Raw genomic sequence first — 115,343 nt, 5'->3', positions numbered from 1 at the left:
AAAGTTAACGCACCAAATAAGGTTCGTCCCGCGGCAGCTACAGCAAACTCTTCAGCAATACCTTCCTCTAAAAACAATACCCGTGAAATGCAATCAATAAAAAACGCCATTTCCTGACCATTTTGCTCACCTGGTATCGAGTCTTCAGCTAATTCTCTAACCTTATTCGCCGCACTTAACAACGACTCAGGGGTTCCTTTCAATATTTTGACAAATGAGCCTTGCGGTACTTCACCAACACACACCATGCCGCCTTCGGCATCGGTCATTAAAGGGTCTCTTACCACCACCTCGGTGCCAAACTTACCAATCCCAAACGGATATCCTTTGGCAATATCAAAAAAATTCGTATCCGTAAAGGTTTGGCCACTATTAGCTTCAACCAACTCACGATACACCTCAAATGCTGGACGCCACTCAATAGTTTTGATAACGTTTCGATCTGACTCAGTGACCTTCATTCCTTCACTAATCGGCATCCAACCATGAGCAACCCCGACGCCACTTTGTAGAGGCAAGCGAGCGACCAAAGCCACATCTGCTACTAAACCATCCGGCGTAATAAGACAGGGTTTTTGCTGAAATGAAAGCGAACCGGCTCCGCCACCAATAAAATTTTGCTCTAAGCCGAACGTAAAAAATAACGACTGGACTAAAGCTGAGATACGTTTACTCAAACCATCCACAAATACCACAAGGGTAGCTTCGTGTTCAGCTGCATCCCATTGTTCTAGATAAGGTTCCAGTTGTTGATCATAGTCTGCATCGGCATCACTTAAACCTTGCATGCAAATAATATCTGGACGCTTAGGCAATCCAATTAACAACGTTCCTTTAGCATAGTTTTGTTGTTCATGAATAATCTGCGGAAATAGCCCCCCAAAAACAGGCTTCTTACAGGATTCAATAATCGGATTAATCGCACTGGCTGACCATTGATTGTTATCACAAGCCAGCACCATGACACCTTGAACGCCATCATCTGATAACAAATCGGTCAGATGAGCTTCAAAACTCTCCACCTGCCCTAGAGCGTCAAATACAATCTCCATGTTTACCTCCTGTGTGCGTCTACTTTCTCAAACTAACAAAACTTATTTCGCAAGGCTATAAATTCATCGTAATGGTCTAAAAACAATTGACAAAGCGTTGGATCAAATTGCACACCACACTGCTCCTTAAACAACGCGAGAATTTTATCGTCTGACCATGCTGGCTTATAGACGCGCTCAAAAGAAAGCGCATCAAAAACATCTGCAATCGCTACAATTCGGCCATAAAGGTGAATGTTGTCTTGGGTTTTATGATTAGGGTAACCTTTACCATTCCACCATTCGTGATGATCTCTCGCAATCATAGCAGCGGCCTGTAATAGTGGCTGCGGCGAACTGCTTAATAATTTATATCCAATGTTAGCATGTTCTTTCATGATGCTGTATTCACGCTCATCATAGCGGCCTGGCTTATTAAGTATATTGTCTGGAATCGCAACTTTACCCACGTCATGTAATGGGGACGCATCCTGAATCAACTGAATCTCATGTTCAGGTAACTGAATGAGTTCAGCCAACCTACGACTGTACTCCGAGACGCGCTGCACATGCTGACCTGTTTCTTTGGAACGTACTTCGCAAATTTCACCAAGGCGCATCACCACATCGCGCTGAGAGATTTCTAATGCATCATTTAACTCCCTAATGGTTTCTGTTGCCTGATCTACACGTTGCTCTAAAGTATGTTGAAAGGCCTGCTGAGCCGCAAAAAACCGCGCTTTATAGCGATGGTTGAACCAAGAAAGAACTGCAATAAAACTATTAGAGAAAAGTACTGCACCAATGAGCATGGGCGGATAAACGAGATTCCAAGCATCGAACATCGCGGCGATAAAGAAGATGGATACACCTAAAATGAATCCGCTTTGCCATAATATGAGTTCGCGATCCTTTTCAATTAAAAAAGCCACTAAGGGTGGAAACAACAGCAACCAGATTAAATCATAGGTATCAATATGGCCATACCAAAAAAAGCTGTAAAAATAAGCCGCCATAATCGCCAAGTAAATTCTAGGATAACCTGCAAACTTTGGCTTAAGATAGCTCATGGTATACAGAGCAAGAAACGCTATTCCGGTGACGGCATGGATATTAAACAACGCCCATCGCTCTAACCAAAAATTTGCCAATAGCGCTAGTACTAGAAACACCAGATTGACTAACATCAGTAAGCGAAAATTGATCACCGCTGTTTTTTGAAAGTTCTCAGAAAATGGCATGATGTCCTCAAAAGTGTTTTGTGCTAGGTTCAGGCATAACCACAAGCACTATTTAGTTAAGATGATACTAACATTACTAATAAAAACCTAGTTTCTTACAGGATAATTTAATAAAACTAGCAGGCAACATTAAAACCCGTGGTAATCTAATTTGAAAGCGATTATTCATTAATGATGTTGAAAGCAATCAGCAATACTTATATGATCTTTTTAAAGAAGGTTTCTTAGCGCAGTTTTTGCTTTTTTGCAAAACTACAAAATAAAACAGCATGAAAATGTTGTAACGCATTGACTAAATACAGTTCGAGGATTGCAATGCAAAAACCGCCTATCCCTCATAACGAACAATCTCGGCTACAAGCTTTAAAAAGCCTGAATTTACTTGACTCTAAACCAGATCAAGCTTATGACCGACTTACTCGCCTTACAAAACAATGTTTTGGTGTACCGATCGCCTTGGTGTCCTTGATTGATGCCGAACGTCAATGGTTTAAATCACGACAAGGACTAGATGCTTGTGAAACACCACGTGATATTTCGTTCTGCGCTCATGCGATTAATCAACGTGAAATTTTTGAAGTAAGTGATGCCACCCAAGATCCACGTTTTGCGGACAACCCCCTTGTAAGTGGGGAGGCACATATTCGTTTTTATGCCGGCGCCCCATTGATTACACATGAGGGGTATGCGTTAGGCACCTTATGTATTGTCGATACTCAGCCCAGAAAATTAAGCCAACAAGAGCGTGATACATTACGTGATCTAGCGGACGCAGTACTGGCAGAGATTGAATCGATTGAGGTAAAAAAAGCCTTTTTAGATTACCAAAATATTCAAGAGCGATTACGTCTTGGCCAAATTTACGCCAATATTGGCACTTGGGAATGGAATATTCAAAGCGGCGATTTCTTTTTTACTGAACAGATCGCCTCTTTGCTCGGCTATGGATACGCTGAGCTTGCATTCAGTTATGATAGTTTTTTAGCCGCAATACATCCAGACGATCGTCAAGCCGTTGTAGATGCGATTAACGCCTGTGTTGAACAGAGCGTTCCCTACGATATTGAACATCGAATAATCTGGCCGGATGGCACGGTGCGTTGGTTATTAGAGCGAGGTGATGTCAAACGCGATGCGGATAGCAAACCAAGCAAAATGCTCGTTGTAGTGCAGGATATTACTGATATCCAGTTGGCCAAACAAGAAGCCGAACGCGCTAACCGCGCTAAATCTGAATTTTTAGCCAATATGAGTCATGAAATCCGCACTCCAATGAACGGCATTATCGGCATGTCAGAGTTGGGTTTAAACGAAACTGACCCACATAAAATGCACCATCAACTTAAGCGCATTAATCAGTCTGGGCGTTTATTGCTTGGCATTATTAACGATATCTTAGACTTCTCAAAAATTGAAGCAGGTAAGTTGGAGCTTGACCAACAACCTTTTCAACTGACCCACCTCAAAAATGAATTGACCGACTTATTTTATAGTTTAGCGCAAGAGAAAGGTTTAACCTTTAGCGTACAACTCGACTATGAAAATAATTGCATGACGTGTTTATATGGCGACATATTACGTTTAAGACAAGTACTAACGAATTTAATTGGCAATGCGATTAAATTTACCGAGCAAGGAGAAGTACGTTTAACTATTAGGCTTGATATTCAAGGTGATAACCAGGCCTGGTTATACTTTGAGGTTGTTGATAGCGGTATCGGCATGACCACTGAACAGCAACAAAAACTGTTTAGCGCCTTTACCCAAGCCGACGCCAGTATTACCCGCAAACACGGTGGCACCGGCTTAGGTTTAGTGATTAGTGATCGCTTAGTAAAACTCATGGGCGGTGATGACATCGAGATCAAAAGTCAGCTAAATCAAGGTTCCAGTTTTAGCTTTAGCCTACCCATGAAAGTTTGCACGGCAGAACAAAAAACGCATCTTAATACGCCACTCAAACACACCGAATCAACCCAACTCGAAGGGCGCGTTTTATTGGTTGAGGACAATGAAATTAACCAAGAAGTCGCTGCCAGTATGCTTGCTTATCTGGGTTTAAGTGTAGAGATAGCTGATCATGGTCAAATTGCGGTAGAAAAAGTACAGCAGCAAAATTATGATGTCATTCTAATGGATATTCAAATGCCTGTAATGGACGGTTATCAGGCCTGCCGTGCGATACGACAATTCAATACAACTACACCTATTATTGCCTTAAGTGCCGCCGCAATGATTGAAGATAAAAACAAAGCCCTAGCTGCTGGGATGAATGATCATCTCGCCAAACCGATCATCCCACATGATTTGTATAAGGTGTTAAGTGAATATCTAAAAGAAAAGGTTAAACCGGTATTGTTAATCGTTTGCCAAAACACACCAAAACTTAAAACCCTCGTACAACAAGCGAAAGCTGATTATCAGGTCAGAGTAGTGACTAATTTGGCACAAGCGAAGAGGTTAATTGAAACTGGTACTATCGACCAAGCATGGTTAGTAAATGAAGATGGCCAAAAATACAGCGTTTTAAAAGATAATCTCGATGAACTAGTTCAAACCCAGTCTAACTCGTCTATTTAAGAAAAGTTGGTTGACGCAGACATCAGAGTCTTGCTGAAGTCCTTTTCTGCGCGTATCAATAACAAAACCCAAAATGGGCACGATTCGTCACCAGCACATTTTTAACATTTTTTTCAAATATCATTTGACAGGGCTAAACCCCCTATCTATAATACGCCAACTTGTTATTTGGCTGCATAGCTCAGTTGGTAGAGCAAAGGATTGAAAATCCTTGTGTCCCTGGTTCGATTCCAGGTGCAGCCACCATCCAAAATTCTGAAACTTTGTTTTAAACGGGTTTCAAAACGTATTGCGAGCGTGGTGGAATTGGTAGACACGCCAGATTTAGGTTCTGGTGCCTTTGGTGTGAGAGTTCGAGTCTCTCCGCTCGCACAATATGATAAAACCCTCTTAACCGAGGGTTTTTTTTCGTCTGCCAAAACAGCTACAGCCTATAAATACAAATAGCTTACCAGCGCACCCGACAAAAATGCCAAGCCAAAAAAGGCCACAAAACCGCGCACGAGCTTACCTTTTTCACGATCATATAGACTATAACCAATTAAAAAGCCCCCCACCGCCAATAAGAATAGTGTTTCAAATCCCATCGTTTCTCCTTAATACCCCTTTGTGATTTAGGCTAGTTTATACGCATTTGTGTAAACAAACCAAGATTCATCACCCAAAAGCGGTGCATTTGTTAAAATCTAAATTTTATTGGAGAAGATTTATGCCATTACTCGATAGTTTCCGCGTTGACCATACCATTATGCCCGCACCCGCTGTGCGCGTTGCCAAAACCATGACCTCACCAAAGGGTGATACCATCACCGTGTTTGATTTACGTTTTTGCCGCCCTAACAAAGACATTTTGGGCGAGCGCGGTATTCATACCCTTGAGCATTTGTTTGCAGGGTTTATTCGCCAGCATCTAAATTCTGATGACGTTGAAATTATTGATGTGTCGCCGATGGGCTGTCGTACCGGTTTTTATATGAGTCTTATTGGTGAGCCAGATGAGCAGCGGGTCGCCCAGGCCTGGTTAGCCGCTATGCACGATGTGTTGGCGGTGAAATCCGAAGCGGATATTCCAGAGCTAAATGTCTATCAATGTGGCACTTGTAATATGCACTCATTAGATGAAGCCAAAGCGATTGCTCAGGGCATTATTGACCATAACATTGGCGTGATGAAAAACGAAGAGTTGTTATTAACTGCCGACAAATTGCGCGAACTAGGCAACGCGGTATGAGTCAAGCGCTAGCCCAATCGGCGCCGATTGCGGTGATTGCCGCGATGGAAGAAGAGGTCATGTTATTACGTGAACAACTCGAAGATCGCCAAACTATCAAAATAGCCGGTTTTGAATATTATCATGGCAAGATAGCGGGGCAGCCAGTCGTGCTGTTACGTTCGGGCATTGGTAAGGTCAATGCCGCGATGAGTACTGCAATTTTAATTGATCGTTTTGCACCGTGTGCCGTGATTAATACCGGTTCAGCCGGTGGCTTTCATACCGATTTAGAGGTGGGCGATATTGTTATTAGTAGCTCGGTGTGCTACCACGATGTGGATGTCACCCCCTTTGGCTATGCGCATGGCCAAATACCAGGCCTGCCAGCCTGTTTTTTGCCGGATGATCAACTGATTGAGTTAGCAAAACGCGCCATCGAAAGCCTGGGTGAAGTGACTCACATGCATGGTTTGATTGCGACAGGTGATCGTTTTGTTCATCAACTAGATGATGTCGCAAACACCCGCACCAAGTTTCCCGAAATGATTGCCTGCGAAATGGAGGCCGCTGCGGTGGCTCAGGTGTGTCACCAGTTTGAGATGCCGTTTGTCGTTATTCGCGCGCTATCTGATATTGCTGGCAAGGAAAACGTCGTCGCGTTTGAAACTTTTCTGGCACAAGCTGCCGACCACTCTACTCGGGTGATTGTAGCGATGATTAACCAATTTAAAGGATAAGCTATGGTGACAATAGGTACCCCTTTTTCCGCCACCGCGACACGGGTGATGTTATGCGGCTCCGGTGAACTCGGCAAAGAAGTAGTGATTGAATTACAGCGCCTCGGTGTGGAGGTGATTGCCGTAGATCGCTATGCCAATGCCCCCGCGATGCAAGTTGCTGATCACAGCCATGTCATTAATATGCTCGATGGCGCGGCATTACGCCAAATCATTGAACAAGAGCAACCTCACTACATTGTGCCGGAAATTGAAGCCATTGCGACCGACACCTTAGCCGAATTAGAGGCAAAAGGCTTTCAGGTAATTCCCACCGCGAAGGCGACCCAACTCACGATGAACCGTGAAGGTATTCGCCGGTTAGCCGCTGAAACGCTCAGTTTACGCACATCGCCCTATGCTTTTGCGCAAACCCTGGCCGAATTTGAGCAAGCGATTGCTGATATTGGTATGCCGTGTGTTGTCAAACCGATTATGAGCTCGTCTGGCAAAGGGCAGAGTGTGGTTAAAACGGCGGCGGATATTCAGCAGGCCTGGCAATATGCCCAGGAGGGTGGTCGCGCTGGCCAGGGTAAGGTGATTGTTGAGGGGTTTGTTGATTTTGATTATGAAATTACCCTGTTAACAATTCGCCACCGTGATGGCACAGCGTTTTGTCAGCCAATTGGCCATATTCAGATTGATGGTGATTATCGTCAGTCTTGGCAACCCCATCCCATGACCGCTAAAGCCTTAGCCGATGCTCAGCAAATGGCCGAAGCGGTCACTGCGGCACTCGGTGGGCGTGGTTTGTTTGGTGTTGAATTATTTGTTAAAGGGGATGAGGTGATCTTTAGTGAAGTCTCACCGCGTCCGCATGATACCGGCTTGGTAACCCTCATTTCACAAGACTTGTCTGAGTTTGCATTACACGTGCGGGCTATTTTGGGCTTACCCATTCCCAATATTACCCAGCACGGCCCGTCAGCGTCAAGTGTGATTTTACCAACCGGACAGTCTACCCAAACTGCTTTTAGTGGACTAGATGCGGCTTTGGCCGCACCGGATACCCAGTTACGTTTATTTGGTAAACCTGAGATCGCTGGCCGCCGACGCATGGGTGTCGCGCTTGCGCGCGCTGAGACGATTGACGACGCGATTGCAAAAGCAAACGCGGTGGTAGAGCAGGTTAACGTCCGTTTTTAACGATTATATAAACCCCGTTTAAAGGAGATTACTATGCCTGTAAATGTTGGAACACTCGATCGAATGGTTCGCATTATTGGCGGCGCATTGCTGATTGTCTTGGCCGCAACCGGTGTCATCGGGATGTTGGGGTATATTGGTATTGTGCCGCTCTTAACCGGCATTTTCCGTTTTTGCCCAGCCTATTTACCCTTTGGTATTAACAGCTGTAAAGCCAAATAGCCCACAGGCTAACCGATTAAGCGCAACGGCAGCTTAGCGCTGCCAATGTCCGCTTTTACCACCGATTTTTTCAAGCAACTGTAACTGATCAATTACCATCCCTTTATCGACGGCTTTACACATATCATAGAGGGTGAGAGCGGCGACGCTGGCGGCCGTTAAGGCTTCCATTTCAACGCCTGTTTGACCCACCAGTTTACAGGTTGCAATAATGTCAATCGCGCTATCCTGAAAATTGGGCGTTAATTCTACTTTCACGGACGTCAGTAGTAATGGATGGCACATTGGAATCAGATCCGGCGTGCGTTTGGCCGCCATAATGCCGGCAATCCGCGCGGTAGCGAGGACATCGCCCTTTTTATGCTTGCCTTCAATAATCATCGCCAAGGTTTCTGGTTGCATCACAATACGGGCTTGCGCTCGTGCAATACGTTCGGTCAGCGCCTTATCACTCACATCGACCATACGGGCTTGGCCATGTTCATCTAAATGGGTTAATTCGCTCATAGTGATTCTCGATTATGCTTAATTAAATTGGTTAAGGGGCAAATATTCAACCCAATCGCCGAGATGAATCTGTTGGTTTTCAGGGATAATCGCTAAACCATCCGCCCAAACGGTCGAGGTCAGCACACCTGAACCTTGCTTGGGAAACAGCTTAACCCAACTACCTTGCCCGCTGGTGTGTAATTGCACCCGCACATACTCACGACGCGCATCAGGTTTTAGCCAGTTAAAGTCGGCTTGTACCCAGATTTTTTGCGGCTCAACTGTCTGCTGACCTTGCTTCTTTAATAGGTAAGGGCGGGCAAACAAGCAAAAGGTGGCAAAAGCGGATACGGGATTGCCGGGCAAGCCAATAAAAGGGGTCTGACCTACGCGGCCATAGGCCAGCGGTTTACCCGGTTTCATTTGAACGCGCCATAAATCCAACTCACCTAAACTTTGCACCGCCGCTTTGATATGGTCTTCCTCACCCACGGATACCCCACCGGTGGTCATAATCACATCCGCTTGCTCCGCAGCCTGTTGCAATGCAACTTGTGTGGCAGCCAGGCTATCTTCAATCTGGCCTAAATCGACCACCTCAAATCCATGTTGTGTGAGCAAGGACACAATATTGGTATGGTTGGCATTATAAATTTTGCCAGGCTGAGGCGGCGTGCCGGGCGCTAACAACTCATCACCGGTAGTAAAGGTGGCCACTCTTAATGGGCGATATACCGCCACTTGCGCACGACCCACTGAGGCGGCCAACGCAAGGGCTTGGGGCGTTAGTCGGGTGCCGGCGGTTAAAATCGCATCGCCCTGAGCAATATCTTCACCTGTTTGACGAATAAACTGACCAGGTTGAACCGCTTGCGTAAAGCGCACTTGTGGCAGGCCATCTTGCTCGGCGTCTTGCTCGGCGTCTAACACTTCTGCCGCTTCTTGCATCACCACCGCATTCGCACCTGCTGGAATGGGCGCACCGGTAAAAATACGGGCTACGGTATTAGGCGCAAGAGGTTGAGGGTCTGTGCCTGCCGGAATCCGTTGGCTAATTGACCAGGCCTGCTGCGTAAAGTCGTTCCCAGCATCGCTCGCACCGTCACTATCTTCGTCAACATAAAGGGCATAGCCGTCCATCATGGCATTATCATGCGGCGGGACATTAACTGGCGAAACGATGGTTTCAGCCAAAATACACCCTAACGCGGCCACCAGACTACGGGTTTCAGTTTCGGTTTGTGGTTGGGCTTGAGCCAATAAATGGCTTAATGCCTGTTCTACACTATTCATGCCGCTTTGTTCCTGTGGTTAGTTACCAAGTTTGTTACCAAAAAAATTCCCCGCAAGCGGGGAAAAGACAGATAACGCAGTAGTTAAGAAAATCGTTTTAAAGCTAAGGGTTGTGCGATAACCAGCGTTGCATTGCTTGTTCATCACTTAAACGTGCATCCACCCAACGCTCACCCTCCGGTGTCCATTCCTTTTTCCAAAAGGGCGCGTTGGTTTTTAAATAATCCATAATAAAGTGGGCCGCATGAAAGGCATTTTCACGATGACGACTGGCCACCGCTACCAGTACAATTTGATCCTTCGGTTGCATTTTACCAATACGGTGAATAATCAAACTGGACTCTAACTGCCAACGCTGATGAGCTTGTTGGCGAATCGCTTCAAGCGCTTTTTCAGTCATGCCGGGATAGTGCTCAAGCTCTAGCTGATTGACTTCATCACCCTGATTGATATCGCGCACGGTACCAATAAAACTGACCACCGCACCGACATCGGCATGTTGTTCACGCAGCCAATTCACTTCTGTGCTCAGATCAAAATCGGCTTCTTGCACTCTGACAAAAGGATTAGACAAGGCTTAACCCCCTGTAACCGGTGGAAACAAAGCCACTTCATCACCCGCTTTCAGCGGTGTGTCGGCATTGGCCATATCTTGATTCACGGCAATTTGTACATGACCTTGCTCAATGAGGGTTTCACGCCACTCATCACCACGTTGCGCCAACTTGGCCAGCAGTTCGCCGACAGTATTAAACTGGGCAGGCAATTGTTCTTGGGCTTGTCCAAACTTTTCGCGAAAACTCGCAAAATATAAAATATTGACCATGATTTTTTCCTCTTTTCAAACTCATCCACGCTTTTCCCAGCGCTCTCACCTTGTGCCCCGACTCCTTTGGCTTTTGCGTTGCAAAAGAGGCGTCGCTGGAGCACAAAGGTTACGCGCGTTATAACCATTAACCGCCCAGTGACACCATTTGTCTAAATTCGATATTGTGAACATTTTCGCGGAAAAAATGCCGCTCTGGTTTCATGGTAATCGCTTTAACAATCAGCGCTTCTAGCTCTTCATCTGTGGCCCCTTCACGCAGCGGTGAGCGCAAATCCATGCCATCTTCCTGTCCTAAACATAAGGCTAAAAAGCCACGGGCCGTTAAGCGCACGCGATTACAACTGGCACAAAAATGATCAGATACCGCAGAAATAACACCAATTTTAGCGTCGCTGCCTGCAATCTTAAAATTGCGCGCTGGGCCATCATGTGAGCGGCTTGGACTTGGAAGCAAATCCGTACCTACATGGTCTTTGACCCGTTTTAGGATTGCTTCCGCCGCATAGTGTTGATCCATCATTGACACACCGGCCGGGCCAATCGGCATGGTTTCGATAAAACGTACTTCAACGCCTTTTTGAATCCCAAAATCAACCATCGCTTCGATTTCATCATCATTGGTGCCTTTCATCACCACCATATTAATTTTGACTGGGCGCATATCATGGGCGAGGGCGGCATCAATACCCGCCATCACCTTGGCTAAATCACCGCCACGGGTAATGTGGTGAAATTTATTTGCATCCAAAGAGTCCATTGAAATATTAACCCGATCAATCGACGGGGCTAATTCAGCAGCATGCTTGTCTAAAAAATGGGCATTGGTGGACAAGGCAAGGTCCACCAGGCCTGGTAATTGTTTTAAATCCTGGGCAAATTCGGCCAGACCCTTACGAACCAACGGCTCTCCGCCGGTTAAACGAATTTTTTTAACCCCTAAGCGGGTAAATGCGGCAATAATGCGAGTGAGTTCCTCAAATGACAAATACTCGGTATGCTTGCCCTCTGGGTGTACGCCTTGTTCGGGCATACAGTACCCGCAGCGGTAATTACAGCGGTCGGTTACCGACACCCGCAAGTATTCAATTTTGCGCTGAAAAGGATCAATTAGCGCCTTTGCTTCCGTCATTTTGGCTCCATTGTCAGATAGGTGAACAAAACTTATCTGACCATCTATTTAGCGTTATGCCCGATTGGCTATAACGCGTAATATAATAAAAACCCGCAGCAAACTCAAGGCTTGATGCGGGTTAATTTAGGCTAACAGCTGGAAATTCACATTGTTTGCCGTAAAGTGACTCGACAGGTTATTCGACCGTCACCGATTTTGCGAGGTTACGCGGTTGATCAACATCGGTACCTTTGATGAGAGCCACATGATAGGCTAAAAGTTGCAGCGGAATATTGAAGGTAATCGGTGCGGTAATCCGGCCAACATTGCTGGTGGTTTTCAGTACTTTAAATGAGCCATCCGACTGAATGTTGGAGGCTTCATCTTCAAAAACAATCATTTGGCCACCGCGCGCATTGACTTCTTGCAAATTCGATTTAAGTTTTTCGAGTAGGTCATCATGCGGCGCAATAGCCACTACGGGAATCGTTTCATCGACTAAAGCGAGTGGCCCATGTTTAAGTTCACCAGCAGGGTAGGCTTCTGCATGAATATAACTAATCTCTTTAAGCTTTAACGCACCTTCTAGCGCGATCGGATACATGGTACCGCGCCCCAAAAACAGCGCGTTATGCTTATCGGCAAAACTATTGGCCAGTTGTTGAATAGCCGCTTCATGGGTTAATGCATTTTGAATCAATCCAGGCAGTTTTTTTAATCCGGCGACAATGGCCGTTTCGCGTTTTACACTTAAAGTTTTATGACGTTTACCCAACACCATCATTAATAACGCGAGTGCAACCAGTTGTGTCGTAAAGGCTTTGGTACTCGCGACCCCAATCTCCGGCCCGGCATGGGTTAAAAACGTCATATCTGATTCGCGGGTTAAACTCGATTCCGCGACATTACAAATACACAGGCTGGCAATATGCTTAAAGTCAAGTTGCTGCGCGCGCTGTTTAATTAATTGTAATGCAGCGAGGGTATCGGCTGTTTCACCGGACTGGGACAAGCTCACCACCAAAGTATGGTCTTGCAGCACGGGGTTTCGATAACGGTATTCACTCGCGACCTCGACTTGGCAGGGCAAACGAATAATGTCTTCTAGCCAATATTTCGCCACTAATCCAGCGTGATAGCTAGTGCCACAGGCCACAATTTGCACCTGCTTAATCTGATCAAACAGCTCAGCGGCTTGAAACCCGAACGCCTCCGTAATCACTTCTTTATCAGTAATACGTCCCTGAAGCGTATCAATTACAGCTTGAGATTGTTCAAAAATTTCCTTATGCATAAAGTGACGATGGTTACCCAACTCCACCGCAGCCGGGTTCAGGCTAGACTGCACAACTGGTCGTTCTACTCGCTCACCAGCCTGATTATAGATGGTGAGTTGATCACGATAAATATCGGCTAAATCACCCTCTTCCAAAAAAATAAAGTTCTGGGTGACCGGTAATAGAGCCGTGACATCAGAGGCTATAAAATGCTCACCAATACCTACACCAATCACCAGCGGACTCCCTTTTCGGGTAGCAATTAACCGCCCTGGCTGATCCTTAGCCACGATGCCTAACGCATAGGCGCCATGAAATTGGGCCACGCTCGTTACGACAGCCTCTTTTAAATCCTTAGTCGCTTGGTAGGCCAAATAAACACTGTGGGCAATGACTTCACTGTCAGTTTCGGATGCAAACGCAATGCCCTGCGTCATCAGGTTTAACTTTAAGGGTTGATAATTTTCTATAATCCCGTTGTGCACGACGGAAATAAGCTCGTGGCTAGTATGAGGGTGCGCATTACGTTCAGCCGGACGGCCATGGGTCGCCCAGCGCGTATGGGCAATGCCGGTTTGACCATAGAGCGAGGAACACTGCGCAGCAATTGTTTGCTCAAGCGCTTTAATTTTACCTTCAGCCCGAAAACGTACTAGATCACCTACCTCATCTATGACAGCTAAACCTGACGAGTCATAACCACGATATTCTAGCCGTTTAAGGCCTGCCAATAAAATTGGCAATAAATTACGCTCAGCAACACCGCCCACTATTCCACACATAACGTATTCTTCCCTAGCTAGTTTTATAACATTTTACCATGCCTACCCAAGCCCACAGCTATGCACACCAGATTACAACCAAAAAAAAACCGCAGTAAAGCTGCGGTTTAAGAGCCCTAACGTGGAGAGCGTCAGAATTATGTTATGTAATTACGCCCAAACTTCATCAGTAATACTGCGGTACCAGCCACGAGTATAATGCGCTTCAGTACGGCGAACATCGGGTGTAGCATTCATAGGAGAAACGCCACCTGAGCCCTCAACAGACGCAATTTTGCCATCAACAATATCGTAAATGGCTGCAACTGAAATAGCATAGTCCGGTGTTACTAGTGAATAACAAGTATTCACATTTTTCGCCCAAATTGGATCTTCACCTTTCATCGCTAGAACGATATTGGCAGCTGTTGCTTTTGCTTGACTCACAGCAGAGTGGCCAGATTTTGGCATTGGGCTGGCAATAGAAGCGTCACCAATAACGTGGATGTTTTTATGAATCGTGGATTCAAACGTTACATGATCTACTGGACAGAAACCAGACTCGTTGGTTAAACCCGCAATATGTGCCAGTTTGCCTGCCTTTTGTGGTGGAATGTAGTTGACCACATCGGCTTTAACTTTACCGTATAATGCGTCAATTGTTTTATTGGCAACATCAATACTGTTTAACTTGCCACCATCATCAAGCGATACCCACTCAATCATTTGACCATAGTTAAGCTCCCAACCCTGTTGGAACAAGCCTTGTTTAGAGAAGGCATTCTTCTGGTCAAGAATCAACAATTTAGATTTTGGTTTGTTGTTTTTGAAATAATGCGCAATCATCGCTGCACGCTCATAGGGTCCTGGCGGACAACGGAATGGGTTAGGTGGAGGTACCATCACAAAGGTTCCACCATCAGGCATAGCACGCAATTGATCACGCAGCATTAAGGTTTGTGGGCCGGCTTTGTAAGCATGCGGCATCGCAGTTTCAGCTGCTTGCGAAATGCCTGCATGTACGTCCCACTTAAAATCAATACCTGGTGACACAACTAAACGGTCGTAACTCATTTTCTTGCCGCTAGCTAAGGTAACAGATTGTTTTGCTGGATCAACAGCGGTCACCATTTCGTGAACTACATTAATACCATTTTTCTTCGCTGCTTCATAGTTATGGGTAATTTCATTCATTTCAGTGAAGCCAGCCAATACCCAGTTAGAACCAGGGCATGTGACATAGGTTGTGTTTGGTTCAATCAACGTCACATTCAACTGTGGATTATAACGCTTTAGGTACTTGGCTGTAGCTGCACCACCAAAACCACCACCGACAACGACAACATGGCCTTCACCTTTACGACCCGTTGTCTCACAGCCTGATAAGGCGAACGCAGTAGGAACGGCCACACCCGCTGCAGCAAGTTGAATGGCTTGACGACGTGATAACGTAACTTTTTTCATAAATTGCTCCTTATTGACCTTGTAAGCCAATGAAATTTGCCATCAATTCGATTTCTTCATCCGTGTAGCCACGCGCATGACGATTCATAATGGTGCCTTCACGCGTACCATCGCGATAGGCTTTCATTTGACTAATGATTAAAGAAGCAGGGTAATTTGCTAGAGGGATAATCTCAGCGTTGTCTAACTTGCCATCATAACCATGACATGAAAAGCAGCTGTTAGCTAAAAGTTCACCGCGTTCAACCGCATGAGCACTGGTCGCAACGGATAAACCCATAACAATTCCGGCTAGAGGTAGTAGCTTTTTTTTCATTTTATATCCTCTTTATTTATTAAGGCATGCAAAACAAATATACTTAGTTTTTGGATGTCATGCCAATCAGTTATAACACTTCTAACTATAAGAAAAATTTATATCAGCACATAATTATTTATAAAGTAGTGTACAGATTTAGAGTCTCATCGGCATCACAACATGTTGTGTGCTAATCAAACCATCTGTGGTTGCAATCAAGCATGAACTGCTACTGTCTTTGAGGCTTAATACTATGTGCTCATCCTTGACAGCTTGAATCACATCAAGCAGATAACTCACATTAAACCCAATTTCAATTTTATCGCCAATATAATCTATTGCCATATCCTCATTAGATTCATCTTGCTCGGTGTTTTGAGCATGGACAGTCAACAGATTACTCTCTATCACCATGCGTACGCCTTTAAAGCGCTCATTAGATAAAATCGCGGCACGCTGTAGGGTTGCGCGCATAAGTTCCCGGTCAGTGGTGACCAACACATCATTGTGCTCTGGAATAACGCGCCGGAAATCAGGATACCGCCCTTCAATAAGTTTGCAGGTAAACACCGTGTCAGCTAACTTGATCGTTAAGTAATTTTTGGCAAACGCCAATTCCACCAATTCGTCTGAGGCTAGCAACAACTTGGCTAATTCCAAAATCCCTTTACGCGGTACAATCACCTGCATGGGCTTAAGGCTGGCAAAATCGGCTTCTAAAGCTGCTGTAGATAATCGATGACCATCAGTGGCAACCAAACGAAGCGCTTGTGGGCTCACGTCAAATAACATACCGTTTAAATAAAAACGGACATCTTGTGAAGCCATTGCAAAGGTTGTTTGCGCCAACATTTGTTTAAGTTGAGTGTGACTCATCTGCAATGCGACTTCGACACGTGACAAGTCTAAATGTGGATAATCGGCTGCCGGTAAAGTGGATAATTTAAACAACGAACGACCCGCTTTAAGCGTACAACGTTGCCCCTCAAAATCAAGACTGACACTAATACCCTCTGGCAAGGAACGCACAATCGTTAAGAGTTTTTGTGCCGGTAGCGTGATATCAAACGCCTCGCCATCGACCTGATCGATGGCAACTTGGGCTCGACTCTCTATTTCCAAATCTGAACCGGTTAAGGTGAGGTGGTGACCATTGACTTGCAGTAAAACATTCCCAAGAATTGGCATGGTTTGACGTTTTTCAATCACACCAGCGACCGTTTGTAGGCCTTTTAAAAAGTGTTCGCGGTTTAAGATGAGTTTCATTTGTTGTCGCCTCAAGAAGTAATAATTCGAACCAATTTACTAAAATCTTCATCAATTATATGGTCAGTTTCGCGCATCTTTTTAATTGTGCGCACAGCGTGTAACACCGTGGTATGATCTCGACCCCCAAACGCATCACCAATTTCTGGCAAACTATGATGAGTAAGCTCTTTAGCTAAAGCCATGGCGACTTGCCTTGGTCTGGCAACATTCCTAGTCCGACGCTTGGATAATAAATCTGCAACACGCAATTTATAATAGTCAGCAACTGTTTTTTGAATGTTATCGAGCGTAATCATTTTCTGCTGCAATGCCAGTAAATCTTTTAACGCTTCTTTAACCAGTTCAACGGTTATGGATTGCTGCGTAAACTGCGCATAGGCCACAATTCGTTTTAAAGCACCTTCGAGTTCACGCACATTACCACGCAAGCGCTTGGCAACAAAAAAGGCGACATCTTCAGGGAGGGCATAATTTGCCTGTGCCGCTTTTTTCATTAGAATAGCGACACGCATTTCAAATTCAGGCGGCTCTACCGCAATTGTCAAGCCCCAACCAAAGCGCGACTTAAGACGATCTTCAAGCCCATCCACTTCTTTAGGAAAACGATCCGAGGTCAGGATCACCTGCTTGTTGCCTTCCAACAAAGTATTAAAGGTATGAAAAAACTCTTCCTGTGATTGTTCCTTGTTAGCGAAAAACTGAATATCATCAATTAATAGGGCATCTAAGGAGCGATAAAATCGTTTAAACTCTTCAATTTTATTGTGGCGAAGTGCATTGACCATATCGGCAACAAAGCTTTCAGAGTGCAAATAAGCCACGCGTGCATTAGGATTTTTTTCCAACAAGGCATTGCCAATGGCATGCATCAAATGCGTTTTGCCTAAACCGACTCCGCCATAAATAAAAAACGGGTTATAACTGCCGCCTGGGTTTTCAGCCACCTGACGCGCCGCGGCCGCTGCAAGCTGGTTTGCCTTACCTTCAACAAAGTTATCGAATATATAGCTCACATTCAACTTATGTTTGATGGTTTTTTTGGTCGTATCTGCACTGGCTTGCGCCGCCGGCTGAGCAGGCGTATTTGCAGGCGCAGGTCGACTAGTCGCTACAGGCTCATCAATTTCATACTCACCAATCTCAAGCTTAACAAGCGGTGTATCCTGAGGCACAACCTGTGCTACGGCACGCTGTATATTAGGCATTAATTTACGATTTACCCAGTCTAAGATAAATGGGGTGGGGGCTAATAAACGAATAACGGAATCGTCTTCAATAACCTTAAGAGGCCGAATCCAGCTGTGAAACTGTTGCTCGTTCAGATCTTGCTCTAAAAATTTAAGACTTTGTGTCCAGACGTGACTCAAATCATCGGCTCCTTATATTGTGTTCGTTGTCCGATCTAGGGATAATTGCGGTTTGCACACAATTGTACCTGTGAATAACTTTTAAAAACAGTCTTGCCTTGTGGATAACTTTAAGGTAAACCCTGTGGACAATTTTTTAAAAAAATACCCAACATATTGAATTTAAAAAACAATTTTCAGTGCATAAAATTTTTAAAACTATTTCAAAATACCTTCTCAAAACATTTAACAACTGACGCAGGCTTGTATGAGCAAACCCCTAAAAGACCGCAACTTTGACCCCCTGATTGCCAAGTTTGAGCAAAAAGTCTATGGCACCCTCAAAGGTTCGTGGCGCTTACAATGTTTGCAAGAAGATTTAGCAGGCCTGCAACAGCAAACGCCTTTGCAGATTTGGGATGCCGGTTGCGGTTTAGGCCAAATGGCCGCTTGGTTTGCCGCAGCGGGTCATCAGCTAACGCTAAGCGATTTATCGAAAAAGATGGTGGCACGTGCCCAAGCCGATTTTAACGAACAAAACTTGTCGGCTGATTTCTTAGTTGGCCCGGCTCAAGCCTTGGCACCCCAGTTGCCGCAGTTCGATTTAGTGCTGTTCCATGCCGTGCTAGAGTGGTTGGCCGAGCCGCAAGCTACCTTTAACCAGGTCATGGCGAAAGTAAAACCGGGCGGTTATTTATCGGTGTTATTTTATAATCGTAATGCGATTGTTTACACCAATGTATTAAAGGGCAGTTGGCGCTGGCAACATATTTTAGATGATGGTTATATTGGCAAGGGTAAGAAACTCACGCCTCCCCATCCACATTATCCTGAAACTGTTCGAGGTTGGTTGGCTGAGGCCGGTTTTGAATGTCAGCAGCAGACCGGTATTCGCGTATTCCACGACTACTTAACCCACGAGGTGTTGGCAGAAAGTAATCAGGATGAACTGATGGCATTAGAGGCGCGTTTTTGTCGCCAACCCACCTATCGCGACATGGGTCGCTATATTCATATCCTTGCTTATAAACCTATTACTGAAGAGAATCCATTATGAGTCCATCACCTGCGCGAGCCCCTGCTAGACGACGCAGTCCAGCCGCTAAAACCGGCAATCCATTTAAAACTGGTCGACGCAAAAACACCTGGCTAGTAGCAGGCCTGCTGATGCTGGTCATGGCCGGCTGGTATAGTTATGAACACTATATTGCTCGCCCGGCGATGGTGTTTTCTGGCGTGCCTGTGCATCAGGACTGGCAAACCCAGCTGACCAAGCGGATTATTCGTAATGATGCCTTTATGGTCGGCTATTCTGATTGGCTTGGTAATCCACTTTGGGTGAGTTATCAGGTGTTACCCCGTCCCGATAATGCGGCCAATTTGCCACGACCAAGCCGCTTTGAAAGTGATTGGCGCAGTTTGCGTTGTTTAACTTTTGTTGCCTGTATTACCCACGACGACTATACCGGGTCAGGCTATGATCGCGGTCATTTAGCCCCTAACCATGTCATAGCAACCCGTTATGGCGCGCAAGCACAACACCAAACCTTTTTAATGACCAACATTTCCCCCCAGCGTCCTGACCTCAATCGACGTACCTGGCAGCGAATTGAAGCGCTGGCGGCCAATCAATTTTCGCAAGCTCATGGACCATTTTGGGTGGTGACCGGTCCCATTTTTAGTGACAAACCCAATTTTTTGCCAAGCTCGGCCAAGCGGATTGCGATACCCGATAGCTTTTATAAAATTTTTATTCAGCCTGGCGAAAAAGCCGATCAACCGCCCAAAGTGTTGGCTTTTATTGTGCCGCAAAATGTAAAAGGGGATGAGGATTTGAGAACGCTGGTGGTGACCGTGCGCGAAGTAGAAAAACGCACTGGACTGAACTTCTTTCACCAGTTAGATGCTGGGGTCGAAAACTATATCGAAACCTTGATAGATAAAGATAGCTGGGGATTAACCCAGCGTTTAGCTAATCAGCGCGCCCGTTTTTAAGCGCGCTGCGTTATTCGAGATTAAAACTGCCACTCGGCGCTCAGGCGCAGGTTGCGACCAGCGTCTAAGGTAGTGAACTCCTGTCCATTTTGAATTAAACGCACTGACGCATGATCGGCATAGCGGGTATCAAAAATGTTTTCTAATGCAGCGGTCAAGCGCAAGGCCTGTTTGGCCACTGCCGCCGGCTGCCACTGCACCTGCACATCATGGGTGATGTAGCCGGGTTTATCCGCGCGCAAAAATCGATTGTTGGGTGGATTAACTGGATCGGGATGCTTATCCGTTAATTTGGCAACACCTGTAAAGGTGTAACCCAAGGCGAGGTTATCCTGCGCTTGCCACAGGCCGTTTAGTACCAGCTTGTCACCGACAGAGCTACCGACTCTTGCTGATGTACCAGCGGTATCGGCTGGCAATCCATCATAGCCACGTAGTTTGTTATGGCTATAAGCGGCCTCAATCAACACTCGGTTCAAACCCCAATGACCTCGTAATTCATAGCCTTCGCTAACAATATCGCCTGGCGCATTTTTAAAATCTGTTGTGGGTGTGCCTGGTCCTTCACCGGATGTTAGCCAATAATCTTTAATCCGTGTTTTATATACCGTTAACTCGATTCCGGCATGATCATCACGCGTAAACACCTCATCACTGTGCCAACGCACACCGGCTTCATGCAAGATCGCCCGTTCAGGTTTAATCTTGCCGTTTTCGCCCAGTTCAAAAAATACTGGGTTCCCTTGGAAGGTTTGCCCTGGTCTTGGATACTTCGACAACCAGTAGGCTTGATTTAACCGTGAACCGCGCAATGACTCACCATAACCCGCAAAGAGGGTGACCTGTTGCTGACCGCTGAGTAGATCCCACTCACCACTTAGGTTAGGCGACCAACCGCTGCCCGCATTGCGATATTGATTATCTAAGCGACTGTAATAACTGTCGTAACGCAAACCGCCACTCAAGCGCACCGGACCATAGCTCATGCGATCCTGCAGATACAGGCCATGATTAATGGCAAACTCACTACGTGCATCACCGGTGGTGCGATAACGATTTTCATCGCGAAAATAATCCGTGCCGTAGGTCAAGGCATGGTCAGTCGCCCCCCAGCTAAAACGGCTGGTATTAAACAGATTCATGCCATAGGATTCGGTCAGGGCTAATTCTGCGGGTCGATTATTAGGTATAGGTAGCGTGACATCTAAACCATTTTCACTGTGATAGATCCTAAGCTGCATATCAACTCTTTCATCAGACGGGTTATAGCCATAACTGATTGTTTGGCGTTGCTCATAGATACGTTGATCATCACTGCGCTGCAAAAGAGATTGTGAACCATCCGGAAAATTGGCACGGAACTGTCCGCCCAAGTCCTCGCTGGCTTGCGCACTGATGTGCAGACTATGATCATTTCGATCCAGCATACTGAGTTTTAGCAGGTAATTATTGTGTGACCCTGCCGTAGAAGGCACGGTTTCACCGCCACCCGCACGCAAATCGCTGTTTTGAGTACGACGCATATAGGCTAACAAGCCGGTGTGGTCATCCAATTGACCATAAACAGACGTGGTTAGGCCGCCTAAATCCCGTGCGGACTCATAGTGTCCACCAACACGCGCGCCGATGGTTTCGCCTGGGCGCAACCAGTCCTGCGCATCGACGGTTTCAAATTGCACGCTGCCACCTAACGCACCAGGCCCGGCATCAGCTGGCGCTGGACCACTAAAAACCCGCACTTGCTTATAAAGCGCCGGATCAATTTGTAAGCGTCCTTGGTGATGAAACAAATTCGCACCTTGACGCGCGCCGTCTATTTGAATATTGAGATTTAAATCTTCCACCCCTCGTAGCACAATTTTTTGGCCATTACGGGTTGAACCACTGACCACACGGGTTGATGGATCTAAGCGAAACAAATCATTGAGCGTTTTTGCTTGAAAGAGTTCGGCTGAAGCAAGATAAACATCACGCTCGAATGTATTATTCAGTGCATCACGTCTTACTTGAATACTAGGCAAGGTGTTATCGCTGGCCTGTTCACTCATCTGGTGATGATCCGTGTTCGCGCTCACAAGCAGTGGGCTCGTCGCTAATAATGAGGTAATTGCAAGGGTTAAACGCTTTAAATGGGTGTTCATAGATATCCTTAATTTAATGCACGCCCACTGGCGCTCAAGGCTACAAACGGGGCAGCCATGAGGGCGAGTGAGACAATTGGGTTAAAAATGCAGTTAAATTAGGACAAACGGTGGGGCGCGTCCCCAAAAATCAGGATAAAAGCCAGGAGAATAGACCTTAACCCAACGTGGCAAGGCATAGGCGGTATATAATGAAAAATCATCGAGTAGAAGATATGCACGATCGGTGACGGCGGTGGTGGATGTCACCTCATAGAGTTCGCATAACCAGGTTTCTAGCGCATCGTGAAAGCCGGATAAAAGGTGGTGGTGATGGTCATGAGTATGTTTGACTTGATGCTGCGAATGATCCGTGTGAGTGTGCTGGTCATGATGATTGTGATTGTAGCTATGGTGATGATCATGCAAATGGGCATGAAAAGGGTGTGCAACATCGTGTATCAGCACCAGGCCTGGTACACTGATAAAACTAAATAGTAATGTCCACAACAAAAAAAGTCTTTTCATTTAATTATTATACTCAAGCCGTCAAGTCTTTCTGTGCCTTGAGCGCAAATTTTTGGCATAATGTTTCACATGAAACGTCGCCAATTTATCAAACACATCAGCCATTCACTGGGATGGCTATCAGCAGGCCTGCTCACCGCAGGTTGTAGCCCTAATGAAGTTCGTCAATCGATTCAGGTTGGTCGCAATCTATCTGAAGGTCGGCTTGATAAAGCTATTACCAGTCAAATTCCTGTGTCAGGTGTACCAGAAATCGATCGGCTGGTGCGTGATCAACTGCAAGAACTGGTGTCGTTTTTAGCCCGCAAGTGGGGCGATGAAAAAACCGCCAGTCCGCGAGAATTTGTAAAATACAGTGATGACTTTGAAACACGGGCGATTGTTAACTTTGAAACACGCCTAGTTAGAGTTGAAAGCCTAAGCGATGATCGTGCTGTGTTACAAAAAGCGATAGTCACCACCTTACTGACTCCCGACCGGCCCGACCAGGTTGATTTATTGAGCGACCAACCGATTCGCGGCTCGGGTCAACCTTTTTTATATCCACTGGTGAGAGATCACCAGGGACAGATCGTACAGTTTGAGTGGCGTGCCACACAATATGCGCAACACCTGGCTAACAATCAGCGCCAAACCCTGCGCCAACGCGGCCAACCTGATCGATTTTTTGTTGAGTTTGCGCTCTCGGCGCAGCTAGATCGTCAACAGCAGACTAAATTTGCTGACTCTGTGCGCCGTCATAGTCGTACTTACTCTATTCGTCCCGACTTAATCTATGCCATTATGGAGGCGGAAAGTAGTTTTAACCCCTATGCCATGAGCCACATTCCTGCGTATGGTTTAATGCAGATTGTACCCACCACGGCTGGCCGCGATGCCCACGAACTTATTTATAAACGCCCTGGCACGCCAACACGCGATTACTTGTTTGTTCCGGACAATAATATTCAAATGGGCGTAGGCTATTTATCTATTTTGGATACCCGTTATTTGGTAAGGGTCAATAATCCATTAAGCCGAGAATATTGTGTGATTGCCGGCTACAACACCGGCTCGGGGAATGTATTACGTGCATTTGATAATGATAGGAGTCGGGCTTTTGAGCAGATTAACCGGATGCAGCCGCAACAGGTTTATCAGCATTTAGTTCGACATTTGCCTTTTGCTGAAACTCGGCGCTATATGCAAAAGGTCACCGAGTTCCAACGCAAATATATTTAACTCGCGAGCTTTGCCAAGGCCTGCATTTGCTGGGCAATTAAATCACGCGAAGCCGCATCAACCAGTTCACCCTGTTCAGTGATTTTTTCGCCACTGAGTCCGACCATGATTTCAGGGCCGTTCAGCACTTTCGCATCCGCATAGATAAACATTTGGCGTAAATGATATTGCGCACGTGCACCACCAAAGATACCTGGACTTGAACTCATAATCGCAATCGGCTTGTGTTTGAAGGGTGCATCAGGATGAATCGATAACCAATCAATGTAATTCTTGAGGGCTGCGCTAATTGAGTAATTGTATTCAGGCGTGGCTAAAATTAAGGCATCGGCCGCTTTTGCCTGCGCCGCTAACTGATTAACTAAATCTGGAAAGCCGTTAGCTAAATCATCTGGGTTTAACATCGGCAAGTCATTTAAGGTCACCATCTCCATGGTAACGCCTTCTGGTAACAACTCTTGGGTGGCGCGTAATAACGCTGTATTGGTTGAAGCGGCACGAAGACTGCCGCTAATGCCTACAAATTTCATCGCTTGCTCCTTAAATAGATGGTTTTAAACTAAATCAAATAATAAAAATTCACTGGCTTCTTGGGCGCTAATCGCAAGCTGCGATTCATCCTCTACAATTAAAGCATCACCGGTTTGAATGGCCTCTCCATTCACCACTAAGCCACCTCGAACCGTTTGTAACCAAACACCGCGGCCAGGTCTAATGTCGAAACTCAGCTCATCACCCTTAGCAAGCTCTGCACGATACAAATCAACATCTTGGTTAATAAATACCGCACCGTCTTTGGGTTGCTGACTGGCTAGTAACGTAAGTTGACCCGATGGCGCTTGGTCATAACGAATCTGTTGGTAGCTTGGTTTAATGTTCTTTTCTGCAGGGACTAACCAAATCTGGTACAAATGCGTGGTCGCCTGGTCATCAGGATTAAACTCACTATGGGTAATACCCGTTCCTGCACTCATGGACTGGATTTCACCATGAGTAATTTGTTCTTGGTTGCCCATACTGTCACGATGCGCAAGGCGTCCTTCTATGACATAGGTAATAATTTCCATATTGTCATGAGGATGGGTTGGAAAACCTGAATTAGGTGCAATCCAATCCTCATTCATCACTCGTAAGCTTCTAAAGTTCATATGCTTACGATCAAAGTAGCTACCAAATGAAAAGGTGTGATAAGACTTCAACCAGTCTTGTTCAACATAGCCTCTATCGCGTGAGCGTCTTACTTTTAGCATGATTATACCCTCACTGTATAAGTTTTGTATATGTTTATGTATAAGCCTTGTATCAAATTATACTGTTTCCTTTTAGCCAGTAAATATTTAAAATGGCAAAATACTTTTTCTAAATGAGAATAATCATGCGGCAACATCACGACAGTTTAGAAGGCCTAACTATTTTTGTGCAGGTGATCGAATCAGGAAGTTTCAGTGGCGCAGCCTCGGAATTAGGCCATGCGGTGTCACATATTAGTAAAAGCATTACCCGTCTAGAACAACGTTTAGGTGTGCGTTTAATTCAACGCACTACGCGCAGTTTAAGTTTAACCCTTGCTGGCAAAACCTATTATGAAAAGGCTAGGCAAATTGTTAATGAGGCGCGCGATGCGGAGTTAAGTTTGACCCAGCATAATTTACAGCCCAGCGGTCGGCTTAAAATTAGCCTACCAAATAGTTTTGGTCAATCTCATCTACAACCGCTGATTACGCAGTTTGCGCAGACCTACCCAGAGGTCAGTTTACAATTAGACTTTTCCAGCAGGTTGGTCGATCTTGTCGGCGAGGGCTTTGATTTAGCTATTCGTATGGGGCAATTAAAAGACTCCAATATGATCAGCCGTAAGTTGTTGGATTATGGTTTTTATACCGTCGCTACGCCAGACTTTTTAGCCAAACACCCTGTGCCCATGCATCCTCATGATCTAAAACAGTTACCGGCGATTAAATATACCTATAATCAAGTACCGCTCACCTGGGACTATTTGAATGAAGCAGGCAAAAAGTTTCACGTGGAACCACAGCACCGCGTGGAATGTAATAATATGCCGATGCAAAAAACCCTGGTAATGGCCGGAATAGGGGTTGCAAGGCTACCAAGCTTTATTTGTGAAACTGAAATAGCCGAAGGGAAACTTATTCGGTTATTAGCGGAGTATGACACACCGCTACAATCTGCCACACTGGTCTATCCAAATAAACAACATCTCACCACCACCGTGCGTCATTTTATAGATATGGCGGTGGCCTATTTCGCCGAATCAAAAACGTAACCAGAAAACACAAACAGCTAGTTCCAACGCTAGACCGAAAACAACTAGACATCTATAATACTCAGACTTAAATTAGCAGGAAAAACAATGAGCGCCACCCAAAAAGACACGCTGTTTGCCCAGCCTCAGCAAGACTTAAAATCATTTCGTTTTGATGAACAGGTGGCCTCCGTTTTCCCTGACATGATTGAACGTTCAGTACCCAGTTATAGTGAAACACTAAATGGCATTACCGAACTAACACGCGCTTTTGTTCAGCCCAACACACGTCTATATGATCTAGGTTGTTCACTTGGAGCGGCAACACTGGCTATGCGACGAGCAGTAGAGGACAAACCCTGTCATATTATTGCCGTCGATAATTCAACAGCCATGTTAGCTAAAGCCAAAGATTACCTTGGCAATTACCACTCTTCACATCAAGTTGAATTTGTGCTTGATGATATGTTAGAAATCGACATAACGAATGCCAGTGTGGTCGTCCTAAATTTTACCCTGCAATTTATCGCCCCTGAACAACGCATCACTATGTTAGAACGAATTTATGATGGCCTGATTCCGGGTGGCGTGTTGATTCTGTCAGAAAAATTAATCAACCCTCAAGCTAGGATACAAGCTCAGCTCGAAACAATGCACCTGCAATTTAAACGGAATAATGGCTACTCTGAGTTGGAAATCAGTCAGAAACGCGCATCGCTTGAAAATGTGCTGATTAGTGACAGTCGCGAAACCCATCTAAACAGGCTTAAAGCCGTCGGATTTAGTGCAGCAGATACCTGGCTACAACATTTTCAGTTTGCATCTTTCTTAGCGATTAAATAATTTCATAAGGCGTTTCACGTGAAACATCATCTCGACACACTTTGGCCATTACTTGAACATACCCGACTGGAGCCCTGGATTGATAAACTACCCCCATTAATTGATAGCGCTCTTGAACCTGATGCCAACGGCAATTTAGAGCGCTGGCTAACAGCACTTGAATATATTGATAAATTTCCAAGATCTAATGAAGCAACATTAAACACTAGCGCTGTTACTTTAAAATACAACGAAAATAAACAGACAGAAGGTGACTGGGCAAAATTAGAATCCAGCCTTCGTGCATTGATGCCGTGGCGTAAAGGACCTTATCAAATCGGTCCTATTTATATTGATACCGAATGGCGATCTGATTTGAAATGGCAAAGATTAAAACCTCATCTCGGTGATCTCACCCATCTAAAGTGTCTTGATGTCGGTTGTGGCAGTGGTTACCATCTTTGGCGGATGCTAGATGAACAGCCAAAACTGGTCATTGGCATTGATCCAAGCCTACTGTTTATGGCACAGTTCAGTGTTGTCAAACAACTATACCCCAATCCGAATGCACCAATTTATTTCTTGCCGTTACCGCTTGAAAAACTACCGGTATCCAAATTTGGTGGTGACTTTGACCGTGTCTTCTCGATGGGGGTGCTTTATCACCGCCGCTCACCAATCGACCATATCTACGAATTAAAACGACAATTACGCAAAGAAGGAAAACTCATACTAGAAACCTTGGTCATTCCACCAGGCCATGGTCAACTTTTAGTACCCGAAGATCGTTATGCCCAAATGCGCAATGTGTGGTTTATTCCGAGTGTTGATGAATTGATTCACTGGGTAAAGCGCTGTGGTTTTGTAGATGTGAAGTGCGTGGATTTGGATCAAACCACAAGTGAAGAACAACGCGCAACTGATTGGATGCAATGGCAATCATTAAGCGATTTTTTAGACCCGAATGACCCAAACAAAACTATTGAAGGCTATCCGGCACCGCATCGCGCCATTATTATGGCCACTAATCCCAATTAACAGGCGCAATACTAAAGCAAGTTAATCAAACCCAAGGAGACTATACGAAAGTTTCATATTTGCCAATTGCAATTCATAATCAGCCGGTCATAATGGAGAGAAATAAAATAAGAGAAACCTTATGTCAGCAAGTCTTTTAACCGAATTTCAACAATTACAAAAACACCTAAACCAACGCATTATAGGTCAGCCCCATCTTATTGAGCGGTTACTTATCACGCTATTGGCTAAAGGCCATCTGCTTGTTGAGGGGCCGCCCGGTCTAGCAAAAACTAAAGCGGTCAAAACCCTAGCTGAAATGATCGAAGGTGAGTTCCATCGCATTCAGTTCACGCCAGATTTACTACCTGCGGATATAACAGGTACAGATATTTATCGCGCCGAAACCCACCAGTTTGAATTTCAACCTGGACCCATATTTCACAACATCATCCTTGCAGACGAAATTAACCGTGCACCAGCGAAAGTACAATCGGCTTTGCTAGAAGCAATGGGCGAAGGGCAAGTAAGTGTCGGTCAACAAAGCCTACCAATGAAGAAATTATTTATGGTCATGGCAACCCAAAACCCAATTGAACAAGAAGGCACCTATCCCTTACCAGAAGCGCAACTCGATCGGTTTTTAATGCAAGTCAAAATTGACTATCCACAGCGCGATAGTGAACGCCAAATATTGGACCTAGTGGAAAGCGAAGCCCGTGATACGGAACAACAGCACGCTGCATTAGAACTCAGTGAGTCGGCTATATTTGATGCCAGACAAGCCATTCTGAGTTTACACATGGCAGACTCAGTTAAAGACTATATTGTTGAACTGGTTATGGCAACGCGCCAACCCAACAAATATTCAGCCGACCTAGCCAAAAACATCGCCTATGGTGTCAGTCCTCGTGCCACTATTGCACTTTCAGCCTGTGCACGTGCCCAGGCCTGGTTACACGGTCAGGATTTTGTTAGCCCACAAAATGTTCAAGCCGTCATTCATGACGTGTTCCGTCATCGTCTGCTATTAAGCTACGATGCTGAAGCCGATGGAGTTAGCGTCGAACAATGTATTGATACCATTCTTGAGTGGGTTACGGTCGTTTAAATGGACACAAGCTATGATCCCTGTTTATCCAGTCAGGTAGCTGACCTCATTAAATGGCGGTTTCACGTGAAACACCTAAAATTAGGCCATCACCAAAATATTATTGCGATTAACGGCGGTCAACATGCCACACCCAGAAAAGGGCGGGGAATGGAGTTTAATGAAGTGCGCCCCTACCAAATTGGCGATGATCTACGTCATATTGATTGGAAAATCAGCGCACGCACTCAAAAAACCCACACCAAACTCTACAGTGAGGAACACGAAAGGCCGATTATTTTTTTAGTTGAACAAAGTCCTAGCCTACTTTTTGCTAGTAAAGGGCAATTTAAAACAGTGTTGGCCATGAATGCCTGTGCCCAATTAGGCTGGGCGTCACTTAATCAAGGTGATCGCGTGGGTGGCTGTGTTATTGGTGGCGACCGCCAATTGTGGTTTCAACCGAAACGCCAGACAAAAAGCTTTAATGGCCTACTTAATGAAGGTACCCTACAACAACATAAAATTAGCCGCCCAGGGCAAGCAAATCCGCAGGCTTGGTCAATCGCCCTCGAAAAAGTAAAAAATCTCGCTCATCCAGCAAGTCGTATTATTTTAATTGGTGATCTATTAAACCTTGATCAAAGAGCATGGTATAAACTAAATGAACTCGCCCGCCATGCCTCTATCGATGGACTACACCTGACGGATCCGCTGGAGAAATCCATTCCGTCAGCAGGCCTGCTCAAAATATTTGATGGCAACGGAGAACTCAATTTAGATACTCGAACACCTCAATCACGCCACGCTTATCAACAACACTATCAGCAGGCCTGGTTAACTTTAAAACAAAAATTTCGTGTCATAAATAGTGGCTTATCTGAATTAACAACGACACAACCCAGTTTAAACCAGTTACTCAAAATGGGATGGTTGCGCAAATGAACTTGAACCAACCTGAACATTTCGAAAATCCGCTGGCACAACAATTACATGACATTATTCTGCCAGATCCGATTAGTTGGTGGCCGCTTGCTGGCAGCGTTTGGGCTATGCTGATTATAATACTGGGCATTATTATTGGTCTTATAGTCTATTTTTGGCATAGATATCAACAACATAGTTATAGACGCACTGCATTGAGGGATATACAAAAACTCATTGAATATGATGACGATCTGCAACTGATGCAACAACTTAATGCTAAATTAAAACAAGTTGCGATTACGACCTATGGACGACACCAAGTCGCATCCTTAACTGACCAAGCCTGGTTAAACTTTTTACATGACAAAGCACAATTTATACCGCAACCCAATAATATTGGTCAACTCGTGCAATATTACGCAAAAGAAAACAAACTAAGTGCTGCAGAGCGTCAACGACTGATAGATTACGCGCAACAATGGATTAAGGAACACCATCTATGAGCGCGATAAGTGAACTTTTCAGTGCTTTTCACTTCATTTGGCCAGCGCTTATTGTCTTAGCACCTTTGCCTTGGATAATTAGACGCTTTTTAAAGGCTGCGGCGCAAGATCAACAACCTCTCATGGCACCCACACTTGGTCAGCGACTGCAAAACTTTATTAAACCAGGTCAACACGTCATAGATACCGCAGATAAAAACAACTTAAGTTGGCAAATAAAACTTTTTTTTATCCTAGTTTGGTTATTGCTAATTTTTGCAGCAATGCGGCCTGTTTGGTATATCACTCCCACACCCTTTGAAGCCAGTGGCCGCGATATGATGCTATCTGTCGATATATCACCCACTATGTTACATGAAGATATGACCTGGCAAGGTCAACGCGTGGATCGTTTAATCGCGCTGAAACGCGTGATGGATGAGTTTATTAGTCAACGACAAGGCGATAGATTAGGTTTAATTGTGTTTTCAACCGAAGCACACTTAGTCAGCCCACTTACTTATGACTTACAGGCGATTAACCAATTAATGATGGAATCTGAAGTCGGCATGGCAGGGAATACCACCTCAATTGGTGATTCAATTGGACTGGCTATAAAACACCTTAGTGAACAACAAAATGATCGAGCGGTATTGGTTCTTCTAACAGATGGTGCCAATAATGATGGCTATCTTGACCCAATAGATGCCGCTGAAAAAGCCGCCGAAATGGGATTAGTTATTCATACCATTGCCTTTGGTAATGTTGACTCAACATCAGGACGACCCGTAAGCAGTGCATTTGATATTGACCTTGAAGCCCTAGAAACGATTTCTAACATAACAGGTGGACAAAGCTTTGCGGCAGGTGATGCACGAACACTTAGAAATATATACCGAGCAATCAACGAGCTTGAAGCCAATACTTTTGAACTCAACCATTACCGTGCTCGCTATGAACTTTTTATATGGCCGCTAGGTCTAGCTTTAATATTAAGTTGGTTTTTTGCCGGCTATCGACTGATTAAACCGGAGTTAAACCATGTTTAACGAATTTATGTTTATTCGGCCTTGGTGGCTACTTGCGATCATTCCTAGCCTTGTTTTATGGGTACTCTATTTTCGTCGAGTAAACCACAGCTCCGACTGGCAAACTATTATTGAACCTAAGTTTCAACCCTGGCTACTTGGCACCAACCAATCCAACAAAAAATCAGTACCCATGGGCCTAATCGGATTGTTATTAATTTGGATACTTGGCGTAATCGCACTCGCAGGACCTAGTTGGCAAAGTCATAGCTTGCCAGCTCAGCCCAATAGTACTGGAAGTATTATTTTATTAGATTTATCAAAATCCATGTATGCTGATGATTTAAACCCTAACCGTATTTCACGAGCACAATTTAAGTTAACTGATTTAATAAACCAAAACCCAGAGTTGCAGCTAGGTTTGATAGCCTACGCTGGCACGCCACATATTATTACGCCATTATCTCAAGACCCGACAACACTACTCAATCTATTACCGCATCTTACCCCCAGTATTATGCCAAGGCCAGGTGCCGACGCGGTTTCGGCGTTTGAAGTGGCAGCCTCAATGCTGACAAGTCAAAACCATATCAATCAGCGTCATATTATTTGGTTAACCGATGATGTTGAACCCGATGAAATTAATGCCATAGTTAACCTAATCAATCAAAACAATATTCAGCTAAGTATTATGAGTGTTGGAACACAACAAGGGGGCGTTATTCACCATCCAAAGCATGGTCTATTAAGGAATGCTCAAGATGAACTCGTGGTTGCCCCTGTTCCAGAAAAACGACTGGCACAAATTGCACAACAAACTGGCGGCAGTTATGCCAGGCTTCGGCTCGATGATGAAGATTTGCGCAGTTTGTTGCCTCGTGCTGCCCCCACAGCTCGATCAACACAAACAGATACTAGCCAACAGGTTAATCATCCTGTTGATTTTGGGATCTATTTTGCACTAATTTTAATCTTTTTAGCCATGTTTGCTATTCGTCGTGGTTGGTTAATGAATCTAACCGCTATATTCCTACTGAGCTCATTAATGAGTTTTACAACACCAAATTTAGCGCTAGCAAATGACGAACCATTTGATCAACCCAAACCAAATTGGTTACAGCGTCTAACGCCCATATTTATGACCGGCGATCAACGCGGCTACCAGGCCTGGTTACGCCAAGATTATCTTACTGCAGAACGTGAATTCAATGATGCCAATTGGCATGCGGCCAGTTTATATCGTATTGGTGGTTATCAACGAGCAGCAGAATTATTTGCCGAGGATACCAGTGCAGAAGGACAATACAATTTAGCAAACAGTCTTGCGCTGGCTGGACAATTAGAAGACGCCCTTGCAGCCTATGATCGCGCTTTAATGCAACAACCTGAATTCGAACAAGCACAACATAACCGTGACTTAGTGCAACAACTTCTTGATCAACAACCCGAAGCTCAACCTCAAGCTGATATTCCTATTCCTAGTCAAAATGATAACGATGGCGAGGATGAGGGCGGTGGCGGTCAATCCTCTAGCGACGACGGTGAAACGAATCAAGATGATAGCCAAGCAAACGATGATACCAACCAAGAAGGGGGTTCATCTAATGAACAAACCGGCAGTGACCGTAATGAAAACCAAGATAGCCGAGGTGAAACAGATGGCCGTCCAGAAGCTGGAGAAGAAATAGACCCTGGTCTTATTCGGGAAGAACAACAAGATGATAATGAAACAGAAGATGATAGCCTTTCGGAAGAAGGTGACTTACCCGCTAGTCAATCATTTGACCCGCAACAAATTCGTGAAATGCGGGAACGTGAACAGTCTAACCAAGCTTGGTTAAACCAAATAGAAGATAATCCAGGGCGTTTTTTACAACGAAAATTTCAATATCAAACGCAACAAGAATCACGGTCTAGCTCGACTAATGAAGGGGGTAAAACATGGTAAAACTCGGACTATTTTTTATTCTGAGTATGTTAATGATACCTGTTATGACCTATGCAAATTGGTCTGATCGGATGCTAGTAACAGAACTAGAGGCGGCAAAAGTTAATAAAGGCGACGTGGTTAATATTAGTGTTCTCGCAAATTTTCAAACAACCACGCGTGGACCGGATTTTTCCGTATTAATGGATGATTTTGAAATTCTAAGTCGTCAAGCATCTAGCCAGTTACGCGTAATAAATGGCACCCCGACGGGCACCACACTATGGGAGGTTGCCTTAATGCCCAAACGCACTGGTGTTATCGATATTCCATCTTTTAGTGTTGAAGACATAAAAAGTAATGCCTTATCCGTTGAAGTGCTTGATTTACCAGCGCTAGCTGCAGATTATCCCATTACCTTTATGACCGCTGAAATATCAAGCAATACTCCCTATATTCAAGAAGAGGTGCTCTATACCTTGAGACTTCACTATTTGGGTTCTTTGCGTCGCGGATCCGTAGATATGCCAGTATTTAATGACTTCTTAAGTGAACGTATAGTCAATCAAAATCAATTTGAAACCCTAGTCGATGACCGACTTTATCGAGTAATAGAATGGGTTTATGCAATTTATCCACAAAAAAGTGGTGACCTCACTATTCAACCCATGAATTTTGAAGGTGCACTACTACGACAACGCCAGATAGAATTATTTGAAGCAAGTTCAAACAGTGTTACGCTAAATGTGAAACCCATACCTGATAGTTTTCCTATTGATGCGAGCTGGTTACCCGCTCGCCAAATAAACCTTAAACAGGATTGGCAAATTACCGGTGCTTTTAAAGTCGGTGATACTCTAAGTCGTCGCTTAACAATTGAAGCAATAGGACTGCAAGCCAGTCAACTACCTAATCCAAAATTTGAAGAACAGCCGGGCGTGCGAATATATGCCGATCCTGCCGGTCAAAACCAACATACCAGTCAACGAGGTATTAGCAGCAGTAAGCAACAAGTGTTTACTGCTGTATTTCAGCAGCCAGGCGAGATTGAATTAGCTGAAATCAGCATACCTTGGTGGAATACAGTCACAGATAGTCTTGAATATACACGTATAAATGCACGAAAGGTTACGGTCTTACCAGGTGATGTAACCGATACACCTTTACCCGAATGGGTACCGGAGGGATTATCTGATCAATCATCTACTGGGTCTTACTGGCCATTTTTATCCGCTATGCTATTGATTTTATGGCTTGGAACACTTGGTCTTTGGTATCGCCAACGTCTGTTACTTAATCAGCATCCAATACAAAAAACCGATCTATCTAACACACCTCCTAAAACTAGCCAAATGCCTAGTTTAGAAAAATTTAAAGCGCTTAGTGTTTTAGAACAAGGTTTATGGTTGAAAAAGTGGTGGCAACTACAAGGCTTAAAAATAGCAACAATGCCACACCAGGCACCTAAACTCTATAAAGCATTACAACGCCATGAGGCATTAAAATACGGCGCACAGCTACCGGATGATAAACAATTAAATGACACCACTGAGCAGCTTTATTATGCTATTTTGGACTGGCATGAATCAAATCAATCAAGCAGCAAAATAGCCACTAAAGCCTTAGCAGAACTCTATCCAACTTAGCAGTAAATAAGAAAATAGCTTTTTTTAACCAAAATGCATTCGGTCATAAAATAAATAAATGTATTTCACTATTGCAAGTTACTATCATTTAGCTTAAATTAGCAACATAGACTTTTTATTAACGGCGATTTTATGCTAAAAATAAGTGATATTCAGGTTGTATACAATCAGACGCCAATTCTAGATCAATTTAATCTAGACATTGCGGCGGGTGAAATAGTTGGCATTCTTGGGCCTAGTGGTTGCGGTAAAAGCACACTACTACGTGCTATCGCAGGTTTTGTTGAGCTAGCCAAAGGTGAAATCTGCCTTAACAATGCCTGCTTGTGTGATTGTCAGTGTTTTATGCCACCAGAAAAGCGTGGCGTTGGCATGGTCTTCCAAGATAATTCACTGTTTCCACACTTAACCGTTGCTGGCAATATTGCATTTGGTTTAACTAAACTAAATAAAAAAGAGCGACAAAAACGCGTTCAAGAGTTGCTTGAGTTAATTCGTTTAGACGGCATGGAAGATCGCTACCCACACGAACTGTCCGGTGGTCAACAACAACGTGTCGCATTAGCTCGTGCTTTGGCCCCTAAGCCTAGCTTAATTTTATTTGATGAACCTTTTTCTAGCTTAGATAAAGCATTAAGTGAACACCTTGCCGTTGAAATAAGAGAACTGCTTAAAAAACAAAAAACGGCTGCTATCTTGGTTACACATACACAACGGGAAGCTGAGCTTATGTGTGACCGCTACGCGGCATTAAATGATGTCTATCGAAACATTTGGATTGATACAGCCGCTTAAAATAAGCAACATAACATCAAAAAAGCGCCGTTATCGGCGTTTTTTTAATTTAACCAAACTAGTTTGACAAGGAAAGCCCATGAAAAAACCATGGTTAGTCATCAAATCACTCGCTATTTTAATTGGGTTCATAACCATAACGGGCTGTAGTCGTGATGACGATAACACGCCAGGTGTCACTGTTGATGTACCTGTTGTTGTCTACAGTGCCCGTGCTGAGCACTTGATTAGACCTTTATTTGAACGCTTTACCGAAGAAACAGGGGTTCCGGTACAATTTCAAACCGGCAATGCTAACGCTATTGTTGAACGTCTTAGAGCAGAAGGGCGTCAAACGCCAGCTGATGTACTAATTACCGTTGATGCAGGTAATCTCTGGTATGCTGCTGACCAAGGTCTACTACAACCTCTCAATAGTCAATTTATTAACGACACCATACCTGCTCACTTGCGCGATCCCAATGATTTATGGACAGGACTCTCAATTCGTGCCAGAACCTTTGTCTATCACAAAGACCGGATTGATCCAGCCGAGTTAACAGATTACGCTAGCCTTGCTGATCCTAAATGGCAAGGGCGCTTATGCTTGCGCTCGTCCAGTTCAGTCTATACCAAATCATTACTAGCCAGTTTAATTGCTCACCATGGCGAACAAACTACCGAACAAATTGTTCAGGGTTGGGTTAATAACTTAGCGGCACGACCACATGCAAGGGATGCTAACGTGATGGATGCTATCTTATCCGGACAATGTGATGTAGGATTAGTTAATACCTATTATTTTGGGCGTTTAGAAGCCGAAAACCTTGATACACCTTTAGCATTAGCTTGGGCTAATCAAAATACAACAGGCACCCATGTTAATGTATCTGGAGCAGGGATAACTCAGCATGCTAAGAACCCGGATGGCGCTAGACAACTGATAGAATGGTTAGCGAGCGAGGAAGCACAACAAATTTTTGGTGCCCTTAATCGTGAATACCCTGCTAAACCTAATACAGAAATCGATCAACAGGTTCAGGCATGGGGTAGCTTTATTCAAGATCAACTCAACTTAGATATATTAGGGCAACAGCAACAAACAGCTACTCGATTGGCTGATCGAATCGGTTATGACTAAGGCAAATTAGTGAAACTAAGTTTCATACGATTATCGCCATGGCAAATCGCTTTTTGGGCGCTGATATTAATTATCAGTTTGCCCTTGTTGCGAATCTTGGCCAGTTGGTTCGAACCCAGTTCTGATATTTGGCTCCATCTCTATCAGACACGACTCAGTGGCATCATTAGCAATACACTATTATTACTATTTGGAGTAGCAATAGGCGTAACCCTTCTCGGTGTTGCCCTCGCTTGGACTGTTTCACTTTGCGAGTTTCCTGGTCGCAAACTACTTGAATGGCTACTCTTCCTGCCATTTGCCCTGCCTGCCTATGTAATTGGCTTCATATATCTGGGTGTCTTCGATTTCCCGGGACCGGTTCAAACCTGGTTACGCGACACATTGGGTTGGGCTGGATTAGATATTCGTGCCTATGGTCTTACTCTAGTTATTGTCATGACTTTAGTTCTCTATCCCTATGTTTATATGTTAGCGCGCACCGCCTTTTACGCGCAAAATAGTGCCCTAATAGAAAGTGCTCGCTTAATGGGAATGAACGCCTGGCAAGTATTTTGGAAGGTAAGTTTACCACTTGCCAGGCCTGCTATAGCGGCTGGTGCTATGCTAGCATTGATGGAAACATTAGCCGATTTTGGTACAGTCACTTTATATAATTATGCAACACTCACCAGTGCTATTTTTAGCGTATGGGAAGACTTTCGATCATTACAAGTAGCCGCACAACTATCAACACTCTTATTGGTGATTGCGGTTTTGCTCATATTTATTGAACGTTTCAGTCGTGGTCGTGCGCGTTATGACTCTAGACATCGCATCACCTATCGACCCTATAAATTAAAGGGTATCGTCGCTTGGTCTGTCACTGCCGCGATTAGCCTAGTAGTTTTCCTTGCTTTTGTACTACCTTTAGTTCAGCTCGTTATTTGGGCCTGGCAAGCGTATAGCCTAGAATGGGATAATCGTTATTTCGGTTGGATGAGTAATACCTTTACCCTAGCAGGTATCGCCGCATTACTGACTGTCTCACTCGCTATTATATTAAATGCTGTCAAACGCCATACTCGCCTATCACTAATTAGCAGAGCTGGACTAAGATTTGCTAATCTTGGCTATGCTTTACCTGGTTCAGTATTAGCCGTTGGCATTATGTTATTGATTATAGAAATGGGTGAAAAAATTGCCCCAGGATATGGGATTTGGTTAAGTAGTGGCGTTTTAGCCTTATTACTTGCTTATACGGTACGTTTTCTGGCCGTTGCTTATGGACCGATTGAAAGCCATTTTGATACCATCACCCCTTCAATGGTTGAAGCGGCACGAAGTTTAGGTGCAAATCAACAACAGCTAATAGGCCGAATCTATCTACCCATATTAAAGCCTGGCTTAATTGTGGCTGCTTTTATGGTTGCCGTTGATGTAATGAAAGAATTGCCTGCAACCTATTTACTCCGACCCTATGGCTGGGATACTTTGGCAATAAGGGTTTATGAACTAAGCAGTGAAGGCCTTTATGAACAAGCTGCGTTACCCGCGCTTATGCTATTAGGACTTGGATTAATTGCATTGTTAGGTGTTGCCATTATTAACAAGCATTACCAGTCAAGTCGTACTAAAAATCCTGAACCCTTTGCTTAAAAAGTTAAATTAACGTATACGCGTAAAAGTTTGTGCATCCCAAATTTCAGAGGGCTGAGCTAAACCACCTAATTCGCCTTCAACACAATATAACGCTTCACCAAAATAATGTTTAACTTCTGCAGCTGAACGTGCCGGCTCCAAACTAGCTGGATTCGCTGAGGTGGATACCATCACGCTATCAGGCATGGTTTGCGCAAGTTGCTTAACTAATGGATGATGCGACACCCGCACAGCCACACTATTATGCTGACCACTAATCCAATCAGGACAGGCCTGAGTTTTAGGAACAACCCAAGTTACTGCACGTTGGGTATCTGACCAGGCCTGCTGCAACCTGTCAAACCATTGCGGATTAAGTACATCAGCAAATTTTGCCAAAGCATTAATATCTGCAGCGACAAGAATTAAACCTTTTTCAACTGGACGTTGTTTAAGTTTAAGTATTTGATAGACAGCAGTCTGATCCAAGGGATCACAACCTAAGCCATAAACAGCTTCGGTTGGATAAGCAAATACTGAAGCAGACAATTTATAGTCCTTCTAAAACTTAATTTTACGTTAACTTTGCCAAGGCAAATTTATAGTTGATTGTTGCTGGAACGCAAGATAAGCCTCAAAGTGTTTGACTAGATCATCTGCAATGGCTTCTTGATCCCAACCATAAAGGTCGATTGCCTGTGGACCAGAGTTTAAAAATACATCAGCGTGATAAGCATCCATACCTTGATCTGCTACTAAACGTTTAGTAACACCATATATAAATGGTGGTTGGCTATTATTATCAAATTCAATTCTTAGTTCAAGCTGACCCTGCTGTTGATCCTCTATCAATTCAACATCCCAATTTTGCTGTTTCATAGTCTTAGCAATATTGTAAAAAGTTGGTGTAAGAGTTTGTTCAAAGAAATAATCTAATTGTTTTTTTGTGGTCGGTTTCTTAAGCGCCTTTAACCTAGCTTGCCAAGATAGCATGTCAGCATGGGGGGACGCTACATGAAGCATATCTCGTCGCTGCTGTTCCGCCTGTAAAGCTTTAAATAAGGCGACTAACATCAATAACATGATTATTGTAAATGGCACCGCACTTAAAATGGATGCTGTTTGTAAAGCACCGAGTCCACCAGCTAATAATAAGCCAGAAGCTATTGCTCCAAGCAGGCCTGCCCAAAATAGTCGCTGCCACAATGGTGTTTCAGCATCACCGCCACTTGATAAACTGGCTAAGACTAATGCACCCGAATCTGCTGATGTTATAAAGAATGTCATAATCAACAACATGGCAAGGATAGAAATCCAAATGCCCAATTGTAATTCACTAAATAAAGCAAATAAGGCAAGACTATAATCTTGTTGTACTTGATCGACCAGCACTTGAGAACCATGATCACCGATCAAAAATAGGGCCGTATCACCAAAGACTGAAAACCATAAAAAAGTAAAACTAACCGGCACTAGCAATACACCAAAAACAAACTCTCTTAAAGTGCGTCCTTGACTGATTTTAGCTATAAATAAACCTACAAAAGGTGCCCAAGCTATAGTCCAAGCAAAAATAAACAAGGTCCAATTACCCAACCAATCTGAACTGGTGTAAGCCTGTAAATTAAAGGTTCTAGCAACTAAACCGCTAAGATAAAGCCCTGTGTTTTCAATAAATCTTTCTAAGATAATTAAGGTAGGGCCAGCTAAAGCTACAACAGTTAACAAAAATACAGCGAGACTCATATTAATAATTGATAAACGCTTGATACCCTTGTCTAAACCCACTGCGACAGATAACATTGCAAATAACGTTAAAATTAAAATAACACTAATTTGAACGCCTGTTGCAAGCGGGATACTCGGCCAAATACTATTGAGACCGGCATTAATTTGGCTAACGGATAGTCCTAGGGTCGTAGCTAAGCCAAGCGTCGTTGCTAGGATAGCAATAACATCAACACCATGCCCAATGGGTCCGTTGATACGTTGGCCTATTAATGGATAAAGGCAAGACCGTAATGCTAAAGGAAGCTTGTGACGGTAACTAAAATAAGCCAAGCTTAATCCAACTAAACCATAAATAGCCCAAATATGAAAACCCCAATGAAAATAAGCAATTTGCATTGACTGCTGAGCAAGTTGGTCAGCTGAAGTATCGGAATAGGGTGGGTTTAAATAGTGCATAACCGGTTCTGCTACCCCAAAAAACAACAAGGCTATGCCGTAACCAGCTGAAAAGATCATTGCTAACCAGATCCAAAAAGGATATTTAGCAGCGGTTTGATCGGGTCCAAGAGGTATTTGACCCCATGATGAAAATGCAATGACTAGCAGACCAATTAGAAAAAAGGCGACGGCTAAAATAAATACCCAGCCAAAGTTTTGCGTTGCCGCTGCCAGACTTGCTGTAAAAAATTGCGCCATATTTTCTGGCACTAATAGGGTTAAGGTTAACAGAGTAAGCAGTAAGCCAACAGCAGGAAAAAAGACAGGTTTACACCCAACTGAAATAGTTTGTAATGCGTTAATCAACTTCATAGTCGATACTATAAATCATTTACCTATACAAAACGAACTAAAAATTCTGCCTAGTAGATCATCCGAGGTAAACCGACCGGTAATTTCACTCAAGTGTTCTTGTGCTAGTCGCAATTCTTCTGCAAGTAATTCTCCAGCGGCAAGGTCCAGTTGTGTTTTCGCAAAATCTAGGTGATTATTTGCTTGTTCTAAGGCGAGTAGATGACGTTTACGCGCTAAAAAAACACCTTCATTAGTTTGTTTAAAACCCATAATATTCTTTAAATGATGGGTTAATATATCAATACCTTGCTTATGTTTTGCAGATAACGCAATTTCATAACCCTGAGAAAGTTTAGTAACGCTGGGTTGTTCGTTAGTTAAATCTATCTTGTTTTTGATTAGAGTAACGGACAGATTTTTTGGAAGCTTGTCGATAATTGCTTGATCATTTTGGTCAATTTTTTGACCTGCTTGAACCATAACCAATACATGATCTGCATGTTCTATAGCTTGCCATGCCCGTGTTATACCAATCTGTTCAACAGCATCTTTTGTATCTCGTAATCCGGCTGTATCCAGTATATGCAATGGCATACCGTCAAGATGAATTTCCGCTTTGACTATATCTCGAGTTGTGCCAGCAATATCAGTAACAATTGCAGTTTCTTCTCCAGATAAGGCATTAAGTAAACTTGATTTGCCTGCATTTGGTTGGCCTAGTATGACCACAGACATACCTTCTCTTAGTAATGCCCCTTGTTGAGCCTGAGTGACGACTTTTTCTAATTGTGTTTTAACTTGGTTAAGTTGATGTTGAATATGTCCATCTGATAAAAAATCAATTTCTTCTTCAGGGAAATCTATCGCTGCTTCAACATACAATCTTAATGTTATCAGTTGTTCTACAAGTTGGTTAATGGTTTGAGAGAAATCACCTTGCAATGATCGTAAAGCACTTTTAGCAGCTTGAGCCGATGTTGCAGAAATTAAATCAGCAATGGCTTCAGCTTGGGTTAAATCAAGTTTATCGTTTAAAAAAGCTTGTTGTGAAAACTCACCTGGTTTTGCAAGTCTTGCACCTGATGCAACCACTTCTTCGATTAACCATTGCATAATAATCGGGCCACCATGGCCTTGAAGTTCGAGTACATCTTCACCGGTAAAGGAATGGGGGGCTTTAAATCTTATTGCGATACCCTGATCAAGAATATCACCCTGTTGTCCATAGAAGGGCCCGTAGTGTGCTTTTCTTATTTCAGGTAGGCAATGAAGTATCTTTTGACAAATATCATCACTAGCAGGACCAGAAATACGAATTATGCCAACACCACCGCGTCCAGGTGGTGTTGCTAAGGCGACAATCGTTTCTTTTTGGGTTGATGTAAGATTAATCAAAGTCAAAGTCATCTAGTGGGTCAAGTGGCGGGTTGCCATTATAAAGTCGATTTTTGCGCATTTGGATGCTGGCTTCGCGAAAGAATATATAAGGTTCATCCATGGTTAATAAGGGTTCTACAAAATCAATGATGTCAACATAACGATCAAATTGGTTAATTAAGGTTAATTGAAGATGTTCATCAGCAGTGGTGTTTAAAAAATAGCGATAACCAGGATCAACAACATAATCAACGCTCAAACCGGCTAGGTCTCGAGTAGAACTGGCACCTAAAAAGGGCAATACCAAAAAATTTGCGTCCTTACCTATATTCCAAACATAAAGAGTTTGTCCAAAATCTTTTGGTTCATAAGCTAGCCCAGCAGGTGTAGCTATGTCTAATAGACCACCAAAACCAAATACCGTATTGACAGAAAACCGCATGATGTCATTCATAGTGCCTTCGGCATTGCCTTGTAATGCGTTATTTACCATGTTGATTGGCATGCGAAGGTTAGTAAAGAAATTCCGTATGCCTGTGCGGATGGGTTGAGGTGTAATACGTTTATAGGTTGTACCAACGGGTTCACCTACGTATTGGTGAAACCCAAGATTAAATCTAAACATACGACGATTAAAATTTTCGTAAGGATCATGAGGGTTTAGATTGCTATATTGAGTTTCTGAAGTATCTGATGAAATAACAGCATTTTGTTTTTCTATGAAGTGAAGTAAATCAACTACTGTTCCTTCGTTGGCTTTGATTTGAAAACTAGCAAGCAGAAGGCTAATTGTTATGATTAAAATTTTTGATACTTTCATACTGACTACTTTGCTGTACAAGTAAGTTTTATTTTCTGTAATGTTTCTAACATACAGTCAATAGCTTTTTGATGAGTATAACTTTTTCGCCAAGCAAGAATAACGTTTCTGTAGGGTATTTGATCTGAAAATTTTCTAATGGTAAGCAGATTGTTGTCATAGTTTGTAACAGATGTGCATGGCAAAATACTCACACCAGCGTTAGATGCAACCATCAAACGAATCGTTTCGATTGAACTACTTTCTAAGGTTCTTTGTAAGTGATGTTCAATATGATTTTTAGATAGACAATCAAGTACTTGATTTCTAAAACAATGTTTTTCACCTAATAGCAATAATTTTTGATTGCTAAGGTCTTCAAGAGTTAGGTGATCCTTTTGACACAATTTATTTTTATTTGATAAAGCAATAACAAAGGGTTCTTGGTAGAGAAATTGCGTTTCAATACCAGGTTCGTCAAAAGGTGATGAAAGGATAACAAAATCTAGTTCGCCATCATGTAGTTTTTTGATCAGATCTTCTGTGTAATTTTCTTGGATGATAAATTGAATATCAGGTTTAGTTTGTTGAAATTCTGTAATTAAATTTGGAATGATGTAAGGCGCGATAGTAAAAATGGCACCTAACTTTATTTCTGTGATGTCATTATTTTGATGTCTTTTTGCGAGTTCTTTGATGGTATTTGTTTTTTTTGTTATTTCTTCGGCTAACTTAACAATTTCGTTTCCTATGGGTGTAATCAAAATATCATTTTTCTGTCGTTCAAAGATAGTTACGCCTAATTCTTCTTCGACTTTTTTGATTGCAATACTGAGTGTAGGTTGGCTTACAAAACACAATTCAGCTGCTTTTCTAAAATGACGTTCTTTAGCAACTGCAAGTATGTATTTGAGTTCGTTGAGGGTCATAAAGTTATCCCTATAGGTTTATATATTTTATATATTTGTTTATTTTTGTTTTTGTTGGTGCATTACAATAAACTGTATAACTTACAAAAATTGATAGTAATCAGTAACTTATCTTGTGGCTAGTTGTATGGAAAAATGATGTTTTACTCTAAGAACATCATGTGTATGGATTGTGAACAATTTTCAACTCTATATAATAGTTGCAAATTATTCACACTAGTCCACAACTTATTACCAACTTAATTTTGAGGTTTAAATGCTTATTTCATGCATAAAAAAACGTAGAAGTATTTTTCAATTTCAACCTCAATCTGTTCCAACTAATGTGTTAAAGCAATGTTTAGAAGCCGCAATTTGGGCGCCAAATCATCGTTTAACTGAACCATGGCGTTTTTATGTCATTGGCCCAAAAACTCATCAAAAATTAGCCAGCATATATGCAAATTTACGTGCAAAAAAACGCGCCAATACTGGCCTAAGCAATTACCAAGTTTTGTATGATCATGCAGTTAAAAAATTTATGGCTATTCCACAAGTTATTTTTGTTGGTCAGGTTCTAGACTCAGATCCTGTTATATCAAAAGAAGACTATGCGGCTTGTGCATGTGCCATACAAAATTTTCAACTTGTTGCTTGGGAACTCGAATTAGGTGTGCAATGGAGTACGGGTCCAATTTTAACTGCGGCTGAAACCGCAAATTTATTGGGAATCGATTTAGCAAAGACAAGCTTAATTGCCGCGCTTTATATCGGTTATCCCAAGGCGATACCTACTTCTTCTCGTCAGAATGTTAAAAACTTAACTTGTTATTATGACTAGTCTTTAATCATGCATCTCATTAATAACAGATCCAAGCAATTGGGTTAATCGATCATTTTGTGAATAATCTACCGGACAGTCAATTATGCTGACTGTGTTGTCTTTTAACGCTTGTTTGAGTACAGGTAGCAATTCATTAGCTTGATTGATACGATAGCCTTTGGCTCCAAAAGATTCTGCATATTGCACAAAGTCTGGGTTATTGAAGTCAACATACCCAGCACGACCATATTTACGAGTTTGTTTCCATTCTATAAGACCGTATTGGCTATCATTCCAAATCAGAATAACAAAGGGTGTTTCGCAACGAAGTGCCGTCTCTATTTCTTGTGAGTTCATCATAAAACCAGCATCACCTGTTACGGCGACTATGGCTTGGTTTGGCATAGCTAATTTTGCTGCAATAGCGCCAGGTACGGCTATACCCATACCAGCGAAACCATTTGAGATGATACAGGTATTAGGCTTTTCAGCTCTAAACATGCGTGCCATCCACATTTTATGAGCACCGACATCACATATTGCAATGTCATCGCGCTTCATGGCGGTTCGTAAATCCCAGATGATTTTTTGTGGTAAAAGTGGAAAATCTTCACTGCCTTTACAACGATTCATCTCAGCCATTGTGGCATCGCGAAGTAGATGATCCAGTGGAAAATTTGGACGCGTATTAAGGATGGCGCTCAGTTGCAGAAGATTACTTGCAATATCACCAATTAATTCGACCTCAGGTAAATAAGAAGCGTCTACTTCCGCGGGCAAGGGATCTATGTGGATAATACGATGTTGATGACCGGGATTCCATAGATGTGGATGATACTCAACCATATCAAAACCAATACAAATAACGAGGTCTGCCTTTGAAAAACCACCATTTTCATAGTCACCCTTCTGCAAGCCCGCTGTACCCATAGCGGTAGGATTTTTAAAGAATGGGATAACGCCCTTTGCCATAAATGTATTGACGACAGGGATGTTTCGTTGTTTTGCTAGTGCATAAACTTGTGCCGATGCATTAGCCCTTATTGCACCATTGCCCACTAAAATTAGCGGTGATGTTGCATCTTGAATAGCACTAGCGGCTTCTTTAATAAGTTTTTCACTGGCTGTGGTAGGCCGCGCATGTTTAACGGGTAAGGGCTGCGTTTTGGTCGCCATTTCAGCGATGTTTTCGGGGAAATCAATAAAACTGGCACCGGGCTTTTCTGTTTGTGCAATTTTAAACGCTTTACGGACTACTTCTGGTACGGTGTCAGGTTCAAGTATTTGAGTGGCATATTTTGAAATAGGTTTAAACATGCTTACCAGATCTACCACCTGATGAGACTCTTTATGCATTCGGGTGGTTGCAGCTTGGCCGGCAATGGCAACAAGTGGCGCATTATCCATGTTAGCATCGGCCACACCCGTTACTAAATTCGTGGCACCTGGTCCAAGGGTCGATAAGCAAACCCCCGCTTTTCCTGTAAGGCGACCATATACATCAGCCATGAAAGCTGCACCTTGCTCATGTCGTGCAGTTATAAAGCGAATGTTTGAATCCAGCAGCGCATCAACTAAATCAAGGTTTTCTTCACCTGGAATACCAAAGATAAATTCAACTTGCTCATTTTCTAAGCATTTTACAAAGAGTTGTGCGGCATTCATGAGTAAACCTTAATGGCGTAGATTGTTCAAAATCTTAAGTGTTTATAGTTGTAATAATGCATTAACGTTTCGCCAGAGAGGTTGATGGCCACCGCTCATAGTAAGGTCGGTTAAATAACGTCCGTTTACTATTAAACTTGGCACACCTTCAATTCCGTAGGCTTGAGTGCGACGTTGGGCACGACGAACGCTTTGATCAACCTTGAAAGAATTAAAACTTTGGATAAATTGATCAGCGGTAACATTGAATTGACTGTGAAATTCAGCAATGCTAGCTAAATTAGACAGGGGTAAACGATCACGATGCAGGGCATCAAAGAACGCACGATTAGATTGATCAATAATGTTGAGATCTTCAGCTGCATAATAAACACGTGCCATAAAAATCCAACTTTGATTATTAAGCACGGCAGGCATTCGTTCGAAATTAACCTGGGCTGGTTTAGTTTCTAACCACTTGTATAAGCTATTTTGCAGATTGTAACAGTGCGGACAGCCATAAAAGAATACTTCAGTCACTTGTCTAGAATGAGGTGAAATAGATTGAGTTTCACGCACTTCACGGTAATCAATACCAGGATTTAATTGTGCTAATGCGGACTGAGAAAAGGCAAGCCCGCTAAGCAGGCCTGCCCCAGTTAACCGCACAGCTTGTCGGCGTGTTAACTTAGAATGATGCATTTAGAGTTCTCCGTAAGAATGAAGTCCTGATAAGAATATATTAACACCAAGGAAGGTAAAGGTAGTCACAAACAAGCCGATTACTGCCCACCAGGCCATAACAGGACCGGACCATCCTTTCGTCATGCGCATGTGTAACCAACCCGCATAGGTTAGCCATAAAATCAGTGACCAAGTTTCTTTAGGATCCCAAGACCAATAACCTCCCCAAGCTTCAGCAGCCCACATGGCGCCTAGTACCGTGGCTAGAGTAAAGAAAGCAAAACCTATCGCTATTGAACGATACATAATGTTTTCCATGGTTTGCAAGCTTGGCATGTGAGTCAATAAACGATGTTGTGGCGAACGTTTTTCTAGTGACAAACGCCATAGTACGGCTACACCAATCATCGCAGCAATAGAGAAACCACCATAACCAACAAAGTTAGCAGGCACATGTATTTTCATCCACCAGCTTTGCAGTGCAGGAATGAGTGGTTGAATTTCGTGTGCCTGACGGTCAAATACATACCAAAGAACAAATAATACTGACGCACTCATTACAACCATAACGAAGCCACCCATTGCACGAGTTTTGAATTTTTGCTCGTAATATAGGTACATTAGAATGGTCATTACTACAAATAGAATAAATACCTCATAAAGTGAACTGACAGGTATATGGCCATAATCGACATTAATTAGATAAGATTCATACCAACGTACCATCATACCGACAAAACCAAAGGTCGCGGCAGTCCAAGCTAAGAAGGTTGATAAGCGATAGATAAAATCAGAGTTCTTAAAAAAGGCAACAAAATAAGTGATAGTGGAAACTAAAACAAAGAATGTCATCCACATGATAGCGGCTTGGCTAGAAATTAAGTATTTCAAAAAGAAATTGGTTTCTTGCGCAGCGTATTCGTTGCCATTGAGTTGATACATCCACAACGCCATGAGTGTTATGGTTGTGACCGTATAAAAGTGTGTTTGAAAACTACGCCAATACCAACCCATCCAGATCGTTGCTAAAGCGGTTCCAAAAAGGATTGCTTCTTCATAGACATCCATGAATTCACTATAAACCAGCCAAGAAACGAAACTTGCGGTAAAGATAAATGCGGCCCAGAGATAGTCACGAGGTAAAATTTTATCCCATATACTTTCTTTTTTGGGCATTCTATTGGTATTTTGATTGATTGTTGTATCCATTTGGTACCCGTCCTATGCTTTGAACTTATTAACCATTGCTTCAAACTCAGCGTCTGTTTCAGGTAACTTGCGGTTATCTTTCGACGCCAGTGTTATTTCCGTATGACCCTCTTGAGGTCTAATATGTACCCAGAAACGTCTTTGGCGTACATAAAACATAAAGAAAATACCTAATATTAACAAGAAGCTGCCAATATAAACCACATTTTTTCCTGGAGACTTAGTGATTTGTAATCCGCTCGATTGAATTAATGTGAAATCTGTTAGCTGTAATAATACGGGTGAACCAAATCTATGTAATGCCCCGATTGCTGTAAGTGCATCTTCAAACCAAATTTGGTGTTCTTCGCTAATATCTTGATTTGAATTCATTGCGACCCCTTCTTGCTCTAAAACATGAAGATAAAGGCTTTGTAGCGCATTAGCTAATTGTCCGAAATAAAACGATGCCACGGCTTCTTGTTCATCGAGGGGTACATTTTGTTCGATAAAGCGGGTAATACCATCAAAACCGGCTTGGCGATAAAGCTGAGTAAGTTGTTGCATTAATTGCAGATGCATCGAATAAGAACGATCATCCATTTCTAAAGGCTTTGGAAAAGCCTCACGCCAGATAACGGCCGCATTATTAGGGTTATTAACCAAGGCTAACATATTAAAGAAGCGATCCATGGTGCGTGCGTCATCAGCAGGCACAAATAAGTACCTAAAATCGTCTCGAACATCACTTCTTACGCCAGTCATATAAAACCAACGCCCTTCTTGTTCATTTGGAATCATGTATTGTTCATATTCTACTGCGATACCCTGTTCATTACGAACTCGATATAAAACGCTTGGACCATTGTTTTTCATTTTACGACCCGTGATGGCAGCTTCTTCTTCATCCCTGGGAACAATGTTGTAAAGTTGAAAATCATTAAACTCTATGCGGAACCGACCTTCTGGTGTGTTAACGTATTCGTGTCTATTAATCGCAGATTCTAGTTCTGTCTTAGAGGCTATAGGTGAATTTAATGCGTGCACATTAAAATTAACCAGTGACCCACCATCACCATAGGAAGCTTGGTAAATTGCAAAGTTTTTATAGTATAGAGGGTAGTTTACTTCGATCGTTTCACGTATGGGCTCATCATAATCTGGTGAATAGAGAGCAATATCACTTTCATAGGATTTAGCCATACCATTGTCGTAGTAGGTTACTCTAAAGTCTTCTACTTCAATTCTAAATGGCAGTTGTTGAACTAGGTAGCCTTGGCGGTGGGGTAAAAACAATACATCGGCGCTGCGCCCTTCGCGAATATTAACGTTACCACGGTAAGAGAAATTCGCAGGTGTTAACCAAGAATTGGGATTAACTTCATCAAGCGGTACACTGCGAGTTTCCGCTTCAAGATTGCCAAAAATTTCGGCGAACCTTAAATAAGCATTACTATCCATTAACGCACCAATCACGATAATAATGATGGATACATGGGATAGAAAATAACCAATACGATTTAGGTGCCCTTTTAAACCCGCAACGGTTACACTTCCATCGCTACGTTGATGAATGCGTGTTTTATATCCCTCTGTTTTTAACAAGGCTTCGGCAAAGCTTTGTTGTTCTGCAATAGAATATGCTGCTGTAAAGGTTGTGTTATTGGGTTGATGCTTTAGCGCGGTTAGTGATAATTTTTCACTGTATTGCTTCATCTCTTTAATGAAAACAGGGGTATTACGTGTGACACACACCCCTGTAGAAACCAGTAGAAATAACAAAACCAACATAAACCAACCTGCAAGATAAACTTCATACAGGTTAAGACTTAAATAAACTTCATACCAGAATGGACCAAACTTTATAATATAGTCTTGAACTACTTGATCTTGTTGTAATACAGTTCCAATTACAGAAGCAATCGAAAGCATAACTAGCAATGTAATGGCTAGGTTCATCGAACCCAAAAATTCGATCCACAAGCCTGGTTTTTTAACAGGTTTTGGTGCGGTTTTAGACTGAGTGGTGGTGTTAACACTTGACATAACAAAACCCTAGTAGTTTGGTTGGTTTTTATTCTGATCAATGAGTATATACTCCTAAGCCTAAATATAAAAGGTAAAAAATTAACAAATGAACCAACATCCGCTCTATCAAAAAGCACAGTACTTAAAAAGTGCACCTAATTTATCTCACTGTCCAGAAGACCAGGGTTATGAAGTGGCATTTGCTGGACGTTCAAACGCCGGTAAGTCCAGCGCACTTAATGTTATTTGTAGTCAAAAAAGTCTTGCAAGGACTAGTAAAACGCCTGGGCGTACGCAAATGATCAATTATTTTCAATTGGATGAACAGCGGTTTCTTATTGATTTACCTGGCTATGGTTTTGCAAAAGTTAATGTAAAAGTGAAACGTGTGTGGGAGGCCGGCTTGAGTGATTACATAGAGCAACGTCAATCGCTGAAAGGCTTGGTGTTGATGATGGATGTTCGTCACCCTTTACAACCACTTGATGTGATGATGCTAGATTGGTGTAATGAGTTAGAGTTACCTATACACGTACTATTAACGAAAGCAGATAAGTTAAGTCGCAATCAGGCCAACCAGGCCTGGTTACAACTTAATAAACAGTTACAAAATCAATATCCATTAGCCAGTGCTCAGCTATTTTCATCGCTAAACAAGCAAGGATTAGAGCAGGCTTGGCAAAAGCTGGATAGTTGGTTTGATTACATCATTAAAGTTAAATAGCTTTAGTTTGTGCGCTCTGTCAGTGCTTGTTGATAGATAGGTTGTAAACGAGCAGAATAACGTGTCAGATCTTTAATACGTGAGTCATAAGATGGGTGGGTACTTAAAAATTCTGGTGGTGCACCACCTTGAGATAACTTAGCCATTCTTTCCCAAATCGCAATAGCGGCAGCGGGATCGTAACCACTTCTTGCAGCGAGTTCAATGCCAATTCGGTCTGCTTCTACCTCATGTACGCGACTAAAGGGCAGCAAAATACCAACATTCATCACCGCACCCGCTAAATCAAGCGCGGCACCTTGAACACCCGTTAGCTGTCCGACGACACTTAAACCGACCGAGCCAATTTGGGCTTGTGAAATACGTTCGCGAGCATGTTCACGGAGTTCATGCGCCATTTCATGACCCATAATGGCTGCAATCTCGTCATCATTTAATGATAGTTGCTCGATTAATCCCGAATAAAACATAATTTTGCCGCCTGGCATCACCCAGGCATTAATCATTTCATCATTAATAAGATTAACTTCCCAATCCCAATTAACCGCATCGGGTCGAAAGTGTGCCGCATGGGGAATCATGTCGTCCAAAATGCGATTCAAACGCGCTAACAATTCTGGATCTTGATTAAGCGTGCCGTCGGCCTCGGCTTCTTGAAGTACAGTTTGATAGGCTTCACTACCAGCTTTAACTAATTCAGCTTGGGATATTAAAAAAAATTGAGACCGGTTAACGTCAACTAAACCCGGTGTAGTTGAAGTAGTAGTACAGCCCATTAATAACAATCCGACTAGCGCAAAAACTAGGTTTTTTGGGTTAATCAATCGGTTCATGTTTTTCTCTAGTTAAGTTTTGTTTGTCAGTAGACTAAGTTTAACCCTTTTTGAATGTTTTTAAAGCCCTCGATCACTGGTTATAATGCTGTATATATATTGCTTTCCAAAAGCAGAATTTTAAAAGCGTAACTGTCAGTTAAGGAAGATACATGACCGATCCTAGTCAAATTAATGTTGAAGCGGTAAAAACCTATCTATTGAATTTACAAGATGATATTTGCGAGCAATTACTTGCAGAGGAATCAGCAGCGGTTGAGTTTCTAACGGATTCTTGGGAACGAGAGGTTGAGGAGGGTGCAATGGGCTTAACTGGCGGCGGGCGTTCTCGAGTTCTTGAGCAAGGTGATGTCATTGAAAAGGGTGGTGTTAACTTTTCGCATGTTCGTGGAAAGACCTTGCCAGTATCGGCTACAGCGCATCGCCCTGAGTTAGCAGGTCGTTCATTTCAAGCACTAGGTGTTTCACTCGTTATTCACCCACGTAATCCTTATGCACCAACCTCTCATGCTAATGTCAGGATGTTTATTGCCGAAAAAGAAGGTGAAGCGCCCGTTTGGTGGTTTGGTGGCGGGTTTGATCTCACGCCCTTTTATCCATTTGAAGAAGATGTGGTGCATTGGCACCAACAAGCTAAGCAGGCTTGCGATCCTTTTGGTGACCAAGTGTATCCAGAATACAAAAAGTGGTGCGATGATTATTTTTACCTAAAACATCGTAATGAAACGCGTGGTGTGGGTGGTCTGTTTTTCGATGATTTAAATGCGCCTGGGTTTGAACAGAGTTTTGCCTTGATGCGCTCAATTGGTGACCATTATATTAAGGCCTATCGTCCGATTTTAGCACGCCGAAAAAATTGTGAGTATGGTGAGCGGGAGCGTGATTTCCAACTTTACCGTCGTGGTCGTTATGCAGAATTTAACTTGGTGTTTGATCGTGGCACCTTATTTGGTTTACAAACCGGTGGACGTACTGAGTCAATTTTGATGTCAATGCCACCATTAGTGACTTGGAAGTATAACTATCACCCTGAACCTGGCAGTGCAGAGGCCAAGTTGTATGATTTCTTAACGCCACGTGATTGGTTAAAGACGGCAAGTTAATGCCATGACGAATCTAGAGAAGGTAAGATTGGACAAGTGGCTTTGGGCAGCGCGGTTTTTTAAAACGCGAGGCTTGGCCTCTGAAGCTTTAAAAGGGGGTAAGGTCGAATTAAATGCAAGTAAACCCAAGGCAAGCAAAATGCTTGCTATCGGTGATGAATTAAAAATAACCCAAGCACATCGGAAAGTAGAAATTACAGTTGTACAATTATCTGATAAACGAGGCAGTGCTGAGCAAGCTCAAACCCTATATCGGCTTAAATCAGAAGTATTAATCCAAAATAAAAACCCTGATAACCAAGCGTTAGTGGGTTTTCGTGAGAAGGGTAAGGGACGACCAACTAAACGCGAACGTCGGCAGTTGTCGGATTGGCTGGGGAATTGAAGCTTAATCGAAAACAAGTTCCTTCTCCAACCTTAGATTCGACAGTTAATTCGGCGTCGTATAAATCGGCAACATTTTTAACAATCGCTAGGCCAATGCCAACACCTTCATCAGTCGATTTAGTCGTATAAAAAGGCATTAGGCATTGTGCTTGTTGTTGAGGCGTCATGCCACAACCATTATCTTCCACTTCTAAAGTAGTCTTATCCGTTTCTCGAAACAGTCGTATCTTAATCCAGGCTTGTGAAGTATCGAATGTGTTTGTAAGTGATTTATGTTGAATAGCATCTTTGGCATTAGCAATTAAATTGACTAGTAGCTGTTCTAACTTATGATATTCAATAAACAATAAAGGCACATTGTAGTCAATTTCTTCTATCAACTTTATTTTATCCAAACGATAAGCTTGTTTAACAAATCCAATTGCCGATTCAATGACATCGGGTACCTTAACCCATTCAGCAGGAGCTTGTTCTAGGCGTGCAAATGACCGAATATTGCGCACAATTTTGTCAGCACGATCGACTTGCTCAATAATGGTTTGATCTAGCTCCAGAGCAAATTGATTGTTTTTAGTTGACCAGGCCTGCTGGTGTAGACTTTGTAAGCCCTCTGCGCCCAATCTTATTACCGCTAAAGGCTGTTTAACTTCATGAGCAATACCCGATGCCATTTCACCTAATGTTCGTAAACGACTCAAGTGCGCCATTTCGGTTTGGTGTTTAAGCTCGGCTTGTGCCGATCGCAGTGCCTGAATATTTTTGATCAAAACAATGTAGTAACCTTGATGATCATATAGGTGTGACTGAACTCTACTGATCGTCATTAAGCCGATCTGACCATAGTACAGCCCTTTTTTAAAGCGCACCTCTATTGGACTGGTCTGGTTTTTATGTATCAGGGTATCGATAGGTTGGCCATGCAGAGGCTGTATAAGGCTATTTAGGTTTGATTGAAGTGGAATGACTTTGCTAGCAGAAGGGTTTTGATCAACAATAATACCCTTAGAATTAATGATTAATAGTAAGTCTTCAATACTATTTAAGATAGATTGATTGTGCTGTTGTGCATTAATAAGTTGCTGCAAGAGATTTTTAAGTAATAACCAAAATGCGAGTAATAAGAATAAGATCAACAACAGTGTAATCAGTAGCTTATTTTTTAAATCACTAATGAGACGTTGGTAGTTGATTGGATTGACCAGAAACTTAGCATTTGCTAAAAGCATGGCTGTATTTTTATCAAAAATAGGTATGCTTACTTTGAAGCAATTGGTGCAAGCTTGACCATCAAACAACGGTGGTTTATCAATTAAGCCAGGATTAAATTCAAGCTTAATCGCTTTGATAAAGGGTTGCTGATTATCATCGTTATAAAGCAGTAATAAACTGGTTGCGAGAGAGGTTTGGTGTTGATCTGATAATAGGTCGTAGTCGGCGAGTGGACTGGCAATATTGTTGACTAAAAGGGTCGCTTGATCCTGCGCTTCCTGTAAGAGTCGTGGTTGCAATACCTGAAAAAAATAAATCAACGAAGCAGTCATAACCAGTAGGCTAATAGCGATAAAGCCAAGCCCAAGTTTTGTTTGGGTTAAATGAGTGGTATCGACAGGCTTGTTGTTCATGGTGCTTCCTGTGTCGGGTAGTGACTAGCAATGCTATTAAAAAAAGGTCTGAAAGCCCAATGTCTTTTAGCAATCTTAGCCGTGTTTAACTGAGGTCTGATTCCAGCCTTTACCACAAGTCCAACATCTACCCCTCTAGCCACACTGCCAATAAAGGGTGCAAAACTTAAAGTATGTGGCTGGTTTAAAGCCTTGAGCATTTCTGCAGTTATAAGATTAGGGTCAGTTATAAAAACGAGGTTTAAGTAATCATCACTCAGGGTTAATTGATTTGGTGTTAGACCGGAAACAAGTTGATATTCAAGATTAAGTTGATTTGATAGTTGATTAGCCGTTGTTTGCGCATATTGCAGATTGGCTTGATTCGAGTAAATAATGATTAACTGTTTTGGAAGCGGGTCAGCGGGTTCTAATGCTTGAATAATACGTGGAAAAAACTCTCCACCCACGAGCAGCAGCCTTGAGTCTCGTGCGTCAAGTGCTTGACTAGTAGAACTTAAACTAAAAAGTATCAAGCTGGTTAACAGCAAGACTAGATAGTTAATGGGTTTAGTTTTGTTACACACCAAGTGCTAGAACTCTGTACTTAACATTGTTAAGTAATTATTGTACCAACTAAATGTGCAAAATAGCGAAAGGAAAACTGTAAATAAAAAACCCGCTCAGAGGAGCGGGTTGGATCTTAGCGCAAGCGGGGGCATTATTTAGCTAATGCAGCACGCTTTCGTTCAACTAAATTATGGATGATTGGCGACATTAATAAATCCATTGCCAGTACCATGTGCTCAGAGTTATAAACCAAGGTTTCAGGTGTTTGTAACCAAGCACCCGGAATCTTGTCAGCAATGGCTTGTAAATCAATATCTTGATGACGAACATGAGTGACCATAAGTGAGTTTTTAGGCTCGGGTACTAAGGCCGCTTCATCTTTTAGTGTCGAGAAGGGGTCAGATGTATCCACCAAAGGTACACGATGGAAGTTAATATGAGTACGGTGGAACTGAGGTACGATGTATTCAATGTAATCTTCCATACGTTCTAAGATGACGTCTCTTACCTGACCTACTGAATAAGGGCGTTCGGATGTATCACGATAGATTTTTTGCATCCATTCAATATTAACAACCGGACACACACCTATACCCAAATCAACGTATTGAGCAACGTCATGCATACCTTCTTCAGGGCCATGGTCTTTACGTTTAACCATGCCGTGCAAACCTTCATAAAATAGAATGTCTGTGCCTTCAGGCAGGTCTTCCCATGGCGTAAACTCGCCTGGCTTAAGATTGGTACCTAAACGAGCGTTCAATTCTGCCGCTTCTTCGTCACTATGAATATAGTAACGACGTTTGCCGGTACCGGTTTCACGGTATTGTGCAAACAGTTCTTCAAGCTTTTGAAATTCGTTAGCATGCTCAGAAAAGTGTGTTAACACGCGAGAACCATTGGCTTTACTTTCGGCAACCTTTTCACGCATGGCCATGCGATCGTATTTATGGAAGCTATCGCCTTCGATAATCGCGGCATTAAGGTTTTCACGCGCAAAAATTTTCTCAACAGCACGTTTAACAAAAGATGTGCCCGCACCTGAAGAGCCAGTTACGGTAACGATTGGATGAATTGCAGACATATATAGCCTCCTTCTAATCAATGAAAGATTTCATTGCGACCGATAGGGTCAAGTTAAACAAAAAATTAAACATCAATATTTTCCGCTTTGAGTGCATTACTTTCAATAAAGTCGCGTCGCGGTTCAACATGGTCGCCCATTAGAGTCGTAAAGACTTGATCGGCTGCGATAGCATCTTGGATATTGACTTGTAATAAACGGCGTGTTTCTGGGTTCATGGTGGTTTCCCAAAGTTGATCTGGGTTCATCTCACCTAAGCCCTTGTAGCGTTGAACGCTTTGCCCACGTTTTGCTTCATTAAGTAGCCAGTCGAGTGCTTCGGCAAAGGATGCAACTGGTTGCTTCTTTTCTCCCCGTTGGACATAAGCTGAAGAGCTAAGTAAGCCATCAAGTGTATCATTGAGCTTAGCCATGGCAGCATATTCGGGTGACATAAAGAACTCTTCACTATACACCTGACTAGTTAGGGTGCCATGTTCGCGCAGTGCCAGACGAATATGGAACGTTGAATTACCCTCTAATGCGGGCTCTACGTGCAAGTTATAAGTGACCTTTTGCAACTCACCGAGAGCCTGTAGTCTGGGCTCCACTTCACGAGTCCAGTCTGAAAGCGCATCATAATCGTTTAACTGATTAATAGCGAGCGCTGAAGTTTCAGTGAGTAGTTGAAGAAAAGTTGGGCTATAACGGCGGGATAGTCGGCTAATAATTCGCTTTACCTGTAAGTATTGTTTAGCAAGTTGCTCTAGCGCGACCTCTTTAATACTAGGACCCTGTTCATTTACCCAAAGCGCAGATGAATCAAGCGCATTATTTAATAAATAGCCTTCTAGTTCTGCATCGTCTTTTAAATAAGTCTCTTGTTTGCCTTTTTTCACTTTATAAAGCGGTGGCTGGGCAATATAAACATAACCGTTTTCGATCAACTCAGGGAGTTGTCGGTAAAAAAAGGTCAGTAGCAGGGTACGAATATGCGAACCGTCCACGTCGGCGTCAGTCATAATAATAATGCGATGATAACGTAATTTATCAAGGTTATATTCGTCAGGGCCAATACCACACCCTAAGGCGGTAATAAGTGTGCCGACTTCAGCCGATGAGATCATTTTGTCAAAACGAGCCCGTTCTACGTTTAGAATTTTACCTTTGAGCGGTAAGATGGCTTGGCGGCGGCGATCACGGCCTTGTTTAGCAGAACCACCAGCGGAATCACCCTCCACCAGATAAAGTTCGCTTAGCGCGGGATCTTTCTCTTGGCAGTCGGCCAGCTTGCCAGGCAGGCCTGCTATGTCTAGCGCACCTTTGCGACGCGTCATTTCCCGTGCTTTACGAGCGGCTTCTCTTGCTCGAGCTGCATCCACAATTTTGGCAAACACGGCTTTGGCCTCAATGGGGTTTTCGAGTAGATATTCGGCCAATTTTTCGTTCATGGCCGTTTCCACAGCTGATTTCACCTCGGATGAAACGAGTTTGTCTTTGGTTTGCGATGAAAACTTAGGATCAGGGACTTTAACTGAAATAACAGCGGCTAAGCCTTCACGGGCATCATCGCCAGAAACATTGATCTTGAACTTTTTATTGAGGCCTTCTTTTTCAATATAACTATTAAGCGTACGCGTGAGTGCGGCACGAAAACCTGATAAATGGGTTCCGCCATCACGCTGAGGAATATTGTTGGTGAAGCAGAAAATAGATTCTTGGTAGGCATCAGACCATTGCATTGCGACTTCTACGGTAATATCGTCTTTAACGGTTGAGAAGTGGAAAGCTTTGGCATTAATGGGCGCTTTATTGTGGTTAATAAAATCAACAAAGGCTAAGATGCCGCCCTCATATTCAAACACCTGCTTGCGGTCATCACGTTTATCAATCAGCTCGACATGTACCCCAGAATTCAGGAAGGATAGCTCGCGCAAGCGCTTTAGCAAATAATCAAAGTTAAACTCAGTGATAGTAAAAATTTCGCTACTTGGCTTAAAGCGAATTTCAGTCCCTGTCTCACTGGTATCTGCTACCGCGGCTAATGGTGCTTGAGGCACACCTAAATGATAGGTTTGCTTCCAAACCTTGCCATGGCGATTGATCGTTAGGTTGAGTTCTTCAGATAAGGCATTAACAACCGACACCCCTACACCATGAAGACCACCGGAAACTTTGTAAGAATTATCATCAAATTTTCCACCTGCATGTAAAACAGTCATGATGACTTCGGCAGCTGATACACCTTCTTCCTGGTGAATATCGACCGGGATACCACGACCGTTATCGGATACAGACACCGATCCGTCGGTATGAATAATAACTTTTATAGTATCGCAGTGGCCGGCAAGGGCTTCATCTATCGCGTTATCTACTACCTCAAACACCATATGGTGTAAGCCAGAGCCATCGTCCGTATCGCCTATATACATGCCTGGACGTTTACGAACAGCGTCAAGACCTTTTAAAACTTTAATCGAGGATGAATCGTATTGAGAAGGTTCGATAGGCGTTGTAGACATAGTTTTAAGTACTTTTTAACAGGCTAAATAATCGTATGATTTTACCACAGAATTTGAATAATTTGTGGGTGCTAGTGAGTGAGCGTTATTTCGCCTTGTTGAATGTAAATTGTCTTGGGTTTGCCCTTGCTCATTTTGGGAATAAGTTCACTCGCGGTTGTGCTAACAAGGTGTTGGATTTGCATCTCTTGGAGAAGGTTGAGCAACTTAAAACGGTGGGTTTCATCCAATTCTGCAGGTAAATCATCAATAAGCATAATAACCGATTCGCTTGTTTGTTCGGCAAGATGCTGTGCTTGTGCTAATAGCATCGAACAAACAAACAGCTTTTGTTGTCCTCTTGATAAGCGTGACAAGGCGTCCTGTTGGTCGACCTTTATTTTGATGTCCATCCGGTGAGGACCATATTGAGTATGGCCTAGCTGGCTATCTTTAATCAAGTGCGATTGCAGGATTTGATGAAGATCGGTTGACGGGTTATGCCAACCAGGGAAAAAACTCAAAGTTAATTGATGTTGTTGGTTAAATCGCGGCATAAGATATTCTGCAAAGTCATGCAAAATAGGTTGGAGTTGATGTAGATAGTCCATGCGAATCTGATTGATCTGCGTGCCGGCAGTCACTAATGTTTTGTCCCAAAGGGCAATTTGATCCTGAGGGCAGCGTTGCTTAAGGGCCATATTTCGTTGTTTGAGTGCGCGCTGAAATTGCTGCCAATGGGTTAAAAAATCGGGGTAGTGATAAAAACAGCCCCAATCTAAAAAACGTCGTCGTGCCTTGGGGCCTTCGGTCAGTAATTGATGGCTTTCAGGGGTCAGTAGTTGCAGTGGTAAACATTGGCTTAGTGCTGATTGACTGGTTGCTTTTTTGCCATTTAAATGGATATCTGTTTTTTCGTTATCACGGTTTACACCAAGTCGATATTGGCGTGTTTGATGCGCCACATCACAAAAAATTGTAAAGGCTTGATGGTCTTGTTGAATAAGTTGTTTGGGTTTATTAGTCCGAAATGATCGCCCACTCGCTAGATACCATAGCGCTTCTATGATGGCGGTTTTACCAGCTGCATTATCACCCACAATAATGTTTTGGCCGCAATCAAGCTCCCAATCTAGTTGCTCAATGTTACGAAAGTTCTGCAACTTGAGTTGTTTAATGCAAGCCATCTTGAAGCTCAATTACGCCTTAAAAAAATTAACAGCATTCTAACATGCCGATTTCTGCTAAATTTCAAATGTTTAGTGCGATTAAGCTTGCAATTGAAGGGGTGCTTAATTTAGAATTCACTGTTCAAATTTTTTGATCAAATTATTGCAATAGGATTTAAACATGAAACGTACATTTCAACCCAGCGTAATCAAGCGCAAGCGCAATCATGGTTTCCGTGCTCGCATGGCAACTAAAAATGGCCGTAAAGTGCTTGCAGCACGTCGTGCTAAAGGCCGTGCACGCTTGGCAGTATAAACAGCATAATGACCGTCCTTAGCGATAGTCATCCCATCGCTGTGGCGGCAGCGCCTTCTGATGCGCTAGCCCGCCAAACCTTCCCTAAAACTCTTCGTCTACTGACCCCAAAACAATATAAACAAGCATTTGAGCAGGCACAAAAGTTTGCCAACCGCCATTGGACATTGATTGTTAAAGCTAACCAGCAGCCTATACCTAGATTGGGTCTTGCTATCTCAAAAAAGCAACTGGCACGTGCTGTATGGCGAAATCGTATAAAACGCGTCGCTCGAGAAGCATTTCGTCAACATAAAATTGACTTATGCGGTTATGATATTGTGGTTTTGGGGCGTAAAGGAATGGAGCGTGTTGATTCAGCACAATTACACGCCAGTTTTGAGCACCTTATTAAAAAAATTAAACTCAGTGAGTTAAATAAGCTTAGCGTTAAGGAACAAGCATGAATATGAAAGCGTTTTGGTGGATCGCATTAGCCTTCACCGCCATGTGGATTTGGTTTGAGTGGATGAAGTTTTCCGCTCAGCCTACTACAACGACTGTCAGTAGTGTAGAGCAACAAGCTGAACGAGATTTTGATGTCCCTGCACCTAACATTAGCCGTGAAGCAGATGTAGCTAGTCAGTCTGATGTGCCACGTGCTGCGGGATCAGCCGTTGTTCCCCAGCAGCAACGTATTCGCATTGAAACTGACGTATTGCAATTAGAGGTTGATACGCTAGGTGCGGATATTCGTGATGCCCGTATTATTCCGCACGGCATGCCACGTGACCCTGAAACACCATTTCATTTAATGAGTGACGAAGGGCCGCTGATATATTTTGCTCAAAATGGCTTGGTTGCTAATCCTGATAGTGGCTTACCTGCACCAACCCATCGCGCCGTATTCGATACGCCTCAATCAGAATATGTCATGACCGGAGACACATTACGTGTGCCTTTTACATGGCGTGAAGGCGGAGTGGAAGTAACGAAGTATTATGTCTTCACTCGCGGCTCTTATTTGATAGACGTAGAGTTTGAAGTGACTAACCTTACTGACCAGGCCTGGTCAGGTAGCTTGTACTCTCAATTTGTTCGTACTGCGTTTGATCCTTATTCGCAGAGGTTAATGTATACCTATACCGGTCCAGTTTATTACGATCATTTTAGTGATGATAAAAAATACAATAAGATTTCATTTAGCGACATAAATTCACAACCACTGGAAAATAAAATGACTCAGGGTGGTTGGGCTGCGATGATTCAGCATTACTTTGTTACTGCGGTGGTGCCAAATCAAAATGTAACGAATATTTTTTATGCTAATCAGGTTGAACCAGGGCGTTATCGTATTGGGGTTGTTGAACCTGAAGTACAGATTACCGCTGGCGCAACCGAAACCCTAGCGTCGCAAATCTACATTGGCCCAACTGAGCAAAATGTGTTGCGTCAGATTGCACCAGGCCTGGAGCGAACCATTGACTATGGTATGTTTACCATCTTGGCTGAGCCTTTATTCTGGTTGCTAAACCACATTAACAATATCGTGGGTAACTGGGGTTGGTCGATTATTGTGTTAACGATTTTGATCAAGTTGGCCTTTTACTGGTTATCAGCGAAGAGTTATTACTCGATGGCGCGGTTGCGTAAGTTCCAGCCTAAGCTAAAACAGTTGAAAGAAAACTATGGCGATGACAAAGTAATCTTCCAACAAAAAATGATGAAGCTCTATAAAGAAGAGAAGATCAATCCATTAGGCGGCTGTTTACCGATTCTGGTGCAGATGCCGGTGTTTATCGCACTCTACTGGGTATTAATTTACTCAGTCGAAATGCGTCAAGCCGAGTGGATGTTGTGGATCACTGATTTATCAGTCAAAGACCCGTACTTTGTATTGCCGATTTTGATGGGCTTAACCATGTGGATTCAGCAAAAGCTTAATCCAACGGCGATGATGGATGAAATGCAGCAAAAAGTGATGAAGTTTTTGCCGTTTATCTTTACTATCTTCTTTATGTGGTTCCCGGCAGGTTTGGTACTTTACTGGCTAATGAACAACATCCTATCGGTTGCGCAGCAGTGGTACATTACGCGCAAAATTGAGCGGGGTGAAGCCGCAGAGGCCAATGCCAAAAAACGCTAATTTTTAGTGTTGTAAAGTATTTAATAGGACCATGGTTTTGCCATGGTCTTTTTGTTTTAAAGGACCTAATCTTGATTATTGAGTTAGCCATTTATTTAGCCGCTGGTGCTATAGCCGGATTGTTAGCAGGCCTGCTAGGAATTGGCGGTGGGTTGGTGTTGGTTCCCATCTTAAGCTCGGTATTTTTGATTTACCTTGATACCCCCTATATCGTACATATCGCTATTGCTACGTCATTAGCGACTATTTTAGTCACTTCAATAGGTTCGGTATTTAGCCATCATCGTCACGGTGCGGTCAATTGGCGGCTGATTGCGATTATGCTGCTAGGTGTCAGTCTGGGCGGATTTTTAGGCGGCTGGAGCGGTCAGTTCTTTGCGACTGCGGTATTGGCGATTATGTTTGGCTTGTTAGAGATATTGATCGCCTTACAATTATTAATAGGGAAACACCCCCCTCCTCAACGTAACCTACCGGGTAAGTTAGGTTTGAATACAGCTGGAATAGGGATTGGTTGGTTATCGTCTTTGCTAGGTGTGGGAGGCGGCTCGATGCTCGCACCCTATTTTGCGTTTCACAATATGACCATGCGCCAAGCGATTGCGACTTCGTCGGCCCTGGCTTGGCCGATTGCCTTGATGGGCACCTTGGCGTACATGATAGCGGGCTGGAAAGTGGCAGACTTGCCTGATTATACCTTGGGATTTGTATATTGGCCGGCCTTGTTAGCCATAGTGTCGGCGAGTACAGTAATGGCATACTTTGGGGCTAAGTTGACCCACCGTATGCCAGTTAAGTTTCTAAAGCAAGCATTTGCAATTATGTTGCTGTTATTAGGGATTAAGATGTTATTTTTTTAATCTAACCAAGCGGGCTTAGGGCTTGGTTCGCCCGATTTTTCATAGCCGTAGTCGACAAACTGATGTAAGGTTTGATCATGGCAATGAATCAGTTCAATAAGCTTGGGATCATCTGTGGTGATGGTTGCCAATACACCTTGGTCACAAAGTGTATATGCAAAGTTGAGTTGATCCTTATATTCGAACAAAGCGGCAAATAAGGGATCCCAAGAGCGTATTGCGCGGCCTGCAGCAAAGCGTTTTTCCATACCTAGAACATGGTCATGAATCAACTTCACTAATTTAGGATCATCACTGCCTGTTAAAGCTTCGATGCCATTAGATAATGGCTTCGTTTTTCGATAGAGTTGTTGGTGGTGTTTTAAGAGTTCACTAAAAATAGCTTGGTCGTGTCGATGGGCTTCATCGCTACCACGACCAAATCGATAGTTTAGACTATCTTGATGCATCTAAATTAAGATGCATCAGCACTAATTGAAGTAGATGATGAAAGATCAGCTGCGCCAGTTTGCATGCCAAAGAAGTTTGATTCAGCCTGTAATGCAGAAGCATAGGTTAAACCTGATGTCATATTGTTTTGCTCAGTGGTAGCATTTTCAACGTTGACTGGTTCACTGACTTGTTGTGTTGGCTGCAAATTTAAATAGTCTATGGGAGCAGACTCAGGTGTGCTGTTAAGATTGACCTGTGTGGCTGCAAACGGTTGCTGTTCATTTTCTATCGAGTCAGTCGCAGATTGCGACGCGTTCAAAGTATTTGTATTGGCAGACTCTGGATTTATCATGCGCCCCATTTGTAGCGATGCCATAGATTGCATGGCAGGATTGATTGTAGTGCTCATGATGAAACCTCCTAATACTGTTTAGTTATAGTATTACATACCTTGTTTGTATGAATCAAGGGAAGCCACTAGGCTCAATCGTGTAACCAATATGATTTAATCTTGATATTCAATGACTGAGCGTACTGTCTGTCCTTGATATTCAAACTGATTAAGCGCTGTTAAATTGATAACGCAGGCCATGCCCGCAATCTTGTAACCTACTTGTTCGCAGAGTTGGCAAGTGGCATTAAGTGAGCCGCCGGTCGCAATTAGGTCATCCAGAATTAAAATGCGAGAGCCGTCGCCTTTTTGCATTTGCAATGAGTCTTTGCCGTACTCTAAGCCATAGTCAATCGATGCATGAACATTTGGGAGCTTGCCGGGTTTGCGTACTTTGATAAAACCTTTCTGGTGTTTGTAGGCTAGCGCTGCTGCAAAAATAAAACCTCGTGATTCAATACCCGCTAGCTTATCTATTTGTTGCCATTCGTCAGCTGTATATAATGTGCTTATTGCATCAATAGTCGCATTAAAGTGATCACGAAGCAGTGGCGAGATATCGCGGAATAATATACCTGGTTTAGGAAAGTCTTGAACATTATCAATGTATTGTGCGAGTGGGTGTAAAGACATAAATATACCTACTTACTAATTAGTCGAGCGGTTGAGGTTTGCTGTATAAAAAACCTTGATATAAGTCACAGCCAAGCAGTTTAAGGGCTTCAACTTGTGCAACTTCTTCAACACCTTCCGCAATAACCTGCAGTTTAAGTGTTTTTGCCAGTGCAATGATTGTTTCAACAATAGCAGCGTCTTCTTTATCGACTAGCATATCTCTAACAAAAGATTTATCAACCTTTAAGGCGCTTAATGGCAGGTTTTTAAGGTAGCTAAGTGATGAATAGCCCGTGCCAAAGTCATCCAATGAAAACTGCACCCCTAAGGTTTTAAGTTCTTTCATTTTAGCAACCGTATCTTCAAGGTTATCCATCAACATACTTTCCGTGACTTCGAGTTCTAGTTTTGAGGGGTCAATTTGATAATGCTTGATTTTTTGAATCACTTTGTCAGTAAAATCAGCCTGTCTAAATTGTTTGATACTCACATTAATTGACAAGGTTAGTGCTTTCGTTTGATCGTTTTGTTGAAACCTTTTTAGCGTTTGACAGGCTTGCTCGATAACCCAGTCTCCAATCGGAATGATTAGCCCAGTTTCTTCTGCGACAGGAATAAAATCGGCAGGCGAAATCATATTTTTTTCTGGGTGTGGCCAGCGAATAAGCGCTTCGTAACCTTGGGTATCTTGTTGGGCATTGACCTTTTTTTGGTAATAAAGCAGAAAATCTCTATTATCAATCGCTTGGCGAAGGTCGTGTTCAAGTTGACTACGGTTCTCAACTTTTTTCTCCATATCTGGATCAAAGAAGCGCACAGCATTGCGACCTTGTTCTTTCGCCTGATACATAGCGAGATCCGAGCGTTTCATCAGTTCAATGGATGTGTGATCCCCAGAGCTAAACAAGTGAATGCCTAAACTGGCCGTGATGGTGTAGCGGTTACCTGATAGCGTGTAGGCGCGGTTGCATTGTTCAATAATCTTGTTTGCGATTGACAAGGCTTGATTAGCCGCCTCGCTTTCCTCGGTGCTAAGGTTTTGCATAAGAATAATGAACTCATCACCACCAGGCCTGGCGACAACATCTTCTTTACGCACGCACCGCTGCAAACGGCGGGCCACTCGTTTTAATAATTCATCACCAAAATTGTGCCCCATAGAATCATTAAGATTTTTAAAGTGGTCGAGGTCGATGAACATTAGTGCGCAAAAATGGTGATGTCGTTCTGCCGCAGCGAGAGCTTTGTCTATGTGGTCTTCAAGCAATCGTCGGTTAGCTAAGCCTGTCAATGGGTCATAAAACGCCAATTCAAAAAAGCTTTGTTCCGTTCGTTTTTGTTCAGAGATGTCGTTAAATGCAAATAAAAAATGTGTGATCTCATTTTGATTGTTTTTAATGGCATTTATCACTTGAAACGTTGGAAAATCTTGACCATTTTTACGCTGGCTACAAACCTCACCCTGCCAGCTTCCATCTGTTAAAATCTGCGGCCAAACATCTGCGTAAAAGGTCTTGTTATGTTTTCTTGAACGAAGTATGCTGGGTGTTTTTCCCATCACTTCGTCGCTGCTAAAGCCCGTTATTTCTGAAAATGCATAGTTCACTCTGATAATTTGCTCAAATCTATCGGTAATCATGATTGCTTTTTGGGTTTCGAAGGCTACGGCTGCGATGCGCAAATCGGCATCGCGCTCAATCAATTGATCATTACTGCGTTTTAGTCGATAGTTAAAAAATAAGATTACAGCTAACATAATAATAAATAAAACCAGTGTAAAGACACCGATGTTTATAGTCATTCGATGCTGATTAATAATATGGGTCATTAAAGCCGTACCCGTTTTGTCATAAGGGGGAACATTTAATTCAATCATCAGCTGTCTAATCTGTTCATAATCAATTGGAATGCTAAAACCATATATGTTGGCGCGCTCAAGCGCTGAATGACCGTAAGGGATGGCTAAAAACTTAGCTGTTACCTCGGATGCATAAAACATATCTACATGGTCAAGTGCACTGAGTGGCCATTCAGGGTAAAGCTGGGTAGACAGGATAAGCGGAAAAGTGTGACCAGGCTGCTGTCCCAAAACTTTGATACTGTCTGGTGGAATCCTACCTGCTTGGGTCAAGGACTCTATGACACCTGTTCTGACAAACGCAATATCCGCATTACCCTCGAGTAGTGTAAAAATGGCTAGATCTTGCGAGCCCGTTGTCTTAACCTGCGATGGGTGAATGTGGATACCATGATTGCGTAATTCGCGCTTTTGCATTAGAAAGCCACCAAAGCCCTCTGTAGTGGGTGCTGCAATTTTTTTACGACCAATATCTTTAAAAGTATTGATATGGCTTGCGTCTTGTCGTGTTGCAATAATGCCGCCAAACATGCGAACGGGTTGGTTATCCACTAGGTTCATTAGACTGGCGAGCGGGCTAGATAGTCCTTGGGTAACAGCAAGGTTAATGTAGGCTTGAGGGTTAGACAGAATGAAGTCAACTTGCTTATTTGCAACGGCTTGATTGAGCTCCTCTAAAAAGAATACTTTAAGTTCCAATTTTACCGAACGTAGTTGTTGGTTAAGATGGTCAACAATAGGTGTCCATTCATAAAGTGTGGCACTTTTGTCAGTAAAAGTTTGCACTCCCAGTACAAGGGTTGGCTTGTCAGCCTGCTCTGATGCTACAACTTGGAAAGAGAGGCTCAGCAGTAAAATGAAGAAAATTTTGATGGCTGGTAAACGAATGTTCATAAATTAATTATCTTAATGGTCAAGTAGCTATCATTTTTTTCAGTTAGTGCGATTACTTAGATTTGACTTCTTAAAGTTAAACAAAGTTTCATACTTTAAATTAATTGAATAAGTTTGAATGATAGCTTTAAATCCAGCAGTCTTCATTATTTTTTACCTTTTGTGGTACATTTAATCAACCGCCTATCAAGTTATATCCTAGGCGTCCGTTATAATTATTATGATACTTAATGGAGTGGCTATGAAAAATTGCGCAGTTGCTGATTCTTTACCCAGCTTTTCTGCTCTAGACATAACGGTTATCGAAACGGATATCAACAAACTTATTGCTGATAGTCGGCTGCAACTAGCTAAAATTGTGAGTGAGTCAGAGCCAGCTACTTGGAAAAATCTAGTCCAGCCTATTGAAGTCATCTATCGCCGGTTTGAGCAACGATGGGGGCCTGTAGGACATCTAGATTCCGTGTGTTATTCGGATGAGTGGCATGAGGTTTATGAACGTTGTTTAGCCGCGGTGACGCAATTTTTTACTGAGTGGGGTCAAAACGCGGGTATTTTTAGTCGCTTTGAATCCCTGGCTGCGAGCCCAGAGTATGCAACGCTTTCTATTGCACAACAAAAAGTAATTGACAATGCATTACGAGATTTCCGTCTGTCAGGTATTAACTTGCCGCAAGCTGCGCAACAAGAATACATGGACATATCAAGTCGACTATCAAAGCTGTCCAGTCAGTTCGGTAGCCATGTTTTAAAGGCCACGCAGGCCTGGTCGATGCATATCACCGATCCCAGTCAACTGGCGGGTTTGCCAGAGTCGGCAATGAATTTATTAGCACAATATGCCCAGCAAAAAGCGCTAACAGGGTGGCGAGTGACACTGGACTTTCCCAGTTATCATGCGGTGATGACCTATGCAGACAATCGCGCTTTACGTGAAACGCTTTACCATGCTTATGCCACACGGGCATCGGATCAAAGCGATTTTCCTGAGTTTGACAATGCCAATTTAATTGACGAAATTAGGGCATTACGGCATCAAAAAGCGCAGCTTTTAGGTTTTAACAGTTATGCGGATTATTCTTTAGCGACTAAGATGGTGAGTACACCCAAGCAAGTGTTGACCTTTTTACGTGATTTAGCGACTAAGGCTAAGCCACAAGCGGCGCAGGAATTAGATGAGTTACAACTATTTGCTAAAGCAAACCTAGGCATTTCGCAACTTGAACCCTGGGACATGAGTTATGCGAGTGAAAAATTTAAAGAGCAACGCTTATCACTGTCTCAAGAGATTTTAAAATCTTACTTTGAAGTAGAGCATACATTGCAAGGTATGTTTAATTTGGTGACGCGATTATTTAACATTAAAATTGAGCCTGTTGAAGGCGTCGATGTTTGGCATTCAGACGTCAGGTTTTACATCATTCGCAATGAAGATGGACAAGAGATCGCTGGCTTTTATTTGGATCTCTATGCTCGAGAAAACAAGCGCGGTGGTGCATGGATGGATGTTGTGAGCAGTCGTTGGCGCAAATCATCTACTGATTTGGTGCTTCCTGTGGCTTATTTGGTATGCAACTTTTCACCACCAGTCGAGGGTCAGCAAGCCTGTTTAACGCACAATGAAGTCACCACTTTGTTTCATGAGTTTGGCCATGGCCTCCATCATATGCTTACCGAAATCGACGCGATGAATGTTTCAGGTATTAGTGGCGTGCCTTGGGATGCGGTAGAATTACCATCACAATTTATGGAAAATTTTTGCTGGGAGCGTGAAAGTTTAGATTTATTTGCTAAACATCATGAAACAGATGAGCGCCTGCCGGACGATTTGTTAGAGGCACTGCAAGCTTCTCGTCATTTTCAGTCTGCGATGATGTTATTGCGGCAAGTTGAATTTTCATTGTTTGATTTTATTTTACACTTGGAATACACGCCAGAGTCACCTGAAGATGTGGTCACGTTGATGGAGCGAGTACGTGATGAAGTCGCGGTGGTTCTTCCACCAAAATATCATCGGTTTGCGCACAGTTTTAATCATATTTTTGCTGGTGGTTACGCGGCAGGTTATTTTAGTTATAAATGGGCCGAAGTGCTATCTGCTGATGCGTTTAGTTTATTTGAAGAAACGGGGGTTTTAAACTCAGAAACAGGTCAGCGTTTTAAAGCAACGATATTAGCTGCGGGTGGTTCGGTAGACCCTATGCAATTATTTAAAAATTTTCGAGGTCGGTTACCACAGATTGATGCATTATTACGTCATTCTGGTATAAAGGCTGCATAATGTTTAAAGTGAGATTTCAGCAATGTTGATGTTTGGCGGGATTACCCTCTCTTTTATTTTTATCATTCTGGCAATGGTATTGGGCGGAGGTTTAGGCACCTTTATTGACGCCCAGTCTTTTTTGATTGTTATCGGCGGCACCATCGGTGCATCTATTGCTAAATTCCCGCCTAAAGATCTTGTTAAGGGCTTTAAAACGGCCATGCTTGCGTCCAAAGGACGAAAAGAGGTTACAGACCTGGCTCAGTTAGTTGATACGACTGAAGAGTTTTTAAAAAAGACGCGTCGCGAAGGCCTTATTTCTATAGAAGGTGAATCTGCTGGTAATGAGTTTTATGATAAAGGGTTAGCGTTTATGTTAGCCGCGCCTGATGCACGCTCGGTAGAAAAGTATTTAAGTGATGAGATTCAAAACCTAATCAATCAGGCGCAACGTGGTAAATCAGTGCTTGATTCGTTGGCGGATGCCGCCCCCGCATTCGGTATGATTGGTACGGTGATTGGTCTGATTTTGATGATGGGTAACCTTGATGACCCTGAAATGATCGGCCCGGCTTTGGCTGTTGCGCTATTAACCACGCTGTATGGTGCGATTCTAGCCAATGCGGCTTTTATTCCGATGGCGGAAAAAATAGCGTCTTGGCAATCGGTTACCGTTCACGAGCAAGAACTTATTGCGATTTGCTTGTTGTCTATTAAAAACTCTCAATCTCCAATGATTATGCGTGAAATGGTTAAACCCTATTTAACGCACGATTTTTATAAGTTGCCTGAGGTGGCGGAGTGAGTGAGAACAAGTGTCCTCCAGCTAAGCCATGTAAAAAAGGTGCGCCTGGTTGGATGGTAACCTTTGCAGATTTGATGAGTCTGCTGATGGCTTTTTTTGCATTACTCTATGCGATGAGTTCTATTGACGATTTTAAGTTTCAACAGGTTGCGGCGTCATTGCAAAGTGTGTTTGGTGATCAGCGCAGCAGTGTTTTAGAGTTTGACGGTACTTCCTTGATTGAACTGCACCCCGATTCAATTGTTGAAGAGGATAACCAGCAAAGTAAGCAGTTTGAAGAGTTAGTTGAGCGGGTTGAGCAGGAATTTGAGCAAGAACAAAATGTAGAGATCCATGTTGACCCAGATGCTTTAACGATAGCGCTTAGTTTTCAAGGCGAAGCCTTGTTTCCTTCTGGTCGTGCACAGTTAATGCCAGAGTTCAGGCGACAGTTGCTTAACCTATCGTTTTTACGTGAATATCATGACCTTGATTTATTAGTACAAGGGCATACTGACCGTGTGCCTTTAAGTGGGGGTCAACAATATCGAACTAACTGGGACTTGTCGGCGTCACGTGCAGCTGCGGTGGGTGAGTTTTTGCTTGATCAGGGTTTTATCCAGAATAGATCTTTGCGAGTTGAAGGACGCGCCGATTCTATGCCGATTACAGAAGAGGGCGATTTTGCCAATTATTTTTTGGATAGGCGGGTTGAAGTCATTATGACTCAAAATCAGGACACAAGATGAAAGTTGGTATGCAAAAGGTAAATGACAACGAGTGGCTTGTTCAAATGGGCAACGCTATTGTGCGTTTGGATCGATTTACCACTCATTTGTTACGAATCACCCTTAAATATGGCGCTTCAGCGTCTGCTGATAATTCAAGTGCTATGTTCAACAGCTATCTGGCGATGACCAGAAAGTTAGATGCCTTGGCTCCTAATGATTGGTCTAAGCTTCTTGATAACGTGAGTAGAGAAGACTTAAGGGTATGGTTATGTTTAACAAAAGATAACGCGTTGAAAAATAAAGCACTTGAAAAAATGGGCGCCTTTGCAGAAACACAAATGCGCCAAGATATGTCAAGTGTACCGTTACCCCCCGAAAAAGCGCAAACAGAAGCCCTGTTTCGGTTTATCAAGCGTATCTATGAGTTAGAAGACAACGGTGAAATTGAATTTTTTTATGATAATTCGGCTTATTTATAAATAGGAATCATGAACTTTGGACGTTAAACTAAAACGTAAAGATGACAAGTCGGTACTGGTTGAACTAGGTCATGTCATCATTTCAATGCCTCAGGATGCGGTTAAACAATTAGTTGATCTAATGGACTATCGTGTGAAGCAATTGACGCCAGAAGATGAAGCGTCATTAGAGCGTAGTTTAGCGGGTTATCGTAAAATTGCGTTGCGTATTGTCGATATGGAAAACGCGACTGTTCAAATGATGTTGGCTGACTTGACAACCAAGCAGGTTATTATCTTAGTACGGATTGATAACAGCGGCCGCGTAAAAGAAAAAATTCTAAAAAACTTGCCCTCAATTAAAAGGCAAGAGTTAGAGGAAGATCTAAAGCTTAATGAAAAAATTACCGTAAAAAAAGCATTGAGCCAGATGGAGTATAAGATTGTTCCGGTGCTCAAGCGAGCCATTATGGAGCGCAAACGGATTATGAGTGAGGGATAGACTCGTTTATGCTCCGATCCGATGGATATTTTCATCACAGTGCGCGTGCTACTTCTGAGTCTTTCTCGTGCTTAAGCGCTTAACCGATAAGCCTTTACTTAATAAAGCCTTCCTCTCACTTTTCAGCCTGCAGTTTTTGGGCGCATTCAATGATAATCTCGTTAAAAACGCGGTGGCCATTCTGATTAGTTACCGACTGGTCAGTGAGGCCGATGCCGGTTTTTGGTTAAGTGTCGCCGCCGGTCTATTCATATTACCCTTTATGCTGATTTCACCCTGGGCAGGACGGCTGGCCGATCATTATGACAAGGTACGCTTAATTCGGCTGATCAAGTTGGCAGAAATTGGCTTGGCATTACTAGCAGCTTGGGCGCTGATTAGCCAACAACTGCTTTGGCTGTTAGTGGCGGTGACGGCACTGGGGGTGCAGTCGGCGTTTTTTGGGCCAATTAAATATGCCATTATTCCGGAACGGGTGGCGCCATCTCGGTGGATGCAAGCTAATGCGTGGTTTAGCGGTTCCACCTTTATTGCAATTCTATTAGGTACCTTGTTAGGTGGTTTGGGCGCACTTAATGACTACAATTTGCTACTTTTATCTGTAGGGATCATTATTGTTGCATTGCTGGGCGTTGGCGCCAGTTTTTTAGTCCAGCCACGGACACAAACCGATTCATCAAGGTTGTTGTCGCCGAAGGTTGGGCTGGGTTACTGGTCGAGTATGCATCAGGTGTGGCAGGGTTGGGGCGATGGTCGTGGGCGGTTAGTCATCGCTATTTCCTTGTTTTGGTTTATTGGCGCAACTTTATTAAGTCAGTTGCCGCACTGGGTGCAAAGTCTGGGCGGCAATGAGCAGGTGGCGATTATCTGGCTTGCCGGCTTTGCGCTTTGTTTTGGTATCGGCGCTGGGTTGCGTGCTAGCCTGCGCTGGCTGAGTTGGCGTCAGCAGGCCTGGTGGTTGGGGTTAATGGCACTGGTCTTGGCCGATGCAGCTTGGTTAAGCTATCAAGCTGAGCCGCAAGCACTCGTATATCCAAGTGTCTTTTTTAGTGATCTTACGGCCTGGCGGGTGAGTGTCGATTTAGCCATCATCGCGTTATTAGGGGGGCTATATAGTGTGCCACTCTATACGCAATTACAAAAACAAGTGCCGGCTCAGGCTAGAGCACGTGCCTTCGCGCTCAATAATGTGATGAATGCGCTTTGGATGGTCGCCTCAGCGCTAGCCTTGATGTTGGGTTATAGTGTCGGTTTAACTTGGCCACAACTAGCAGGCCTGCTTGCCGTTATGATTATGCTAATGGCGCTATGGGTGGCGTGGCGATTTGGTCAGACAGCCTGGCTTATCCAGCGGGCAAATGATGAGGAACAGATATGAATAATCACAGTGATCAGCAGCAGGCCTGGTGGATTAAACTCATCCGTGGGGTGATTAGGTTTTGGGCTAAACACTGGTATCGCGTTGAGGTGCGCGGTCTTGAGCATTATGAACAACGGCCAAAAGACCGTCCGTTACTTATTGTGGCCAACCATGTGTCCTTGTTAGATGGCCCGCTGATAGATGGGTTTATTCCGGGTCCGACTACCTTTATGATTGATGCCGGTCATACTCAGGGCTGGTGGCGCACGCGGCTGTTGAGTCTAGGGCGTTATGTGGTGACCGATTTACATAGTCCGATGGCAGCAAAGCATTTAATTAAAGCACTCGAAGCGGGTGAGCAGGTGATGATCTTTCCGGAAGGGCGGATTAGCACCCAGAGCGGTTTAATGAAGGTCTATTCTGGTGCAGGCCTGGTAGCGGATAAAACCGGTGCGGCAGTACTGGCAGTGCATATTGAAGGCGCGCAGTGGAGTCAAGCCTCTTACCTAGATGGTCGAGTGCGGTGGCTGCGCCGATTACGCCGACCGCACATTACCTTAACTTTAAGTGCCGCGGAACCCTTGCAGATTGAACCACAGCTTAAGGGACGTGCGCGTCATCTAGCCTATCAGCAGGTGATGATGCAGCGTTTGCAAGCCAGTCATTTTAACGCGCGCTGGCACCCCATGAGCTTGTGGCAGGCGTTTGATCATGCGGTGACGACTCAATGGCCGGTAGGACGTTGGCAGGGTGTGGAGGATGCGTTAGGCACCCAATTGACCTACAAAAAGGCGCGCTTGGCGGCACGGGTATTGGGTGTCAAATTAACCGCCAGCTTAAACTCAAGCGTGGCCGCCAACCACCCGCATCCAACTGTCGGGGTGATGTTGCCGAATTCGGCCGGCGTATTGGTCACCTTTTGGGCGCTCCAAAGTCAGGCCAAGTTACCAGCAATGCTGAATTTTACTGCTGGCGAAGCCGCGCTTATATCGGCTTGTAAAACAGCGCAATTGACCCAGGTACTCACTTCACGTCGGTTTATTGAATTAGCAGGCCTGCAAGCGATTGAACAGGCGCTTGCTGCCCATATCGAATGGATTTATTTAGAAGATATCCGCGAAACCATTGGTCTTAAAGACAAGTTGCGCGCGCTGGGTGTGCCAAGCCGCAAGTTACCTGGCTATCAGCAAGCACCGACCGACCCGGCGGTGGTGTTGTTTACCTCGGGATCGGAAGCCGCGCCAAAAGCGGTGGTGTTATCGCATCAAAATCTATTGGCCAATATTGCACAGGTGGGCAGTCAGTTTGCGTTATTGCCGGGTGATGGTGTATTTAATGCCTTACCCACCTTTCATAGTTTTGGCCTAACAGCAGGCCTGCTATGGCCGGTGTTGGCGGGTGCCAAATTGACCCTCTATCCCAGTCCGCTGCACTATCATCAAATTCCTGAGGCGGTTTATCAGTCGAATGCCAGAGTGTTTTTTGCCACCGATACCTTTTACAAAGGCTATGCGCGCAAAGCCGATCCCTATGATTTCAATCAGGTTGAAGTGCTCGTGGCCGGGGCTGAGCCGCTAAGCCAGCAAACGCGTGCAATCTATGCGCAAAAGTTTGGTAAAACCATTTTAGAAGGCTATGGCGTGACCGAAGCCTCGCCAGTGGTCGCAGTTAATACACCGCAAGCCCGACAAGATGGCAGTGTTGGACGCTTATTACCAGGCCTGGTGTGTCGCTTAGAGCCGGTAGAGGGCTTGGCTGAAGGCGGGCGCTTATGGATTAAAGGACCGAATGTCATGTTGGGCTATTGGTTTGAAACGGCACCAGGTGAGTTAGTCGCGCCACCGGATGGGTGGTATGACACCGGCGATTTGGCGCGCATTGATCAGCAGGGCTTTATTTGGTTATTAGGGCGTGCAAAACGCTTTGCCAAAATTGCCGGTGAAATGGTATCGCTGGTGGCGATAGAGCAAGCGCTTACGCCCTTGTTAGCCGAGGATAAGCTGGTGGTCGCCGTCAGAGTGAGTGATGCTAAAAAAGGTGAGAAGGTGGTGTTGGTGTCCAGCGATGCGCATTTGAGTTTGGGGCAGGTGCAACAGGCACTTGCGCAAGCAGGCATTAATGAATTGGCTTGGCCAAAAATGATTTATTGGCGCGAGCAGATTCCGCTACTCGGCTCAGGTAAAATTGCCTATCAAATCTTGGATCAATGGGTCGCTGAACAATGAGTGGAATAATGACCAGGCTATCAATTCAACAAATTTTGCTGATTACGCTTATTTTGAGCTTGTTTAGCTTAATGATATGGAGCCAGGACTTTACCCAAGTCGCAGCGGGCGTCGCGCTGTTTTTATTTGGAATGACGCTATTAGAAAATGGTTTTAAGGCGTTAAGCGGTGGCATTTTAGAGCGGATTTTAAAGGTATCGACCGCGCGTCAATCGCAAAGTGTGGCGTTTGGTTTGGCAAGTACCACGCTAATGCAATCGAGCAGTCTAGTGTCCTTGATTACTGTGTCGTTTGTGAGTGCGCAAATGATTACCTTGGCCGCTGGCATCGGTATTATTATGGGTGCGAACTTAGGCACCACTACGGGTGCCTGGTTGATGGCGGGGTTTGGACTCAAAGTTGATATTGCGGCCTATGCACTGCCTTTATTAGTGATTGGCGTGCTGCTGCAATTACAAAAAGGTCAAAAACTGCGCGGCTTAGGGGCAATTTTATTAGGGATTGCCTTTTTATTTTTAGGCATTCATTACATGAAGCTCGGCTTTGAAAGCCTGCAAGGTACCTTTGATCTCAGTGCCTATGCGATGACCGGCTTGTTAGGTGTGTTGGTGTTTACGCTGATTGGCATGATTATCACCACCATTATGCAATCGAGTCATGCCAGTTTATTGATCATTATTTCAGCGCTGGCCACCGGTCAAGTGAGCTATGAAAATGCCTTGGCTCTGGCGATAGGTGCCAATTTAGGCAGTACGATTACTATTGTGATTGGGGCGATGGCGGCCAATGCCTGGGGTAAACGTTTGGCTTGGTCTCACGTTGTTTTTAATATTGGCACCGCACTTATTGCGATTGTGTTCATTAATGTCTTTGTTTGGTTGGTGGATGGATTAGCAGGCCTGCTGGGTATTGCTCCAGATAATTATTTATTAAAACTGGCGTTGTTTCACACGCTGTTTAATTTAACCGGCGTGCTGTTGCTATGGCCTTTTGTGCCAAATTTAGCCGATGGATTAACGTGTTGGGTCAGTGAAAAGCAGGTAGCCCGCGAACAGCCACGCTTCGTACTTGCTTCTGCTATAAGTAGTGGTGATACCGCACGCCAAGCGGTGGCGCTTGAAGTGGGGCATTTATTTGATAATAGTTATGGCTTGATTGCACAAGGGATTGGCTTGCGCCGTTCGGTCATTGAATCAGAGGAATCCTTAACGACAGCGGTGCAAAATACCCGTCGCTTTATGCCGTTAGATTTGGATGGCGATTATGAGCAAAAAGTTAAAAACCTGCATAATGCGATTGTCGAATTTATTGGTCAAGCACAACAGCAAGGTTTACCGGAATCAGTGACCGAGAACCTTTATCAGTTGCGTCGTGCTAGTTTAAATTCGGTACAAGCAGTGAAAGCCATTAAGCACATGCATAAAAACTTAGTGCGTTATGGCGTCAGTGATCAGGCAGCGGTGCGCCAAAAATATGACATGATGCGTATTGCCCTAGCCAAACTCTTGCGTGCTTTGCGCCGACACATGCAGGCTGATAAGCCGCTACCTAGTGATCAAATGGCGGCGTTTTTTAGTCATTGGCAACAGCAAATTGATGACACCAGTCGTCAAGTGCAAGCGGGGCTAGATCAAGATATTCGTCAAAGAGCGTTGAGTGCTTATATTGCAACATCTATTATGAATGATGAGATGTATTGGCGCGGACTCGCTAATCATTTGTTATTGGCGATGCAGCTATTTAATGAAGCCCAAAAAACATCTGCTAAAGCAGATAATCAAAGTGAACTGGATGCGGTACCCCCGACGTTTTAAGGTTTTTAAAACGTCGGGGGTTAGGCTTAAATTTCAGTAATTTTTAATTAAGACGCTAAACGTGCTCTGGCTTGGGATACTTGGTACCGTACTTGTGCCGGCGCCGTACCACCTAAATGGTTACGAGCGTTAACCGAACCTTCCAAGGTTAATACGTCGTATACATCCTGTTCAATGACTTCACAAAAGCCTTGTAATGTTGCCAAAGACATATCTGCTAAGTCTTGATTGGTTTTAACGCCGTGAGCAACCGCTAGGCCAACCGCTTCATGCGCATCACGGAAGGCAAGGCCTTTACATACCAGATAATCGGCCAAATCCGTTGCGGTAGCAAAACCATTACGCGCGGCAGTATAGGTGTTGTCATGCTTGACCTCTAATGCCGGCATCATGTCACCAAATGCGCGTAAACACCCCCGAACCGTGTCGATTGTGTCGAACAAGGGCTCCTTGTCTTCTTGGTTGTCTTTGTTATACGCCAAAGGTTGAGATTTCATTAGGGTTAATAAGCTGACCAGGTGGCCATAGACGCGACCGGATTTGCCCCGCACTAGCTCAGGTACGTCGGGGTTTTTCTTTTGCGGCATAATTGACGAACCGGTGCAAAAACGATCCGGTAAATCAATAAACTGAAACTGTGCCGATGACCAAAGAATAAGTTCTTCAGAAAAGCGGGTTAAATGCATCATAAAGATGCCGGCCCAGCTTGTAAACTCAATAGCAAAATCACGGTCAGACACGCCATCCAACGAATTTTGACATACGCGATCAAAACCGAGTAACGCTGCGGTATATTCACGATCGATGGGGTAGGTGGTGCCAGCTAGCGCAGCGGAACCCAATGGCAAGCTGTTTACTCGTTTGCGACAATCGAGCAAGCGTTCTTCGTCACGTACCAGCATTTCATACCAAGCTAGCATGTGATGACCAAAGGTGACGGGTTGAGCCGTTTGCAGGTGGGTAAAGCCGGGCATAATGGTATCAGCCTCGCGTTCAGCTAACTCAACTAAACCGGCTTGTAAACGACGCAGATCCTGTTGAATTAGATCAATCTGGTCACGCACATATAACCGAATATCGGTGGCGACCTGATCATTACGCGAGCGCCCGGTATGCAGTTTTTTTCCGGTCACGCCAATCATTTGGGTTAAGCGCGATTCGATATTCATGTGAATATCTTCTTGCTTAATCGACCAATGCATTTGATCGTTTTCGATTTCACTCAAAATATGTTCAAGGCCTTTAATAATGGCATCTTCCTCTTTTGAATCGAGGACGCCAATTTTGTATAGCATTCTGGCATGTGCGATTGAACCCTGTATGTCTTGGCGATACATGCGTTGGTCAAATTGGATGGAGGCCGTAAACTCTTCTACGAATGCATCGGTCGCCTCAGTAAAGCGACCGCTCGATAATTTTTCTTGATTGATGTTGTGGCTCATAACTTCTCAATGTTAGTTTGAATTAGGGACGGCGCATGTCTTCTGGATTTGCAGGTAGGCGCATGGGATTGCCCATTCGTTCATAGGCGACATTTAAGCGCTGATGAATCATGGCAGCATAAAGTTGCACATCTTTACTGCCAACAAGGGGTTCTGCAACAGGCAGCCCGCGCCAATCAACAAATATCACTGTGGGCGTGATATCAGCGCGGTACATGCGAGCAAAATCAAATTTAGATAGGCGTTCCTCTGGGGAGAACACAATATCGCGGCTGTGGTCAGTACTGACTTTGCGCATATACATTGCGTGTCCATCATACATGCCGCCGCGAACCATCGGTGAAAGTACCGCCGCATCTACTTGGCTGCAGAATTCGCAATGGTAAGCCGTAAACATAATCATGATCGGAATGTTTTTAGCACGTGCTTGCTGTGCCACAAAATGAAAGTTATTCATTTCGACTAATTGACTGGCTTCCGTTTTTTGGCTGCAACCCGCTAACAACCCCAGTGCTAAGGCCATAGCAACTAATTTTTTAAACATGTTCTTGTCCTCCTATTATTGTGTTTTTATTTTAACGAAATTTGCGCGCACTATTTGAGTAAAATGTATGGTACGAATAAACAAAAGGATAGTTCATGAAAGATCAGTTGCGTATTGCTACCCGAAAAAGTCCCCTCGCTTTATGGCAAGCCGAATTTGTAAAAGCGGAATTAGAAAAAGCGCACCCTGGTTTAACGGTGACGCTAGTGCCAATGAGTACGCGCGGTGATAAGATTTTAGATGTGCCATTAGCGAAAGTGGGTGGTAAAGGCTTATTTACCAAAGAGCTAGAAGAGCAAATGTTAGCTGGTTATGCTGATTTGGCGGTACATTCGATGAAAGATGTACCGATGGTATTGCCTGATGGGTTTGATTTGAGTGTGATTATGGCGCGGCATGATCCATCCGATGCGTTTGTTTCCAATAAGTATGCCAGTTTAGATGAGCTGCCACAGGGCGCTATTTTAGGCACGTCGAGTTTGCGACGCCAGGCACAGTTTCAAGCCTTGCGTCCGGATTTAGACATTCGCTTTTTGCGTGGTAATGTCGGCACCCGTTTGGGTAAATTAGATGCTGGCGAATATGATGCCATTGTGTTGGCTACCTCTGGACTGGAACGCTTAGAGCTTAATGAGCGCATTCGTTGTAAGATGCAACCTGAACAGATTTTACCTGCTGTCGCTCAGGGTGCACTCGGTATTGAAACCCTTGCTGGTGACACTGAAACACAGGATTTAATTGCGGTGTTAAATGATCCAGCTACAGAAATAGTCGTCAAGGCCGAGCGCGCGATGAACCGATGTTTAGATGGTGGTTGTCAGGTCCCCATTGGTGGTTTTGCCTTGCTTGAGAATGACCAAGTTTGGTTGCGGGGTTTGGTCGCTGAACCGGATGGTTCCAGAATGATCAAGATGGAAGGACGTGCGCCGGCTTCGCAGGCAGAGGGCTTGGGTCGATTAATTGGTCAAGCCTTGTTAGATGCAGGTGCTAAAGAGATTTTAGCCAAATTGTATCAACCTGAATAAGTTCGCTTTAAATCTTGGCAGATACGATGATTTCTTTACTCAATACCCGTCCACATCCTCAGGTATTGACACAAGCAATTAAGCAGGCCTGGTCATCGCAAGTGCGGGTGGTTGAGGCACCATTACAAAAATTGGTTTCTCGGTCTTTTAATCGGGACACCAACTTGCCATCGAGCTGTTTAGATGCGGATATTTGGGTGTTTGTGAGTGCCAATGCGGTGGCATTTTTTAACCAAGCCTTGCAACAATATAAGCTACCCGCCCCGCCTAGAGAAGGTGTCGCGTTGGTAGCCGTAGGTAAAGCCACATGGCAAGCACTGGCTGACCTAGGGTGGGCGGGGTTGCAACCCATGCCGGAACGTTTTGATAGTGAGGGGATGCTGGCTTTACCTATTTTTAATCAGGTAGCGGGTAAGCGAGTCGTGATTGTAAGGGGTGAAGTTGGGCGTGATTGGTTGGCGGAACAGTTGATTTTGCAGGGAGCTGAAGTTCATTTTTGTCCGGTCTATCGTCGTGAAGCCTTGCCTTTAAATTATAAATCTTGGCAAAACTGGTTAAGCCCTTTGGGGCTTAGCACAACAGATTCACGTCCTATTTCACCCTGGGCGCTGTTAACAAGCCAAGAAAATGCCCAGATATGGTGGCAACATTACCAGGCCTGGTGTATGCAGGCTCAGAGCCTGCCGCGAAATATGGGTGTGATTGCATTAACACCTAGCATAAGTGATTGTCTGCAAGCGCTGGGTTTTCAAGGACAACAGCTAATTTGTGAAAATGCATCACAATCAAGTATTCTTAATACACTAGCACAATTGGTCGATGCCAGGTTTGACCAGGAGAAATAAGCAATGAATGAACCGATTACACCGAAAGCAGAGCACCATGTGGTTAAGGGTGAATTTGTAGAAACGGATTCGGCTGCTGATACCAGCAAATCCAAAGAGTCTGCGCGTCGCCAAACAAAGGCTAAAGCCTTGTTACGCAATACCAAGCAGCCTTGGTTAGCCATGCTGGCTATGATTGGCGTTTTATTAGGTGCGACTAGTTGGGTTGCATTAGAGCAGCGTACGGCTGCGCTTTATGAAATGGCGCACGCGGGATTGGCTGCAGATGCGCTTGTGGAACAGCAACTTGAGCAGCAAATGGCACCGTTGCTGCAAAAAATTGCTTATCAGCAACAAAAAATAACGGTGCTAGAAAATTGGCAGCAATCTTTCCAAGGAGGCGCACGTTCGTTTTTACGTGACTATGAAACCTTAGAAGGGCAGTTGACAGAAATGCAAGCATTGCTCAGTGAACATGCAACGCAACTGGCAAAACTGAGTGAACAAACTGATCATTTATCGCATGCCTTACCAGACAGTTCGCTTAATAATCAAGCGCCAGCAGCCCCAGTTCCACCAGAAACCGAAGCAGTTCAAGCGGAGATGCAAGCAGCTTTGGGTCATCTCAATAATGAGTTAGCGGAAGCACAACAGCAACTAGACCAGGGACTAGACCAGTTGCGTGCTGAGATTCAAAATGTACAACGTCAAGCGGATCAGGCGTTAAGCGGCCTGCAAAAATTAACTAATGATCCACAGTGGCAGGCTGGCCAAGCCGAGTTAGCTGAGCAGCTAGAGACGTTTCAACAGCGCCTAGCTGAACTGGCTAACGAACAAGCGCAATGGCAGGCCGATTGGTTAGCAAAATTAGCGCCTGAGGTTGAAGACATTGTGACCGAACTTACGCCAACCTTTGAAGGCTTGTTAAGCCGTTTTAATAGCCTATTTACACTTAAAAAAATCGAGCAGGATAAGGACGAAAATGCTTCTGATGAACAGGGAGTGACACCATGAAATTGTTGATTTCCTGGGGTGTGTTTTTTATCGTTGGTATTGCATTGGCAAGTTTGGCCGTACTCAATTTAGGCGAAGTGGTATTGCGGTGGGAACAATGGGAGTTGACCACAAGCCTAGGGTTGATTTTGGCGCTATTTGTTATAGGGCTCGTTCTGTTTTACTGGCTGGTACGTCTTTGGGTCGGTATCTGGAACTTGCCAACAGTTTGGCACAAACGGCGGCAACTAAAACGCTATCAACAGGCTCAATCTAGTCTATCAAAAGGTCTAGTCGCCCAGGAGTTGGCAGACTGGGCACAAGCTGAAAAACAACTAATAGCCACGGCCAAGCTATCTGATAATGGCGTGATGCATTATTTAGCGGCCGCTAAAATGGCGGACGCACAGCAAGCAACAGCCCGTCGTGACCAGTATTTGCAGCAGGCGCGCCAACGATACCCAGATGAAGACATCACCATAGGTTTGGTGGAAGCTCGGTTGCTTGCGTCACAACAGCCAGAAACTGCATTGGTCATATTGGCAGAACTACAGCGCTTGCACCCCAAGCATCCGGTAGTGTTACAGGACTATTGGCAGTTGCTGGCAACGCACCAACGTGTAGGCTTGATGCTTAAGTATTGGCCGCTGTATAAAAAATATGCCGGTTTATCGCGGCAACAGATGTATGCGGCTGAGCAGGGATTGTTGTTATTACAAATTCAACAAGCCGATACTTACGAACAGCTGGATCAGCTCTGGACAAGCTTAGCCAAGCGTACGCAGCTTCAGCCTGTGGTACTAACAGAATATGTCAAAAAATCACTGGATTTTCGTCAGCAACATGACTTAGCAGGCTTAATTGAAAAAGCCTTAAAAAAACAATGGGATGAGTCGCTGGTCTATTGGTATGGACGCATTGAGTTTGGCCCCGCCTTTGACCGATTTAAACGTGCGCAGGGTTGGTTGGCTAACCATCCTGAAAGTGCCGTGCTGTTACTAACACTTGGACGTTTGGCCTGCCAAAGTCAGCTTTGGGGACAGGCACATCATTTCTTGAATCAAAGTCTTGCCTTGCAGCCAGAACTCGAGACTTATCACGCTCTTGCACACTGCTATGAGGCAGAGGGTGAAGACACGCAAGCTGCGCTAATTTACAAACAGGCCTTAGCGCAACTCCCTTATTCTGCGCAGTATTAATCAAATCCTCTATCCTTTCTTAAAACTTATTACCCTAAAAATTTTGTGGTAATAGGTTTTTGTTTCAAATAGCATTAATTTTTATTTGACATAGTAAAAATGATTCATTAACATAGTGTAACAAAACTGAGATTTATTATTATTTACATTTTATTAATTGCTTGATATTGGATTAACCTGTGAATACCTTGCCACACAATAAAGCTGAACAACCTATACGCAGTATTGATAGTCAGGCGTTATTAGCCGGCCAAAAGCTGATTACCATTCAGCATGGCCTGCATCAATATGTGTTGCGTTTAACCAAAGAAAACAAACTGATCTTAACCAAGTAGGGACTAGCCATGACACAGCCAACCCAGAAGCAGTCAACTCATACACCGCAGATTCACCTTGCCCTCTCCGAAGCAAAATTGGCCGAACTATTTCGGCTGGGTGTGTTGTGTGCCGCTGATGTGGATTGTCTAGACGTCGCAAGTCGTGATCAGGTGCAACGCCTCTGCTTAGAAACTTGTGTTCAACAACTCTGTCGAGTCTGTCCGTCGCGCGACACCTGCTCAAAAGGCCAAGGTTGCGCAACCACGCACACGGTTCATTGGGCCGGCATTTACGCCAATTAACCTTTAACAACCATTTAAAACTAACTAAGAACGAGACCCCCGCCAGCGATTGCAAGCCAGGTCAATAACAAAGGAACGATAGTTATTATGTCTACACCAAAACTCGCTCTAAAAACCCTAGTAATCAGTATGGCCGCGGCGATGGCCGCACCGGTATTAGCCGACACTAAACAACTGCCGCGTATTGATGTGGTAGGACAAGGTGAAGATGCCGTTACTAAGCAACCGGGTTCGGTAGCCATTGTGACTAAAGAAGATTTGCAGTTACAACAACCCTTATCTACTGAAGATGCTTTGCGTCGTGTGCCAGGTATTAATATCAAAGGCGAAGAAGAAACAGCGGTTGTTGCCAATATCGGTATGCGTGGTTTAAGTTCTGCGGAGCAGAAATCGTTGATTCTTGAAGATGGTGTCCCCGTCGCGCCAGGTTTATTTATTGGTAATGGTCGTTATTACAACCCTCGCATTCAGCGAATGGAAAGTATTGAAGTCGTTAAAGGTGCGGCGTCATTACGTTATGGTCCGAGCACTATTGGCGGTGTGATTAACTATAAAACTAAAACACCAGATGATGGTGTTTCGCTATCAGGCCGTGTGGGTTCTCATAATATGAAAGAAGTGACGTTAGAGGCGGGGGGGAGCTCGCCTTCAGGGGACGCTTTTGCGGGTATAGTGGCTACTAAAGCGCAAAGTGACGGCTTTATGGGCAAGGGTTATGAAATGGAAGATATCATGATCAAGGCAGGTATGGCGATTGGTGACAATCAAATGCTAGGTTTCAAGTTCTCACATACTGCCAATGACGCTAATATTTCGTATCGCGGTTTATTGCTGGATGACTATAAAGCGGGCAAAACCTATAACCCGGCACCGGACGATTGGTATTTGCAAGAACGTAAAGCCTTTGATATTAACCACGAAATTCAGTTGAATGATAATGCTAAGTTACGTACGCTTGTTTATTGGAGTGATGTTAGCCGTGATTATTGGCGTTATAGTGCAGAAACAGAAGTCGTAGGCCAAGACTCAGATGGTAAAGATATAAAAGAATCTGTTTCTTCAGCCAATGCCGGTCGCTGGTTATACACAAATAGTGTAACCGGTAACAACCGTTCTTTCGAACGCATTGGTTTGGATACCCGGTTAAACCTAGACTACAACGCGTTTGGTATGCAGAACGAAAGTGAATTTGGTTTACGCGTATTTACCGAAGAATCTAACGACACGCGTATTCGTGCCACCCGTAGTCAAGATAGAACCGGTAATAATGATCGTCATCGTCAAGATTCAGCGAATAGCTATGCTGTTTATGGTCAAAATAAATTTATAATTAATGACAAGCTTGCGGTAACCCCCGGTTTACGTGTTGAAAGTTATCAGCAAAAACGGGTTGTGTTAACGGACAATAACAAAACAACGTCAACCTCCAATACGGAAGTGTTACCGGGTGTAGGGGCAACTTATCAGTTAAATCCGATGGTGCAAGTGTATGGTGGTGTGTATCAAGCCTTCTCACCTGCTGAAAACGGTACGTCTTTAACAGGTGATGTAGATCAGAAACTAGAAGCCGAGCGTTCAACCAATATTGAAGTGGGTGTACGTGGTGCCAATAATCAAATGTATTATGAGTTAACCGCGTTCCAAATGGACTTTTCTAATCAGGTTGTAGACGGCAACTCTGATCCTGCACTGGATAAGGAAAATGCAGGTAAAACACTTCACCAAGGTTTAGAAGCGGCATTTGGAATCAAGCTTGATGGTGGGTTTAGCATAGATACCAATTTAACCTATATTCCAACTTCAAAATTTGAAGCGGGCGACGACAAAGGTAACCGCATTAGTTATTCACCAGAAATTATGGCTAATTTGATTCTGGGTTATAAAACCGGTGGTTTAAGAACAGAGTTAGCAGTGCATCATACCGGTGAACAGTATGGTAGCAGTGATAACCAAGAAGAAATTGGTGGTTCTGGCACTACAGGAATAGAAGGAATCTGGGGCGGTAAATTGGATGCTTATACCACCATGGACTTAAATGCTTACTATACGGTTAACAAACAGTTGAGCGTGTTTGGCGCAGTCAAAAACCTAACCGACGAGCGTTATATCGCTGGCCTACGTCAAGGTATTTATGCCGGTCCATCGCGTTCATTTGAGTTAGGTGCGCGTTACAAGTTTTAAACCACAAGGTTTACATATTTTGGGGGTCGCTTTGATGACCCTCAACCTTATTTTTACCTATAATGAATAGTGAGCTTTTTGCCATACCTATTCATGAAGGAGAACGTTATGTTAAAACCAGAAATGATTGCAAAATTGAATGAGCAGATTACGGCTGAGATGTATGCCTCTAATCTGTATCTGCAAATGTCGGCCTGGTGTGAAGAACAAGGTCTGTCAGGTGCGGCGGCGTTTTTCCGCCAACACGTGCCGGAAGAGCTTTCGCATCGTGACAAGTTTATTGATTACTTAATCGAGTGTGATGCCCCGGTCACGGTCGGTGCAGTGGCTGCGCCACCGACCGAGTTTAAAAACCTGGTGGATGTGATTAACAAAGCCTTTGAGCATGAGCTTAAAGTGACCGCGTTAATTAATGCGATGGCTGAAATGGCGTTGGATTTCAAAGATTTCAACACCTTTAATATGCTGCAATTTTTTATTGCGGAACAGCGCGAAGAAGAAGTCTTGTTCCGTGGTATTTTGGATCAGGTGAAATTGGTGGCCTTCAAAGGTGAAACCGGTGAAGCCATGTATCTGATCAATCAATACCTACAGCGTTTGGCGACAACCCATAGCCACTAATTTGCAGGTGTGTTTCTTTTTCATTGTGTTGTATCCTCCGTCTTTAGTCATGACCGCTAAAGATCTTTGACCGAGCCCCGCGCTCGGTTTTTTTGTAAAAGTATTAGTTTTAATAATTATTTGCATTTAGTCTTTTATTAATTATAATAACTATTCTTAATGAACCTACTAGCCTGCCAATTTCTTTTTGAATAGCCAGCAAAATATTCAGAACACTATTGGAGTTGTGTGCAATGCGCTTTAAATTATCACCCATTACCGCTGGTCTATTGATGGCAGGCTCGTTTTCTAATTTTGTTAATGCTGCTGAATCGGAAAATGTCTCTCAAAGTTTGCCGCAGGTAAGTGTAGTAAAAGACTTAACAGATTCTGATGCCATCCTCGAGCGGATCGAGCGTACCCAAGCAAATGAACTAAGAGATGTTTTTCGAGGTGAATCGGATGTGACTGTGGGGGGCGGTGACAGACAGGGGCGCCGTTTACATGTAAGAGGTGTTGAATCAAGCAATCTATCGGTGACGGTCGATGGCGCACAGCAGGGACAAAATCTACATAATCATCGCGGTGGTGCTGCCGGTATTGATCCTGTGATTTTGAAAAGAGTTGAAATTAAACCTGGTTTTGTTGCAGCGGATGACGGGCCGGGTGCGTTGGGCGGTGTGGTTAGATTTGAAACGGTAGACGCTCAGGATTTATTGGCACCGGGTCAAGCTATAGGTGCATTTGTAAAAGCGGGTTATGGTTCAGCGGCAGAAAGCAAAACTTTTAATACTGCTGTGTATGCAGAGCCCACCGATGGCTTTGGGGTCATGGTGTATTACGGCGGAACGGACGCTGAAAACACGCGGATAGGTGGCGGAGATAAAATCCCATATTCAGGTTATGAAGATCGAAATTTTCTGGTGAAGTTAAGTTTGTTTGATTGGCGTGATCAAACTTTGCGAGTGGGTTATGAAAAAAACACTTCTGAAGGTTTGAGTTATCAACAGCGCGGTGATTACCCTTATCACCCGGGCGTATGGGAGGGAAGAAATAGAATGCCACCGGTTGATCAAACGGTAGCAAGAGAAACTATAACTTTAAATCACCGTTGGAATCCTGTTTCTGATGCTATTGATTTAGAAACTAATTTTTATGTGAATGATACTGAGTGGAAGGCTGGCGGTGGAAATCGATTCACTAGTGGTATTCAAGGCGGTAAGCTTGCTAATACTTGGGCGTTTAGTGCACTGGGTTTTGAAAATAAACTGACTGCCGGTGCGGACTATTATGATGAGGTGGGCGGGGCATTTACTAATGCCACATCCGGTTGGCAGCGTTCAAATTCAAAGGTTATTCATTATCAAAACCTGGGTTTGTTTGCACAAAACCGTATGACACATGATGCCTGGTTATTGTCTTATGGTTTGCGTGTTGATGACTATAGTTCACGTTATATTGGCAAAACAGTTAAAGGATCAGAAACCTCACTGAATGCAAGCCTTAGCTATGCTTGGACTGATGAAATCAGAAGCTATGCAGGTTATGGTGAATCTGCAAGAGGTTATGGCAATATTCCGATTCATTTTGCACGTGCTGTAGAAGAGGGCGCAGATATAAGCGCCAAGGCAGAAACGGCGCGCCATTATGAACTGGGTTTACGTTATGACCAACGCCATAGCCAATTTATGGGAGGTGCGTGGCATACCGATTTAACCCTGTTCCAAACTGAAATCGATGACATGATTTTATATCGTCACAAAGCCGGAGGTGGCGGAATGGGTGGACGACAGGTTGATCGTATTTATAATTACGACAAAACCTATGAGGTTCAGGGCTACACACTCAAAGCCGGTTGGAAAAGTGCGCGTCTAGACTCACGCCTATCCTATACTCATACGGATATTTCTAATCTACCTGAGCAGATGCATTTCGCAGCCAGAACCGGTGCGCCAACAAGCGACACATTGATTTGGGATAACACTTTTAAAGTGAGCAATGATTTGTCACTGGGTTACACCCTAACGTCTGTTGAAGCACTTAACAAGGTGCCTGATGGTAGAATGAAGCGTCCCGGTTATGTGTTGCATGATGTTCAAGCGAAGTGGGAAGCCGCGCGTAATTTATCATTCAGTTTTGCAGTGAATAACCTGCTTGATGAGAAATACATTAACCACAACACGCTTGAGCAGGATGGTTTTGCAACGGAAGAACCGGGTAGAGATTTCCGCGTATCTGTTCGTTACGACTTTTAATTAAATTTATGACGTCAAGCCGAGGTTACTAGAGTAGGTACTTCGGCTTTTATTTATGGACAATACTATGAATCATCAACCCTTAAATTCATCCTCGTTTTTTCAATCTATACCAGGCCTGGTGATCGCCGGTATGCTGGCATTTTCCGCTGTTCAGGCTCAAACGCCTACGCAAGGGGTGGCACAGGCAAATGGCTTGTGCAAAAACAGCTATTCATTGATTTCGTATGAATTGCGCCCACGCAGTATGCCGCGTTTTATTATGGCGCTGGAAGGTGATTTAGCCTTGAGCCCTGAGCAACGCAAGCAGCTTAAACAGGTCACCGATTATGTGCCGAAAAATGTGTTGCCCATGCGTGATGAAATCAAGGCTTTTGAAACCAAAATTGTCGAGGACTTTGTGCAAAACGGCCAAACCCCAGAGCAATTAGCCAGCCGATTAGACGAACTGCAAGCCATGAAGCGCCGCCTAGCCGAAGAAGATATTCGGGTTTTTAATCAGATTAAAGACCTGCTCACCCCAGCACAATATCAAGAAGCAGTGAAGCGCGCGTGGTAACCTGCAAGACGTAAGTGTAAATTCGCTATCGCTGCAACTGGCTCGAGCTTTTACAGTATGTTTTGCCTGAATAATGAATTACTGCGCCAAGGCGATGAATGGCTTGTTTTTTTAAACCGCTGCCGGCCAGTTTTTTGGCATCTTTTTGTGCTTGTTTGGTATAGACCCGTTGCCAAGCCATAAGGTTACCAGTTTAACTCGGTGCTGCATTCATCTAGCGGGGTATTCAACCCCTTGACAACCGATTCGCGTAAACCTCGGATCGACAGTAAATACAGGGTTTCATTAATGGCTTGCCAGTTTTCTTCAGCAATTAATACGGCGTTGCCTTTTTTACCGGTAATCGTGATCGGTTCATGTGATTCATTAACTTGAGCGAGTAAGCCATAAAAATTTGCACGCGCTTGGGTGCTATTGAGTGTTGACGTGATGTCTCCTTTATGACGTACGTTATTACGTAACACTATGTCAGGATTGGGGATAATTGTAAATTGAACAAACTATATTGATACACACCGCCTAAGTTGTTCCCTTTTTGCCTCTTCCATCATCAGTCATTATCGCAGCATTAACCAAATCGTAAACACGCCCCGCGCTCGATTTTTTTGTGTTGAAAACAGTTACAATAATGCCTATTTTTATTTAATAGGATGTCGTTATGAGTAAACGCGTTATTCATTCCAACCCCGAAAAGCAAGATCATGACAGTCCTTGGAAAGAAGCGCTTGAGCATTACTTTAAAGAGGCGATGCACTTATTGTTTTTAGAGGTTTACCAAGCAATAGATTGGACGCAGCCTTTTACGTTTTTAGATAAAGAGTTGCAGAAAATTCTTGCTAAAGCAGAGCGGGGTCGCACCTATGCAGACAAGCTGATTAAGGTCAAATTACTTAGTGGCGAAGAGGCTTGGCTGTTGATTCATATTGAAGTACAGGGTGAGCCTGAAGCCGCATTTGCCCAACGAATGTTTCATTACAATAGCCTGATTCGCAACCGCTACAGAAAGGATGTGATCAGTTTGGCGATTTTAAGTGACACCAGTAGAACCTTTAAACCCGACACCTATTATTACGCACAACTGGGCTTCGAACTCACCATGAGGTTTCCGATGGTTAAGCTACTCGACTTGCAACCACAACGTGAAACTTTGTTAAGCGGTGATAATGTGTTCGGCTTGATCGTCGTTGCACAACTCGATGCCAAGTTAATTAAAGACTCTAGGGAGCGGTTGCATTCTAAAACCCAATTAGTCCGTCTGCTTTATCAACGCGGTTATGGCAAAAAGCAAATATTGGTGTTGTTTGATTTAATTGACTGGATGATTGGGTTGCCGCATAATTTGGAATATGAATTTAAGGATGTCGTTCACCAGATTGAGGAGGAACAGCAAATGGCCTACATGAATACGATACAGCGTTTAGCGATGCAGGAAGGTAAGCTCGAAGGCAAGCTTGAGGGTAAACTAGAAGGTAAACTTGAAATGGCTTTAAAAATGGTCCGTCGTTTTAACCTTTCAGTAAAAGAGGCCGCTGAAGAAGCGAGCGTGTCGGTAAAAGACTTAATGGATTATCTAAAACAACACGACAAACCGAATACATAACCGGCTTAACATTTCTTACCTATAACAAGCAAATTGCCCCAATTCAGGGGAGTTTTGTTTTAGAAGGTTTCAAATTTGCTTTTTGCATGGTGTTATCAATCATTACCGCAGCATTAACCAAATCGTGAACACGAGCCCAAGCGCATAGAACAACATGGTCAACTGCACCATGCGTTGATTGGCTTTGCGGCTATTGAGTTTTTCAAACCTTGGATATTTCCGCGCTTGAATAAAGCCAATCCACAGCGCCGCTAGGCTGCCGAATGTGACTAAAATGCCTAAAAACAATGTCGCTAACATGAATAAAATCCTTTGTACCTAAACCGCGTTATCTTACGCAATCTGAAATGGTAAAATAATGACAGTTTTATTATGGAGCGCAAGCTATGAGTGATGCGAATGGATTAGTAGGGGATGTGGCCGCGAGTCAGTTGGGTAAAGCAACGGCTTATCCGCAGCACTATGATGCCGGTTTATTGTTTCCTATTCCGCGTCAAACTAAGCGTGATGAGCTGCATATTAGCGCCCAAAAGCTGCCCTTTACCGGTGTTGACGTGTGGAATGCTTACGAAATTTCTTGGCTTAACCCAAAAGGGAAGCCGATGGTCGCTATAGGCCAGTTTACTTTACGTGCTGATACTCCGAATATTATTGAATCCAAGTCGTTCAAGTTATACCTTAACTCGTTTAATGCCAGTCGTTTTGATAGTCAAGCTGCGGTGGCCCGTATTATGGAGCAGGATTTATCGGCGGCGGCCGGTGGCAAGATCAAGGTGCATTTATCTAGCCTTAATCAAGAGCCCTGCTTGGTGTCTGATATTGATCGGGCGGAGTGTTTAGATTTTCAGGATTTGGACATCGACACCTACCAAGTCAATCCTGATTTTTTGCATGCTGGGAATCAATATGCTGAAGAAGCTTTTTACAGCCATTTGCTAAAATCCAATTGCTTGGTCACCGGTCAGCCTGATTGGGGTACGGTAGTGATTCGATATCGCGGTCCAAAGATCGATCGTGCGGGCTTGTTACGCTACATTATTTCGTTTCGCGATCATAATGAGTTTCATGAGCAATGTGTGGAGCGGATGTTTTGTGACATTCAACGTCAGTGCCAGCCAGATGCCTTAACAGTCTACGCACGTTATGTCCGTCGTGGCGGCTTGGATATTAATCCGTTTCGTAGTAACTTTCAAAGTGAAGCGGTGATGCCGCGTTTAGTGCGGCAATAGTTGTATAGCTGACGTTTGTTCTAAGGCCGTGGCATCGCAAAGGTGTCACGGGTATAGCTGTAATCGTCACCGCCTAATTTGCCGATGGCATCGAGTCGTGTGCCATCAATCTTGCCCTCCTGGTTGATCACTTCTTCAGCTAAATAAATGCCGACGACATCTAGTAAGATTAAGCTGCCCCCAGCTGGTGCATTGGACAGAGTTTGAATGCTGTTTAAACGGCACTCATAGCGAACCTTAGCGGCAGCGACACTGGGTGGACGAACTTGCTGGCTGGCGATGGCTGTGACCTGCGCGATTTCAAATTCATTGATGTCATTGGCTAGATTGGCACAGGTGGCATTCATCTGCTCAGCGAGGTCTGCGCTGACAATATTGACCACGCATTCTGGATGGGCTTGTAGATTGGCCAGGGTGTCTTTGGCGTGGTTTTGGCGTGGTGCAATATGGCTGATTGCCAGAATCGGCGGATTGACGCTGGCAACGGTAAAAAATGAATAGGGGGCAAGATTGGCAATTCCTTCGGCATTAAGGGTGCTAACCCATGCAATGGGTCGCGGTAGAACAGCGCCAACCAAATACTGATAAATTTGTCCTGCTTCGAGTTGTGCGGTGTGATGAAACATTAAGCTATCCTAGTTTGGGGTGGATAAAATTTAAGCGCGCCTGGCTATCTTTTTTAACTACAAATTATGATAATGCTATTTTGGTCAAAAATTAAGGATGGCGTATGGCGCGCGTAAAATTACCGCTGTTAGCAGGGCTAGGTTTAGTGGTAGTGAGCACAGTCGGTTTTTTTGCGGCCAGTGCCTGGATTGGTCAGGGTGTTAAGCAACAGGTGCTTGCTTATGAAGCGCAACTGATCGCCCGAGATGATGTGCGGGTCAATCGATTTGACTATCAACCAGGCCTGCTACAAGGGCAGTTGCATTATGATCTTGTTTGGCAGCCCACCGTTGATTCGCCCGCTTATAGCCTGTTTATTGAGTTACGGCCTGATGGACAGGGTATTGCTTTGCAAGGTCAGTTGCCGGTTAAACAAGGCCCTTGGTTAGGTCGCTCGGTAACGCCGTCTGGATTAGGTCTGGCTAGCACGCATTATGACATTCCATTGCCAGCCAGTTTGCGCCCTTATTTACCCCAATACCTAGGGCAGCGCCCTCTGATGGCTATTCAAGCCTATGCCGCACTCAACGGTGAACTCGTTGTGCAAGCGAAGTTGATTGATTATCGCGGTCGCTTAATTGATCCGGACAGTCAAGAATCGGCCAATTTAGTCTGGGAAGGGGGGCAGCTTAAGTTGCGGTTTGCCGATGACCTCACCCAGATGACGGCAGATGGGCGTTTAGCGATGCTGCATCTGGATGTGGCGCAAGAGGGCTTGAGTATTCAGCTTGATGACATTCATTATCAACATGACTTAACCCGTGCGGCGCCTTATTTGTGGTTGGGTGATATTGCTGCGCGAGTGGGCGAAGTGCGTTTTGCCGATGACGCGGATAAATTAAGCATTCAAAAAATTGAGCTTGTGGGCGATTCTAAGGTCGTCAATAACAAACTCGATACCCAGGTGCGTTATGAGCTTGGCCCAACAGCCTTAACGACCGATGACACGGTGTTTGATTTTGCAGGCGCCAGCATGGTGATGGCGTTACGTGATTTGGACTGGCAAGCCTATCAAGATTTAATGCTGGCGGTGCAGCAGTTAGATAAGTTGGACGAACAAGCGCTTATTAATGCATTTCAGCGCTTGCTCGCAGCGGGGCCGAGTTTCCATCTCGATGAATTGCGTCTGCGCTTAACGGACACAGAACACTTAACGGCTAAGATGTTGTTGGGCTACCAACCTAATGTGGCATTAGATTGGGATGGTTTTAGTAACTTAAGTGAAGCACTAACTCAAAATATTCGCTTAAACCTTACGGCAGGGATGACGCGTCCGATGTTGGACCGTTTAGCGCTGACCTTTTGGCCTTTCAATGCCGATGAAACAGAGATTAAAGCGCAACTCGATGTCAGTATCGCCGAGATGGTGGCACAGAATTATCTGCAGCAAACCGGCAGCGATTTGGCGCTCGCGCTAGCCGTTGAACAGGGTCAGGTCAAGATTAATGGCGAGGATTTTTTACCTGTTGAAGATGCGTTGGCACTGGTTGATTTAGCGGCTAATTTAATGGGTTGGGCGCTCGATACTGAAACGGCGCATTCACAACCAACTGGCTCGGATGCCACAGGATTAGCAGGCCTGCTAAATTATGCTGCGTCACCCTTATATGAGTATGTTGAATTGGCGGCTGATTTTACTCCTGATCCAACGGTGGTGCCATTGCAAGCCGGTGGTGACCAGGACGTGAGCGTGATCACCCAATGGCAATGTTTAGGCTATGTGAATCCCAGCCGTCCGGATGTGACATTAAATTATCGTGCGGGCCAGTTTGATTTATCCATTTATGTGCTCGGTGGACAAACCGATACCACTTTAATTGTGCGAGATCCGAGCGGTCAATGGCATTGCAACGATGACTATCCCGGTTTAGCCTTGGATCCCGCACTGGTGTTTACTCAACCCTTATCAGGTGACTATGCGATTTGGGTGGGCTTACACAGTGATAGCGTGGCCGATGTCGAGTTGCGTTTTTCTGAAATAGCTGCGGGGCTTGAATAGTTTTTGTTATTATGAAACCTATTAAGTTTAAACCTCTGCCTTCAATACCTTGTTAAGGAAGTGTTATGTCCTTTCTATCTAGTAGTTTAAAAGCATCTTTTCTATTTTTTACTAGTCTACTACTTGTAGTTTGTTTGGCTTTATTTGGTAGTCTGCTGTATTGGTTTCAAGTAAAACCTATAGAACAAACACAATTACAGCAAGCACAACGAGCCATGGCGCAGGATATTGATCAGCGTATGCAAGCGCGCGTGGAGACGGTGATGGCGGTTGCGATGGCTGCCGCTCAAAATCAAGTTATTCAGGATGCTTTGATGGGAAGAGTGTCACGCGATGTGGCCTTAAAAAACCTGGAACAAACGCGAGATCATTTTAGAACGGCTTCTAAAGGGACGTATGGCAGTATTCAAATGCATGTTTTTGATCGAGAGCAACGTTCATTTATTAAGTCATGGGCTCCAAATAGTTTTGGTGAAGAAATTCGCAATCCAATGGTGCGTTCAGTATTTGAAGAACAAAAGTTTGCAGGCAGCGTTACTTTGACGCGTCGTGGGCCTGCTTTATTGGGTGTTTCTCCTGTAATTGTCAATAATGAAGTGATTGGTGCGGTTGCTGTAACGGGCGGTTTTGGCGTGGTCGTTCGAGAATTAGTGGCTGAGTCAAATATTGATTGGTTGATGCTTTGGGATACAGCGTATATCGAAAACCGTTATCCTGCCCTAGCTGAAACTGTGTCGCAAAACCCGAGTTACGATCAGCGTTATGTCGTGGGTCATACACAGTGGTTTTCGGCAGACTTTGTAAGTGATTTAATGAATATGAATTTTGCCGCGTTAGATGCTGAGCAGACAGCCGTGATGTTAAAAGGTGACGCTATTTTCATTAACATACCGGCTTACGACGAGCTTGGCCAGGTACTGGGACGCAATATTTTTAGAGTCCCTGCCGATGAGTTAAATGCGCTGATTGCGCAGCAGCAAAACCAAGTACTATTGACGCTATTCATTATTTTCTTGGTCGTGATGCTAATCGTCGGTATGTTAATTGCCTTGGTTCAGTTCAAAGTTATCAATCCTGTGGCCAATTTGTCTGCAACAATGTTGAGTATTAGTCGCACAGGACAATTTTCGCAACGTGCGGCAGTAAATAGTCAAGATGAAGTGGGTCAAATGGCGGCAGGCTTTAATACTTTGTTAGCTCAGACCCAAAATGCGGTTAACGAAACTAACTCGGTTATTGAACATATTGCAAGGGGCGATTTTTCCCCTCGAGTTGTAGCTGACTTACAAGGCGATTTATTAACGCTAAAAACAGGCGTGAATCAAAGTGCGGATTCGATTCAACTCACCATGTCTGCTTTATCTGACGCTATGTCGGCACTGCAGGCGGGTAATTTTTCCCTAAAACTTGATAGTCAAGAAGTATCGGGTGAGTACAAAACGATGCTGGATTTGGCGAGTCAGGCTATGGCGCAGTTACACCAAACCATTCAAGGTATTGCTCAGGTTATGGATGCCATGCAACAAGGTCAATATCAGCAACGTGTTGAGGTTAATGCGGTTGGTGAGCTGGCTAATTTAAAAGCGCACATTAATCGTTCCATGGATTCTTTAGAAAGTGCTTTAGTTGAAATTGTAAGAGTAATTGACGCCCAATCACGAGGTGATTTAACCCAGAAAATTGAAAAAGAATATCAGGGTGAGTTGCGTGTTTTACAGGAAGCGGTAAATCAAACAGCAAACAAACTAACGGCAGTCGTTAATAAAGCATTACAAGCATCTGTTGTCGTAAATCAAGCTTCATCTGAAGTAGCTACAGGCGCAAATGATCTTAGCATGCGGGTACAACAACAGGCTGCAGCGATTGAGGAAACGTCCGCAACAATGGATCAGATGACGTCGGCAGTAGCGCAATCAAGAGATAATAGTGAAGTGACTGCAACGATCACGCTTGATGTTCAGCATAAAGCTCACGAGGGTGTTAGGGTTATGCGAGAAACCATTGATGTCATGACAGGGATTCAGGCATCAAGTCAGCAAATAGCTGAAATTGTCAGTCTAATTGACAGTATTGCTTTCCAAACCAACTTATTGGCACTTAATGCCGCAGTTGAGGCTGCGCGCGCAGGTGAGCACGGGCGCGGTTTTGCTGTTGTTGCCAGTGAGGTGCGAGCCTTAGCACAAAAATCGGCTGATGCGGCTAAGGATATTAAACAATTAATTGAAGATTCTGTAGAGCGTATTGATCGAGGTACTGAGTTGGCAAATAAATCTGGTGAATCTTTAGAAGAGGTAAACCAAGCCATTGAAGAAGTAGTACACCGGATGAAAGAAATAGCCACTGCGGCGTCTGAGCAATCGCTCGGTATTTCTCAAGTACATCAAGCTATTAACCAGATTGATTCGGTAACCCAGCAAAATGCGGCGCTTGTAGAACAAACATCCGCGACCACTGAAACGCTTAATGATCAAGCTCGTGCCCTAGCTGAAGATATGGCGTTTTTTAAGACGCAGCAATCAGTGCAAACTCACGCTTTGCTTGAATCTAAGTAGTAATAATCATAATCCTAACAACCCGCATGTTGCGGGTTTTTTTATCACAGTGATTGATGACTCTACCTATTTCCCCTCTATTACCTCAGATTGTTGCCACTTTGGCTCAAGCACCAGGCCTGGTACTGCAAGCCGAGCCGGGCGCGGGTAAATCCACTGCGGTGCCCTTGGCGTTATTAAACGCGGATGGGTTGGCGGGCAAAAAAATCCTCATGCTGGAGCCGCGTCGATTGGCGGTGCGCTCGATTGCGAATTATTTGGCGAGTCAGCTGGGCGAAAAAGTCGGCCAAACTATTGGTTATCAAATTCGTAACGAACGCAAAGTGTCGGCTTCAACGCGCTTGGAGATTGTCACCGAAGGGATATTAACGCGGCGGTTGCAATCCGATCCTGAGTTGTCCGATGTGGCATTGGTCATTTTCGACGAGTTTCACGAACGCTCGATTCATGCCGATTTAGCACTAACCTTGTGTTTGGATGTGCAAGCCGGTTTGCGTGACGACTTAAAACTGCTGGTGATGTCGGCAACCATGGATGCCGAACAGGTCAGTGTCTTTTTAAATAATGCGCCGGTATTATGCGCTCAAGGTCGAAGTTTTCCGGTTGAAACCCACTATTTACCCCAGCCCTTAAATTCAACACATCCGCAAGATTGGTTGCCTTTGTTAAAACAACTAATTAGCCAAGCGCTTAAAACCGCTCGGCAAGACGTGTTGGTGTTTTTGCCGGGGCAAGCGGAAATCAAACGTCTGCAAAGCTTGCTGCAAGAAAGTTTGTTGCAAAACGCTCAACAACCAGGCCTGGTGGTGTGTCCGCTATACGGTCAATTAGCGCCGGAACAGCAGGAAATCGCGCTGGTACCCGACCCGCAAGGGCGGCGCAAAATTATTTTGGCGACCAATATCGCCGAAACCAGTTTAACCATTGACGGCATTGATGCTGTGGTGGATTCGGGTTGGGCGCGAAAAGCCGTTTATGATGTGTCCAGCGGCATGACGCGATTGGTCACGCAGCGCATTTCGCAAGCGAGCGCCGATCAACGCCGAGGCCGCGCCGGTCGCTTGATGGCGGGGGTGTGTTATCGTTTGTGGTCGCAGGGTCAGCAGGCGCAAATGCAGGTATTTGAGGCCGAAGAAATCACCCAGACCGATTTGTCGGATTTGTGTTTAGAGTTGGCCTTGTGGGGGGTGTCTTCCCCGGATGAATTACGCTGGCTCACGGCCCCGCCGCTCGCGCATTACGCCGCCGCCAAAAGCTTATTGCAGGATTTGGACTTGCTTACCGACAAAGGCGGGTTAACCGAGTTGGGTCGATCTGCGCAAGGGTTGGGGCTGAATCCGCGTTTAGCGCGCATGTTATTGAGTGTGCAGACGCAATCGGCAGACAGGCAAACGCTGGCATTGGATTTGGCTGCGTTATTGGCCGAAGGCGATATTTTACGCCATGAGCCATCGGCGGATTTAATTAAACGCTTAATGGTATTGCAAGCGTATCGGCAAGATCGTAAACAAGCCAAACAAGATTATGTCATTCAAACCGCCGCCATCGAACAGGCGTTAAAAAACGCCGACAGTTGGCGTAAACAACTCCGCTTTTCAGCACCGAAGGTGCTAAGTTTGGCGCAAATGCAAACCGAAAGCGGTTCGTTGGTGGCGTTGGCGTTTCCCGACCGCATTGCGCAGCGGCGCAAAGGTGATACGCCGCGTTATCTGTTATCTAATGGCAAAGGCGCGTTATTAAAAAACGAGGATCCGTTAGGTCAGCAGGCCTGGTTAGCCATCGCGAATCTCGACGGTCAGCGCCAAGAAGGGCGTATTTATCTGGCGGCGCCGTTAGATTTAGCGAGCATTGAACACACCTTCTCGACACAGATAGAACGCCATATCGGTTTAGGTTTTGATGCCAAAAAACGCGAATTAATCGCCCGCGAGCAGATGCGTTTAGGCAAGTTGGTATTAAGCGAAAAACTGACTGACGCTATTAAACCGAGCGAGTTTCAAACCGCGTTATTGGAGGTGTTGGCCAACCATTTGGATTTATTGCCGTGGACTGACGCGGCGCAAGATTATTTAACGCGATTACGTTGGTTGGCGGATTTAAGTCAGACGGCGAACGCCGACTGGCCAAGTTACGACCAGGCCTGGTTGTCGGCCAATATCGAGCGCTGGTTAGCGCCTTATTTATCGGGCATCAGCCGCATTAAAGAACTGCAAAAGTTGGATATGGTGGCGATAATGCACAGCTTGTTGGATTATGAACAGCAGCAAGTGTTGGAGCGCGAAGCCCCTCGGTTTTACCATGCCCCAAGCGATAAAAAAGTCGCCATCGATTATAGTCAGCCGAAAATTGCCAAAGTATCGCTCCAACTGCAAGAGGTGTTTGGCGAATTAAGTTCGCCGCGGTTGGCTTGGAGGCAAGTGGCATTAACCTTTGAGTTATTATCGCCCGCGCGGCGCCCGATTCAGACCACCGCCGATTTAGCCTACTTTTGGCGACACTCCTATTTTGAGGTGATTAAAGATATGAAAGGCCGTTATCCGCGCCATCGCTGGCCGGATAAACCGCTGGATGAAAAACCCGGCCGCTCAGTCAAGCCGCGCCCAATTACCTAATATTTCTTGGATCCGCTGTGGATTCGGGCGCATAAAATAAGGGTAGTCCGCCGTACTGCCATCACTAAGTGCGCTCGCACAGGTTAGCCGATAAAAATCTTGATCGTCGGCGCTATAAAAATGGACTAACTCCATTATTTTCGGCGGGTTATCATTGGCCCCGTCGCTGGTTTTTAGCCAGCCTTGTTCCAAATTGGCAACCTGTTCGCTGCCAAACTGAATACGCTCCATTTTATATTGCCCTGCTGGCAGGGTTTGTGGCCTATCGGACAGATAGCGCAGTTCTATCCGGCAGTGTTCACGCCAATGGTTAAATTGGCGACCGTTATAGCCTTCGCCGTCTTGAAAGACAAACCGCAGTGTCCCAGGTGCAAAGTGTAAATCGGCTAATAGAGTTAGTTGAAGGGGGGCTTGCAACCCATAGTTTTTCGGTGTGTCCACTAATTGGCATGCCGCTAAAGACGCGAGCGCAATCCCTGCCAATAAACTGATTTTTAATCGACGCATAATGACTCCAAAATTTTACTAAGCTATGCCAAGAAATACCGCTAAAGTTCTGTCTATTTCTTTTAGCTTGCTAGCTTCTATTTGGCCGAATTTACGACCAATTTTCTCGGCTGATGCCGTGTAGGGTTTGTCTACCATAATTTGTGATGGCTTGGTTAAGCCGTTCTTTTCAGTTGGCTCGACGTTGATTCTAAAATGCGAAACATTTTGTCTAACAGCGCTCGTAAGTGGCAGCAATACAATTGAAGGATGCTCTGAAAATAAATCTGATTGAATAATTACGGCGGGTCTAGGTTTGCCATAGTCACCTGTTGGGGCAATGGTTACAAGGTCACCTCTCATGCTTCCCAGCCCGATGTGTCTTGAACTGTTTCGATCCAATCTAATACACCCTGTTCTTGGGGGTCATTATATAAGGATCGCGATTGCGCTCGACACTCTGCCTTAAATTGTTCAGAGCGGGTATCTTTTACCCAAATCTGTACCGGTCTAAAGCCTAAAGTTCGCAGGTTATCGCGATGATTTTGAACGCGTTTGGTGATGGGTGAACTCATAATGAATTACCTTTAAAAATTGTTTCATGTAACATATTATCATACTCTAGCTAATTTTAATGATCCTAAAGTTACCTTTTACATCCAAAACTTGGGTCTAGCCCCCTTTGTGATAAAATAGCGGCTTTAATAGAATACTAGCTTGATGCTATGAGTGAGTGGGCAAATGGATAAGGCAATGACGCACTTTGATGTGATTGTAGTGGGCGGCGGTCATGCAGGTACCGAAGCGGCTTTAGCGGCGGCGCGCATGGGGGTCAAAACTCTGTTGCTTACTCATAATATTGATACGCTAGGGGCGATGTCCTGTAATCCTGCTATCGGCGGCATAGGTAAAGGCCATTTGGTTAAAGAAATTGATGCACTGGGTGGTGCGATGGCTTTGGCGATCGATGAAGGCGGTATTCAGTTTCGGACGCTGAATTCGTCGAAAGGGCCTGCGGTGCGTGCCACGCGAGCGCAAGCGGACCGGCTACTCTATAAGCAGGCTATCTTGTCACGTTTGCAGCAGCAACCTAACCTGACCTTGTTTCAACAACCAGTCGAGGATTTATTGCTCGAAGGCGAGCAGGTTGTTGGCGTGGTTACTAAAATGAATCTTAACTTCTATGCGCGACAAGTGGTGCTTACAGCGGGTACGTTTTTAGCGGGTCGAATCCATATAGGCTTGCAAAACTATGAGGGCGGTCGTGCTGGTGATGCGCCGGCGAATCGCCTTGCCGCTAAATTGCGTGAGCTCAGTTTGCCGGTCGGTCGCTTAAAAACCGGCACGCCGCCGCGTATTGATGCCAGAACGGTGGACTTTAGCCAGTTGCAAGTCCAGGCGGGCGATGACCCTGCGCCGGTGTTTTCTTATTTGGGTTCGCGCGCGATGCATCCCAAACAAATTCCTTGCTACATTACGCATACCAACGAACACACGCATGACGTGATACGCGGTTCACTTGATCAATCACCGATGTATGCTGGCGTGATTGAAGGAGTGGGGCCTCGTTATTGTCCGTCTATTGAAGATAAAGTCATGCGTTTTGCCGATAAATCATCGCATCAGGTGTTTATTGAGCCAGAAGGCCTAACCACGACAGAGTTATATCCGAATGGCATATCAACCAGTTTGCCGTTTGAAACCCAGGTGAAGATTGTGCGTTCAATGGTTGGTCTAGAGAATGCATTGATTATGCGTCCTGGCTATGCCATTGAGTATGATTATTTCGATCCGCGTGGTTTAAAGCCTACTCTCGAAACCCAAGCGATTAAGGGGTTGTTTTTTGCCGGTCAAATTAACGGCACCACCGGTTATGAAGAGGCTGGTGCGCAGGGCTTATTAGCAGGCCTGAATGCGGGTTTAGCGGCACAAGATAAGGCGTTATGGTATCCACGGCGCGATCAAGCCTATTTAGGGGTGTTGGTTGATGATTTGATTACGCTGGGAACACAAGAACCCTATCGAATGTTTACTTCACGGGCGGAATACCGTTTATTACTGCGTGAAGACAATGCTGACCAACGCTTAACCGAAATAGGCCGGGCATTTGGTTTAGTCGATGATGTTCGTTGGGCAGCCTATGAGCAAAAGCTCAATGCCTTAGAGCGCGAAACCCAGCGTTTAAAAGAGGTGTGGATTCACCCTGCGCATCCAGAAGCTAAACAAGCCGAAGCCTTAATGAATTTACCGCTGAGCAAAGAGCACACGCTGTTTGATTTATTGCGTCGCCCTGGGGTGACCTATCAAGCCCTAGCTGAACTGAGTGTGTTTGGTGATCAAGTGGTGGCGGCAGATGTCGTTGAACAGATTGAAATTGAAGCTAAGTATGCCGGTTACATTGAACGCCAATTGCAAGAAATTGAAAAAACCAGCCGTGAGCAGAATACGCCTATTCCTGAGGACTTGGATTTAGAACGTATTTCGGGTCTATCGAATGAGGTTAAACAAAAACTGCGTCAGCATAAACCCGCGACTATTGGTATGGCGTCACGTATTTCCGGCATCACCCCGGCGGCGATTTCACTGTTATTGATTTTTATGAAAAAGCACCGTGCTGAGGTGGCCGCTAAACAGGCTGGGTTGGCGGCAATTGAATGAGTGCTGAACAACGCCTGAACCAAGCCGCCGCGCAGTTGCAATTAGCGCTAACGCCGAAGATGCATCGCCAGCTGTTAGAGTATGTGCAATTGATGGACAAGTGGAATCGCGTTTATAATCTGAGCGCTATTCGTGATCCTGATGAGATGTTAGTAAAACATGTGTTTGATAGTTTAGCTGTCGCACCGGTTTTAAGGGCCGAAGGCATCAGGGATTTGCTTGATGTCGGCACCGGTGCCGGCTTACCCGGCATTCCTTTAGCCATTGTGATGCCTGATTTGCCGATTAGGCTCTTAGACAGTAACCATAAAAAAACCCGTTTTTTAGTGCAAGCAAAAGGGCAGCTGGGATTGGATAATGTCATCGTGTGCCATGAGCGAATTGAAGAGCATGAACACCAGTATCATGCCATTATTTCGAGAGCCTTTACTGCTTTAGGTAACTTTGCCAGTCTAACCCAAGGCTTGTTAGCATCAGATGGCCATTTATGGGCGATGAAGTCGCAAGCCTTACAAGATGAATTGCAAGAGGTGCCGATGGGTTATGTTCATCAGGCCTGGTCGTTAGCGGTACCTGAATTAGACGCCGCGCGTTATCTCGTTCGATTAACCAAGCAGGAAGCACCTTAATGGCAAGAGTCATCGCAGTAGTTAATCAAAAAGGCGGGGTGGGCAAAACCACCACCAGCGTCAATTTAGCCGCAGGCCTGGCAAAATTAAAAAAACGTGTGCTGATGATCGATTTAGATCCGCAAGGCAATGCAACGGTCGCATTAGGTTTTGAGCGCGGCGATTTGACCTATAGCGCCTACGATTTATTAGTCGGTGGTGTCAGTTGCCATCAAGTGCGCCTGCGAGCCGAACAAGCAGGCCTGGATGTCATTCCTGCGCATGGCGATTTAACAGCAGCCGAAATTGAACTGCTTAATCAAGACCAGGGGGCGCTTGCATTAAAGCAGGCTATCGCCAGCTGTGTGGATGAATACGATGTGGTGTTAATTGATTGTCCACCGAGTTTGAATATGTTGACACTGAGTGGGTTGGCCGCGGCGGATGGCTTGTTGGTGCCAGTGCAATGCGAGTATTTTGCGCTTGAAGGTTTGAGTGCACTGATGAATACCGTCAGTAAAGTGCAGGCAGATTTAAATCCGAGTTTGGCGATTGATGGTTTATTGCGTACTATGCACGATAGACGTAACAATTTAGCCAATGATGTCTCCAATCAGCTGGTTGCGCATTTTGGCTTAAAAGTCCTGCAAACGATCATTCCGCGCAATATCCGTTTAGCAGAAGCGCCTAGTTATGGGGAATCCATATTAGATTATGATGCGAATTCAACCGGTGCGATGGCCTATTTAGCGTTGGCTAATGAATTAGCACGCAAACTCAAGTTTTAAAGGAATAAGTTGATGGCGGCAAAACGGCATTCAGGATTGGGTAAGGGGCTCGATGTATTGATGGCAACTAAGCCCACAAGCCTAAATCGATCAAAAGATTGGGATATGGCGATGCTGGATGTCACCTCAATACAAGTAGGGCGTTATCAGCCTCGACAACATTTTGATCAAGATGCGCTACAGGAATTAGCCGATTCGATTAAAGCACAAGGTTTGGTTCAGCCGGTGATTGTACGTTTAGTCGCCGAGCAGCAATATGAGCTGATTGCGGGTGAGCGTCGTTGGCGCGCAGCGCAGTTAGCCGGCTTAAGTCAGGTTCCAGCGGTGATTCGTGAGCTGGAAGATCAACAAGCACTAGCCATGGCGCTGATTGAAAATATTCAGCGGAAAGACCTAAATCCACTAGAAGAAGCTCAAGCGCTGGCGCGATTATTAACCGAATTTGAACTAACGCATCAAGAAGTGGCCGAGGCCGTTGGGCGCTCACGCAGTGCCGTAACCAATTTACTGCGTTTGCTGAAGCTGCCAGAATTGTTGCAGGACTGGTTGCAAGATGGGCTGTTAAGTATGGGCCATGTGCGTGCCCTGTTAACCCTGGAGGGGTCTGAGCAGGTGCAATTAGCACAGCAGGCTATTGATGAAGGCTGGTCGGTGCGTCAAATTGAACAGGCTATTCAACAGCATGCCAATAACAACGAAGTAGTTTCGCAGTCTGAAAAACCATCACCAAGCATTGATCCGAATATTCGTTCATTAGAGCAGGCGCTCGGCGAACAGTTGGGCGCAAGAGTTAAAATAAAGCATCATGCTACAGGTCGTGGCAAAATTGAAGTTAGCTACAGCGATTTAGAAGAACTGCAACAGTTATTAAAAAGGATTAAATAGCTTTTGAGATAACGAAATACTAGCAATTAAATCTTGAAAGGTTTAATATGTGCAGGCTTTGCCAATAACCAGTGAAAATAAAGTGCATGAATGATCAAGAGCAAAACGCAGTATCGAATAGCGCACAAGTAAACAAAGAAAAGCCTAAGCAAGGTTTTAATTTTTTGATGATTGGTTCCGGCCAAATGTTTACTGCAATGATTATTTCTGGTTTTATTGTTGGCTACTTTATTGATTACCTACTAAGCACCACGCCAATCTTTATGCTTATTTGTGGAGTGCTTGGAATGATCGGTGGGGCGCAAAAAGTGCAACACATGGTCAACAGAATGGACAAACAATCCACCAAAGATGTTAACAATGGCTAAGGGATCACAAAAAAGCCTGTTAATTCAACTAGGTATTGGGGTTGTTGTCGTATTGATTTTCGCGTTTTGGGGTCAAGCAGGCTCAGCGATTTATGGCATGTTGATTGGGTTAGCAAACGTATTAATGCTAACAACGACATTTAGAATTGCCAATAAACGCTCAGAGACTGATCCCAAAACCGGCATGTTAGTTTTATATATGAGTGCAGTGATACGGTTTGTGCTGTTAGCTGCGTTGTTTATTATTGGGCTGGCGCTCTTCAAGTTTGAGGCGTTACCTGTTGTCATTACATTTATTGCGATGACAATAGGTCAAGTTTTCAATCTTGCGGGTAAGCGTCGTTTGACTGACTAAGGAGAAGACTCTTGAGTGCTGAAAAACCGAGCAGTGTTGAGTATATACAACACCACTTGCAAAACAACTATGTCGGAAGCGGGTTTTGGACCTTCCATTTAGATACCATTATCGTGAGTGCCATGCTGGGCATGCTTATTATCGGGGTAGCGGCCTATGTTGGTCGTCGTCTTGAAACAGGTGTTCCAGGTGGATTACAAAACTTTATTGAATCTATTCTAGATTTTGTTGATAAAACGGTGAGAGAGTCATTCCCCTATCGTAATCCATTAATTGTGCCCTTGGCACTGACCATTTTCCTTTGGGTTTGGTTAATGAACTTTATGGATTTGATTCCAATCGATTTCTTCCCATACATGTTCCAGTTGCTGACGGGCAATCCAGACGCCTATCTTAAAATTGTACCGACTACTGACCTAAATACGACCTTAGCCCTAGCGCTTGTAGTGTTCGCATTGGTAATTTACTACAACGTTAAATTTAAAGGTTTTGTGGGTTACATGAAGGTATTCTTGTTCCACCCATTTGGTAAATTCCTAATTCCTGTAAACATCGTGATGACTTTCATTGAAGAAATTGCTAAGCCAATCTCATTGGCACTGCGTTTATTCGGTAACATCTTCGCGGGAGAACTCGTATTTATGTTGATCGCCTTGATCGGTGGCACAATGGCAGTAGGTGCTGCCGCACTTTTCTGGGCACCATTGCAAGCTATACTTGATTTAGGTTGGGCGATCTTCCATATCTTAATTATTACCTTGCAAGCATTTATCTTCATGGTATTAACGATTGTTTATCTTGCTATGGCGCATGACGAAGCGCACTAAGTGAGATAAGTAAAGAAGTCGGGGTCTATGGCCCCTCAGGGTTTAAGCGCACCTACCTTTTGGTAAAAAGCTTTTTTAACTTTAACTGTAAAAAACTTAGGAGAAAGTCAATGGAAGTAACAGCAATGATGATTGCCGACATTTACGCCGCCACTGCAATTGGTGTTGGGGTTATTTTGGCAGCAGCAGGTCTGGGTTCAGCAATCGGTTGGGGTCTAATTTGTTCTAAAACCCTAGAAGGTATTGCACGTCAACCAGAAATGCGTCCAGCATTAATGACTAACATGTTCATCTTCGCTGGTTTGATGGAATCTTTCCCATTCATCATCCTAGCCTTCGCGATGTGGTTCTTGTTCGCTAACCCATTCGTTGGTGCAATGCAAGCAGCTATCGGTGCTTAATTAGCTCCGAGCTTAATTGTAACTATTATCAACGAATGACGAGGTAACCACTGTGAATATTAATGCAACCGTAATCATTCAAATCATTTCCTTTGTGTTATTGATTTGGTTTGTGAATAAGGTGCTGTGGGGGCCAATGTCTAAGCTGTTAGAAGATCGTCAAAAGCGTATTGCTGACGGTCTTTCAGCGGCAGAAAAAGGCAAGCATGAGCTTGAATTAGCTGAAAAGCGCGCTAAAGAGGTGCTAAAAGACGCTAAGTTACAAGCTCAAAATGTGTTAAGCCAAGCTGAAAAACGCAGTACCGAAATCGTCGAAGACGCTAAGGTGAAAGCAGCAGAAGAAGCTGAACGCATTAAAGCGGCCGCCCAAGCCGATATTGAGCAAGAAATTAGTCGTGCCAGAGAGCAACTACGTAAAGAAGTTGCAGCCTTAGTAGTTTCAGGTGCAGAGAAAATTTTGCATAAGGAAGTCGATGCAAAAGCTCATAATGAGATGCTTGACGCCCTTGTAAAACAGATCTAAGGGAAATTTGATATGGCAGAATTAATCACCATCGCTCGTCCCTATGCAGAAGCTGCGTTTCGTTTTGCTAAAGAACAAAACGCATTAAAAGATTGGTCAGATGTGCTATCGAACTTAGCTGCTATTGCAAGTAATGACGATATGGCAAAGTTTTTGGCTAATCCTTCGCGATCAAAAGAACAAAAGGTTGATGTGTTTGTCAGCCTTTTGGGTTCAGCTAACCTGTCAAAAGAAGTAAAAAACTTTCTTGACGCTCTAGCTGAGCAAGGACGCCTAACCGCGCTTAGTAGCGTTTCAAGTGTCTTTGAAGAACTCAAAGCATCTGAAGAAAAGCGTCTGAAAGCATCTATTGCTTCTGCAGTGGAATTAAATGACGAACAAAAAAGTAAATTAAGTGCTGCTCTAAATTCTAAGTTTGGCGCTGATGTCGATGTGGAATATATCACCGACAGTGCATTAATTGCCGGCGTACGAATTAAAGTAGGTGACTGGGTGGTTGAAAATACCGCTGTCACACAGATCCAGAAACTTGGCGCAGCAATCGCCCATTAATTGAGAGGAAGACACATGCAATTGAATCCCTCTGAAATCAGTGACTTAATCAAAGACCGAATTGCCGGTTTTGAAGTGACTGCAGAGTCTGGCAGTGAAGGCACAGTCGTCAGTATTGCTGACGGTATTGCGCTTATTCATGGCGTGTCAGATGTAATGTATGGTGAGATGGTTCAGTTTGATGAACAAACTTTTGGTATGGCACTTAACCTTGAGCGTGACTCAGTAGGTGTTGTTATCCTAGGTGAATATGAACACATCTCTGAAGGTGACAAGGTAACCTGTACAGGTCGTATCCTTGAAGTACCTGTTGGGCCTGAAATGTTAGGTCGTGTTGTTGACGGTTTAGGTCGTCCAATCGACGGTAAGGGTCCAATTAAAACTAAATTAACTTCACCTATCGAGCGAATTGCTCCTGGTGTAATCGATCGTAAATCTGTTGATCAGCCAATGATGACCGGTATTAAGTCAATTGACTCAATGATTCCAGTTGGACGTGGTCAGCGTGAATTGATTATCGGTGACCGTCAGACAGGTAAAACAGCTATCGCAATCGATGCGGTAATCAGTCAAAAAGACACGGGTATCAAATGTGTTTACGTTGCAATGGGGCAGAAAGCCTCTACAGTAAATAACATTGTCCGTAAGCTTGAGCAATATGGAGCAATGGACAACACCGTTGTTGTAGCAGCCAATGCGTCTGATCCAGCATCACTTGTGTTTCTAGCGGCTTACGCTGGTTGTGCGATGGGTGAATATTTCCGTGACCGTGGTGAAGATGCGTTGATCATTTATGATGACCTGACTAAGCAAGCGCAAGCTTACCGTCAGATTTCGTTATTGCTACGTCGTCCACCAGGTCGTGAAGCCTTCCCAGGTGACGTCTTCTATCTACATTCTCGTCTTCTAGAGCGTGCAGCTCGTGTTAGTGAAGAATATGTTGAAAAATTCACTAATGGCGAAGTTAAAGGTAAAACCGGTTCATTAACTGCATTACCGATTATCGAAACGCAGGCGGGTGACGTATCTGCATTCGTACCTACTAACGTAATTTCGATTACTGATGGCCAGATATTCTTGGAAACAGGTTTATTTGCTAAGGGTATTCGTCCTGCAATTAACGCCGGTTTGTCAGTATCGCGTGTAGGTGGTGCAGCACAAACTAAAGCAATCAAAAAGTTGGGTGGTGGTATCCGTCTTGACTTGGCACAATACCGTGAATTGGCTGCTTTTGCTCAGTTTGCATCAGACCTTGATGCGGCTACAAAAGGTCAGCTGGAACGTGGTAAGCGTGTAACTGAGTTGATGAAACAGAAGCAGTACTCACCTCTTTCTATTGCTGAAATGGCAACCTCACTTTATGCGGCAAACGAAGGCTATTTGGATGATATTGATGTAGAGAAAATTGGTGCATTTGAAGCAGCACTTCATGCCTACATTAATTCTGAATGTGCAGACCTAGCTGCCAAAATTAATGCTAAAGGTGATTGGAATGACGAAATTATTGCGGGTGTTAAAGCTGCAATTGAGTCTTTCAAAGCAACTGGCGTTTATTAAGGGGGTTTGACCATGGCAGGCGGTAGTAAAGAAATACGGACGCAAATTGCGTCAGTAAAAAATACCCAGAAAATCACCAAAGCCATGGAAATGGTGGCGGCGTCAAAAATGCGTAAAGCGCAAGCTCGTATGACGGCGACCCGCCCCTATGTTGAGAAGGTGAAGCGCGTAATCGAACACGTTTCAAAAGCGCATCATGAGTATAAGCATCCTTATACACTTGATCGTCCAATTAAACGTATCGGTTTAATGGTCGTTTCATCTGATCGTGGTCTATGTGGTGGTTTAAATACCAACCTATTCCGTAGAACGTTAAAGAAGATTCAGGCTTGGCAACAAGACAATGTTGAGATTGAATTAGCGATTATTGGTAAGAAGGCGCAAACCTTTTTCCGTCACTATGGTGGTAACGTTGTTGCCAGCAAAGTTGACCTAGGTGACACACCTCATATCAGTGATTTAGTAGGTACTGTTAAGGTTATGCTTGATCGTTTTGAAAATGGTGATATTGATGCAGTTTATGTTGCATCTAACCAATTCGAATCAGCTATGACTCAGGTTCCTACCATTGAACAGCTTATTCCTTTGCAAGCCGTTGAGAGTGATGAATCAGAGCCAGCTTATTGGGATTATCTCTATGAGCCAGATGCGGAGCAAGCTTTAAATACCTTAATGGTTCGTTATATCGAAAGCACCGTATTTGGTGCAGTTGTTGAAAACGTAGCTTGCGAACAATCGGCACGGATGGTCGCTATGAAAAGTGCGTCTGATAATGCTGGTAAAATGATTAAGGAATTACAACTTGCTTATAACAAGGCTCGTCAGGCTGCGATTACGCAAGAACTTTCTGAAATTGTAGCGGGCGCTTCTGCGGTTTAAGTTCGTATTAGGAAAAAAAGGTTTAATTATCATGAGTGGAAAAATAGTACAAATTATCGGCCCGGTTATCGACGTCGAATTTAGTGGTGCTGCATTACCAAAAGTTCATGATGCGCTTATTGTTGATGACAAGGGTTTAACGCTTGAAGTTCAACAACAAATTGGTGATGGCGTTGTACGTGCAATTGCCATGGGTTCATCAGATGGTTTGAAGCGTGGCATGATGGTTACAAATACAGGTTCTGCAATTACTGTACCTGTTGGTAAAGCAACACTTGGTCGTATTTTTGATGTATTAGGTAATGCAATTGACAATGCGGGTGAAGTAGAGACTGAAGATCGTGCACCGATCCATCGTAAGGCACCTAAGTTTGAGGAGCTTGCTGCATCGCAAGAATTACTTGAAACAGGTGTTAAGGTTATCGATCTGATTTGCCCATTTGCAAAAGGTGGTAAAGTCGGTCTATTTGGTGGTGCCGGTGTTGGTAAAACCGTAAACATGATGGAATTGATTCGTAACATCGCGATTGAGCACTCTGGTTACTCAGTATTTGCTGGTGTAGGTGAGCGTACGCGTGAGGGTAACGACTTCTATCATGAAATGAATGAAGGTGGTGTACTTGATAAAGTAGCCTTGGTTTATGGTCAGATGAACGAGCCACCAGGTAACCGTCTACGTGTTGCTTTGACGGGTCTAACTATGGCCGAGTTCTTCCGTGATGAAGGACGTGACGTATTGTTCTTTGTTGATAACATATATCGTTATACCCTAGCGGGTACTGAGGTATCAGCTCTGTTAGGTCGTATGCCTTCTGCGGTAGGTTATCAGCCAACATTGGCAGAAGAGATGGGTCAGGTTCAGGAGCGTATTACCTCAACACAAACGGGTTCAATCACGTCTATCCAAGCCGTATATGTTCCTGCCGACGACTTAACTGACCCGTCACCAGCAACGACATTTGCTCACTTGGATGCAACCGTTGTACTTAACCGTTCAATTGCTGAAACAGGTATTTATCCTGCAATTGACCCATTGGATTCGACTTCTCGTCAATTAGATCCTTTGGTTGTTGGTGATGAGCATTACAATGTTGCAAACGGTGTTCAGCAAACGTTACAGCGTTATAAGGAATTGAAAGACATTATTGCTATCCTTGGCATGGATGAACTTTCAGAAGAAGACCGTGCGCTTGTTGCGCGTGCGCGTAAAATGCAGCGTTTCTTCTCACAACCTTATTTCGTAGCGAAAGTATTTACGGGTGAAGATGGTCGTTATGTATCATTGGCCGAAACTATCCGTGGCTTCAAAATGATCTTAAATGGTGAAATGGATGATGTGCCTGAGCAGGCATTTATGTTCTGTGGCACCATTGATGAAGTTCTTGAGAAAGCTCAGAAATATAAGGGGTAATAAACCATGGCAGTCTCTATGCAAGTAGATATCGTTAGTGCGGAAGGTGAGATTTTCTCTGGAAAGGCTGACATGCTTTTCGCACAGGCTGCCAACGGGGAGGTAGGTATCCTACCTTTCCATACCCAGTTTTTGAGTCAGCTAAAACCTGGCGAAGTCCGTGTAAAAAGCGGTGATGAGGAAGACACCTATTTCATTAATAGTGGCACTATTGAGGTTCAACCTCATGTTGTGACTATTTTGGCTGATACGTGTATTCGTTCGCGTGACCTTGATGAAGCGGAAGCTCTTCAAGCTAAACAACGTGCTGAGGATGCGATGGAAAACGCAAAATCAGAAGTTGACGTTGCGCGTGCTCAGGTTGAGCTTGCAGAAGCCGTTGCTCAAATTCAAACGGTCACTAAACTACGTGAGCGTTTGCAAAAAACTGGGATGGCTTAAGGCTGTTTCGCAAAAACGAAAAGAAGCGCCTCCGGGCGCTTTTTTTATGTCATTATTTCTAGTTGTCCTTATTAATGATGTTTTGATATGAATTAAACTTTATTAGTAAGAATATTGAGGAATATAACTATGGCATTAAAAGTTGTTATTTTGGCTGCAGGTAAAGGTACGCGTATGCGCTCATCTCTGCCAAAGGTTTTACAGCCTCTCGCTGGCAAGCCCTTATTGCAACATGTTATTGATGGTGCTAAAAATCTTTTCGCTAGCCAAATTCTTACGGTTGTTGGACATCAGTCGCAGCTAGTTGAGGAGGTAATGGCTAACCAAAATGTAGAGTTTGTACTTCAGGCGGAACAGCTTGGTACTGGTCATGCTGTTCAGCAGGTAATACCGTTTATCCAGGATGACGATACGCTACTCGTGCTTTATGGCGATGTTCCATTAACAGCTACTGCAACCCTGAAGGATTTGCTTTCTTTGGTTGACGATCACAATCCGCTAGCTTTATTAACCTTGAATCTTACCAATCCTACTGGCTACGGTCGCATACTACGTGATCAACATCATCATGTAACAGCGATTGTCGAGCAAAAAGATGCTACACCCGCTCAATTACAGGTGACCGAGGTGAATACGGGTATTTTGGCTGCGAATGGCGCTAAACTTAAATATTGGTTATCCCAGTTGCAATCTAATAATGCACAAGGAGAGTATTATTTGACCGATATTATTGCGTTAGCTGTAGCAGATGGTTTTGCGATTCAAACGACACAACCTGCGATGGAGATGGAAGTACTTGGTGTTAACGATAAAATCCAGTTAGCCAATCTTGAACGTCAGTATCAATATACCTTAGCGACGGAGTTGATGTTACAGGGCGCAACGCTGATTGATCCATCACGTATTGATATCCGAGGTCAGGTTCGTATCGGTCAGGACGTTGAAATTGATGTCAATGTTGTCTTTGAAGGGAACGTGCACCTAGGCAATCGCGTTAGGATAGGTGCCAATTGTATTCTTAAAGATGTGACTTTAGGTGATGATACGATTATTCATCCATTTAGTCATCTAGAGGGCGCGAAGCTTGGCAAGCATGTCAGTGTTGGTCCCTATGCACGTCTAAGACCCGGCACTGAGCTGGCTGATAAGGTTCGCATTGGCAATTTTGTTGAAACCAAGCAAGCCCGAGTTGCGAGGGGTTCAA

At 44.1% G+C, this 115,343-nt stretch carries 111 protein-coding genes and 2 tRNA genes (2 of these 113 only partly in view); 68 read left to right on the top strand and 45 right to left on the bottom strand.

Annotated elements, in window-relative coordinates:
• Together BM293_RS06655 and BM293_RS06650 are read right to left on the bottom strand one after the other, a co-directional pair.
• On the bottom strand, window positions 1-1,052 hold the 5' portion of the coding sequence (locus tag BM293_RS06655) for an FIST signal transduction protein (RefSeq protein ID WP_093447781.1). The gene continues 76 nt to the left of window position 1, outside the view; the window shows 1,052 of its 1,128 coding nt (coding positions 1-1,052); it begins with the start codon at window positions 1,050-1,052; the stop codon falls past the left edge of the window.
• Window positions 1,053-1,084: 32 nt separating this feature from the next.
• A complete protein-coding gene (locus tag BM293_RS06650) occupies window positions 1,085-2,272 on the bottom strand; it encodes an HD-GYP domain-containing protein (protein ID WP_093447780.1) in 1,188 nt (395 codons plus the stop codon).
• Between the two features lie 315 nt (window positions 2,273-2,587).
• On the opposite strand from BM293_RS06650, the gene BM293_RS06645 reads away from it, so the two are divergent.
• The 3 genes from BM293_RS06645 (at window position 2,588) to BM293_RS06635 (ending at window position 5,224) form a co-directional block, all read left to right on the top strand.
• Window positions 2,588-4,852, top strand: a complete 2,265-nt coding sequence (locus BM293_RS06645) for a response regulator (RefSeq protein WP_093447778.1) — start codon at window positions 2,588-2,590, stop codon at window positions 4,850-4,852.
• Window positions 4,853-5,022: 170 nt separating this feature from the next.
• A tRNA-Phe gene (locus BM293_RS06640) sits at window positions 5,023-5,098 on the top strand.
• Between the two features lie 45 nt (window positions 5,099-5,143).
• A tRNA-Leu gene (locus BM293_RS06635) sits at window positions 5,144-5,224 on the top strand.
• A 59-nt stretch (window positions 5,225-5,283) separates the two neighbouring features.
• Here BM293_RS06635 and BM293_RS10285 read toward each other — a convergent pair.
• Window positions 5,284-5,439, bottom strand: coding sequence for a hypothetical protein (locus BM293_RS10285; protein ID WP_200770603.1), 156 nt, complete (start codon window positions 5,437-5,439; stop codon window positions 5,284-5,286).
• A gap of 122 nt (window positions 5,440-5,561) precedes the next feature.
• On the opposite strand from BM293_RS10285, the gene luxS reads away from it, so the two are divergent.
• The 4 genes from luxS to BM293_RS06615 are packed head-to-tail and all read left to right on the top strand — an operon-like array spanning window position 5,562 to window position 8,209.
• Window positions 5,562-6,083, top strand: coding sequence for an S-ribosylhomocysteine lyase (luxS, locus tag BM293_RS06630; protein ID WP_093447777.1), 522 nt, complete (start codon window positions 5,562-5,564; stop codon window positions 6,081-6,083).
• On the top strand, window positions 6,080-6,802 hold the full coding sequence (gene mtnN, locus BM293_RS06625; RefSeq protein ID WP_093447775.1) for a 5'-methylthioadenosine/S-adenosylhomocysteine nucleosidase: 723 nt from the start codon (window positions 6,080-6,082) through the stop codon (window positions 6,800-6,802). The genes luxS and mtnN overlap by 4 nt, the downstream gene beginning before the upstream one ends.
• A 3-nt stretch (window positions 6,803-6,805) precedes the next feature.
• Window positions 6,806-7,987, top strand: a complete 1,182-nt coding sequence (gene purT, locus BM293_RS06620) for a formate-dependent phosphoribosylglycinamide formyltransferase (RefSeq protein ID WP_093447774.1) — start codon at window positions 6,806-6,808, stop codon at window positions 7,985-7,987.
• A gap of 33 nt (window positions 7,988-8,020) precedes the next feature.
• Window positions 8,021-8,209, top strand: coding sequence for a YgaP family membrane protein (locus tag BM293_RS06615; RefSeq protein ID WP_093447772.1), 189 nt, complete (start codon window positions 8,021-8,023; stop codon window positions 8,207-8,209).
• A 33-nt stretch (window positions 8,210-8,242) separates the two neighbouring features.
• Here BM293_RS06615 and moaC read toward each other — a convergent pair whose 3' ends face one another.
• The 10 genes from moaC to dnaA form a co-directional block, all read right to left on the bottom strand.
• Window positions 8,243-8,716: a cyclic pyranopterin monophosphate synthase MoaC gene (gene moaC / locus BM293_RS06610; protein ID WP_093447770.1), complete on the bottom strand. Its 474-nt coding sequence runs from the start codon at window positions 8,714-8,716 to the stop codon at window positions 8,243-8,245.
• An 18-nt stretch (window positions 8,717-8,734) separates the two neighbouring features.
• The gene (gene glp, locus BM293_RS06605; RefSeq protein WP_093447769.1) at window positions 8,735-9,991 is read right to left on the bottom strand and encodes a molybdopterin molybdotransferase MoeA; all 1,257 of its coding nucleotides are present in this window, start codon (window positions 9,989-9,991) and stop codon (window positions 8,735-8,737) included.
• Window positions 9,992-10,094: 103 nt separating this feature from the next.
• Window positions 10,095-10,565, bottom strand: a complete 471-nt coding sequence (gene moaE / locus BM293_RS06600; RefSeq protein ID WP_093447767.1) for a molybdopterin synthase catalytic subunit MoaE — start codon at window positions 10,563-10,565, stop codon at window positions 10,095-10,097.
• Window positions 10,566-10,568: 3 nt separating this feature from the next.
• Window positions 10,569-10,817 (bottom strand): molybdopterin converting factor subunit 1, encoded by a 249-nt coding sequence (gene moaD, locus BM293_RS06595; RefSeq protein WP_093447766.1) that lies wholly within the window; start codon window positions 10,815-10,817, stop codon window positions 10,569-10,571.
• Window positions 10,818-10,944: 127 nt separating this feature from the next.
• On the bottom strand, window positions 10,945-11,949 hold the full coding sequence (gene moaA / locus BM293_RS06590; RefSeq protein ID WP_093447764.1) for a GTP 3',8-cyclase MoaA: 1,005 nt from the start codon (window positions 11,947-11,949) through the stop codon (window positions 10,945-10,947).
• Window positions 11,950-12,127: 178 nt separating this feature from the next.
• Window positions 12,128-13,990 carry a glutamine--fructose-6-phosphate transaminase (isomerizing) gene (gene glmS / locus BM293_RS06585; protein WP_093447763.1) on the bottom strand — a complete coding sequence of 621 codons (1,863 nt, stop codon included), beginning with the start codon at window positions 13,988-13,990 and terminating at the stop codon, window positions 12,128-12,130.
• A gap of 150 nt (window positions 13,991-14,140) precedes the next feature.
• Window positions 14,141-15,433: an NAD(P)/FAD-dependent oxidoreductase gene (locus BM293_RS06580; protein ID WP_093447761.1), complete on the bottom strand. Its 1,293-nt coding sequence runs from the start codon at window positions 15,431-15,433 to the stop codon at window positions 14,141-14,143.
• Between the two features lie 10 nt (window positions 15,434-15,443).
• Window positions 15,444-15,749 carry a c-type cytochrome gene (locus tag BM293_RS06575; protein WP_093447760.1) on the bottom strand — a complete coding sequence of 102 codons (306 nt, stop codon included), beginning with the start codon at window positions 15,747-15,749 and terminating at the stop codon, window positions 15,444-15,446.
• 138 nt (window positions 15,750-15,887) lie between these two features.
• The gene (gene dnaN / locus BM293_RS06570; RefSeq protein WP_093447758.1) at window positions 15,888-16,997 is read right to left on the bottom strand and encodes a DNA polymerase III subunit beta; all 1,110 of its coding nucleotides are present in this window, start codon (window positions 16,995-16,997) and stop codon (window positions 15,888-15,890) included.
• Window positions 16,998-17,008: 11 nt separating this feature from the next.
• The gene (gene dnaA, locus BM293_RS06565; protein WP_093447756.1) at window positions 17,009-18,367 is read right to left on the bottom strand and encodes a chromosomal replication initiator protein DnaA; all 1,359 of its coding nucleotides are present in this window, start codon (window positions 18,365-18,367) and stop codon (window positions 17,009-17,011) included.
• A 247-nt stretch (window positions 18,368-18,614) separates the two neighbouring features.
• On the opposite strand from dnaA, the gene BM293_RS06560 reads away from it, so the two are divergent.
• Both BM293_RS06560 and BM293_RS06555 read left to right on the top strand, forming a co-directional pair.
• The gene (locus tag BM293_RS06560; protein WP_093447754.1) at window positions 18,615-19,403 is read left to right on the top strand and encodes a methyltransferase domain-containing protein; all 789 of its coding nucleotides are present in this window, start codon (window positions 18,615-18,617) and stop codon (window positions 19,401-19,403) included.
• Window positions 19,400-20,341, top strand: a complete 942-nt coding sequence (locus tag BM293_RS06555; RefSeq protein ID WP_093447752.1) for a DNA/RNA non-specific endonuclease — start codon at window positions 19,400-19,402, stop codon at window positions 20,339-20,341. Before BM293_RS06560 ends, BM293_RS06555 begins: the two co-directional genes overlap by 4 nt.
• A gap of 20 nt (window positions 20,342-20,361) precedes the next feature.
• Here BM293_RS06555 and BM293_RS06550 read toward each other — a convergent pair whose 3' ends face one another.
• The gene (locus BM293_RS06550) at window positions 20,362-22,482 is read right to left on the bottom strand and encodes a TonB-dependent receptor plug domain-containing protein (protein WP_093447750.1); all 2,121 of its coding nucleotides are present in this window, start codon (window positions 22,480-22,482) and stop codon (window positions 20,362-20,364) included.
• A 93-nt stretch (window positions 22,483-22,575) separates the two neighbouring features.
• Entirely contained in the window at window positions 22,576-22,989 is a 414-nt protein-coding gene (locus tag BM293_RS06545) for a hypothetical protein (protein WP_093447748.1), read from the bottom strand.
• 69 nt (window positions 22,990-23,058) lie between these two features.
• Here BM293_RS06545 and BM293_RS06540 point away from each other — a divergent pair, with 69 nt between their 5' ends.
• A complete protein-coding gene (locus BM293_RS06540) occupies window positions 23,059-24,210 on the top strand; it encodes a murein transglycosylase domain-containing protein (RefSeq protein ID WP_093447746.1) in 1,152 nt (383 codons plus the stop codon).
• Here BM293_RS06540 and BM293_RS06535 read toward each other — a convergent pair.
• Both BM293_RS06535 and BM293_RS06530 read right to left on the bottom strand, forming a co-directional pair.
• On the bottom strand, window positions 24,207-24,740 hold the full coding sequence (locus tag BM293_RS06535; RefSeq protein WP_093447745.1) for an NADPH-dependent FMN reductase: 534 nt from the start codon (window positions 24,738-24,740) through the stop codon (window positions 24,207-24,209). The two genes, BM293_RS06540 and BM293_RS06535, sit on opposite strands and share 4 nt — an antisense overlap.
• A 24-nt stretch (window positions 24,741-24,764) precedes the next feature.
• Window positions 24,765-25,460, bottom strand: a complete 696-nt coding sequence (locus BM293_RS06530) for a pirin family protein (protein ID WP_093447743.1) — start codon at window positions 25,458-25,460, stop codon at window positions 24,765-24,767.
• Between the two features lie 125 nt (window positions 25,461-25,585).
• Between BM293_RS06530 and BM293_RS06525 the strand changes: the two genes are divergently transcribed.
• The 12 genes from BM293_RS06525 (at window position 25,586) to BM293_RS06470 (ending at window position 38,965) form a co-directional block, all read left to right on the top strand.
• The gene (locus tag BM293_RS06525; RefSeq protein WP_093447741.1) at window positions 25,586-26,494 is read left to right on the top strand and encodes a LysR family transcriptional regulator; all 909 of its coding nucleotides are present in this window, start codon (window positions 25,586-25,588) and stop codon (window positions 26,492-26,494) included.
• A gap of 87 nt (window positions 26,495-26,581) precedes the next feature.
• Window positions 26,582-27,316 (top strand): carboxy-S-adenosyl-L-methionine synthase CmoA, encoded by a 735-nt coding sequence (cmoA, locus tag BM293_RS06520; RefSeq protein WP_093447740.1) that lies wholly within the window; start codon window positions 26,582-26,584, stop codon window positions 27,314-27,316.
• Between the two features lie 18 nt (window positions 27,317-27,334).
• Window positions 27,335-28,333 (top strand): tRNA 5-methoxyuridine(34)/uridine 5-oxyacetic acid(34) synthase CmoB, encoded by a 999-nt coding sequence (gene cmoB, locus BM293_RS06515; RefSeq protein WP_093447738.1) that lies wholly within the window; start codon window positions 27,335-27,337, stop codon window positions 28,331-28,333.
• A 121-nt stretch (window positions 28,334-28,454) separates the two neighbouring features.
• Window positions 28,455-29,423 carry an AAA family ATPase gene (locus BM293_RS06510; RefSeq protein ID WP_093447736.1) on the top strand — a complete coding sequence of 323 codons (969 nt, stop codon included), beginning with the start codon at window positions 28,455-28,457 and terminating at the stop codon, window positions 29,421-29,423.
• Between the two features lie 66 nt (window positions 29,424-29,489).
• Window positions 29,490-30,347 carry a DUF58 domain-containing protein gene (locus tag BM293_RS06505; RefSeq protein ID WP_234968925.1) on the top strand — a complete coding sequence of 286 codons (858 nt, stop codon included), beginning with the start codon at window positions 29,490-29,492 and terminating at the stop codon, window positions 30,345-30,347.
• The gene (locus BM293_RS06500; protein ID WP_093447732.1) at window positions 30,344-30,832 is read left to right on the top strand and encodes a DUF4381 domain-containing protein; all 489 of its coding nucleotides are present in this window, start codon (window positions 30,344-30,346) and stop codon (window positions 30,830-30,832) included. The genes BM293_RS06505 and BM293_RS06500 overlap by 4 nt, the downstream gene beginning before the upstream one ends.
• Window positions 30,829-31,860: a VWA domain-containing protein gene (locus BM293_RS06495; RefSeq protein ID WP_093447730.1), complete on the top strand. Its 1,032-nt coding sequence runs from the start codon at window positions 30,829-30,831 to the stop codon at window positions 31,858-31,860. The genes BM293_RS06500 and BM293_RS06495 overlap by 4 nt, the downstream gene beginning before the upstream one ends.
• Window positions 31,853-33,787 carry a vWA domain-containing protein gene (locus BM293_RS06490; RefSeq protein WP_093447728.1) on the top strand — a complete coding sequence of 645 codons (1,935 nt, stop codon included), beginning with the start codon at window positions 31,853-31,855 and terminating at the stop codon, window positions 33,785-33,787. The genes BM293_RS06495 and BM293_RS06490 overlap by 8 nt, the downstream gene beginning before the upstream one ends.
• On the top strand, window positions 33,781-35,412 hold the full coding sequence (locus tag BM293_RS06485; RefSeq protein ID WP_093447727.1) for a BatD family protein: 1,632 nt from the start codon (window positions 33,781-33,783) through the stop codon (window positions 35,410-35,412). Before BM293_RS06490 ends, BM293_RS06485 begins: the two co-directional genes overlap by 7 nt.
• A gap of 132 nt (window positions 35,413-35,544) precedes the next feature.
• Entirely contained in the window at window positions 35,545-36,207 is a 663-nt protein-coding gene (locus BM293_RS06480) for an ABC transporter ATP-binding protein (protein ID WP_093447725.1), read from the top strand.
• Window positions 36,208-36,286: 79 nt separating this feature from the next.
• Window positions 36,287-37,327, top strand: coding sequence for an extracellular solute-binding protein (locus BM293_RS06475; protein WP_093447724.1), 1,041 nt, complete (start codon window positions 36,287-36,289; stop codon window positions 37,325-37,327).
• Between the two features lie 9 nt (window positions 37,328-37,336).
• Window positions 37,337-38,965 (top strand): ABC transporter permease, encoded by a 1,629-nt coding sequence (locus BM293_RS06470; protein ID WP_093447722.1) that lies wholly within the window; start codon window positions 37,337-37,339, stop codon window positions 38,963-38,965.
• A gap of 9 nt (window positions 38,966-38,974) precedes the next feature.
• On the opposite strand, the gene BM293_RS06465 is transcribed toward BM293_RS06470, so the two are convergent.
• From BM293_RS06465 to BM293_RS06445, 5 genes are read right to left on the bottom strand one after another with little or no spacing between them, the layout of a single operon-like run.
• Window positions 38,975-39,496, bottom strand: a complete 522-nt coding sequence (locus BM293_RS06465) for an L-threonylcarbamoyladenylate synthase type 1 TsaC (protein ID WP_093447720.1) — start codon at window positions 39,494-39,496, stop codon at window positions 38,975-38,977.
• A 30-nt stretch (window positions 39,497-39,526) separates the two neighbouring features.
• The gene (locus BM293_RS06460) at window positions 39,527-41,488 is read right to left on the bottom strand and encodes a BCCT family transporter (protein WP_093447719.1); all 1,962 of its coding nucleotides are present in this window, start codon (window positions 41,486-41,488) and stop codon (window positions 39,527-39,529) included.
• Between the two features lie 15 nt (window positions 41,489-41,503).
• Window positions 41,504-42,877 carry a tRNA uridine-5-carboxymethylaminomethyl(34) synthesis GTPase MnmE gene (gene mnmE, locus BM293_RS06455; protein ID WP_093447717.1) on the bottom strand — a complete coding sequence of 458 codons (1,374 nt, stop codon included), beginning with the start codon at window positions 42,875-42,877 and terminating at the stop codon, window positions 41,504-41,506.
• On the bottom strand, window positions 42,858-43,667 hold the full coding sequence (locus tag BM293_RS06450) for an MlaA family lipoprotein (RefSeq protein ID WP_093447716.1): 810 nt from the start codon (window positions 43,665-43,667) through the stop codon (window positions 42,858-42,860). Before BM293_RS06450 ends, mnmE begins: the two co-directional genes overlap by 20 nt.
• Window positions 43,668-43,672: 5 nt before the next feature.
• A complete protein-coding gene (locus BM293_RS06445) occupies window positions 43,673-44,575 on the bottom strand; it encodes a hydrogen peroxide-inducible genes activator (protein WP_093447714.1) in 903 nt (300 codons plus the stop codon).
• Window positions 44,576-44,831: 256 nt separating this feature from the next.
• Here BM293_RS06445 and BM293_RS06440 point away from each other — a divergent pair, with 256 nt between their 5' ends.
• Window positions 44,832-45,395, top strand: a complete 564-nt coding sequence (locus tag BM293_RS06440; RefSeq protein WP_093447713.1) for a nitroreductase family protein — start codon at window positions 44,832-44,834, stop codon at window positions 45,393-45,395.
• Window positions 45,396-45,398: 3 nt separating this feature from the next.
• Here BM293_RS06440 and BM293_RS06435 read toward each other — a convergent pair whose 3' ends face one another.
• The 4 genes from BM293_RS06435 to BM293_RS06420 are packed head-to-tail and all read right to left on the bottom strand — an operon-like array spanning window position 45,399 to window position 50,939.
• The gene (locus BM293_RS06435) at window positions 45,399-47,042 is read right to left on the bottom strand and encodes an acetolactate synthase large subunit (protein WP_093447711.1); all 1,644 of its coding nucleotides are present in this window, start codon (window positions 47,040-47,042) and stop codon (window positions 45,399-45,401) included.
• Between the two features lie 42 nt (window positions 47,043-47,084).
• On the bottom strand, window positions 47,085-47,723 hold the full coding sequence (locus BM293_RS06430; RefSeq protein WP_093447710.1) for a thiol:disulfide interchange protein DsbA/DsbL: 639 nt from the start codon (window positions 47,721-47,723) through the stop codon (window positions 47,085-47,087).
• The gene (ccsB, locus tag BM293_RS06425) at window positions 47,724-48,914 is read right to left on the bottom strand and encodes a c-type cytochrome biogenesis protein CcsB (protein ID WP_200770602.1); all 1,191 of its coding nucleotides are present in this window, start codon (window positions 48,912-48,914) and stop codon (window positions 47,724-47,726) included.
• A 12-nt stretch (window positions 48,915-48,926) separates the two neighbouring features.
• The gene (locus BM293_RS06420; protein WP_093447708.1) at window positions 48,927-50,939 is read right to left on the bottom strand and encodes a cytochrome c biogenesis protein ResB; all 2,013 of its coding nucleotides are present in this window, start codon (window positions 50,937-50,939) and stop codon (window positions 48,927-48,929) included.
• A gap of 88 nt (window positions 50,940-51,027) precedes the next feature.
• On the opposite strand from BM293_RS06420, the gene yihA reads away from it, so the two are divergent.
• A complete protein-coding gene (gene yihA, locus BM293_RS06415) occupies window positions 51,028-51,645 on the top strand; it encodes a ribosome biogenesis GTP-binding protein YihA/YsxC (RefSeq protein WP_093447706.1) in 618 nt (205 codons plus the stop codon).
• Window positions 51,646-51,647: 2 nt separating this feature from the next.
• Here the strand turns inward: yihA and BM293_RS06410 are convergent, their stop codons facing one another.
• Window positions 51,648-52,478 (bottom strand): M48 family metallopeptidase, encoded by an 831-nt coding sequence (locus tag BM293_RS06410; RefSeq protein WP_093447704.1) that lies wholly within the window; start codon window positions 52,476-52,478, stop codon window positions 51,648-51,650.
• A gap of 152 nt (window positions 52,479-52,630) precedes the next feature.
• Here BM293_RS06410 and hemF point away from each other — a divergent pair, with 152 nt between their 5' ends.
• The gene (gene hemF / locus BM293_RS06405; RefSeq protein ID WP_093447702.1) at window positions 52,631-53,581 is read left to right on the top strand and encodes an oxygen-dependent coproporphyrinogen oxidase; all 951 of its coding nucleotides are present in this window, start codon (window positions 52,631-52,633) and stop codon (window positions 53,579-53,581) included.
• Between the two features lie 4 nt (window positions 53,582-53,585).
• The gene (locus BM293_RS06400; RefSeq protein ID WP_093447700.1) at window positions 53,586-53,966 is read left to right on the top strand and encodes an RNA-binding S4 domain-containing protein; all 381 of its coding nucleotides are present in this window, start codon (window positions 53,586-53,588) and stop codon (window positions 53,964-53,966) included.
• Here BM293_RS06400 and BM293_RS06395 read toward each other — a convergent pair.
• The 5 genes from BM293_RS06395 to recF form a co-directional block, all read right to left on the bottom strand.
• Entirely contained in the window at window positions 53,923-55,590 is a 1,668-nt protein-coding gene (locus BM293_RS06395; RefSeq protein WP_093447698.1) for a sensor histidine kinase, read from the bottom strand. The two genes, BM293_RS06400 and BM293_RS06395, sit on opposite strands and share 44 nt — an antisense overlap.
• Window positions 55,587-56,039 carry a hypothetical protein gene (locus BM293_RS06390; protein ID WP_234968924.1) on the bottom strand — a complete coding sequence of 151 codons (453 nt, stop codon included), beginning with the start codon at window positions 56,037-56,039 and terminating at the stop codon, window positions 55,587-55,589. Before BM293_RS06390 ends, BM293_RS06395 begins: the two co-directional genes overlap by 4 nt.
• A 251-nt stretch (window positions 56,040-56,290) precedes the next feature.
• Window positions 56,291-57,223: a phosphoribulokinase gene (locus BM293_RS06385; RefSeq protein WP_093447696.1), complete on the bottom strand. Its 933-nt coding sequence runs from the start codon at window positions 57,221-57,223 to the stop codon at window positions 56,291-56,293.
• 65 nt (window positions 57,224-57,288) lie between these two features.
• Entirely contained in the window at window positions 57,289-59,724 is a 2,436-nt protein-coding gene (gyrB, locus tag BM293_RS06380) for a DNA topoisomerase (ATP-hydrolyzing) subunit B (protein ID WP_093447694.1), read from the bottom strand.
• A gap of 71 nt (window positions 59,725-59,795) precedes the next feature.
• Window positions 59,796-60,890 carry a DNA replication/repair protein RecF gene (recF, locus tag BM293_RS06375; protein ID WP_093447692.1) on the bottom strand — a complete coding sequence of 365 codons (1,095 nt, stop codon included), beginning with the start codon at window positions 60,888-60,890 and terminating at the stop codon, window positions 59,796-59,798.
• Window positions 60,891-61,053: 163 nt separating this feature from the next.
• Between recF and rpmH the strand changes: the two genes are divergently transcribed.
• The 4 genes from rpmH (at window position 61,054) to BM293_RS06355 (ending at window position 64,173) form a co-directional block, all read left to right on the top strand.
• The gene (gene rpmH / locus BM293_RS06370; protein ID WP_093447690.1) at window positions 61,054-61,188 is read left to right on the top strand and encodes a 50S ribosomal protein L34; all 135 of its coding nucleotides are present in this window, start codon (window positions 61,054-61,056) and stop codon (window positions 61,186-61,188) included.
• A gap of 8 nt (window positions 61,189-61,196) precedes the next feature.
• Window positions 61,197-61,634 (top strand): ribonuclease P protein component, encoded by a 438-nt coding sequence (gene rnpA / locus BM293_RS06365; protein WP_093447688.1) that lies wholly within the window; start codon window positions 61,197-61,199, stop codon window positions 61,632-61,634.
• Window positions 61,631-63,313 carry a membrane protein insertase YidC gene (gene yidC / locus BM293_RS06360; protein ID WP_093447686.1) on the top strand — a complete coding sequence of 561 codons (1,683 nt, stop codon included), beginning with the start codon at window positions 61,631-61,633 and terminating at the stop codon, window positions 63,311-63,313. The genes rnpA and yidC overlap by 4 nt, the downstream gene beginning before the upstream one ends.
• Before the next feature lie 71 nt (window positions 63,314-63,384).
• Window positions 63,385-64,173: a sulfite exporter TauE/SafE family protein gene (locus BM293_RS06355; protein WP_093447683.1), complete on the top strand. Its 789-nt coding sequence runs from the start codon at window positions 63,385-63,387 to the stop codon at window positions 64,171-64,173.
• On the opposite strand, the gene BM293_RS06350 is transcribed toward BM293_RS06355, so the two are convergent.
• From BM293_RS06350 to BM293_RS06335, 4 genes are all read right to left on the bottom strand, one after another.
• The gene (locus BM293_RS06350) at window positions 64,170-64,622 is read right to left on the bottom strand and encodes a hypothetical protein (RefSeq protein ID WP_093447681.1); all 453 of its coding nucleotides are present in this window, start codon (window positions 64,620-64,622) and stop codon (window positions 64,170-64,172) included. The genes BM293_RS06355 and BM293_RS06350 overlap by 4 nt on opposite strands.
• Window positions 64,623-64,627: 5 nt before the next feature.
• Window positions 64,628-65,014 carry a hypothetical protein gene (locus BM293_RS06345; protein WP_093447679.1) on the bottom strand — a complete coding sequence of 129 codons (387 nt, stop codon included), beginning with the start codon at window positions 65,012-65,014 and terminating at the stop codon, window positions 64,628-64,630.
• A gap of 96 nt (window positions 65,015-65,110) precedes the next feature.
• The gene (locus BM293_RS06340; RefSeq protein WP_093447677.1) at window positions 65,111-65,629 is read right to left on the bottom strand and encodes an adenine phosphoribosyltransferase; all 519 of its coding nucleotides are present in this window, start codon (window positions 65,627-65,629) and stop codon (window positions 65,111-65,113) included.
• A 19-nt stretch (window positions 65,630-65,648) separates the two neighbouring features.
• The gene (locus tag BM293_RS06335) at window positions 65,649-68,363 is read right to left on the bottom strand and encodes an EAL domain-containing protein (protein ID WP_093447675.1); all 2,715 of its coding nucleotides are present in this window, start codon (window positions 68,361-68,363) and stop codon (window positions 65,649-65,651) included.
• 241 nt (window positions 68,364-68,604) lie between these two features.
• On the opposite strand from BM293_RS06335, the gene BM293_RS06330 reads away from it, so the two are divergent.
• The 8 genes from BM293_RS06330 (at window position 68,605) to BM293_RS06295 (ending at window position 78,500) form a co-directional block, all read left to right on the top strand.
• Window positions 68,605-70,644 (top strand): M3 family metallopeptidase, encoded by a 2,040-nt coding sequence (locus tag BM293_RS06330; protein ID WP_093447674.1) that lies wholly within the window; start codon window positions 68,605-68,607, stop codon window positions 70,642-70,644.
• Window positions 70,645-70,666: 22 nt separating this feature from the next.
• Window positions 70,667-71,431 carry a motility protein A gene (locus BM293_RS06325; RefSeq protein WP_093447672.1) on the top strand — a complete coding sequence of 255 codons (765 nt, stop codon included), beginning with the start codon at window positions 70,667-70,669 and terminating at the stop codon, window positions 71,429-71,431.
• Complete coding sequence (locus BM293_RS06320; RefSeq protein WP_093447670.1) at window positions 71,428-72,159, top strand: OmpA/MotB family protein; 732 nt, start codon at window positions 71,428-71,430, stop codon at window positions 72,157-72,159. The genes BM293_RS06325 and BM293_RS06320 overlap by 4 nt, the downstream gene beginning before the upstream one ends.
• On the top strand, window positions 72,156-72,620 hold the full coding sequence (locus BM293_RS06315; RefSeq protein WP_093447668.1) for a FliG C-terminal domain-containing protein: 465 nt from the start codon (window positions 72,156-72,158) through the stop codon (window positions 72,618-72,620). The genes BM293_RS06320 and BM293_RS06315 overlap by 4 nt, the downstream gene beginning before the upstream one ends.
• Window positions 72,621-72,636: 16 nt before the next feature.
• A complete protein-coding gene (locus tag BM293_RS06310; protein WP_093447666.1) occupies window positions 72,637-73,101 on the top strand; it encodes a FliG C-terminal domain-containing protein in 465 nt (154 codons plus the stop codon).
• A gap of 67 nt (window positions 73,102-73,168) precedes the next feature.
• Window positions 73,169-74,479 (top strand): MFS transporter, encoded by a 1,311-nt coding sequence (locus BM293_RS06305; RefSeq protein WP_093447664.1) that lies wholly within the window; start codon window positions 73,169-73,171, stop codon window positions 74,477-74,479.
• A complete protein-coding gene (locus BM293_RS06300; protein ID WP_093447662.1) occupies window positions 74,476-76,686 on the top strand; it encodes an AMP-binding protein in 2,211 nt (736 codons plus the stop codon). The genes BM293_RS06305 and BM293_RS06300 overlap by 4 nt, the downstream gene beginning before the upstream one ends.
• 8 nt (window positions 76,687-76,694) lie before the next feature.
• The gene (locus BM293_RS06295; RefSeq protein WP_093447660.1) at window positions 76,695-78,500 is read left to right on the top strand and encodes a Na/Pi cotransporter family protein; all 1,806 of its coding nucleotides are present in this window, start codon (window positions 76,695-76,697) and stop codon (window positions 78,498-78,500) included.
• A gap of 47 nt (window positions 78,501-78,547) precedes the next feature.
• Here the strand turns inward: BM293_RS06295 and argH are convergent, their stop codons facing one another.
• Both argH and BM293_RS06285 read right to left on the bottom strand, forming a co-directional pair.
• The gene (gene argH, locus BM293_RS06290; RefSeq protein ID WP_093447658.1) at window positions 78,548-79,942 is read right to left on the bottom strand and encodes an argininosuccinate lyase; all 1,395 of its coding nucleotides are present in this window, start codon (window positions 79,940-79,942) and stop codon (window positions 78,548-78,550) included.
• Window positions 79,943-79,964: 22 nt separating this feature from the next.
• On the bottom strand, window positions 79,965-80,486 hold the full coding sequence (locus tag BM293_RS06285; protein WP_093447656.1) for a thioredoxin family protein: 522 nt from the start codon (window positions 80,484-80,486) through the stop codon (window positions 79,965-79,967).
• A gap of 95 nt (window positions 80,487-80,581) precedes the next feature.
• On the opposite strand from BM293_RS06285, the gene hemC reads away from it, so the two are divergent.
• The 10 genes from hemC (at window position 80,582) to BM293_RS06235 (ending at window position 90,742) form a co-directional block, all read left to right on the top strand.
• Window positions 80,582-81,511 (top strand): hydroxymethylbilane synthase, encoded by a 930-nt coding sequence (gene hemC / locus BM293_RS06280; RefSeq protein WP_093447654.1) that lies wholly within the window; start codon window positions 80,582-80,584, stop codon window positions 81,509-81,511.
• Window positions 81,512-81,525: 14 nt separating this feature from the next.
• Window positions 81,526-82,356: a uroporphyrinogen-III synthase gene (locus BM293_RS06275; protein ID WP_234968922.1), complete on the top strand. Its 831-nt coding sequence runs from the start codon at window positions 81,526-81,528 to the stop codon at window positions 82,354-82,356.
• 3 nt (window positions 82,357-82,359) lie between these two features.
• Window positions 82,360-83,349, top strand: coding sequence for a coiled-coil domain-containing protein (locus BM293_RS06270; RefSeq protein ID WP_093447650.1), 990 nt, complete (start codon window positions 82,360-82,362; stop codon window positions 83,347-83,349).
• A complete protein-coding gene (locus BM293_RS06265) occupies window positions 83,346-84,527 on the top strand; it encodes a heme biosynthesis HemY N-terminal domain-containing protein (RefSeq protein WP_093447648.1) in 1,182 nt (393 codons plus the stop codon). The genes BM293_RS06270 and BM293_RS06265 overlap by 4 nt, the downstream gene beginning before the upstream one ends.
• 179 nt (window positions 84,528-84,706) lie before the next feature.
• Window positions 84,707-84,862, top strand: coding sequence for a hemin uptake protein HemP (gene hemP, locus BM293_RS06260; RefSeq protein WP_093447647.1), 156 nt, complete (start codon window positions 84,707-84,709; stop codon window positions 84,860-84,862).
• 9 nt (window positions 84,863-84,871) lie between these two features.
• Window positions 84,872-85,147: a hypothetical protein gene (locus BM293_RS06255; protein WP_093447645.1), complete on the top strand. Its 276-nt coding sequence runs from the start codon at window positions 84,872-84,874 to the stop codon at window positions 85,145-85,147.
• Window positions 85,148-85,234: 87 nt separating this feature from the next.
• Window positions 85,235-87,328: a TonB-dependent receptor family protein gene (locus BM293_RS06250; RefSeq protein ID WP_093447644.1), complete on the top strand. Its 2,094-nt coding sequence runs from the start codon at window positions 85,235-85,237 to the stop codon at window positions 87,326-87,328.
• 108 nt (window positions 87,329-87,436) lie between these two features.
• Window positions 87,437-87,949 carry a ferritin gene (locus BM293_RS06245; RefSeq protein ID WP_093447642.1) on the top strand — a complete coding sequence of 171 codons (513 nt, stop codon included), beginning with the start codon at window positions 87,437-87,439 and terminating at the stop codon, window positions 87,947-87,949.
• 233 nt (window positions 87,950-88,182) lie between these two features.
• Window positions 88,183-90,183 carry a TonB-dependent receptor domain-containing protein gene (locus tag BM293_RS06240; RefSeq protein WP_093447640.1) on the top strand — a complete coding sequence of 667 codons (2,001 nt, stop codon included), beginning with the start codon at window positions 88,183-88,185 and terminating at the stop codon, window positions 90,181-90,183.
• 67 nt (window positions 90,184-90,250) lie between these two features.
• Window positions 90,251-90,742 (top strand): hypothetical protein, encoded by a 492-nt coding sequence (locus BM293_RS06235; RefSeq protein ID WP_093447638.1) that lies wholly within the window; start codon window positions 90,251-90,253, stop codon window positions 90,740-90,742.
• A gap of 25 nt (window positions 90,743-90,767) precedes the next feature.
• On the opposite strand, the gene BM293_RS10280 is transcribed toward BM293_RS06235, so the two are convergent.
• On the bottom strand, window positions 90,768-90,923 hold the full coding sequence (locus tag BM293_RS10280) for a hypothetical protein (protein WP_200770601.1): 156 nt from the start codon (window positions 90,921-90,923) through the stop codon (window positions 90,768-90,770).
• Window positions 90,924-90,927: 4 nt separating this feature from the next.
• Entirely contained in the window at window positions 90,928-91,206 is a 279-nt protein-coding gene (locus tag BM293_RS06230; protein ID WP_234968921.1) for a type II toxin-antitoxin system Phd/YefM family antitoxin, read from the bottom strand.
• 194 nt (window positions 91,207-91,400) lie between these two features.
• On the opposite strand from BM293_RS06230, the gene BM293_RS06225 reads away from it, so the two are divergent.
• Window positions 91,401-92,342: an RpnC/YadD family protein gene (locus BM293_RS06225; RefSeq protein WP_093447636.1), complete on the top strand. Its 942-nt coding sequence runs from the start codon at window positions 91,401-91,403 to the stop codon at window positions 92,340-92,342.
• A gap of 102 nt (window positions 92,343-92,444) precedes the next feature.
• Here BM293_RS06225 and BM293_RS06220 read toward each other — a convergent pair whose 3' ends face one another.
• Window positions 92,445-92,642: a hypothetical protein gene (locus tag BM293_RS06220; protein ID WP_006460092.1), complete on the bottom strand. Its 198-nt coding sequence runs from the start codon at window positions 92,640-92,642 to the stop codon at window positions 92,445-92,447.
• A gap of 86 nt (window positions 92,643-92,728) precedes the next feature.
• On the opposite strand from BM293_RS06220, the gene queF reads away from it, so the two are divergent.
• Entirely contained in the window at window positions 92,729-93,571 is an 843-nt protein-coding gene (gene queF / locus BM293_RS06215) for an NADPH-dependent 7-cyano-7-deazaguanine reductase QueF (protein ID WP_093447634.1), read from the top strand.
• Between the two features lie 20 nt (window positions 93,572-93,591).
• Here queF and BM293_RS06210 read toward each other — a convergent pair whose 3' ends face one another.
• Window positions 93,592-94,197: a flavin reductase family protein gene (locus BM293_RS06210; protein WP_093447632.1), complete on the bottom strand. Its 606-nt coding sequence runs from the start codon at window positions 94,195-94,197 to the stop codon at window positions 93,592-93,594.
• A 104-nt stretch (window positions 94,198-94,301) separates the two neighbouring features.
• Here BM293_RS06210 and BM293_RS06205 point away from each other — a divergent pair, with 104 nt between their 5' ends.
• From BM293_RS06205 to hrpB, 3 genes are all read left to right on the top strand, one after another.
• On the top strand, window positions 94,302-96,236 hold the full coding sequence (locus BM293_RS06205; RefSeq protein WP_093447630.1) for a YdgA family protein: 1,935 nt from the start codon (window positions 94,302-94,304) through the stop codon (window positions 96,234-96,236).
• A 65-nt stretch (window positions 96,237-96,301) separates the two neighbouring features.
• Window positions 96,302-98,788, top strand: coding sequence for a methyl-accepting chemotaxis protein (locus BM293_RS06200; protein ID WP_093447628.1), 2,487 nt, complete (start codon window positions 96,302-96,304; stop codon window positions 98,786-98,788).
• A gap of 56 nt (window positions 98,789-98,844) precedes the next feature.
• Window positions 98,845-101,400, top strand: a complete 2,556-nt coding sequence (gene hrpB / locus BM293_RS06195; protein WP_093447626.1) for an ATP-dependent helicase HrpB — start codon at window positions 98,845-98,847, stop codon at window positions 101,398-101,400.
• On the opposite strand, the gene BM293_RS06190 is transcribed toward hrpB, so the two are convergent.
• The 3 genes from BM293_RS06190 to BM293_RS06180 are packed head-to-tail and all read right to left on the bottom strand — an operon-like array spanning window position 101,374 to window position 102,461.
• Entirely contained in the window at window positions 101,374-101,907 is a 534-nt protein-coding gene (locus BM293_RS06190) for a hypothetical protein (RefSeq protein ID WP_093447624.1), read from the bottom strand. The two genes, hrpB and BM293_RS06190, sit on opposite strands and share 27 nt — an antisense overlap.
• Before the next feature lie 18 nt (window positions 101,908-101,925).
• Window positions 101,926-102,249, bottom strand: coding sequence for a type II toxin-antitoxin system PemK/MazF family toxin (locus tag BM293_RS06185; RefSeq protein WP_093447623.1), 324 nt, complete (start codon window positions 102,247-102,249; stop codon window positions 101,926-101,928).
• On the bottom strand, window positions 102,246-102,461 hold the full coding sequence (locus BM293_RS06180; protein WP_093447621.1) for an antitoxin MazE family protein: 216 nt from the start codon (window positions 102,459-102,461) through the stop codon (window positions 102,246-102,248). Before BM293_RS06180 ends, BM293_RS06185 begins: the two co-directional genes overlap by 4 nt.
• A gap of 166 nt (window positions 102,462-102,627) precedes the next feature.
• Between BM293_RS06180 and mnmG the strand changes: the two genes are divergently transcribed.
• From mnmG to glmU, 15 genes are all read left to right on the top strand, one after another.
• Window positions 102,628-104,544: a tRNA uridine-5-carboxymethylaminomethyl(34) synthesis enzyme MnmG gene (gene mnmG / locus BM293_RS06175; protein WP_093447619.1), complete on the top strand. Its 1,917-nt coding sequence runs from the start codon at window positions 102,628-102,630 to the stop codon at window positions 104,542-104,544.
• Window positions 104,541-105,173, top strand: coding sequence for a 16S rRNA (guanine(527)-N(7))-methyltransferase RsmG (rsmG, locus tag BM293_RS06170; RefSeq protein ID WP_093447618.1), 633 nt, complete (start codon window positions 104,541-104,543; stop codon window positions 105,171-105,173). Before mnmG ends, rsmG begins: the two co-directional genes overlap by 4 nt.
• Complete coding sequence (locus tag BM293_RS06165; protein WP_093447616.1) at window positions 105,173-105,940, top strand: ParA family protein; 768 nt, start codon at window positions 105,173-105,175, stop codon at window positions 105,938-105,940. The genes rsmG and BM293_RS06165 overlap by 1 nt, the downstream gene beginning before the upstream one ends.
• A gap of 12 nt (window positions 105,941-105,952) precedes the next feature.
• Complete coding sequence (locus tag BM293_RS06160) at window positions 105,953-106,825, top strand: ParB/RepB/Spo0J family partition protein (RefSeq protein ID WP_093447614.1); 873 nt, start codon at window positions 105,953-105,955, stop codon at window positions 106,823-106,825.
• An 86-nt stretch (window positions 106,826-106,911) separates the two neighbouring features.
• Window positions 106,912-107,193 (top strand): AtpZ/AtpI family protein, encoded by a 282-nt coding sequence (locus tag BM293_RS06155; protein WP_093447613.1) that lies wholly within the window; start codon window positions 106,912-106,914, stop codon window positions 107,191-107,193.
• On the top strand, window positions 107,186-107,548 hold the full coding sequence (locus BM293_RS06150; RefSeq protein ID WP_093447611.1) for an ATP synthase subunit I: 363 nt from the start codon (window positions 107,186-107,188) through the stop codon (window positions 107,546-107,548). Before BM293_RS06155 ends, BM293_RS06150 begins: the two co-directional genes overlap by 8 nt.
• A gap of 11 nt (window positions 107,549-107,559) precedes the next feature.
• Entirely contained in the window at window positions 107,560-108,375 is an 816-nt protein-coding gene (atpB, locus tag BM293_RS06145) for a F0F1 ATP synthase subunit A (protein ID WP_093447610.1), read from the top strand.
• Window positions 108,376-108,485: 110 nt separating this feature from the next.
• On the top strand, window positions 108,486-108,776 hold the full coding sequence (gene atpE / locus BM293_RS06140; RefSeq protein WP_006460105.1) for a F0F1 ATP synthase subunit C: 291 nt from the start codon (window positions 108,486-108,488) through the stop codon (window positions 108,774-108,776).
• Window positions 108,777-108,828: 52 nt separating this feature from the next.
• The gene (locus BM293_RS06135) at window positions 108,829-109,299 is read left to right on the top strand and encodes a F0F1 ATP synthase subunit B (RefSeq protein ID WP_006460106.1); all 471 of its coding nucleotides are present in this window, start codon (window positions 108,829-108,831) and stop codon (window positions 109,297-109,299) included.
• A 12-nt stretch (window positions 109,300-109,311) separates the two neighbouring features.
• A complete protein-coding gene (locus BM293_RS06130) occupies window positions 109,312-109,851 on the top strand; it encodes a F0F1 ATP synthase subunit delta (RefSeq protein ID WP_093447608.1) in 540 nt (179 codons plus the stop codon).
• 15 nt (window positions 109,852-109,866) lie between these two features.
• A complete protein-coding gene (atpA, locus tag BM293_RS06125; protein WP_093447606.1) occupies window positions 109,867-111,408 on the top strand; it encodes a F0F1 ATP synthase subunit alpha in 1,542 nt (513 codons plus the stop codon).
• Between the two features lie 12 nt (window positions 111,409-111,420).
• The gene (gene atpG / locus BM293_RS06120) at window positions 111,421-112,287 is read left to right on the top strand and encodes a F0F1 ATP synthase subunit gamma (protein ID WP_093447604.1); all 867 of its coding nucleotides are present in this window, start codon (window positions 111,421-111,423) and stop codon (window positions 112,285-112,287) included.
• A gap of 28 nt (window positions 112,288-112,315) precedes the next feature.
• On the top strand, window positions 112,316-113,698 hold the full coding sequence (atpD, locus tag BM293_RS06115; RefSeq protein ID WP_200770612.1) for a F0F1 ATP synthase subunit beta: 1,383 nt from the start codon (window positions 112,316-112,318) through the stop codon (window positions 113,696-113,698).
• Window positions 113,699-113,704: 6 nt separating this feature from the next.
• Window positions 113,705-114,139: a F0F1 ATP synthase subunit epsilon gene (locus tag BM293_RS06110; protein ID WP_093447600.1), complete on the top strand. Its 435-nt coding sequence runs from the start codon at window positions 113,705-113,707 to the stop codon at window positions 114,137-114,139.
• 129 nt (window positions 114,140-114,268) lie between these two features.
• Window positions 114,269-115,343, top strand: the 5' portion of a protein-coding gene (glmU, locus tag BM293_RS06105) for a bifunctional UDP-N-acetylglucosamine diphosphorylase/glucosamine-1-phosphate N-acetyltransferase GlmU (protein ID WP_093447598.1). The gene runs 299 nt beyond the window's last position; 1,075 of the gene's 1,374 nt are visible here — the first part of the coding sequence; it begins with the start codon at window positions 114,269-114,271; the stop codon falls past the right edge of the window.

The sequence above is a fragment of the Thiomicrospira sp. ALE5 genome (assembly GCF_900112445.1).
Taxonomy (GTDB): domain Bacteria; phylum Pseudomonadota; class Gammaproteobacteria; order Thiomicrospirales; family Thiomicrospiraceae; genus Thiomicrospira.
This window is presented reverse-complemented; position numbering and strand designations above follow the sequence as displayed.

Excerpts from the sequence above, each read along its gene's own strand:
- BM293_RS06650 (WP_093447780.1), bottom strand. The coding sequence starts at position 2,272 with ATGCCATTTTCTGAGAACTTTCAAAAAACAGCGGTGATCAATTTTCGC.
- BM293_RS06645 (WP_093447778.1), top strand. The coding sequence starts at position 2,588 with ATGCAAAAACCGCCTATCCCTCATAACGAACAATCTCGGCTACAAGCT.
- BM293_RS10285 (WP_200770603.1), bottom strand. The coding sequence starts at position 5,439 with ATGGGATTTGAAACACTATTCTTATTGGCGGTGGGGGGCTTTTTAATT.
- luxS (WP_093447777.1), top strand. The coding sequence starts at position 5,562 with ATGCCATTACTCGATAGTTTCCGCGTTGACCATACCATTATGCCCGCA.
- mtnN (WP_093447775.1), top strand. The coding sequence starts at position 6,080 with ATGAGTCAAGCGCTAGCCCAATCGGCGCCGATTGCGGTGATTGCCGCG.
- purT (WP_093447774.1), top strand. The coding sequence starts at position 6,806 with ATGGTGACAATAGGTACCCCTTTTTCCGCCACCGCGACACGGGTGATG.
- BM293_RS06615 (WP_093447772.1), top strand. The coding sequence starts at position 8,021 with ATGCCTGTAAATGTTGGAACACTCGATCGAATGGTTCGCATTATTGGC.
- moaC (WP_093447770.1), bottom strand. The coding sequence starts at position 8,716 with ATGAGCGAATTAACCCATTTAGATGAACATGGCCAAGCCCGTATGGTC.
- glp (WP_093447769.1), bottom strand. The coding sequence starts at position 9,991 with ATGAATAGTGTAGAACAGGCATTAAGCCATTTATTGGCTCAAGCCCAA.
- moaD (WP_093447766.1), bottom strand. The coding sequence starts at position 10,817 with ATGGTCAATATTTTATATTTTGCGAGTTTTCGCGAAAAGTTTGGACAA.
- moaA (WP_093447764.1), bottom strand. The coding sequence starts at position 11,949 with ATGACGGAAGCAAAGGCGCTAATTGATCCTTTTCAGCGCAAAATTGAA.
- glmS (WP_093447763.1), bottom strand. The coding sequence starts at position 13,990 with ATGTGTGGAATAGTGGGCGGTGTTGCTGAGCGTAATTTATTGCCAATT.
- BM293_RS06580 (WP_093447761.1), bottom strand. The coding sequence starts at position 15,433 with ATGAAAAAAGTTACGTTATCACGTCGTCAAGCCATTCAACTTGCTGCA.
- BM293_RS06575 (WP_093447760.1), bottom strand. The coding sequence starts at position 15,749 with ATGAAAAAAAAGCTACTACCTCTAGCCGGAATTGTTATGGGTTTATCC.
- dnaN (WP_093447758.1), bottom strand. The coding sequence starts at position 16,997 with ATGAAACTCATCTTAAACCGCGAACACTTTTTAAAAGGCCTACAAACG.
- BM293_RS06560 (WP_093447754.1), top strand. The coding sequence starts at position 18,615 with ATGAGCAAACCCCTAAAAGACCGCAACTTTGACCCCCTGATTGCCAAG.
- BM293_RS06555 (WP_093447752.1), top strand. The coding sequence starts at position 19,400 with ATGAGTCCATCACCTGCGCGAGCCCCTGCTAGACGACGCAGTCCAGCC.
- BM293_RS06550 (WP_093447750.1), bottom strand. The coding sequence starts at position 22,482 with ATGAACACCCATTTAAAGCGTTTAACCCTTGCAATTACCTCATTATTA.
- BM293_RS06545 (WP_093447748.1), bottom strand. The coding sequence starts at position 22,989 with ATGAAAAGACTTTTTTTGTTGTGGACATTACTATTTAGTTTTATCAGT.
- BM293_RS06540 (WP_093447746.1), top strand. The coding sequence starts at position 23,059 with ATGAAACGTCGCCAATTTATCAAACACATCAGCCATTCACTGGGATGG.
- BM293_RS06535 (WP_093447745.1), bottom strand. The coding sequence starts at position 24,740 with ATGAAATTTGTAGGCATTAGCGGCAGTCTTCGTGCCGCTTCAACCAAT.
- BM293_RS06530 (WP_093447743.1), bottom strand. The coding sequence starts at position 25,460 with ATGCTAAAAGTAAGACGCTCACGCGATAGAGGCTATGTTGAACAAGAC.
- BM293_RS06525 (WP_093447741.1), top strand. The coding sequence starts at position 25,586 with ATGCGGCAACATCACGACAGTTTAGAAGGCCTAACTATTTTTGTGCAG.
- cmoA (WP_093447740.1), top strand. The coding sequence starts at position 26,582 with ATGAGCGCCACCCAAAAAGACACGCTGTTTGCCCAGCCTCAGCAAGAC.
- BM293_RS06510 (WP_093447736.1), top strand. The coding sequence starts at position 28,455 with ATGTCAGCAAGTCTTTTAACCGAATTTCAACAATTACAAAAACACCTA.
- BM293_RS06500 (WP_093447732.1), top strand. The coding sequence starts at position 30,344 with ATGAACTTGAACCAACCTGAACATTTCGAAAATCCGCTGGCACAACAA.
- BM293_RS06495 (WP_093447730.1), top strand. The coding sequence starts at position 30,829 with ATGAGCGCGATAAGTGAACTTTTCAGTGCTTTTCACTTCATTTGGCCA.
- BM293_RS06490 (WP_093447728.1), top strand. The coding sequence starts at position 31,853 with ATGTTTAACGAATTTATGTTTATTCGGCCTTGGTGGCTACTTGCGATC.
- BM293_RS06485 (WP_093447727.1), top strand. The coding sequence starts at position 33,781 with ATGGTAAAACTCGGACTATTTTTTATTCTGAGTATGTTAATGATACCT.
- BM293_RS06480 (WP_093447725.1), top strand. The coding sequence starts at position 35,545 with ATGCTAAAAATAAGTGATATTCAGGTTGTATACAATCAGACGCCAATT.
- BM293_RS06475 (WP_093447724.1), top strand. The coding sequence starts at position 36,287 with ATGAAAAAACCATGGTTAGTCATCAAATCACTCGCTATTTTAATTGGG.
- BM293_RS06460 (WP_093447719.1), bottom strand. The coding sequence starts at position 41,488 with ATGAAGTTGATTAACGCATTACAAACTATTTCAGTTGGGTGTAAACCT.
- mnmE (WP_093447717.1), bottom strand. The coding sequence starts at position 42,877 with ATGACTTTGACTTTGATTAATCTTACATCAACCCAAAAAGAAACGATT.
- BM293_RS06450 (WP_093447716.1), bottom strand. The coding sequence starts at position 43,667 with ATGAAAGTATCAAAAATTTTAATCATAACAATTAGCCTTCTGCTTGCT.
- BM293_RS06445 (WP_093447714.1), bottom strand. The coding sequence starts at position 44,575 with ATGACCCTCAACGAACTCAAATACATACTTGCAGTTGCTAAAGAACGT.
- BM293_RS06440 (WP_093447713.1), top strand. The coding sequence starts at position 44,832 with ATGCTTATTTCATGCATAAAAAAACGTAGAAGTATTTTTCAATTTCAA.
- BM293_RS06435 (WP_093447711.1), bottom strand. The coding sequence starts at position 47,042 with ATGAATGCCGCACAACTCTTTGTAAAATGCTTAGAAAATGAGCAAGTT.
- BM293_RS06430 (WP_093447710.1), bottom strand. The coding sequence starts at position 47,723 with ATGCATCATTCTAAGTTAACACGCCGACAAGCTGTGCGGTTAACTGGG.
- ccsB (WP_200770602.1), bottom strand. The coding sequence starts at position 48,914 with ATGGATACAACAATCAATCAAAATACCAATAGAATGCCCAAAAAAGAA.
- BM293_RS06420 (WP_093447708.1), bottom strand. The coding sequence starts at position 50,939 with ATGTCAAGTGTTAACACCACCACTCAGTCTAAAACCGCACCAAAACCT.
- yihA (WP_093447706.1), top strand. The coding sequence starts at position 51,028 with ATGAACCAACATCCGCTCTATCAAAAAGCACAGTACTTAAAAAGTGCA.
- BM293_RS06410 (WP_093447704.1), bottom strand. The coding sequence starts at position 52,478 with ATGAACCGATTGATTAACCCAAAAAACCTAGTTTTTGCGCTAGTCGGA.
- hemF (WP_093447702.1), top strand. The coding sequence starts at position 52,631 with ATGACCGATCCTAGTCAAATTAATGTTGAAGCGGTAAAAACCTATCTA.
- BM293_RS06400 (WP_093447700.1), top strand. The coding sequence starts at position 53,586 with ATGACGAATCTAGAGAAGGTAAGATTGGACAAGTGGCTTTGGGCAGCG.
- BM293_RS06395 (WP_093447698.1), bottom strand. The coding sequence starts at position 55,590 with ATGAACAACAAGCCTGTCGATACCACTCATTTAACCCAAACAAAACTT.
- BM293_RS06385 (WP_093447696.1), bottom strand. The coding sequence starts at position 57,223 with ATGTCTGCAATTCATCCAATCGTTACCGTAACTGGCTCTTCAGGTGCG.
- gyrB (WP_093447694.1), bottom strand. The coding sequence starts at position 59,724 with ATGTCTACAACGCCTATCGAACCTTCTCAATACGATTCATCCTCGATT.
- recF (WP_093447692.1), bottom strand. The coding sequence starts at position 60,890 with ATGGCTTGCATTAAACAACTCAAGTTGCAGAACTTTCGTAACATTGAG.
- rpmH (WP_093447690.1), top strand. The coding sequence starts at position 61,054 with ATGAAACGTACATTTCAACCCAGCGTAATCAAGCGCAAGCGCAATCAT.
- rnpA (WP_093447688.1), top strand. The coding sequence starts at position 61,197 with ATGACCGTCCTTAGCGATAGTCATCCCATCGCTGTGGCGGCAGCGCCT.
- yidC (WP_093447686.1), top strand. The coding sequence starts at position 61,631 with ATGAATATGAAAGCGTTTTGGTGGATCGCATTAGCCTTCACCGCCATG.
- BM293_RS06350 (WP_093447681.1), bottom strand. The coding sequence starts at position 64,622 with ATGCATCAAGATAGTCTAAACTATCGATTTGGTCGTGGTAGCGATGAA.
- BM293_RS06345 (WP_093447679.1), bottom strand. The coding sequence starts at position 65,014 with ATGAGCACTACAATCAATCCTGCCATGCAATCTATGGCATCGCTACAA.
- BM293_RS06340 (WP_093447677.1), bottom strand. The coding sequence starts at position 65,629 with ATGTCTTTACACCCACTCGCACAATACATTGATAATGTTCAAGACTTT.
- BM293_RS06335 (WP_093447675.1), bottom strand. The coding sequence starts at position 68,363 with ATGAACATTCGTTTACCAGCCATCAAAATTTTCTTCATTTTACTGCTG.
- BM293_RS06330 (WP_093447674.1), top strand. The coding sequence starts at position 68,605 with ATGAAAAATTGCGCAGTTGCTGATTCTTTACCCAGCTTTTCTGCTCTA.
- BM293_RS06325 (WP_093447672.1), top strand. The coding sequence starts at position 70,667 with ATGTTGATGTTTGGCGGGATTACCCTCTCTTTTATTTTTATCATTCTG.
- BM293_RS06315 (WP_093447668.1), top strand. The coding sequence starts at position 72,156 with ATGAAAGTTGGTATGCAAAAGGTAAATGACAACGAGTGGCTTGTTCAA.
- BM293_RS06300 (WP_093447662.1), top strand. The coding sequence starts at position 74,476 with ATGAATAATCACAGTGATCAGCAGCAGGCCTGGTGGATTAAACTCATC.
- BM293_RS06295 (WP_093447660.1), top strand. The coding sequence starts at position 76,695 with ATGACCAGGCTATCAATTCAACAAATTTTGCTGATTACGCTTATTTTG.
- argH (WP_093447658.1), bottom strand. The coding sequence starts at position 79,942 with ATGAGCCACAACATCAATCAAGAAAAATTATCGAGCGGTCGCTTTACT.
- BM293_RS06285 (WP_093447656.1), bottom strand. The coding sequence starts at position 80,486 with ATGTTTAAAAAATTAGTTGCTATGGCCTTAGCACTGGGGTTGTTAGCG.
- hemC (WP_093447654.1), top strand. The coding sequence starts at position 80,582 with ATGAAAGATCAGTTGCGTATTGCTACCCGAAAAAGTCCCCTCGCTTTA.
- BM293_RS06270 (WP_093447650.1), top strand. The coding sequence starts at position 82,360 with ATGAATGAACCGATTACACCGAAAGCAGAGCACCATGTGGTTAAGGGT.
- BM293_RS06265 (WP_093447648.1), top strand. The coding sequence starts at position 83,346 with ATGAAATTGTTGATTTCCTGGGGTGTGTTTTTTATCGTTGGTATTGCA.
- BM293_RS06255 (WP_093447645.1), top strand. The coding sequence starts at position 84,872 with ATGACACAGCCAACCCAGAAGCAGTCAACTCATACACCGCAGATTCAC.
- BM293_RS06250 (WP_093447644.1), top strand. The coding sequence starts at position 85,235 with ATGTCTACACCAAAACTCGCTCTAAAAACCCTAGTAATCAGTATGGCC.
- BM293_RS06245 (WP_093447642.1), top strand. The coding sequence starts at position 87,437 with ATGTTAAAACCAGAAATGATTGCAAAATTGAATGAGCAGATTACGGCT.
- BM293_RS06240 (WP_093447640.1), top strand. The coding sequence starts at position 88,183 with ATGCGCTTTAAATTATCACCCATTACCGCTGGTCTATTGATGGCAGGC.
- BM293_RS06235 (WP_093447638.1), top strand. The coding sequence starts at position 90,251 with ATGAATCATCAACCCTTAAATTCATCCTCGTTTTTTCAATCTATACCA.
- BM293_RS10280 (WP_200770601.1), bottom strand. The coding sequence starts at position 90,923 with ATGGCTTGGCAACGGGTCTATACCAAACAAGCACAAAAAGATGCCAAA.
- BM293_RS06225 (WP_093447636.1), top strand. The coding sequence starts at position 91,401 with ATGAGTAAACGCGTTATTCATTCCAACCCCGAAAAGCAAGATCATGAC.
- BM293_RS06220 (WP_006460092.1), bottom strand. The coding sequence starts at position 92,642 with ATGTTAGCGACATTGTTTTTAGGCATTTTAGTCACATTCGGCAGCCTA.
- queF (WP_093447634.1), top strand. The coding sequence starts at position 92,729 with ATGAGTGATGCGAATGGATTAGTAGGGGATGTGGCCGCGAGTCAGTTG.
- BM293_RS06210 (WP_093447632.1), bottom strand. The coding sequence starts at position 94,197 with ATGTTTCATCACACCGCACAACTCGAAGCAGGACAAATTTATCAGTAT.
- BM293_RS06205 (WP_093447630.1), top strand. The coding sequence starts at position 94,302 with ATGGCGCGCGTAAAATTACCGCTGTTAGCAGGGCTAGGTTTAGTGGTA.
- BM293_RS06200 (WP_093447628.1), top strand. The coding sequence starts at position 96,302 with ATGTCCTTTCTATCTAGTAGTTTAAAAGCATCTTTTCTATTTTTTACT.
- hrpB (WP_093447626.1), top strand. The coding sequence starts at position 98,845 with ATGACTCTACCTATTTCCCCTCTATTACCTCAGATTGTTGCCACTTTG.
- BM293_RS06190 (WP_093447624.1), bottom strand. The coding sequence starts at position 101,907 with ATGCGTCGATTAAAAATCAGTTTATTGGCAGGGATTGCGCTCGCGTCT.
- BM293_RS06185 (WP_093447623.1), bottom strand. The coding sequence starts at position 102,249 with ATGAGAGGTGACCTTGTAACCATTGCCCCAACAGGTGACTATGGCAAA.
- BM293_RS06180 (WP_093447621.1), bottom strand. The coding sequence starts at position 102,461 with ATGAGTTCACCCATCACCAAACGCGTTCAAAATCATCGCGATAACCTG.
- mnmG (WP_093447619.1), top strand. The coding sequence starts at position 102,628 with ATGGATAAGGCAATGACGCACTTTGATGTGATTGTAGTGGGCGGCGGT.
- rsmG (WP_093447618.1), top strand. The coding sequence starts at position 104,541 with ATGAGTGCTGAACAACGCCTGAACCAAGCCGCCGCGCAGTTGCAATTA.
- BM293_RS06165 (WP_093447616.1), top strand. The coding sequence starts at position 105,173 with ATGGCAAGAGTCATCGCAGTAGTTAATCAAAAAGGCGGGGTGGGCAAA.
- BM293_RS06160 (WP_093447614.1), top strand. The coding sequence starts at position 105,953 with ATGGCGGCAAAACGGCATTCAGGATTGGGTAAGGGGCTCGATGTATTG.
- BM293_RS06155 (WP_093447613.1), top strand. The coding sequence starts at position 106,912 with ATGAATGATCAAGAGCAAAACGCAGTATCGAATAGCGCACAAGTAAAC.
- BM293_RS06150 (WP_093447611.1), top strand. The coding sequence starts at position 107,186 with ATGGCTAAGGGATCACAAAAAAGCCTGTTAATTCAACTAGGTATTGGG.
- atpE (WP_006460105.1), top strand. The coding sequence starts at position 108,486 with ATGGAAGTAACAGCAATGATGATTGCCGACATTTACGCCGCCACTGCA.
- BM293_RS06130 (WP_093447608.1), top strand. The coding sequence starts at position 109,312 with ATGGCAGAATTAATCACCATCGCTCGTCCCTATGCAGAAGCTGCGTTT.
- atpA (WP_093447606.1), top strand. The coding sequence starts at position 109,867 with ATGCAATTGAATCCCTCTGAAATCAGTGACTTAATCAAAGACCGAATT.
- atpG (WP_093447604.1), top strand. The coding sequence starts at position 111,421 with ATGGCAGGCGGTAGTAAAGAAATACGGACGCAAATTGCGTCAGTAAAA.
- BM293_RS06110 (WP_093447600.1), top strand. The coding sequence starts at position 113,705 with ATGGCAGTCTCTATGCAAGTAGATATCGTTAGTGCGGAAGGTGAGATT.